The sequence below is a fragment of the Streptomyces sp. TS71-3 genome (assembly GCF_018327685.1).
Classification (GTDB): Bacteria; Actinomycetota; Actinomycetes; order Streptomycetales; family Streptomycetaceae; genus Streptomyces.
This window is the reverse complement of sequence record NZ_BNEL01000001.1, coordinates 4,086,936-4,199,002: the sequence shown is the minus strand read 5'-3', so window position 1 is coordinate 4,199,002 and position 112,067 is coordinate 4,086,936. Positions and strand designations below refer to the sequence as shown.

General features: G+C 72.2%; 102 protein-coding genes and 1 pseudogene (2 of these 103 cut by a window edge). 43 read left to right on the top strand and 60 right to left on the bottom strand.

Going from position 1 to position 112,067, the window contains the following annotated elements:
• Both Sm713_RS16940 and Sm713_RS16935 read right to left on the bottom strand, forming a co-directional pair.
• On the bottom strand, positions 1-2,526 hold the 5' portion of the coding sequence (locus tag Sm713_RS16940; protein ID WP_212910439.1) for a phosphoribosyltransferase. The gene continues 276 nt to the left of window position 1, outside the view; 2,526 of the gene's 2,802 nt are visible here — the first part of the coding sequence; its start codon is at positions 2,524-2,526; its stop codon lies beyond the left edge, outside the window.
• A gap of 191 nt (positions 2,527-2,717) precedes the next feature.
• Positions 2,718-4,073 (bottom strand): HpcH/HpaI aldolase/citrate lyase family protein, encoded by a 1,356-nt coding sequence (locus tag Sm713_RS16935; RefSeq protein ID WP_212910438.1) that lies wholly within the window; start codon positions 4,071-4,073, stop codon positions 2,718-2,720.
• A gap of 213 nt (positions 4,074-4,286) precedes the next feature.
• Here Sm713_RS16935 and Sm713_RS16930 point away from each other — a divergent pair, with 213 nt between their 5' ends.
• Positions 4,287-5,144, top strand: coding sequence for a TerD family protein (locus Sm713_RS16930; RefSeq protein ID WP_212910437.1), 858 nt, complete (start codon positions 4,287-4,289; stop codon positions 5,142-5,144).
• A gap of 132 nt (positions 5,145-5,276) precedes the next feature.
• On the opposite strand, the gene Sm713_RS16925 is transcribed toward Sm713_RS16930, so the two are convergent.
• From Sm713_RS16925 to Sm713_RS16900, 6 genes are all read right to left on the bottom strand, one after another.
• Positions 5,277-6,017, bottom strand: a complete 741-nt coding sequence (locus tag Sm713_RS16925; protein ID WP_212910436.1) for a Tellurium resistance — start codon at positions 6,015-6,017, stop codon at positions 5,277-5,279.
• A gap of 153 nt (positions 6,018-6,170) precedes the next feature.
• Entirely contained in the window at positions 6,171-7,319 is a 1,149-nt protein-coding gene (locus tag Sm713_RS16920) for a DUF475 domain-containing protein (RefSeq protein ID WP_212910435.1), read from the bottom strand.
• A 70-nt stretch (positions 7,320-7,389) separates the two neighbouring features.
• Positions 7,390-7,965 (bottom strand): TerD family protein, encoded by a 576-nt coding sequence (locus tag Sm713_RS16915; RefSeq protein ID WP_212910434.1) that lies wholly within the window; start codon positions 7,963-7,965, stop codon positions 7,390-7,392.
• A gap of 143 nt (positions 7,966-8,108) precedes the next feature.
• On the bottom strand, positions 8,109-8,684 hold the full coding sequence (locus tag Sm713_RS16910; RefSeq protein ID WP_212910433.1) for a TerD family protein: 576 nt from the start codon (positions 8,682-8,684) through the stop codon (positions 8,109-8,111).
• Positions 8,685-8,797: 113 nt separating this feature from the next.
• Entirely contained in the window at positions 8,798-9,256 is a 459-nt protein-coding gene (locus Sm713_RS16905) for a peroxiredoxin (RefSeq protein ID WP_212912064.1), read from the bottom strand.
• Between the two features lie 443 nt (positions 9,257-9,699).
• Positions 9,700-10,137 (bottom strand): DUF3052 domain-containing protein, encoded by a 438-nt coding sequence (locus Sm713_RS16900; RefSeq protein WP_212910432.1) that lies wholly within the window; start codon positions 10,135-10,137, stop codon positions 9,700-9,702.
• A 656-nt stretch (positions 10,138-10,793) separates the two neighbouring features.
• Here Sm713_RS16900 and aceE point away from each other — a divergent pair.
• On the top strand, positions 10,794-13,541 hold the full coding sequence (aceE, locus tag Sm713_RS16895; protein ID WP_212910431.1) for a pyruvate dehydrogenase (acetyl-transferring), homodimeric type: 2,748 nt from the start codon (positions 10,794-10,796) through the stop codon (positions 13,539-13,541).
• A gap of 314 nt (positions 13,542-13,855) precedes the next feature.
• Here aceE and Sm713_RS16890 read toward each other — a convergent pair whose 3' ends face one another.
• Together Sm713_RS16890 and Sm713_RS16885 are read right to left on the bottom strand one after the other, a co-directional pair.
• The gene (locus Sm713_RS16890; protein ID WP_249416617.1) at positions 13,856-14,335 is read right to left on the bottom strand and encodes a peptidase inhibitor family I36 protein; all 480 of its coding nucleotides are present in this window, start codon (positions 14,333-14,335) and stop codon (positions 13,856-13,858) included.
• Positions 14,336-14,685: 350 nt separating this feature from the next.
• A complete protein-coding gene (locus tag Sm713_RS16885; RefSeq protein ID WP_212910430.1) occupies positions 14,686-16,308 on the bottom strand; it encodes an MFS transporter in 1,623 nt (540 codons plus the stop codon).
• A 284-nt stretch (positions 16,309-16,592) separates the two neighbouring features.
• Here Sm713_RS16885 and Sm713_RS16880 point away from each other — a divergent pair, with 284 nt between their 5' ends.
• The 3 genes from Sm713_RS16880 to Sm713_RS16870 all read left to right on the top strand — a co-directional run bounded on the left by Sm713_RS16880 (position 16,593) and on the right by Sm713_RS16870 (position 19,776).
• A complete protein-coding gene (locus tag Sm713_RS16880) occupies positions 16,593-17,246 on the top strand; it encodes a TetR/AcrR family transcriptional regulator (protein WP_212910429.1) in 654 nt (217 codons plus the stop codon).
• Positions 17,247-17,604: 358 nt separating this feature from the next.
• The gene (locus Sm713_RS16875; protein WP_212910428.1) at positions 17,605-18,816 is read left to right on the top strand and encodes an alpha/beta hydrolase; all 1,212 of its coding nucleotides are present in this window, start codon (positions 17,605-17,607) and stop codon (positions 18,814-18,816) included.
• Positions 18,817-18,891: 75 nt separating this feature from the next.
• The gene (locus tag Sm713_RS16870) at positions 18,892-19,776 is read left to right on the top strand and encodes a DUF4429 domain-containing protein (RefSeq protein ID WP_212910427.1); all 885 of its coding nucleotides are present in this window, start codon (positions 18,892-18,894) and stop codon (positions 19,774-19,776) included.
• 259 nt (positions 19,777-20,035) lie between these two features.
• Here the strand turns inward: Sm713_RS16870 and Sm713_RS16865 are convergent, their stop codons facing one another.
• Both Sm713_RS16865 and Sm713_RS16860 read right to left on the bottom strand, forming a co-directional pair.
• On the bottom strand, positions 20,036-21,046 hold the full coding sequence (locus Sm713_RS16865; RefSeq protein ID WP_212910426.1) for an aldo/keto reductase: 1,011 nt from the start codon (positions 21,044-21,046) through the stop codon (positions 20,036-20,038).
• Positions 21,047-21,053: 7 nt separating this feature from the next.
• Positions 21,054-21,533 (bottom strand): MerR family transcriptional regulator, encoded by a 480-nt coding sequence (locus tag Sm713_RS16860; protein WP_212910425.1) that lies wholly within the window; start codon positions 21,531-21,533, stop codon positions 21,054-21,056.
• A 130-nt stretch (positions 21,534-21,663) separates the two neighbouring features.
• On the opposite strand from Sm713_RS16860, the gene Sm713_RS16855 reads away from it, so the two are divergent.
• Both Sm713_RS16855 and Sm713_RS16850 read left to right on the top strand, forming a co-directional pair.
• Positions 21,664-22,182 carry a GNAT family N-acetyltransferase gene (locus Sm713_RS16855; protein ID WP_212910424.1) on the top strand — a complete coding sequence of 173 codons (519 nt, stop codon included), beginning with the start codon at positions 21,664-21,666 and terminating at the stop codon, positions 22,180-22,182.
• Between the two features lie 152 nt (positions 22,183-22,334).
• The gene (locus Sm713_RS16850) at positions 22,335-23,153 is read left to right on the top strand and encodes a serine hydrolase (RefSeq protein WP_212910423.1); all 819 of its coding nucleotides are present in this window, start codon (positions 22,335-22,337) and stop codon (positions 23,151-23,153) included.
• Between the two features lie 215 nt (positions 23,154-23,368).
• Here the strand turns inward: Sm713_RS16850 and Sm713_RS16845 are convergent, their stop codons facing one another.
• Entirely contained in the window at positions 23,369-24,028 is a 660-nt protein-coding gene (locus Sm713_RS16845) for a pirin family protein (protein ID WP_249416336.1), read from the bottom strand.
• A 57-nt stretch (positions 24,029-24,085) separates the two neighbouring features.
• Between Sm713_RS16845 and Sm713_RS16840 the strand changes: the two genes are divergently transcribed.
• The 6 genes from Sm713_RS16840 (at position 24,086) to Sm713_RS16815 (ending at position 29,862) form a co-directional block, all read left to right on the top strand.
• Positions 24,086-25,339 carry a PucR family transcriptional regulator gene (locus Sm713_RS16840; RefSeq protein ID WP_374195993.1) on the top strand — a complete coding sequence of 418 codons (1,254 nt, stop codon included), beginning with the start codon at positions 24,086-24,088 and terminating at the stop codon, positions 25,337-25,339.
• Positions 25,340-25,427: 88 nt separating this feature from the next.
• Entirely contained in the window at positions 25,428-26,465 is a 1,038-nt protein-coding gene (locus Sm713_RS16835; RefSeq protein ID WP_212910422.1) for an ACP S-malonyltransferase, read from the top strand.
• A 17-nt stretch (positions 26,466-26,482) separates the two neighbouring features.
• Positions 26,483-27,493, top strand: coding sequence for a ketoacyl-ACP synthase III (locus tag Sm713_RS16830; RefSeq protein WP_212910421.1), 1,011 nt, complete (start codon positions 26,483-26,485; stop codon positions 27,491-27,493).
• 120 nt (positions 27,494-27,613) lie between these two features.
• Positions 27,614-27,862, top strand: a complete 249-nt coding sequence (locus Sm713_RS16825) for an acyl carrier protein (protein ID WP_212910420.1) — start codon at positions 27,614-27,616, stop codon at positions 27,860-27,862.
• Between the two features lie 78 nt (positions 27,863-27,940).
• Positions 27,941-29,212: a beta-ketoacyl synthase gene (locus Sm713_RS16820; protein ID WP_212910419.1), complete on the top strand. Its 1,272-nt coding sequence runs from the start codon at positions 27,941-27,943 to the stop codon at positions 29,210-29,212.
• 224 nt (positions 29,213-29,436) lie between these two features.
• On the top strand, positions 29,437-29,862 hold the full coding sequence (locus Sm713_RS16815; protein ID WP_212910418.1) for a PPOX class F420-dependent oxidoreductase: 426 nt from the start codon (positions 29,437-29,439) through the stop codon (positions 29,860-29,862).
• Positions 29,863-30,068: 206 nt separating this feature from the next.
• Here the strand turns inward: Sm713_RS16815 and Sm713_RS16810 are convergent, their stop codons facing one another.
• A complete protein-coding gene (locus Sm713_RS16810; protein ID WP_212910417.1) occupies positions 30,069-30,563 on the bottom strand; it encodes a DUF3145 domain-containing protein in 495 nt (164 codons plus the stop codon).
• 533 nt (positions 30,564-31,096) lie between these two features.
• Between Sm713_RS16810 and Sm713_RS16805 the strand changes: the two genes are divergently transcribed.
• Together Sm713_RS16805 and Sm713_RS16800 are read left to right on the top strand one after the other, a co-directional pair.
• Positions 31,097-31,996 (top strand): SGNH/GDSL hydrolase family protein, encoded by a 900-nt coding sequence (locus Sm713_RS16805; RefSeq protein WP_212910416.1) that lies wholly within the window; start codon positions 31,097-31,099, stop codon positions 31,994-31,996.
• A 30-nt stretch (positions 31,997-32,026) separates the two neighbouring features.
• Positions 32,027-33,010, top strand: coding sequence for an aldose epimerase family protein (locus Sm713_RS16800; RefSeq protein ID WP_212910415.1), 984 nt, complete (start codon positions 32,027-32,029; stop codon positions 33,008-33,010).
• Positions 33,011-33,488: 478 nt separating this feature from the next.
• On the opposite strand, the gene Sm713_RS16795 is transcribed toward Sm713_RS16800, so the two are convergent.
• Positions 33,489-36,017 (bottom strand): beta-glucosidase, encoded by a 2,529-nt coding sequence (locus Sm713_RS16795; protein WP_212910414.1) that lies wholly within the window; start codon positions 36,015-36,017, stop codon positions 33,489-33,491.
• A 276-nt stretch (positions 36,018-36,293) separates the two neighbouring features.
• Here Sm713_RS16795 and Sm713_RS16790 point away from each other — a divergent pair, with 276 nt between their 5' ends.
• A complete protein-coding gene (locus Sm713_RS16790; protein ID WP_212910413.1) occupies positions 36,294-36,899 on the top strand; it encodes a TetR/AcrR family transcriptional regulator in 606 nt (201 codons plus the stop codon).
• Positions 36,900-37,001: 102 nt separating this feature from the next.
• Here the strand turns inward: Sm713_RS16790 and Sm713_RS16785 are convergent, their stop codons facing one another.
• From Sm713_RS16785 to Sm713_RS16730, 12 genes are all read right to left on the bottom strand, one after another.
• Positions 37,002-37,817 carry an NAD(P)-dependent oxidoreductase gene (locus Sm713_RS16785; RefSeq protein WP_212910412.1) on the bottom strand — a complete coding sequence of 272 codons (816 nt, stop codon included), beginning with the start codon at positions 37,815-37,817 and terminating at the stop codon, positions 37,002-37,004.
• A gap of 514 nt (positions 37,818-38,331) precedes the next feature.
• Entirely contained in the window at positions 38,332-39,570 is a 1,239-nt protein-coding gene (locus tag Sm713_RS16780) for an NAD(P)/FAD-dependent oxidoreductase (protein ID WP_212910411.1), read from the bottom strand.
• Positions 39,567-39,764: a ferredoxin gene (locus Sm713_RS16775; protein WP_212910410.1), complete on the bottom strand. Its 198-nt coding sequence runs from the start codon at positions 39,762-39,764 to the stop codon at positions 39,567-39,569. The genes Sm713_RS16780 and Sm713_RS16775 overlap by 4 nt, the downstream gene beginning before the upstream one ends.
• 53 nt (positions 39,765-39,817) lie before the next feature.
• The gene (hcaB, locus tag Sm713_RS16770) at positions 39,818-40,603 is read right to left on the bottom strand and encodes a 3-(cis-5,6-dihydroxycyclohexa-1,3-dien-1-yl)propanoate dehydrogenase (RefSeq protein WP_212910409.1); all 786 of its coding nucleotides are present in this window, start codon (positions 40,601-40,603) and stop codon (positions 39,818-39,820) included.
• Entirely contained in the window at positions 40,600-40,920 is a 321-nt protein-coding gene (locus Sm713_RS16765; protein WP_212910408.1) for a hypothetical protein, read from the bottom strand. Before Sm713_RS16765 ends, hcaB begins: the two co-directional genes overlap by 4 nt.
• Before the next feature lie 29 nt (positions 40,921-40,949).
• On the bottom strand, positions 40,950-41,579 hold the full coding sequence (locus tag Sm713_RS16760) for a 3-phenylpropionate/cinnamic acid dioxygenase subunit beta (protein ID WP_212910407.1): 630 nt from the start codon (positions 41,577-41,579) through the stop codon (positions 40,950-40,952).
• Positions 41,576-43,024: a Rieske 2Fe-2S domain-containing protein gene (locus tag Sm713_RS16755; protein ID WP_212910406.1), complete on the bottom strand. Its 1,449-nt coding sequence runs from the start codon at positions 43,022-43,024 to the stop codon at positions 41,576-41,578. Before Sm713_RS16755 ends, Sm713_RS16760 begins: the two co-directional genes overlap by 4 nt.
• A gap of 251 nt (positions 43,025-43,275) precedes the next feature.
• Positions 43,276-44,058: an ABC transporter ATP-binding protein gene (locus Sm713_RS16750; protein WP_212910405.1), complete on the bottom strand. Its 783-nt coding sequence runs from the start codon at positions 44,056-44,058 to the stop codon at positions 43,276-43,278.
• A complete protein-coding gene (locus Sm713_RS16745; protein WP_212910404.1) occupies positions 44,055-44,909 on the bottom strand; it encodes an ABC transporter ATP-binding protein in 855 nt (284 codons plus the stop codon). Before Sm713_RS16745 ends, Sm713_RS16750 begins: the two co-directional genes overlap by 4 nt.
• Positions 44,906-45,961: a branched-chain amino acid ABC transporter permease gene (locus Sm713_RS16740; protein ID WP_212910403.1), complete on the bottom strand. Its 1,056-nt coding sequence runs from the start codon at positions 45,959-45,961 to the stop codon at positions 44,906-44,908. The genes Sm713_RS16745 and Sm713_RS16740 overlap by 4 nt, the downstream gene beginning before the upstream one ends.
• Positions 45,958-46,836 carry a branched-chain amino acid ABC transporter permease gene (locus Sm713_RS16735; protein ID WP_212910402.1) on the bottom strand — a complete coding sequence of 293 codons (879 nt, stop codon included), beginning with the start codon at positions 46,834-46,836 and terminating at the stop codon, positions 45,958-45,960. Before Sm713_RS16735 ends, Sm713_RS16740 begins: the two co-directional genes overlap by 4 nt.
• Before the next feature lie 14 nt (positions 46,837-46,850).
• Positions 46,851-48,074, bottom strand: coding sequence for an ABC transporter substrate-binding protein (locus Sm713_RS16730; protein WP_212910401.1), 1,224 nt, complete (start codon positions 48,072-48,074; stop codon positions 46,851-46,853).
• A gap of 230 nt (positions 48,075-48,304) precedes the next feature.
• Between Sm713_RS16730 and Sm713_RS16725 the strand changes: the two genes are divergently transcribed.
• Positions 48,305-49,108, top strand: coding sequence for an IclR family transcriptional regulator (locus Sm713_RS16725; protein WP_212910400.1), 804 nt, complete (start codon positions 48,305-48,307; stop codon positions 49,106-49,108).
• A gap of 70 nt (positions 49,109-49,178) precedes the next feature.
• Here the strand turns inward: Sm713_RS16725 and Sm713_RS16720 are convergent, their stop codons facing one another.
• From Sm713_RS16720 to ggt, 11 genes are all read right to left on the bottom strand, one after another.
• On the bottom strand, positions 49,179-49,589 hold the full coding sequence (locus Sm713_RS16720; protein WP_212910399.1) for a gas vesicle protein K: 411 nt from the start codon (positions 49,587-49,589) through the stop codon (positions 49,179-49,181).
• A 5-nt stretch (positions 49,590-49,594) separates the two neighbouring features.
• Positions 49,595-49,816: a gas vesicle protein gene (locus Sm713_RS16715; RefSeq protein ID WP_212910398.1), complete on the bottom strand. Its 222-nt coding sequence runs from the start codon at positions 49,814-49,816 to the stop codon at positions 49,595-49,597.
• On the bottom strand, positions 49,809-50,666 hold the full coding sequence (locus Sm713_RS16710) for a GvpL/GvpF family gas vesicle protein (RefSeq protein ID WP_212910397.1): 858 nt from the start codon (positions 50,664-50,666) through the stop codon (positions 49,809-49,811). Before Sm713_RS16710 ends, Sm713_RS16715 begins: the two co-directional genes overlap by 8 nt.
• Entirely contained in the window at positions 50,663-51,241 is a 579-nt protein-coding gene (gvpJ, locus tag Sm713_RS16705) for a gas vesicle protein GvpJ (protein WP_374195992.1), read from the bottom strand. The genes Sm713_RS16710 and gvpJ overlap by 4 nt, the downstream gene beginning before the upstream one ends.
• 65 nt (positions 51,242-51,306) lie before the next feature.
• Complete coding sequence (locus Sm713_RS16700; RefSeq protein ID WP_212910396.1) at positions 51,307-52,542, bottom strand: SRPBCC family protein; 1,236 nt, start codon at positions 52,540-52,542, stop codon at positions 51,307-51,309.
• The gene (locus Sm713_RS16695) at positions 52,535-53,221 is read right to left on the bottom strand and encodes a hypothetical protein (RefSeq protein WP_212910395.1); all 687 of its coding nucleotides are present in this window, start codon (positions 53,219-53,221) and stop codon (positions 52,535-52,537) included. The genes Sm713_RS16700 and Sm713_RS16695 overlap by 8 nt, the downstream gene beginning before the upstream one ends.
• Positions 53,222-53,323: 102 nt before the next feature.
• Positions 53,324-53,587 (bottom strand): gas vesicle protein GvpG, encoded by a 264-nt coding sequence (locus tag Sm713_RS16690; protein ID WP_212910394.1) that lies wholly within the window; start codon positions 53,585-53,587, stop codon positions 53,324-53,326.
• 77 nt (positions 53,588-53,664) lie between these two features.
• Positions 53,665-54,378, bottom strand: coding sequence for a GvpL/GvpF family gas vesicle protein (locus tag Sm713_RS16685; protein ID WP_212910393.1), 714 nt, complete (start codon positions 54,376-54,378; stop codon positions 53,665-53,667).
• Positions 54,379-54,381: 3 nt separating this feature from the next.
• Positions 54,382-54,828 carry a gas vesicle structural protein GvpA gene (locus Sm713_RS16680; RefSeq protein ID WP_212910392.1) on the bottom strand — a complete coding sequence of 149 codons (447 nt, stop codon included), beginning with the start codon at positions 54,826-54,828 and terminating at the stop codon, positions 54,382-54,384.
• Between the two features lie 54 nt (positions 54,829-54,882).
• Positions 54,883-55,197 carry a gas vesicle protein gene (locus tag Sm713_RS16675; protein WP_374195991.1) on the bottom strand — a complete coding sequence of 105 codons (315 nt, stop codon included), beginning with the start codon at positions 55,195-55,197 and terminating at the stop codon, positions 54,883-54,885.
• A 456-nt stretch (positions 55,198-55,653) separates the two neighbouring features.
• A complete protein-coding gene (gene ggt, locus Sm713_RS16670; RefSeq protein ID WP_212910391.1) occupies positions 55,654-57,645 on the bottom strand; it encodes a gamma-glutamyltransferase in 1,992 nt (663 codons plus the stop codon).
• Positions 57,646-57,936: 291 nt separating this feature from the next.
• On the opposite strand from ggt, the gene def reads away from it, so the two are divergent.
• Positions 57,937-58,587 (top strand): peptide deformylase, encoded by a 651-nt coding sequence (gene def, locus Sm713_RS16665; protein WP_212910390.1) that lies wholly within the window; start codon positions 57,937-57,939, stop codon positions 58,585-58,587.
• A gap of 308 nt (positions 58,588-58,895) precedes the next feature.
• On the opposite strand, the gene Sm713_RS16660 is transcribed toward def, so the two are convergent.
• Positions 58,896-59,834, bottom strand: a complete 939-nt coding sequence (locus Sm713_RS16660) for a LysR family transcriptional regulator (protein ID WP_283249780.1) — start codon at positions 59,832-59,834, stop codon at positions 58,896-58,898.
• A gap of 73 nt (positions 59,835-59,907) precedes the next feature.
• On the opposite strand from Sm713_RS16660, the gene Sm713_RS16655 reads away from it, so the two are divergent.
• Both Sm713_RS16655 and Sm713_RS16650 read left to right on the top strand, forming a co-directional pair.
• Positions 59,908-60,081: a hypothetical protein gene (locus Sm713_RS16655; protein ID WP_212910389.1), complete on the top strand. Its 174-nt coding sequence runs from the start codon at positions 59,908-59,910 to the stop codon at positions 60,079-60,081.
• 45 nt (positions 60,082-60,126) lie between these two features.
• Positions 60,127-60,810 carry a hypothetical protein gene (locus tag Sm713_RS16650; RefSeq protein WP_212910388.1) on the top strand — a complete coding sequence of 228 codons (684 nt, stop codon included), beginning with the start codon at positions 60,127-60,129 and terminating at the stop codon, positions 60,808-60,810.
• A gap of 31 nt (positions 60,811-60,841) precedes the next feature.
• Here the strand turns inward: Sm713_RS16650 and Sm713_RS16645 are convergent, their stop codons facing one another.
• From Sm713_RS16645 to Sm713_RS16635, 3 genes are all read right to left on the bottom strand, one after another.
• Positions 60,842-61,771, bottom strand: a complete 930-nt coding sequence (locus Sm713_RS16645; RefSeq protein ID WP_212910387.1) for an EI24 domain-containing protein — start codon at positions 61,769-61,771, stop codon at positions 60,842-60,844.
• A gap of 237 nt (positions 61,772-62,008) precedes the next feature.
• Positions 62,009-62,851 (bottom strand): phosphotransferase, encoded by an 843-nt coding sequence (locus Sm713_RS16640; RefSeq protein WP_212910386.1) that lies wholly within the window; start codon positions 62,849-62,851, stop codon positions 62,009-62,011.
• A 172-nt stretch (positions 62,852-63,023) separates the two neighbouring features.
• Positions 63,024-64,064, bottom strand: a complete 1,041-nt coding sequence (locus Sm713_RS16635) for an NADP-dependent oxidoreductase (RefSeq protein WP_212910385.1) — start codon at positions 64,062-64,064, stop codon at positions 63,024-63,026.
• Positions 64,065-64,276: 212 nt separating this feature from the next.
• Between Sm713_RS16635 and Sm713_RS16630 the strand changes: the two genes are divergently transcribed.
• Positions 64,277-64,720: a MarR family winged helix-turn-helix transcriptional regulator gene (locus Sm713_RS16630; RefSeq protein WP_212910384.1), complete on the top strand. Its 444-nt coding sequence runs from the start codon at positions 64,277-64,279 to the stop codon at positions 64,718-64,720.
• Between the two features lie 85 nt (positions 64,721-64,805).
• On the opposite strand, the gene Sm713_RS16625 is transcribed toward Sm713_RS16630, so the two are convergent.
• Positions 64,806-65,516, bottom strand: a complete 711-nt coding sequence (locus Sm713_RS16625; protein ID WP_212910383.1) for a hypothetical protein — start codon at positions 65,514-65,516, stop codon at positions 64,806-64,808.
• 341 nt (positions 65,517-65,857) lie between these two features.
• On the opposite strand from Sm713_RS16625, the gene Sm713_RS16620 reads away from it, so the two are divergent.
• The 8 genes from Sm713_RS16620 to Sm713_RS16585 all read left to right on the top strand — a co-directional run bounded on the left by Sm713_RS16620 (position 65,858) and on the right by Sm713_RS16585 (position 76,443).
• Positions 65,858-67,066 (top strand): mandelate racemase/muconate lactonizing enzyme family protein, encoded by a 1,209-nt coding sequence (locus Sm713_RS16620; protein WP_212910382.1) that lies wholly within the window; start codon positions 65,858-65,860, stop codon positions 67,064-67,066.
• Positions 67,063-68,139, top strand: a complete 1,077-nt coding sequence (locus tag Sm713_RS16615) for a zinc-binding dehydrogenase (RefSeq protein ID WP_249416335.1) — start codon at positions 67,063-67,065, stop codon at positions 68,137-68,139. Before Sm713_RS16620 ends, Sm713_RS16615 begins: the two co-directional genes overlap by 4 nt.
• Before the next feature lie 213 nt (positions 68,140-68,352).
• Positions 68,353-69,330: a hypothetical protein gene (locus Sm713_RS16610; protein WP_212910381.1), complete on the top strand. Its 978-nt coding sequence runs from the start codon at positions 68,353-68,355 to the stop codon at positions 69,328-69,330.
• A gap of 2 nt (positions 69,331-69,332) precedes the next feature.
• Positions 69,333-70,505 (top strand): multiple monosaccharide ABC transporter substrate-binding protein, encoded by a 1,173-nt coding sequence (gene chvE / locus Sm713_RS16605; protein WP_212910380.1) that lies wholly within the window; start codon positions 69,333-69,335, stop codon positions 70,503-70,505.
• A 98-nt stretch (positions 70,506-70,603) separates the two neighbouring features.
• Positions 70,604-72,151 (top strand): multiple monosaccharide ABC transporter ATP-binding protein, encoded by a 1,548-nt coding sequence (gene mmsA, locus Sm713_RS16600; RefSeq protein ID WP_212912056.1) that lies wholly within the window; start codon positions 70,604-70,606, stop codon positions 72,149-72,151.
• On the top strand, positions 72,148-73,377 hold the full coding sequence (gene mmsB / locus Sm713_RS16595) for a multiple monosaccharide ABC transporter permease (protein WP_212910379.1): 1,230 nt from the start codon (positions 72,148-72,150) through the stop codon (positions 73,375-73,377). Before mmsA ends, mmsB begins: the two co-directional genes overlap by 4 nt.
• A 266-nt stretch (positions 73,378-73,643) precedes the next feature.
• On the top strand, positions 73,644-74,846 hold the full coding sequence (locus tag Sm713_RS16590; protein WP_212910378.1) for an aldose epimerase family protein: 1,203 nt from the start codon (positions 73,644-73,646) through the stop codon (positions 74,844-74,846).
• A 70-nt stretch (positions 74,847-74,916) separates the two neighbouring features.
• Positions 74,917-76,443, top strand: coding sequence for an alpha-N-arabinofuranosidase (locus Sm713_RS16585; protein ID WP_212912055.1), 1,527 nt, complete (start codon positions 74,917-74,919; stop codon positions 76,441-76,443).
• A 204-nt stretch (positions 76,444-76,647) separates the two neighbouring features.
• Here Sm713_RS16585 and Sm713_RS16580 read toward each other — a convergent pair whose 3' ends face one another.
• From Sm713_RS16580 to Sm713_RS16570, 3 genes are all read right to left on the bottom strand, one after another.
• The gene (locus tag Sm713_RS16580) at positions 76,648-77,532 is read right to left on the bottom strand and encodes an SMP-30/gluconolactonase/LRE family protein (RefSeq protein WP_212910377.1); all 885 of its coding nucleotides are present in this window, start codon (positions 77,530-77,532) and stop codon (positions 76,648-76,650) included.
• A 5-nt stretch (positions 77,533-77,537) separates the two neighbouring features.
• Positions 77,538-78,308, bottom strand: a complete 771-nt coding sequence (locus Sm713_RS16575) for an IclR family transcriptional regulator (protein WP_212910376.1) — start codon at positions 78,306-78,308, stop codon at positions 77,538-77,540.
• A 198-nt stretch (positions 78,309-78,506) separates the two neighbouring features.
• On the bottom strand, positions 78,507-79,475 hold the full coding sequence (locus Sm713_RS16570; RefSeq protein WP_283249779.1) for a LysR family transcriptional regulator: 969 nt from the start codon (positions 79,473-79,475) through the stop codon (positions 78,507-78,509).
• Between the two features lie 237 nt (positions 79,476-79,712).
• Between Sm713_RS16570 and Sm713_RS16565 the strand changes: the two genes are divergently transcribed.
• The 3 genes from Sm713_RS16565 (at position 79,713) to Sm713_RS16555 (ending at position 82,370) form a co-directional block, all read left to right on the top strand.
• Positions 79,713-80,015 carry a muconolactone Delta-isomerase family protein gene (locus Sm713_RS16565; RefSeq protein WP_212910375.1) on the top strand — a complete coding sequence of 101 codons (303 nt, stop codon included), beginning with the start codon at positions 79,713-79,715 and terminating at the stop codon, positions 80,013-80,015.
• A 572-nt stretch (positions 80,016-80,587) separates the two neighbouring features.
• Positions 80,588-81,760 carry a YbfB/YjiJ family MFS transporter gene (locus tag Sm713_RS16560; protein ID WP_212912053.1) on the top strand — a complete coding sequence of 391 codons (1,173 nt, stop codon included), beginning with the start codon at positions 80,588-80,590 and terminating at the stop codon, positions 81,758-81,760.
• A gap of 7 nt (positions 81,761-81,767) precedes the next feature.
• Complete coding sequence (locus tag Sm713_RS16555; protein WP_212910374.1) at positions 81,768-82,370, top strand: hypothetical protein; 603 nt, start codon at positions 81,768-81,770, stop codon at positions 82,368-82,370.
• A gap of 125 nt (positions 82,371-82,495) precedes the next feature.
• On the opposite strand, the gene Sm713_RS16550 is transcribed toward Sm713_RS16555, so the two are convergent.
• Entirely contained in the window at positions 82,496-83,422 is a 927-nt protein-coding gene (locus Sm713_RS16550; RefSeq protein WP_212910373.1) for a hypothetical protein, read from the bottom strand.
• Positions 83,423-83,709: 287 nt separating this feature from the next.
• Here Sm713_RS16550 and Sm713_RS16545 point away from each other — a divergent pair, with 287 nt between their 5' ends.
• Positions 83,710-85,335 carry an acyl-CoA synthetase gene (locus tag Sm713_RS16545; RefSeq protein WP_212910372.1) on the top strand — a complete coding sequence of 542 codons (1,626 nt, stop codon included), beginning with the start codon at positions 83,710-83,712 and terminating at the stop codon, positions 85,333-85,335.
• Between the two features lie 78 nt (positions 85,336-85,413).
• Here the strand turns inward: Sm713_RS16545 and Sm713_RS16540 are convergent, their stop codons facing one another.
• Positions 85,414-85,878: a helix-turn-helix domain-containing protein gene (locus Sm713_RS16540; protein ID WP_212910371.1), complete on the bottom strand. Its 465-nt coding sequence runs from the start codon at positions 85,876-85,878 to the stop codon at positions 85,414-85,416.
• A 70-nt stretch (positions 85,879-85,948) separates the two neighbouring features.
• Between Sm713_RS16540 and Sm713_RS16535 the strand changes: the two genes are divergently transcribed.
• On the top strand, positions 85,949-87,295 hold the full coding sequence (locus tag Sm713_RS16535) for an MFS transporter (protein ID WP_212910370.1): 1,347 nt from the start codon (positions 85,949-85,951) through the stop codon (positions 87,293-87,295).
• Between the two features lie 133 nt (positions 87,296-87,428).
• On the opposite strand, the gene Sm713_RS16530 is transcribed toward Sm713_RS16535, so the two are convergent.
• Complete coding sequence (locus tag Sm713_RS16530) at positions 87,429-88,640, bottom strand: MFS transporter (RefSeq protein WP_212912052.1); 1,212 nt, start codon at positions 88,638-88,640, stop codon at positions 87,429-87,431.
• Positions 88,641-89,034: 394 nt separating this feature from the next.
• On the opposite strand from Sm713_RS16530, the gene Sm713_RS16525 reads away from it, so the two are divergent.
• Both Sm713_RS16525 and Sm713_RS16520 read left to right on the top strand, forming a co-directional pair.
• Positions 89,035-90,081 (top strand): rod shape-determining protein, encoded by a 1,047-nt coding sequence (locus Sm713_RS16525; RefSeq protein WP_212910369.1) that lies wholly within the window; start codon positions 89,035-89,037, stop codon positions 90,079-90,081.
• A gap of 356 nt (positions 90,082-90,437) precedes the next feature.
• Positions 90,438-92,066, top strand: coding sequence for a cytochrome bc complex cytochrome b subunit (locus Sm713_RS16520; protein ID WP_212910368.1), 1,629 nt, complete (start codon positions 90,438-90,440; stop codon positions 92,064-92,066).
• A 63-nt stretch (positions 92,067-92,129) separates the two neighbouring features.
• On the opposite strand, the gene Sm713_RS16515 is transcribed toward Sm713_RS16520, so the two are convergent.
• The 9 genes and pseudogenes from Sm713_RS16515 to Sm713_RS16475 all read right to left on the bottom strand — a co-directional run bounded on the left by Sm713_RS16515 (position 92,130) and on the right by Sm713_RS16475 (position 101,386).
• On the bottom strand, positions 92,130-92,516 hold the full coding sequence (locus Sm713_RS16515; RefSeq protein WP_212910367.1) for a cytochrome c oxidase subunit 4: 387 nt from the start codon (positions 92,514-92,516) through the stop codon (positions 92,130-92,132).
• Positions 92,513-94,261, bottom strand: a complete 1,749-nt coding sequence (gene ctaD, locus Sm713_RS16510; protein ID WP_212910366.1) for a cytochrome c oxidase subunit I — start codon at positions 94,259-94,261, stop codon at positions 92,513-92,515. Before ctaD ends, Sm713_RS16515 begins: the two co-directional genes overlap by 4 nt.
• Before the next feature lie 171 nt (positions 94,262-94,432).
• Complete coding sequence (locus Sm713_RS16505) at positions 94,433-94,633, bottom strand: DUF5133 domain-containing protein (protein WP_212910365.1); 201 nt, start codon at positions 94,631-94,633, stop codon at positions 94,433-94,435.
• Between the two features lie 524 nt (positions 94,634-95,157).
• Positions 95,158-97,395, bottom strand: a complete 2,238-nt coding sequence (locus Sm713_RS16500) for a catalase (protein WP_212910364.1) — start codon at positions 97,393-97,395, stop codon at positions 95,158-95,160.
• A 390-nt stretch (positions 97,396-97,785) separates the two neighbouring features.
• Positions 97,786-98,898, bottom strand: a complete 1,113-nt coding sequence (locus Sm713_RS16495; RefSeq protein WP_249416334.1) for an SRPBCC family protein — start codon at positions 98,896-98,898, stop codon at positions 97,786-97,788.
• Positions 98,891-99,517, bottom strand: coding sequence for a DNA primase (locus tag Sm713_RS16490; protein WP_249416333.1), 627 nt, complete (start codon positions 99,515-99,517; stop codon positions 98,891-98,893). Before Sm713_RS16490 ends, Sm713_RS16495 begins: the two co-directional genes overlap by 8 nt.
• A gap of 142 nt (positions 99,518-99,659) precedes the next feature.
• Positions 99,660-99,893 (bottom strand): annotated as a pseudogene (locus tag Sm713_RS40460) (gas vesicle protein GvpG); the annotation flags it as partial.
• A 4-nt stretch (positions 99,894-99,897) separates the two neighbouring features.
• The gene (locus Sm713_RS16480) at positions 99,898-100,677 is read right to left on the bottom strand and encodes a GvpL/GvpF family gas vesicle protein (protein WP_212910361.1); all 780 of its coding nucleotides are present in this window, start codon (positions 100,675-100,677) and stop codon (positions 99,898-99,900) included.
• Between the two features lie 343 nt (positions 100,678-101,020).
• On the bottom strand, positions 101,021-101,386 hold the full coding sequence (locus tag Sm713_RS16475; protein WP_212910360.1) for a gas vesicle protein: 366 nt from the start codon (positions 101,384-101,386) through the stop codon (positions 101,021-101,023).
• A 330-nt stretch (positions 101,387-101,716) separates the two neighbouring features.
• On the opposite strand from Sm713_RS16475, the gene Sm713_RS16470 reads away from it, so the two are divergent.
• Positions 101,717-102,175 (top strand): RICIN domain-containing protein, encoded by a 459-nt coding sequence (locus Sm713_RS16470; protein WP_212910359.1) that lies wholly within the window; start codon positions 101,717-101,719, stop codon positions 102,173-102,175.
• A gap of 158 nt (positions 102,176-102,333) precedes the next feature.
• On the opposite strand, the gene Sm713_RS16465 is transcribed toward Sm713_RS16470, so the two are convergent.
• Positions 102,334-103,920, bottom strand: coding sequence for an FAD-dependent oxidoreductase (locus Sm713_RS16465; RefSeq protein ID WP_212910358.1), 1,587 nt, complete (start codon positions 103,918-103,920; stop codon positions 102,334-102,336).
• Between the two features lie 457 nt (positions 103,921-104,377).
• Between Sm713_RS16465 and Sm713_RS16460 the strand changes: the two genes are divergently transcribed.
• From Sm713_RS16460 to Sm713_RS16450, 3 genes are read left to right on the top strand one after another with little or no spacing between them, the layout of a single operon-like run.
• Complete coding sequence (locus Sm713_RS16460; protein ID WP_212910357.1) at positions 104,378-105,070, top strand: HemK2/MTQ2 family protein methyltransferase; 693 nt, start codon at positions 104,378-104,380, stop codon at positions 105,068-105,070.
• Complete coding sequence (locus Sm713_RS41690; protein ID WP_374195990.1) at positions 105,054-105,656, top strand: CDGSH iron-sulfur domain-containing protein; 603 nt, start codon at positions 105,054-105,056, stop codon at positions 105,654-105,656. Before Sm713_RS16460 ends, Sm713_RS41690 begins: the two co-directional genes overlap by 17 nt.
• Positions 105,653-106,723 carry an iron-containing redox enzyme family protein gene (locus Sm713_RS16450; RefSeq protein WP_212910356.1) on the top strand — a complete coding sequence of 357 codons (1,071 nt, stop codon included), beginning with the start codon at positions 105,653-105,655 and terminating at the stop codon, positions 106,721-106,723. The genes Sm713_RS41690 and Sm713_RS16450 overlap by 4 nt, the downstream gene beginning before the upstream one ends.
• A 109-nt stretch (positions 106,724-106,832) precedes the next feature.
• Here Sm713_RS16450 and Sm713_RS16445 read toward each other — a convergent pair whose 3' ends face one another.
• A complete protein-coding gene (locus tag Sm713_RS16445; protein WP_212912050.1) occupies positions 106,833-107,465 on the bottom strand; it encodes a TetR/AcrR family transcriptional regulator in 633 nt (210 codons plus the stop codon).
• 328 nt (positions 107,466-107,793) lie between these two features.
• On the opposite strand from Sm713_RS16445, the gene Sm713_RS16440 reads away from it, so the two are divergent.
• From Sm713_RS16440 to Sm713_RS16430, 3 genes are all read left to right on the top strand, one after another.
• Positions 107,794-109,350 (top strand): glycoside hydrolase family 30 beta sandwich domain-containing protein, encoded by a 1,557-nt coding sequence (locus Sm713_RS16440; RefSeq protein ID WP_212910355.1) that lies wholly within the window; start codon positions 107,794-107,796, stop codon positions 109,348-109,350.
• Between the two features lie 366 nt (positions 109,351-109,716).
• Positions 109,717-111,234 (top strand): glycoside hydrolase family 28 protein, encoded by a 1,518-nt coding sequence (locus tag Sm713_RS16435; protein WP_249416332.1) that lies wholly within the window; start codon positions 109,717-109,719, stop codon positions 111,232-111,234.
• 100 nt (positions 111,235-111,334) lie between these two features.
• Positions 111,335-112,067 carry the 5' portion of a glycoside hydrolase family 27 protein gene (locus Sm713_RS16430; RefSeq protein WP_249416331.1) on the top strand. Its footprint extends 611 nt past the window's final position, so only the first 733 of its 1,344 coding nucleotides appear in the window; the start codon lies at positions 111,335-111,337; its stop codon lies off the right edge, out of view.

Sequence of the window (112,067 nt, the reverse complement as noted above, 5' to 3'; positions counted from 1 at the left end):
CACGGTGGTCCAGCCCTCCCAGGTGAGGGCGCGCTCAGTGGACAGCATCCGTTTGACCTGCACGTCCACGGCGTCACCGACCTCGGTGAAGCACGCCGAGACCGCGTCCAGGAACTCGCCGGAGACATCGGCCGAGGACAGTTCGCGATAGAACTTCGCACCGTGGAAGTCGCCGGGCCCCACGAGGTCGGCGCGGAGCACGGTGCGCGACACCAGACCGGAGACGGTCGAGTTCAGACAGGCCGAGGGGATCAGGAAATCCGCGCGCGTGCCATACGTACGGACGCAGGAGCCGGGGTCGGCGAGCACGGCGACCTCCGGGTGGAAGGCGATCCCGTCGCTTGCCGTGAACTCGTCGAGAGCTTGGGCGAGTTCGCGGGTGATGGCACCCTTGCCGGTCCACCCGTCCACGAAGACCACGGCGGACGGGTCGTGGTGGGCGGCGAGCCAGCGCAGAGCGTTGGTATCGATGCCGCGGCCGCGCACGATGGAGACGGCATAGTGCGGCAGGTCGAGGCCGTGCCGTTGCTGGGCCCAGCGGCGCATCAGGATTCCGACGGGGGTGCCGGCGCGTGCCAGCGACACCAGCACGGGGCGATTCGGGCGCGTTCCTCGTGCGCCTGCCCGCAGCGGAAGTTCGGCGAGCACGGTCTCGGTGACGGTTCCGACCGCCTCCGCGATACGGGCGGCCGACGCGTCGAGCGCCGTGTGAAACAACTGCCGGTATTCGGCGCTGGGCTGGTACTCAACGGGCAGCGACTCCGCGTAGTGGGCGCCGCCGTTCTGTATGGCCTCCTCGCGCTCCTCCGTCGGGGCTTCCAGTTCCGCGTCCGAGAGGTCCTGCAGAAGCCACCCCACCTCGTCCGGGGCGTAAGACGAGAACCGGGGGCCGCGAAGTGGCTCGGGCAGTGGAGACGCCCCGGCTGCCCTGCGTGCATGCGGAGGGGCGGGAGCGTAGGAGGGCACGACGGCCAGAAGGGCCCGGCAGGTGTGGTCGGAGAGTTGGTCCAGCAGTCCACCAGGGGCATGCAGGGCAGGCGTGTCGGCAGCCGAGTCCACGATGGCCACGATGGCGTCGAATCCGGCACCCGCCACGTTGTAGGCGTACCGCTGCCCTGGTCCGTCGTCCGGCCGGTCATGGGCGGGGAAGACAAGCCTGCTGCGGATGGCGTAGCCCGGGTCGTCGACCGCCAGGACCGGCGAGCGGGTGGTCGTCGAGAATCGGATGTCCGCGTCCAGGCGCTCCTGGAGGGCGATGTGCTCCTGAAGAGCGGTGGCCAGCCTGAGCGGGGCGTACATCAGCTCCTCGGAACCGAGGACGAGGACGCGGGGGCGATCCGGTGCGCCCGCGCCCGCAGCCTCACCCGCGGCCGCCCTCAACGACACAGACCCCTGCGGTTGCGGGACGGGCCCGCCTCGGGGCACAGAGCGAGCCTCCCGCACGGGACCAGAGGTCCGTGCCGGGGCGGAGGTCGCGGACGATCCGGTCAGGGCCTCGGCAAGGCGCCTCGCCATCCCTGGCAGAGCGGCTTCCAGAGTCTCCCGGTGCGCGGGGGTGAAGCCGTGCCGGCCGCCGTCGGGTACACCGACGGGCCAGCCCAGGTCGACCCGGGTGACGGCTCGACGGGGCCGCCCTTCCGCTCGGCCGTCCCGGCCGTCCCGGAGGTCTCGGAGGTCTCGGCCGGCCTCGTCGTCCCGGCGGTCTCGGCGGTCGCTGCCGTCGCTGCCGTCGCTGCCGTCGCTGCCGTCGGGGTCATCCAACGGGCTCGCCGCCGGCGTCGCCCGGGCGTACTCCGGATCGGCAGCGCCCCGCCGCGCCTCGGCACCCTGGGCGGAGTCGTACCGGGCGACGAGGGCACGGCCGGCCTCCAGGACGCCGTCCGGCAGGTGCACGGCCCCGGAAGCCGCGGCGACGACGTCCACCCGCGCTCCGATCTCCGCGGCGAACCGGGCGAGCAGGTCCCGGTCCTGTGGAGAGCGCATGTCGACAAGGGCGACGATCACGTACCGGGTGCGGGGAAAGCGCCGGTGCAGGGAGCGGATGGTGTTGAGGACGGTGTTGCCGGTGGAGAACTCGTCGTCGACGAGGACCAGAGGACCTTCGCCCGCCAGGAGGGCGGGATCCTCGGGCAGCAGCAGGTGCGAGGTGGCGTGCGAGTGTGCCTCCTCGAATCCGGCGGCACTCCGCACACCGGGTACGGAGCGGCGCGTGGAGTGCAGGTAGGGGGCGAGCGCCAGGCCGTCGGCGACGGAGTGGCCGAGACCTGTGGCCGTCTCCGCGTAGCCGAGGACGACGGCCCTCCGGGCGCCCTCGTCGCCGAGCAGGGCACGTACTCGCACGCCGAGTTCGCAGCCGTGCCGCCAGACCACGGAGGGGTCCTGCGGGACATGCTTGCCCAGCACGTTGGAGACGAGCAGGTGGGCCCTCTTGGGGTTGCGCCGCACCGCGAGGCCGAGCAACTCCTTCAGGCGGGCGGTGGCGGTCCCGGAGCCTTCCGTGTCGCCCGAGCCCTCCGTGCCACCCAAGCGCTCCGGGCCGCCGAAGCCGTCCGCACCCCCAGGACGCTCCTCATCGCCGGATCCGCCCGCACCTCCGCTACCGGCCGGGCCACCGACGTCGCCCGCCCCGACCGCACCATCCAGCCCGACGAGCCGCACACCAAGACGCTCGGAGACCCACGTTCCCGACCACACCACGGTCTTCACAGTCCTCGTGTTCAGCCGGCGAGGCCGGCGGTGAGCAGTTCCACGAAACCGACGTTCTCCCTGGCCACGCCGAAGACCTCGGCGCGCTGGACGGTGCGCTCGGCCCAGGCGCGGTGCGGCTTCACCTCGTTCATCTTGTTGGTGTACGTCGACCGCAGGACGCCGCCGCCGTCCGGGCCGGAGCTCAGGATGTCCTGGGCGTCGCTGAACTCCTCGTGGCTGACGACCGACAGCGCGTGCACGGGCAGTACGTGGGAGGGGTGGATACAGGTCTTGCCGAGCAGGCCGTTGGCGCGGTCGAGTTCCACCTCACGGAGCAGGCCGTCCAGGTCGTGCTCGATGAGGGCGGTCCGCAGGTGTTCCGCACGGCCGATGAACGGGCTCTGGCGCAGCTGGGGCTTGAACATACGCTCCTGGAGGCGGAAGTACTCCCAGACGGGCCCGGTGACGGTGAAGCCGGTGCCGTCGGCGCGACCGAGGACGTTGACCACGTCGCCGATCACAGCGGCCACGATCTGTACGTCGTAGGCGGTCATGTCGGGCGAGCGGCGCAGGCCGTAGGCGGAGCAGAAGTCGGTGACGCCGAGCCGGAGGGCGAGGACGCGGTCACGGTATTTGTCGACGGTGCGGGCGATTCCGGTCAGGGTCTCGGTGCGGGTCTCCAGATGGAGAAGCTCGGGGGACTCCAGGACCGGCATGGCGAAGAGGCGGTGTTCGCTCATGGACTCCGCGGCCGACAACGCTTCCAGAAAGGGGACTCCGGTCTCCTCGGTGAATTTGGGCAGCACGAAACCGGAGAGCAGCCGCACGGCGGGACCGAGGCGGCCCACGAGATCGGGTATCTGCGACGGGGTGCGGACGCGGATGAAAAGCAGCGGGAGTCCCGTGTCCGGGGCTCCGCGGGCGGAACCCCCGGAATGGGTTGCCCGCATGGTCGCTACGCCGGCGGCCGAGGCTCCCGTACCCAGGGCCTCGGCGGCGGTGCGGCCGAGCTCCACGGCGGTGCCGGCGGAGTTTCGGGAACGCAGCGCGCTCGGGACCCGGCCGCGGTCGGCGTCGGCCCACGCCGCGTGATCAGCCTCCACCTGCGCCCAGAGCTGGATGAGCTGCCGGATCACGTTCTCCTCGGCGGCGTCGACCTCCGCATCGTCGATGGAGTCCTCCAGGCAGAGGACCATCGAGATCACGCCATGCCTCGTCTGCTTCAGGATGTCCTCGGCCAGCCTGGGGCGCGTGGCGGGGCTGTAGAGGGTGGCGCCAAGAGCCATGGACAGAAGGGGGGCCGGTGCGTCGGCAGTGAAATGGCACGGTTGCCGGTGAAAGAGATGCTCACGCATCTCGGGGGCAACGTGTCCGAAATGACGCATAGGTATTCCCCGCATCGCCAAGGTGTGTCGACGTAATGTGGCCGGTAATAGTACGTAGGGGGGCCCGCCAGGGTTCCCACATAGCATGAAAATCAGGTAACCCTGCCCTATCCCCCGGTCCACTGGGGGTTATGTGCCGGTGGGCCCGGGATCGTCCGGGCGTGCTTCGCCCCCGCGTTGTCGTCACCGGAACCGAGCAGGCAGGATGACCGTATGACACAGGCAATGCTGAAGGGGTCGAACGTTCCGCTGGAAGCCTCGGCGGTCCGTGCCGTGCTGCGTTGGTCGCCGGGGCGGAGCGTTCCGGATGTCGATGCCTCCGCATTGTTGCTGGGTTCGAACGGCAAGGTCGGATCCGACGAGGACTTCGTCTTCTACAACCAGCCCCGGCATCCGTCGGGCGCCGTCTGGCGGCTGGGCAAGAAGCGGGATGCCGAGGGGCTGACCGACACCATCCAGACCGACCTGACCGGTGTGGCCCCCGAGGTGAGCCGGGTTCTGATGGTGGCGTCCACGGACGACATCCCCTTCGAACATGTGGGAACCCTGCGGATAGTCATCTACGACGCCGCCTCGCCCGCCGGTGAGGCTCTGGCCCACTTCGACGTCAGGCCGGAGACGGGGTCGGAGACGGCGTTGATCTGCGGGGAGCTGTACCGCCGCGGGGACGCGTGGAAGTTCCGGGCGCTGGGCGAGGGGTACACCAACGGCCTGATAGGCCTGGCGACCGATTTCGGGATCTCCGTGGACGACGTGGAGACCGAGCCGGCCCCGGAGGCGGAGGAAGCATCGCCGGAGCCGGAGCCCGAGCCGACCGCGACCGTCACACCGTCGTCCGCCGCTCCGACCGAGGTGCAAGCGCAGCCGCAGCCGGGGTACGGCTACCCCCCGGCCGCGGCCACGCAGGCGGCCGCTCCCGCGTACGGATACCCGGGCCCGCCGGCCGCCGCGGCACCGACCCAGGCGGTGCCACCGGGGCCCCGGCCCGCGTACGGGTATCCGCAGCCGGTGGGCGGGCACGAGGGAGAGTTCACGTTGCCGCCGCAGGGCCCGCAGTTCCTGCACCGCTGACGGCCGGTCGCACGCGTCGGAGCCGGCGCAGCGCCCGCTCGTGCCGCCCTCGGCGGGAGGGCGGCAAGGCGACGGCAGGAGCTGCTCGCCGAAACCCGAGGTGAGCTACAGGCAGGGCGTTCCACGCTGGGCTCAGCGGCCGGTCTTGGACTTGTAGCCGCGGCCCCACTGGAGGCCCCAGCCGTAGAGCCGGTCGAGTTCGGCCTGGAAGCCGTAGACGAACCTCACCTCGCGGCGGACGGTCAGCTCGCCCTTGACGTTCTCCAAGGAGAAGACGGCGCAGGAGCGGGCCTGCGGCGCCCGTTCGTCGAGGCTGATCTCGATCCGCGGGCCGTTGCTCGGGTAGAGCGTCACCACGGCATGGGTGCGGTCGAAGGCCGGCGTCTGGTCGTAGATGTAGACGAAGACCAGGAGTCGCTTGAACTCGTCGCGGTGGTCGAGGTTGATGAAGATGGTCTCGCCGGAGCCGGAGCCGAAGCGGTCGTCGCCGCTGAGCTTGATGTAGGGCGGGGCGTTCAGCTCGCCGAAGAAGTTGCCGAGGGGCTGGACGACGCCCTTGGTGCCGTCGCTGAGTTCGTAGAGGCACCCGAGGTCGAGGTCCACGTTGACCATGCTCTCGGTGTGCGCCTGCACGACATCGGGCTTGAAGAGCTTGGACGGGTGCCGCAGCACGCCGCCGCGCTCGGGGGCGCCGATGTCCGACGTCCGCATGCGCCACGAGAGGTTGACCCGGAGGTTGCCGGTGGCCGCGCCCTGCTTGTTGAGCGACACCGCCCCATGGCGCTTGGTGAGTTCGATGGAGTTCGTCGCCGCGCTGCCCGAGTCGAACTGCGTCGCGCCGCTTCCGCGCCAGAGACCGTCCCAGAAGGACATACCGCACCCCAATGCCCTGAAATGATCCATGCGTGAACCCTGACTGGGGCGGCCATGGGCGGGTGCCTCATGGCCGCCTCGCAGAAAGCGTTCCTCGCTCCGTCCGCTGTCACACCGCCGGCGCCGTAGGAGTCGCTGCCGGCACGGGAGGAGTCAGACCCCGGACGACACTTCTGCCTTGTCACCCGAGGCCTCACCTTTTCCCTCGGCCGCCTCGATGGCGCGGTTACGGCGCACGGACGACCAGAAGGACCAGCCGATCAGCAACACCCCGGCCAGGCCCGTGATGACCTCGTTGATCTCGAACCGGATCGTCACCAGGAGGATCACGGCCAGGGCGCCGATCGCGTAGTGGGCGCCGTGTTCCAGGTAGACGTAGTCGTCGAGCGTTCCCTGGCGGACCAGGTAGACGGTCAGGGACCGTACGTACAGAGCGCCGATGCCGAGGCCGAGCGCCATCCAGACGATGTCGTTGGTGATGGCGAACGCGCCGATGACGCCGTCGAAGGAGAACGAGGCGTCGAGGACTTCCAGGTAGAGGAACATGAAGAAGGCGGCCTGGCCGGCCAGCTTCACGGCGTTCTTCCTGCCCCCCGAGCGTTCGGCTTCCTCCTCGGCCTCGGCCTCGCGTTCCTCCTCTTCTTCGAGCTGGGCCTCGAAGTGGCCGGAGAGACCCCCGACGATCATGTACGTGATCAGTCCGGCCACTCCGGAGATCAGTACGGTCTGGCCCTTGTCCACATGGACCCCGCCGTGCTGGTGGGCGTGGGCGGCGAAGGTCATGGAGGAGATCAGGAGCACGATGAGGGAGATGCAGACCGCGAGCATGTCGACCTTGCCGAGCCTCGCCAGGGGCCGCTCGATCCAGCGCAGCCACTGGATGTCCCGGTCCTCGAATATGAAGTCGAGGAAGATCATCAGCAGGAACATGCCACCGAAGGCGGCGATCGCCGGGTGGGCGTCGGTCACCAGTTGCTGGTAGCGGCTCTTGTCGGTGAAGGCGAGATTGACCGCGTCGACCGGGCTGAGCTTCGCCGTCACGGCGACGATCACCACGGGGAAGATCAGCCGCATGCCGAAGACCGCGATCAGCACGCCGATCGTGAGGAAGATCTTCTGCCAGAAGGCGTTCATCTTCTTCAGGACACCGGCGTTGACCACCGCGTTGTCGAACGAGAGCGAGATCTCCAGGACGGACAGGATCGCTACGATGCCGAAGGCTGTCCAGCCTCCGATGAGCACGGCCACGACCAGGCCGACCACGGTGATCGCGAACGACCACCCGAAGGTTTTCAGAAGCACTTGCTACCCAATCGTGAGGATCCCCCCGGACGGAGTCTGGGGGACGGGTTCCCCCGCGCCGTGGCCGGCTTTACGAAACGTTGACCCCGAAGTCTAGAGCGATCCCGCGCAGACCCGACGCGTACCCCTGGCCCACGGCGCGGAATTTCCACTCGCCCTGGTAGCGGTAGACCTCGCCGAAGATCATCGCGGTCTCGGAGGAGGCGTCCTCGGAGAGGTCGTAGCGGGCGAGTTCCTGTCCGTCGGCCTGGTTGACCACGCGGATGAAGGCGTTGCTGACCTGGCCGAAGGTCTGGCCGCGGTTGTCCGCCTCGTGGATGGAGACCGGGAACACGATCTTGTCGCAGGTTTCCGGGACCTTGGAGAGGTCGAGGAGGATGGACTCGTCGTCGCCCTCGCCCTCGCCGGTGAGGTTGTCACCGGTGTGCTCCACCGAGCCGTCCGGGCTCTTGAGGTTGTTGTAGAAAACGAACCACTCGTCGCCGAGGACCCGGCCGCCGCTGCACAGCAGCGCGCTGGCGTCCAGGTCGAAGGGGGCTCCGGTGGTGGAGCGTGCGTCCCAGCCGAGTCCGACCATCACCTGGGTGAGGTTGGGTGCGGCCTTGGACAGGGAGACATTGCCTCCCTTGGCGAGTGTGACGCCCATGATCGTGTCCTCCCCTGGTGTGGAACGGTGACCTCCGCGCGTCCGGCGCCGCACGTGCTGGCGCGGCGCCGGGCGGAGGGACTGCCGTCTGATTTTTCCGGGCGCCCTTGCCGCCAAACACACTGGCGGGGGCACCGAGGAGGTCAGACGTTGACGCCGAAGTCCTGCGCGATACCGCGCAGGCCCGAGGCGTAGCCCTGGCCGATCGCGCGGAATTTCCACTCGGCGCCGTGGCGGTAGAGCTCGCCGAAGACCATGGCGGTCTCGGTCGAGGCGTCCTCCGAGAGGTCGTACCGGGCGATCTCCTGCTGGTTGGCCTGGTTGACCACGCGGATGAAGGCGTTGCGCACCTGGCCGAACGACTGCTGGCGGTTGTCCGCGTCGTAGATCGACACCGGGAAGACGATCTTCTCGACGTCGGCCGGCACGCCGTTGAGGTTGACCTTGATCTGCTCGTCGTCACCCTCGCCCTCGCCGGTGAGGTTGTCACCGGTGTGCTCCACGGAGCCGTCCGGGCTCTTGAGGTTGTTGAAGAACACGAAGTTCTGGTCACTGCTGACCTTGCCCTCCGTGTTCGTCAGGATGGCGCTGGCGTCCAGGTCGAAGTCCGTACCCGTGGTGGTACGCACGTCCCAGCCCAGTCCGACCGTGACCGCGGTCAGGCCCGGCGCCTCCTTGGTCAGCGATACGTTGCCGCCCTTGCTGAGGCTGACTCCCACGAGTCCTCCCATTGGTCTCAGGGGCGGGGAAGCCCCGTAGTGCATTGGCATCGGATCAACGTGTGGATCCTAGTGACGGGTTCCCGGCATCCGCAGGCCTTGGCGGCGAAGCGTCACAGTGTGTCGAGTGCCTTGGTGTACTGGGTCAGGTCGCGGGCGTCCGGAATGGCGTTCACGATCGTCCAGCGGACGACTCCCGCCTTGTCGATGACGAAGGTGCCGCGCACCGCGCAGCCCTTCGCCTCGTCGAAGACCCCGTACGCACTGGCGACGGCTCCGTGCGGCCAGAAGTCGGCGAGCAGCGGGTAGGTCAGGCCCTCACGCTCGGCGAAGACGCGCTGGCTGAAGAAGGAGTCGACGGAGACGGCGAGCAGCTGGACGTCGTCGTTGACGAACTTCGGCAGCTCGTCGCGGAGGGCGCACAGCTCGCCGGTGCACACCCCGCTGAACGCGAACGGGTAGAAGAGCAGCACGACGTTCTTCTCCCCGCGGAAGTCCGAGATCCGCACGGTCTCGCCGTGCTGGTTCCTCAGCTCGAAATCCGGGGCCTCGGTGCCGACCTCGATCGCCATGGTCATGCTGTCCTTCCCTGCGGCGGTTGGGTGACGTCCACCCTACGCAGGGGGCTCGGCCGCGCGGCATGGAATCCGGGTGCGCCCACTCGGGGTGCGGCAGGATCCGGTCGGCCCGTCCCGTGAACGTGCCGACGCGGTGGACCCTGGCCGGATCGCCACGGGAAGGCGTCCGGACCATCCCGCAGGGTGTCCGGACCGGCGGTCCACCGTGGTGTCCGGCCCGGTTGTCCCACCGTGGTCCCCGGACCGGCTCTTCGGTGCCGCCCGGTGCGCCCGGACGCCCGGTGCGGCGCCGCCCCGCCACACGCCCGAGCGCGCTCACCAGCGGCGCCGGCCGCACCTTGCGGCCCGGCGTCCATGCCTGGGTGGGCCCATCAGGCCCGGTGGGGCGGCGCCGTGCCGCTGCCGCGCATCCCGCGGCGGGCCCCGGCGCCTGCCGGCTACCGCTTCTTGACCGCTGCCTTCGGCGTCACCAGACGGCTGCCGCTCCAGTCCTTGCCGGCGGCGACGCTCTTCGTCTGGGACAGGCCTGCTGTCTGCGCGGCCTCATTGATGTCACTCGGCTCGACGTAGCCCGTGCGGCCCGTCTTGGGAGTCATCAGCCAGACCGGGGAACCCTCGTCGATCAGCGTGGTGGCGTCGACCAGCGCGTCCGTCAGGTCGCCGTCGTCCTCCCGGAACCACAGCACCACGACATCGGCGACGTCGTCGTACTCCTCGTCGACGAGCTGGCTGCCGATGGTCTCCTCAATGGCCTCGCGGAGCTCCTGGTCGACGTCGTCGTCGAAGCCGATCTCCTGGACCACCTGCTCGGGCTGGAAACCCAGCCTTGCGGCAGGGTTGGTCCGCTCCTCCGCGTGGTCCGCGGTCGCGCTCACGGGTTGCCTCCTGATCATGTTCAGACAGTGTACGAAGCGTATTCCGGTATTTCAGCCACGCGCGTACGCGAAGCGTTGGCCGTAGTCCACACGGGCGGGACCGATCGCGCAAGTACCCGGCCGTGGAGACCGCCGAAACGGTGACGTTCCGGGGCGCCTCGACGCAACTCCACGCACCTCACCACGGTAGTCGCTGGAAGCCCCGTACCGATACACCCGATATGCCGGTCCTGGTCTACTCCGTGAGACATCATCTGTCGAACATTCTTCCGAACGCGAGAGGTCCCAGGTGTATGAATGCCGTGAAGCGGACGCGACCCCCATTGCGCGCAGGGCGCCGGCGCCCCCACGGCGGGACCCGCCGACAGGCTTCGGACAGCAGCGGTGACCGGCCCCGACACGGCGGAACGAATCGTTCAGTACGGGCGGCGCGGGCCCGCCGGCCACCTCGGCGCGCCGGGAACCATGGGTTACCCGTCGGTAGAGATGACGTGCCAGCCCCCTAGGTACACGATGGACTGCGGCGCACACCAGCGGAATACCAGCACAGACGGCCCGGACGGCGCCCCGGACCAACGGCGCCCGGGGCCGGTACGGCGCCCCGGACCAACGTTCTCGAACTGAACCGAACAGCGTCTCGAAAGCGAAGGAACAGCGTGGCTTCCGGATCCGATCGCAATCCGATCATCATTGGCGGTCTGCCCAGCCAGGTCCCGGACTTCGACCCCGAGGAGACCCAGGAGTGGCTCGACTCCCTGGACGCCGCCGTCGACGAGCGGGGCCGTGAACGCGCCCGCTATCTCATGCTGCGCCTGATGGAGCGCGCACGCGAGCGGCATGTGGCCGTCCCAGAGATGCGCAGCTCGGACTATGTGAACACGATCGCCACCAAGGACGAGCCGTTCTTCCCCGGCAACGAGGAGATCGAACGCAAGGTCCTCAACGCGACGCGCTGGAACGCGGCCGTCATGGTCTCGCGTGCCCAGCGCCCCGGCATCGGGGTGGGCGGCCACATCGCCACCTTCGCCTCGTCCGCCTCGATGTACGACGTGGGCTTCAACCACTTCTTCCGGGGCAAGGACGACGGAAAGGGCGGTGACCAGGTCTTCTTCCAGGGGCACGCCTCGCCGGGCATCTACGCGCGCGCGTACCTGCTGGACCGCCTCACCGAGGACCAGCTCGACGGCTTCCGCCAGGAGAAGTCGAAGGCCCCCAACGGCCTGTCCAGCTATCCGCACCCGCGGCTGATGCCGGACTTCTGGGAGTTCCCGACCGTGTCCATGGGCCTCGGCCCGCTCGGCGCGATCTTCCAGGCCCGGATGAACCGCTACATGCACGCCCGCGGAATCGCCGACACCTCCGACTCCCACGTCTGGGCCTTCCTCGGCGACGGCGAGATGGACGAGCCGGAGTCGCTGGGTCAGCTCTCGATCGCGGCGCGTGAGAGCCTGGACAACCTGACCTTCGTGGTCAACTGCAACCTCCAGCGGCTCGACGGCCCCGTGCGCGGCAACGGGAAGATCATCCAGGAGCTGGAGTCGCAGTTCCGGGGCGCCGGCTGGAACGTGATCAAGCTGGTCTGGGACCGCTCCTGGGACCCGCTGCTGGCGCAGGACCGCGACGGCATCCTCGTCAACAGGCTGAACAACACCCCGGACGGGCAGTTCCAGACGTACGCGACGGAGACCGGCGCCTACATCCGCCGGCACTTCTTCGGCGACGACCAGCGGCTGCGCGCCATGGTCGAGAACATGACCGACGACCAGATCCTCCACCTCGGGCGCGGCGGCCACGACCACCGGAAGATCTACGCGGCGTTCTCGGCGGCCAAGGCGCACAAGGGGCAGCCGACGGTGATCCTGGCGCAGACCGTCAAGGGCTGGACGCTCGGCCCGAACTTCGAGGGCCGCAACGCCACCCACCAGATGAAGAAGCTGACGGTCGACGACCTGAAGGGGTTCCGCGACCGGCTGCACCTGCCGATCAGCGACCAGCGGCTCCAGGAGGGCCCGCCGCCGTACTACCACCCGGGCCGGGACTCCGAGGAGATCCAGTACATGCACGACCGCCGCAAGGCGCTCGGCGGCTACGTGCCGACCCGGATCGTGCGGTCCAAGCCCCTCGCGCTGCCGGGCGACAAGGCCTACGCGAGCGTGAAGAAGGGCTCCGGGCACCAGGCCATCGCCACCACCATGGCCTTCGTCCGGCTGCTCAAGGACCTCATGCGGGACAAGGAGATCGGCAAGCGCTTCGTACTGATCGCGCCGGACGAGTACCGCACCTTCGGCATGGACTCGTTCTTCCCGAGCGCGAAGATCTACAACCCGCAGGGCCAGCAGTACGAATCGGTCGACCGTGAGCTGCTGCTCGCCTACAAGGAGTCCCCGACCGGTCAGATGCTGCACGACGGGATCTCGGAGGCGGGCTGCACGGCCTCGCTGATCGCCGCGGGCTCGGCGTACGCCACGCACGGCGAGCCGCTGATCCCGGTCTACGTCTTCTACTCCATGTTCGGTTTCCAGCGCACCGGCGACCAGTTCTGGCAGATGTCCGACCAGATGGCCCGGGGATTCGTTCTGGGTGCGACTGCCGGCCGAACGACTCTGACCGGTGAGGGTCTGCAGCACGCCGACGGCCACTCGCAGCTGCTGGCCTCCACCAACCCGGCCTGTGTCGCCTACGACCCGGCGTACGGCTATGAGATCGCGCACATCGTCCAGGACGGCCTGCGGCGGATGTACGGCGGCTCGGACGAGCACCCGCACGGCGAGGACGTCTTCTACTACCTGACCGTGTACAACGAGCCGATCCAGCACCCCGCCGAGCCGGACGACGTCGACGTGGAGGGCATCGTCAAGGGCATCCACCGGCTCAGTGCGGGCGACGCGGGCAGCATCCCCGCGCAGATCATGGCGTCCGGGGTGGCCATGCCGTGGGCGCTTCAGGCGCAGCGGATCCTCGCCGCGGACTGGGATGTCAGGGCGGACGTCTGGTCGGCGACGTCCTGGAACGAACTGCGCCGCGAGGCCGTCGAGGTGGAGCGGCACAATCTGCTCCGCCCCGACGAGGAGCAGGCGGTGCCGTACGTCACCCGGAAGCTCCAGGACGCGCAGGGCCCGTTCGTAGCGGTGTCCGACTGGATGCGGTCCGTACCCGACCAGATCGCCCGCTGGGTACCGGGCCGCTACCAGTCGCTGGGAGCCGACGGCTTCGGCTTCGCGGACACCCGGGGTGCGGCCCGCCGCTTCTTCCACATCGACGCTCAGTCGATCGTCGTGGCGGTCCTCTCCGAACTGGCCGCGGAGGGGAGGGTCGACCGGTCCCTGCTCCAGAAGGCCATCGACCGATACGAGCTGCTGGACGCGGCCGCGGCGGATCCCGGGGCGGCCGGGGGCGACGCGTAGCCCCTGCGGGGACTTGGCCGATTCGGTAAGGACCCGGCCGGACCGGCATGCGCATGAGGAAGGGCGGCGAAGCCTCTGTTTCGCCGCCCTTCTCCATGGATCCTGCCCTGGGCCGGCCCGTGCGGGCCGCACCATGATCACGGGCGCCGCGCGATCCTGCCCGCTCCGTCACCTCGTCCGGTCACATGAACGGGGGTGTCAGCGCGCGGTGCCACGCCCGTCATCACCTCTCCCCGGCGGGCGGGAGCCGACGCCGGCACGCAGTCGGTGCCTGCGCTCCGCCCCGTCCGGGGTTGTCATGCGCGTACCCCGCTTCACCTCTCCCAGACCTTGAAGGCCCGGACGAGGTACGGGGACTCGGGCGTCCAGGTCCCGTCCCCGGGGTAGGTCTCGAACTCCCCCGTCTCCGCGCACTCTTCGGACTGGTAGGTGGTGACAGGCCGTCCGGTCCGGTTGGCCAGCGACTGGGCCGTGCCTGACTTGGGCAGCGGGACACAGCTCTCGATGGGGATCCCGGACAGCTCGTAGACCTGCCGGGCGCCCTCGAACTGGGGCTTCTTCCACAGGCAGAGCTGGCCCGTGCCGCACTGCCCTCCCGCCGGTGCTCCGGAGACTCCGGTGACTTCGGAGACTCCAGTGACTTCGGAGACTCCAGTGACTTCGGCCGCACCGGATCCCGCGGCGCCGGTGGCGCCGGCCGGCACGGAGAGCGCCGGCAGTCCCAGTACGGCCAGCGCGGACGCCCCCGCCGCCGCGGCCAGCACGGCCCGTCGCCTCCGCTGCGTAGCGTGCATCCAGCGCACCCAGGACGCCCAACGCGCCCAAGACCGCGTCCCCTGCTTCATCTCGTTCATCTGAACTCCCCCGTGTCGTACTGATCACTCCGCACCCTGACGGGCAACCGGCGTACGGCGGAAGGGATTCGGGGCACACGCCACCCTGATAGGGGAAAACCGCGGCCTGTGCCCCGCGAGGTGGGCGTGCGTCCCCGGCAGTGGGGACGCACCCCCGGTCTGACGAGCCGTTCGCGGCCGTGGCCGGGCCGGACAACCCCGACCCGGACCGGACCGGCCCAGACGGGACCCGGACCAGCCCAGGCCTGAACGGCCCGGACCGGCCCTGACCGTCCCTGCGGGCCGTCCGCTCAGATGTGGCCCGCGCCCATGCCCGCCTCGGCGTTGGCGCCGCGCTTGGTGAGCATGGCGACCAGGGCGGCGATCACGGCGACGACTCCGGCGACCGTGAAGGCGAGCCCCATGCCCGAGATGAAGGTGTCGTGGATCACGCCGGTGATCTTCGTCAGGAACTCCGGCGTCACGCCCTTCGCGGCCGCGACCTGCTTGGGCACGATGCCGACCGTGGCCGCCTGCTCCAGGCCCGGAGGCGGGGCGGCCGGCAGGCCGGCGGCCTTCCAGTTGCCCGCGAGGTCCCCGCTGACCTTGTTCGACATCACGGCGCCGAGGACAGCCGTGCCCAGGCTTCCGCCGACCTGCATCGCGGCCTGCTGGAGGCCGCCCGCGACACCGGAGAGCTCCAGGGGCGCGTTGCCGACGATGACCTCGGTGGCGCCCACCATCACGGGAGCGAGGCCGAGGCCGAGCAGCGCGAACCAGAGCGACATCGCCGCCGTGCCCGTGGTGTTCGACAGGGTGGTCATGCCGAACATGGCGGCGGCGGTGCAGACCATGCCGCCGACGAGCGGGACCCGGGGACCGAGCTTGGTGATGAGGAAGCCCGCGAGGGGCGACGACACGATCATCATGCCCGTCAGCGGCAGCAGGCGCGTGCCGCTCTCCACCGGGCTCATGCCGTGCACGTTCTGGAGATAGAAGGTGACGAAGAACAGGCCGCCCAGGAAGGCGAAGGCCATCAGCACCATGAGGACCGTGCCCGCGGAGAGCGGGATGGAGCGGAACATGCCCAGCGGGATGAGGGGCTCGGCGACCCTGGTCTCCCAGACGGCGAACAGCGCGAAGAGCACCACGGCGGCGGCCAGGAACGACAGGGTCTTGCCGCTGCCCCAGCCCCAGGTGTCCCCGGCCTTGATGAGGGCCCAGATGAGCGCGAACATCCCGCCCGACAGCAGCACGATGCCCGGCACGTCGAAGGAGCGCGGGGCGTTCTGCGCGCGGTGGTCCTTGAGGATGATCAGGCCGAGGATGAGGGCGAGGGCGCCCACCGGGACGTTGATGAAGAAGACGGACTGCCAGCTCACGTGCTCGACGAGCACGCCGCCGAGGATCGGGCCGCCGGCGGTGGAGGCGCCGATGACCATGCCCCAGATGCCGATGGCCATGTTCAGCTTCTCGGCCGGGAAGGTGGCCCGCAGCAGGCCGAGCGCGGCCGGCATCAGCAGCGCGCCGAACAGGCCCTGGAGCACGCGGAACGCGACCACCAGGCCGACGCTGCCGGACAGGCCGATGGCCCCGGACGCGAGCGCGAAGCCGGCCACGCCTATCAGGAAGGTCTGGCGGTGGCCGAAGCGGTCGCCCAGCTTGCCGGCCGTGATGAGCGAGACGGCCAGGGCGAGGAGGTAGCCGTTGGTGATCCACTGGACGTCGGCCAGAGAGGCGTCGAGGTCGTCCTGGATGGCCGGGTTGGCAATGGCCACGATGGTGCCGTCCAGGGCCACCATCATCACGCCGATCGCGACGGAGAACAGGGTCAGCCAAGGGTGGCCGCGCAGCCCCTTGGGCCGGGGCGGTACGGACGCGGCCGGCGCCTTCTCGGCGGGGTCCGTCGTCTCGACGGTGGTCTGACTAGTCATGGTCGGAGGCTAATGTCAGACGCTGACAGTTGACAAACCGATTCACAAGTCGGTAACTGTCACGTAGCTCACACGCAAGCCGGCCGGACGGACGCCGGCCGCATCCTGCGGATGGAAGCCGGTGACGGCGGCCGGGCCAGGGCCGGTCACGCGACCAGCGGAGGCGGACCGTACCGACCTGTCGATGCGGGTATACCGGACCGCGGGGACGCGGGTCTGCCCACCGGCCGAACATCCGGCATCCGGAACCCAAGCCGCACATGAAACCGGAACCGAAGCCCCACATGAATGAAACCCACGGCGTGACGGCGCCCCACCCGGGACTGCGCGAACGCAAGAAACAGCGCACCCGCGAAGCCCTGCTGCACGCCGCACTCGAACTGTTCGTCTCCCAGGGGTACGAGCGCACCACCGTGGACGAGATCGCCGACGGCGTCGACGTCTCGCAGCGCACCTTCTTCCGCTACTTCGCGGGCAAGGAGGACGCCGCCTTCGCCGTCCAGGACATGGTGGAGGCCCACTTCGTCACCGCGGTGGGCGAGCGGCCCGCGCACGAGGCCCCGCTGGAGGCCATGCGGCGCGCCCTGCTCGACTCGTGGGACACCATCGGCGAGGCCATCGAGGCCACCGTCCCGGTGGAGCTGTACATGCGCACGTACCAGTTGATCGAGTCGACGCCGGCCCTGCTCGCCGCGCACCTGCGCCGCTGCATCGTCCTGGAGGAGCGGCTCGCGCGGGTGATCGCGGACCGCGAGGGCCTGGACGTGGACGCCGACCCGCGCCCGCGGGTCGCGGTCGCCGCGTTCAGCGGCGTGATGCGGGTCACGGGCCGCCTCTGGGGGGCGGGCGGGGACACCAGCATCTGCTCCATCCGGACGCTGATGGAGTCGTACCTCGCGCACGTGGGGCCGGCCCTGGCCGGCACCTGGCGGGACTGATCCCGACCGGGACTGATCTCGACCCTGGCTCCGGCGCGCGGGGCCGGCTCGCGCTCCGGACGGCCACGACACGCCGGCGCCGACGCCGGCGCACCCGACGGCCATCCGGCGCCCGGCCGGCACGCGGCAGCGCCCGGCAGCACCCGGCCGCCCTGCGGCAGCGCCCAGCCGTCACGCGGCGGTGCCTCAGCCGGGACGCGCCGCAGCTCGGACGGTGTCCACCCGGGTCAGAAAACCCTACACACCGTGATCACATGACAGCACTTGCGTCCGCTTTTGGACCAATTACGACGCCGAACTCGTGAAGTCTCTCACCCGTTGCATGGCATTCAGCTCCAGTCTCCTAGGGTGTCCCGCAGTGACTTCCTTCGACTCCTCTCCCCAACTCAACGCATGGCGCGCGCTCCTCGCACTGGCCGTCGTGTTCATCATGCTGGCCACCACCGGGTGGACCGCCGTGCACCAGCACCGGGCAGCCGCCTCGCCGGTCGACTCCGACCGGACCGCCTGGAGCAGGGGGTCGATCGCAGGAGCGCACTTGCCCGACCCCACCGGGCCACCCGCCGACCTGGCACGCTTCTTCGCCTCGCTCACCACGCAGCAGCGCGGCCGGCTCGCCGCCCGCTACCCCTTCGCCGTCGGCAACATGAACGGCGCGCCGGTGACCCTGCGCTACACCGCCAACCGCAACGCCATCGAGGCCTCCCGCAAGGTCGAGCAGAGCCGCATGCACGACAGCCGCCTCTCCCCGGACGGGCAGCACGACGCCACGCGCCGGATGCAGCGGTACGAGTCGCTGCTGGCGCCCGGCCGCCAGGTGCTCGCCTTCGACCCGGCGGGCCCGGGGCGCGTCGCCGAGGTGAAGGGAGACCTCTCCACCGCCCAGCGGGTGTCGGTCGTGGTGCCGGGCGTCGACACCGACGTCCTCACCTTCCAGCGCGAGGACCACACGTGGACCGCACCGCTCGGCATGGCCACCTCGCTCTACGACGCCGAGCGGAACGCCGCTCCCCGCACCCGTACCGCCGTGATCGCCTGGGCCGACTACACCGCTCCCAGCGGCCTCGGCGTGGACGCGGCCACCGCGAGGCTCGCCGAGGAGGGCGCGATCAGGCTCAACGCCCTGCTCGACGCGCTGCCGGGTCACGGGGCCCTGGTGCTGTACTGCCACAGCTACGGGTCCGTGCTGTGCGGGGTGGCCGCCCGCCGCATGCCGGAGCGGGTCACCGACATCGCCGTCTCCGGCAGTCCGGGCATGCGGGCGTCGCGCGCCTCGAAGCTCGGCACCGACGCCCGGATCTGGGCCATGCGGGACGGCAACGACTGGATCAGGGACGTACCGAACCTGGAGGTGGGCGGCCTCGGGCACGGCGCCGACCCGATGTCCTCGGCCTTCGGGGCACGGATCCTGTCCGCGGCCGGCGCGCGGGGGCACGCCGGCTACTTCGAACCCGGCACCGAGAGCCTGGAGAACTTCGCCGAGATCGGCATTGGCGCATATCGCGCGGTGCGCTGCGCCCATCAGGTTGTGACCTGCCGGACCGGTTTGCCTGGCACGGTAACGGCCTGACGCGCGTAGAAGGAGAGAAACACAGGCACGCCGAGGGAGGGGACGCGGAAGCGTGTGCCGCATACGATGAGTCGTATGGGTGATGTACTGGCCGGTTTTCACGCCACGTGGGAGTTCGAGTCCGACTCCGTGCTCATCCGCTTCGAGCGGGGGATTCGCTCACCGAAGCTGTTCCAGGCACTCGGCGAGCGCCGCATCCCCCATGAGGCGATCTCGGCGGTCAACGTGGCCCCGGGCAAGCGCGGCACCGTGGTGCTGCACGCCGTGCCGCGGGCGGGCGCCGATCCGCTGATGGAGGCCGCCGCCGGTCAGCTCAAGGACGGCAGCGACCCCTACCGCCTGGTGCTGCCGGCGGACCGGGAGACGCTCGCCGACTACTACGCCGACGAGCTGCGGCCTCTGGTCTCCGGTGGGCGGGAAGAGGCCCCCGAGCGCTACCTGGTGGCGGCGCCCGAGGGCCCGATGCAGTTCAAGGCGTACGACGGGAAGGCGGCGTTCGACGGCAAGGCCGTCTCGTTCCGGTGGTTCTGGACGGGCGCGTCGTCCGCGAAGTGGAAGGCCGGCGACCAGAGCTTTCCGGTGTCGGACCTGGCCGGGGTGGAGTGGCGCTCCCCCGAGCTCTTCGAGGGGCACCTGCGGCTGGTGCGCCGCGATCCGCCGGGGGCCGCCGGGGTGCAGGCCGACCAGGATCCGGCCGCGGTCGTCTTCGGGCTCGGATACGGTCCGGTCCACGAGTCTCTGCCGTTCGCGGCGGCGGTGCTCGGGGCGCTGCGCTCCGCGCCCTCCTCGTCCTCCGGGGCGTCCGCGAATGGGCTGGCGCAGGCGGCGGGTGGTTCCGGGCGGCGGGATCCCGCCGATATCGCCGAGCGCATTCGTCACCTTGGCGAGTTGCACGAGGCGGGGCTCGTCACGGATGAGGAGTTCAGCACGAAGAAGGCGCAGTTGCTCGCCGAGTTGTAGGCGGTTGGCCGGTGCGGGGTTTGCTCGGGGCCCTTGGGGCTCGTTTCCGGCTTTCCGCCGGCGGGGTTCTGCGCAGTTCCCCGCGCCCCTGAGCAGCCAGGCCCTTGCGGGCCCGTTTCCGGCCCCCCCGGCGGGGAGTTTTGCGCAGTTCCCCCGCGCCCTGAGCAGAGCAGCCAGCCCCTTGCCGTCTCGTTGGCGGCCGCCGGGCCGGCGAGGGTACGTGCGGTCCCGTGGGCCTTCTCCGTGCTTCTCGTCCTCGTTACTCGCGGCCCACCGACGTGAAGTTCATGTCGGTGTAGCGGTCGCCCGCTACCTGTGCGGCGATCGGCTCCAGCACGGTCAGGTCCTCGTCGGTGAGGACGATGTCGGTGGCGGCCGTGTTCTCCTCCACGCGGGTGCGCTTGCGGGTGCCCGGGATCGGGACGACCGGCAGGCCGTGCACCGCGGCCCGCTGCTGTACCCAGGCCAGGGCGACCTGTCCGAGTGTCGCGCCGTGTGCCTCGGCCACGGTGCGCACGGGGGACAGCAGGAGGGCGTTGGTCGCGGCGTTGTCGCCGGTGAAGCGGGGCTGCTGGCGGCGGAAGTCGTCCTCGCCGAGTTCCGAGTCGGCGCTGACGAAGGAACCGGTGAGGAAGCCCCGGCCGAGGGGCGAGTACGGCACGAGGGTGACGCCCAGGTCGGCGGCGGCGGGCACCACGCCGGCCTCGATGTCGCGGCTGAACAGCGACCACTCCGACTGAACCGCGGCGATCGGGTGGACGGCGTGTGCCTCGCGCAGCTCGGGCCCGGTCACCTCGCTCAGACCGAGTTGGCGGACCTTGCCGGCCTGTACCAGCTCGGCCATCGTCCCGACGCAGTCCTCCAGCGGCACGCTCACGTCGCGGCGGTGCATGTAGTACAGGTCGATCGCATCGACGTCCAGACGCCGGAGGCTGGCGTCGACGCAGCTGCGTATGTACGCGGGGTCGTTCCTGATGACGCGCTTGAACGGGGTCGCCGGGTCGCTGCTGATGCCGAACTTGGTGGCGATCACCACGTCGTCCCGGTGGGCCTTGACGAAGGGGGCTATGAACTTCTCGTTCTCACCGTGGCCGTAGGCGTCGGCCGTGTCGTAGAGCGTGACGCCGAGTTCGAGGGCGCGTTCCAGGGTGGCGCGCGCCTCGTCGCCGTCGGTCGGGCCGTATGCCCAGCTCATGCCCATGCAGCCGAGTCCCTGGACGCCCACCTGGGGTCCGCCGGTGCCCAGCTGCGCCGTTGCGATCGGGGTCATCCGCCGCTCACGCCCTTTCCGGACACGAGTCCGTGTCCGCGTAGATGTTGATCTTGAAGTCGAGCACCGCCAGGGTGTCCTGGAGCTCCGCGATCCGGGCCAGCACGTCCCGGCGGGTCGTCTCCAGCAGCTCCCGGCGTTCCGGGTAGGTCTGGTCGCCCTGCCGCACCAGCTCGGCGTAACGGACCATGTCCGCCACGGACATGCCGGTCAGCCGGAGCTTGCCGACCAGTTCGAGCCAGTCCAGGTCGCGGTTGGAGTAGCGGCGCTGGCCCGTGTGCGAGCGGTCCACATGGGGCATCAGCCCGATGCGCTCGTACCAGCGGAGCGTGTGGGCCGTCAGCCCGGTGAACGTGACCACCTCGCTGATCGTGTACTGGTCCTGCCCGTCGGGGCGCGGGTGGAGGTCGGTCATGGTGGCACGGACGGCCGCTGCCTTCCGTTCGGCGAGCCCGGCCGGTGCGTGCGTGGTCTCCGTCACCGTCATGCCCCACACGCTAGGACCTTGGAGTGCACTCGAAGCAAGGGCGTCCTGATGCCCCGGGAGCGCGTAACGCCCGTCGGCGGTGCGGAAATCGGGACGACGGCGCCGGGTGCCGCTGGGTAGCGTGCCCGCCATGACCCACCCGAGCCCCGCCCTGAACCACTCGACCACGGTGCGCCCCGCCGCTCCCGAGGACGCCGAGGAACTGGTCAGGCTGCGGAAGATCATGCTCGATGCGCTGAGGCCGAGCGATGACGTCACGTGGCAGCCCTTCGCCGTGGCCGACCTGCGCTCGCGGCTGGCGGAGCCGGACGGGGACCTCGCGGTCTTCGTCGTGGACCGTCCGGACGGCGCCCGCGCCCGCGCCGGCGGCGCCCCCGCGCTCGCGGCGTGCGCGGCGGGCACGGTGGAGCGCCGGCTCGCCGGGCCCGGCAACCCGCTCGGCCTGAGCGGGCACGTCTTCAACGTCGCCACGGATCCCGGCATGCGCCGCCGCGGCTACTCACGGGCCTGCATGACGGCGCTGCTCGCCTGGTACCGCGAGCGCGGCGTGCCCCGGATCGACCTGCACGCGTCGGTTGACGGCGAGCCCCTGTACGCGTCGCTGGGCTTCGTCCGCCATCGCGAACCGGCGATGCGGCTGAGTTACTGAGGCAGTTGCCGAGGTACGGATGACCTGGTGAGGCACGGGGCGGGGGCGGCGGAGCCGCACGCGCTCCCAGCACGCCTCCGAGTCCGGTTCGCCGGAGGCGGTGGCGCCCCCGGGCGCGGGCGGTGACGCCGCCGCTCGCTACCCTCGGGCACATGCAGAGCCTGGCAGAGATCGAGAACTGGCCGGTCCCGGCCGCCGCCGCGGCCGTCGTCCGCGCGGACGGCACGCTCGCCGGGGCGCACGGCCCGACCGACCGCCGCTTCCCGCTGGCCTCGGTCACCAAGCCGCTCGCGGCCTACGCCGTGCTCGTCGCCTACGAGGAGGGCGCGCTCGACCTGGACGAGCCGGCCGGACCCGAGGGCTCGACGGTGCGGCACCTGCTCGCGCACACCAGCGGGCTCGCCTTCGACGAGCACCGCGTCACGTCCCCGCCCGGCACCCGCAGGCTCTACTCGAACGCCGGCTTCGAGGTGCTGGGCGAGCATGTGGCCAAGGTCACCGGCATCCCGTTCGCCGAGTACCTGCGCCAAGCGGTGCTCGCACCGCTCGGGATGGCGGGGACGGCGCTCGAAGGCGCCGGGTCGCCCGCGAGGGACGGCGTGTCGTGCGTGGACGACCTGGTGCGGTTCGCGGCCGAGTTGCAGGCACCCCGGCTGCTCGACCCGCGGACGGTGGCGGAGGCGATGACGGTGCAGTACCCGGGGACGAAGGGGGTGCTTCCGGGGTACGGGCACCAGAGTCCCAACGACTGGGGGCTCGGGTTCGAGATCCGGGGCCGTAAGGAGCCGCACTGGACCGGGGCGACGTCGTCGCCGCGGACGTTCGGACATTTCGGGCAATCTGGGACGTTTCTTTGGGTGGATCCGGATGCGGGGGTGGGGTGCGCCGTGTTGACCGATCGGGATTTCGGGCCGTGGGCGGTGGGGGTGTGGCCGGGGTTCACGGATGGGGTGCTGCGCGAGCTCGGCTAGGGGTTCTGCCCTCAATCGCCGGGCAGGCTCCTTCTCCCGTTCCTTGCGGCTTCGTCTTCGGCGTTCCCCGGTGGGGGTTTTTGCGCAGTTCCCCGCGCCCCTGATCAGCCAGGCCCTTGCTGCATCATCTTCGGCGCCCCACCGGCGGGGGTCTTCGCGCAGTTCCCCGCGCCCCCGATCAGCCGGCCCCAGCCCTTGCGCCTCCCCCTTGAGGGTTACTGCATCTCCCAGATCAGGACTTCCGCGCCCTCGGCTTCCTGGGCCGATGCCGCCATCCCTCGGCCTCCCGTGATGCGGGCCGCGTCGCCGGGGCCCAGGGTCTCGTCGGCGATGCGTATGCCGCCTCGTACTACGTGCACGTAGACATGTGGTGCATCGGGTACTGCCGTGCGCCCCCCGGCGTGCAGGCGGCGTACGTGGAGCATCGCGCCTGCCGCGGGCAGGGCGTACGGGGTGGCGTCGGCGATGCCGTGGACCAGCTGGTAGCCGGGCTCGCCGCCGGGGCGTAGCGGGGCCAGCCACATCTGGACGAAGACCAGCGGGGCGGAGGACGCGTTGCGCTCCACGTGCCGGATGCCGGCGCCCGCGCTCAGGTGCTGTACGTCCCCCGGACGGACGACCCCGGCGTGACCGGCGGAGTCGTGGTGCGTCAGCTCGCCCTCGACGACCCAGGTCACGATCTCCGTATGGCTGTGCGGGTGCTCGTCGAAGCCCGCGCCCGGCGCGAGGCGCTCCTCGTTGCACGCGATGACGGCGCCGAAGCGGAGATTCTCGGGGTCGTAGTGCGGCCCGAAGGAGAAGGCGTGCAGGGATTCGATTCCTGCGGCGCGATCTCCGCCACGGTGTCGTGTACCGGCGCGCCTCACATCCATCACGCCTCCACGTTAGACCCGGCACCGGACAGGACCGTACCGATAAGGCACTCTTGTGCCGTGCCAGAACGCGAAGCCAGCAAGAGGGAACCCGCCCCGCCCGCCCAGCGGAGCCCGGGCGGCCGGCCCGGCGCGCCGGCACCGGAGCCCCAGGCCCATGGGCACGCGGCGACACTGAAGCGCCTTGAGAAGTCGTCCGGCAACCTCGCCGCGCAGGCGATCGCGCGGATGGACGAGACGCTGCCCTGGTACCGGGCGATGCCACCGGAGAACCGTTCCTGGATCGGCCTCGTCGCGCAGGCCGGCATCGCCGCCTTCACGGAGTGGTTCCGGCACCCGGACGCTCCGCAGGCCATCTCCACCGACGTCTTCGGGACCGCGCCACGCGAGCTGACCCGGGCGATCACGCTCAGGCAGACCGTGGAGATGGTGCGCACCACGATCGAGGTGATGGAGTCCGCGATCGAGGAGGTCGCCGCCCCCGGCGACGAGTCGGCGCTGCGCGAGGCACTGCTCGTGTACGCCCGGGAAATCGCCTTCGCCACGGCACAGGTGTACGCGCAGGCCGCCGAGGCGCGCGGCGCGTGGGACGCCCGCCTGGAGTCGCTGGTGGTCAACGCGGTGCTGTCCGGCGAGGCCGACGAGGGTGCCGTGTCGCGGGCCGCCGCACTCGGCTGGAACTCCCCCGAGCACGTCTGCGTGGTGCTGGGCACGGCGCCGAACGGCGACAGCGAGCTGACCGTGGAGGCCATCCGGCGCGCCGCGCGGCACGCCAAGCTCCAGGTGCTGACGGGCGTGCTGGGCGACCGGCTCGTCGTGATCGCAGGCGGCGACGACAACCCGCTGGCCGTGGCGAAGGGCCTGATCGGGCCGTTCGCGCCGGGCCCCGTGGTGGCCGGCCCCGTGGTCCCCGACCTGCTGGCCGCCACCCGCTCGGCGCGCGCCGCCGCCGCGGGACTGCGGGCCTGCTCGGCGTGGCAGGACGCACCGCGGCCGGTGTTGGCGGATGATCTCCTTCCGGAGCGCGCGATCGCGGGCGACCCGTCGGCTCGCGAACAACTGGTGGAGGAGATCTACAGACCGCTTGAGGAGGCGGGCTCGGCACTTCTGGAGACGCTGAGTGTCTATCTGGAGCAGGCGAGCAGCCTGGAGGGTGCCGCCCGCATGCTCTTCGTGCATCCGAACACCGTGCGCTACCGGCTCCGACGTGTGACTGACGTCACCGGTTGGTCGCCCTCGGATGTACGCTCCGCATTCACTCTGCGGATCGCGCTGATCCTGGGGCGCCTGGCCGACGCCGACACGCAGCTCTAGGTTTTGTCGGAGGGCTACAATTCCCCCTCTGGTTATTCGTCCCTGTCCCCACGGGCGGGCAGCACCATCCACAAGAGAGAGTGGGAGAGTGCTCGTACTCGTCGCTCCCGGTCAAGGCGCACAGACGCCTGGTTTTCTGACTCCCTGGCTCGATCTGCCCGGTTCCGCGGAATCCCTCGCCGCGTGGTCCGACGCGATCGGCCTCGACCTCGTCCACTACGGGACGAAGGCCGACGCCGACGCGATCCGGGACACCGCCGTGGCCCAGCCGCTGCTGGTGGCCGCGGGCCTGCTGTCGGCAGGCGCGCTCGCCGACGTCCTGGCGCTGGGCCCCGACGCCCCGGGTGCCGCGGCGTCCGGCCGGGTTGCCCCCGGAGCCGTGGCGGGCCACAGCGTGGGCGAGATCACCGCCGCGGTGTTCGCCAATGTGCTGGAGTCCACAGCGGCGCTGCGCCTGGTGCGCGAGCGGGGGCTCGCGATGGCGGAGGCGGCCGCGGTCACCGAGACGGGCATGTCCGCCCTGCTCGGCGGGGAGCCGGAGGACGTGCTGCCCGCGCTGGAGAAGCTCGGGCTCACCGCGGCGAACGTGAACGGCTCCGGCCAGATCGTGGCGGCCGGCACCGCGGACGAGCTCGCCGCTCTGGCGGCGGACAAGCCGGAGGGGGTGCGCCGCGTGGTACCGCTGAAGGTCGCGGGCGCCTTCCACACCCGGCACATGGCACCGGCGGTGGCCCGGCTCGCGGCGGCCACCGAGACCCTGACGCCGGCCGACCCCGCCCTCAGGTACGTCTCCAACAAGGACGGGCAGGTCGTCGAAAGCGGCGCCGCTGTCGTGGAGCGCCTGGTCGGGCAGGTCGCGAACTCCGTTCGCTGGGACCTCTGCATGGAGACGTTCCGCAACCTCGGGGTGACCGCGCTGGTGGAGGTGTGCCCCGGCGGCACGCTGACCGGGCTGGCCAAGCGCGAGCTGCGCGGTGTGCAGATGGTGGCGCTGAAGACACCCGACGACCTCGACAAGGCCCGCGCGCTGGTGCGCGCGAGCATGGCGCCGTCGTCCGCCTCGGACGACGCGCCCGGCGCCGGCGACTCGTCGGCAACGAACCCGGCCGTCGACACGACGGCCTGACAAGGAGCCCGAGAGCCATGCCGAAGATCAAGTCGAGCAAGGGCGCCCCGTACGCGCGCATCATGGGCGTCGGCGGGTACCGGCCGACCAGGGTGGTGCCCAACGAAGTGATCCTGGAGACGATCGACTCGTCCGACGAATGGATCCGCTCCCGCTCCGGCATCGCCACCCGGCACTGGGCGAGCGACGAGGAGACGGTCAGCGCGATGGCGCTGGAGGCGTCGGGCAAGGCGATCGCGGACGCGGGCATCGCTCCGGAGCAGATCGGCGCCGTGGTGGTCTCCACCGTCTCGCACTTCAAGCAGACCCCCGCGGTCGCCACCGAGATCGCGGACAGGCTGGGCACCGACAAGGCCGCCGCCTTCGACATCTCCGCCGGCTGCGCCGGGTTCGGCTACGGGATCACGCTGGCCAAAGGCATGATCGTGGAGGGCTCCGCCGAGTACGTGCTCGTCATAGGAGTCGAGCGCCTGTCGGACCTGACGGACCTGCACGACCGCAAGACCGCCTTCCTGTTCGGCGACGGCGCGGGGGCCGCCGTGGTGGGTCCCTCCAAGGAGGCCGCCATCGGCCCGACGGTCTGGGGCTCGGAGGGCGACAAGTCCGAGACCATCAAGCAGACGGTGCCATGGACCGACTACCGCGAAGGCTCGCCCGACCGGCCGGAGAAGTTCCCGGCCATCACCCAGGAGGGCCAGGCGGTCTTCCGCTGGGCGGTCTTCGAGATGGCCAAGGTCGCCCAGCAGGCGCTGGACGCGGCCGGCATCAGCGCCGAAGAACTGGACGTCTTCATCCCGCACCAGGCCAACATGCGGATCATCGACTCGATGGTGAAGACTCTGAAGCTGCCGGAGTCTGTCACGGTCGCCCGTGACGTGGAGACCACCGGCAACACCTCGGCCGCCTCGATCCCGCTCGCCATGGAGCGGCTGCTGGCGACCGGCGAGGCGAAGAGCGGCGACACCGCGCTCGTCATCGGCTTCGGGGCGGGTCTCGCGTACGCCGCCACGGTGGTTACCCTCCCCTAGGCACCTTTGTGGATCTTCCGTGGCACATCGCCTCGGAAACGTCCGCACCTCTCCGTCCGGGCCCCCTCCGGACGGAAGCTGCCCCACCCCCCGTTATGGATACACAGAAGGAGCGCCAACATGGCCGCCACTCAGGAAGAGATCGTCGCCGGTCTCGCGGAGATCGTGAACGAGATCGCCGGCATCCCGGTCGAGGACGTCCAGCTGGACAAGTCCTTCACGGATGACCTTGATGTCGACTCGCTGTCCATGGTCGAGGTCGTCGTCGCCGCCGAGGAGCGTTTCGACGTCAAGATTCCCGACGACGACGTAAAGAACCTCAAGACTGTCGGCGACGCGACCGACTACATCCTCAAGCACCAGTCCTGACTCGGGCCTGACGCTTGTGCCTGCCGCCACCCGGCGGTGGCGCCGCTGAATCCCTCGTAACCTGGAGAAGGAATTCCTGTGAGCTCGACCAAGCGCACCGTGGTCGTCACCGGTATCGGCGCAACCACACCGCTGGGTGGCGACACGGCATCCACCTGGGAAGCCCTCATCGCCGGCCGGTCCGGCGTCGCCCGCCTGGAGCAGGAGTGGGCGGCCGACATGCCGGTCAAGATCGCCGCCGAGATCGCGGTGGAGCCGGGAGAGGTCATTCCCCGGCCGCAGGCCCGCCGTCTGGACCGCTCGGCGCAGTTCGCGCTGATCGCCACCCAGGAGGCCTGGAAGGACGCCGGTTTCACCGCCAAGGCGGGCCAGGACGGCAGCATCGACCCGGACCGGGTCGGCGCGGTCATCGCGTCCGGCATCGGCGGCGTGACCACCCTGCTCGACCAGTACGACGTGCTCAGGGAGAAGGGCGTCCGCAAGGTCTCCCCGCACACCGTGCCGATGCTGATGCCGAACGGCCCGTCCGCAAACGTCGGCCTCTACGTGAACGCGCGCGCCGGTGTGCACACCCCGGTGTCCGCCTGCGCGTCGGGAGCCGAGGCCATCGGCTACGGCATCGAGATGATCCGCACCGGCCGCGCCGACGTGGTCGTGGCGGGCGGCACCGAGGCCGCCATCCACCCGCTGCCGATCGCCGCGTTCGGCAACATGATGGCGATGTCCAAGAACAACGACGACCCGCAGGGCGCCTCCCGCCCCTTCGACGTCGACCGCAACGGCTTCGTCCTCGGCGAGGGCGCGGGCGTGGTCGTGCTGGAGTCGGAGGAGCACGCCAAGGCGCGCGGCGCGAAGATCTACGTGGAGGCGGTCGGGCAGGGCATCTCCGCCGACGGCCACGACATCGTGCAGCCTGAGCCGGAGGGCAACGGCATCGCGCACGCCCTGGCGAACCTCCTCCAGAACACTGACGTGCGGCCGTCCGACATCGTCCACGTCAACGCCCACGCCACGTCGACGCCCGCCGGGGACATCGCCGAGCTGAAGGCGCTGCGGAAGGTCTTCGGCGACGAGGCCGACCACATCGCGGTGGCCAGCACCAAGTCCATGACGGGCCACCTGCTGGGCGGCGCCGGTGGCGTGGAGTCGGTCGCGACGATCCTCGCGCTGAAGAACCGTCTCGCCCCGCCGACCATCAACGTCGACACGCTCGACCCGGAGGCCGCCGGCGTCGCGGACGTCATCCGCGACACGCCGCGCGAACTGCCCGGGGGCTCCATCACGGCGCTCAACGATTCGTTCGGCTTCGGCGGACACAACGTGGTCCTCGCCTTCCGGCTGCCCGGCTGAGAAGGTCCAGTCACTCCCCCACTGCCTTGAGGGCGTGGGAGGTACCTCGACCCGCTGCCTTGAAGACGTGGGAGGTACCCCTACCTAGCGCCTTGAGGGCGTGGGAGGTACCCCCACCCACCGCCTTGAGGGCGTGGGAGGTCCCCCCGCCCGCTTGGCGGGGAGCGGCCCCACCCGGTGCCGGCCGGTCCGGGTGGCGCCCCACCAAGGAAGGCTTCACCACTGTGACCACCGAGGCCCTCGCGGAGCTGATCGCCCGCTCGAAGCAGGGCGTGCTGACGACCATCAAGTCGAACGGCCGCCCCCAGCTCTCCAACGTCATCTACGCCTACGACCCGGAAGCCCGGCTGGTACGGGTGTCGGTCACCGCCGACCGCGCGAAGACCGCCAACCTCCGCCGCGATCCCCGCGCGAGCCTGTACGTCACCACGCCCGACTTCCGGCACTACGCCGTGGCCGAGGGAACGGTCGAGCTGACGCCGGTGGCCGAGGATCCCGGGGACGCCACGGTGGAGGAGCTGATCGGGTACTACCGCGCCCTGTCCGGCGAGCACCCCGACTGGGACGACTACCGCCGCGCCATGGTCAGCAACCGGCGGCTCGTCGTCCGGCTGCCCGTGGAGCGCGTGTACGGCGGCGCGGGAAGCTGAGGGGGTCCTGCGGGCGGCTCTGGAGCCCCGGAGCCCCGGAGCCCCGGAGCCCCGAGGGGAAACCGGCGGCTCCGCCGGCCGTGCCTGCCCCGGCACCGCCCGGTCCCGATCCGCCGGTCCCGTGTGTATCCGGCCCACTCGAACGGTCCACCCTCGGTCCTCCCGAGAGCGACCCGCTGCGGCCGGGTGCGCACGGGGCCGGCGGATCACACCACCTGGTGCAGCCAGCGGACCGGGGCGCCCTCACCGGCGTAGCGGAACGGCTCCAGTTCGTCGTCCCAGGGCTTGCCGAGCAGCCGGGCCACCTCGGCCTGGAGGTCGGCGCCCTCGCGCTGGGCGCGCGCGAGCGCCGCGCGCAGCCGGTCCTCGGGGATCAGGATGTCGCCGTGGATACCGGTGACGGCATGGAAGATGCCCAGGTCGGGCGTGGCGGAGTAGCGCTCGCCCTCGGCCGTGGCGCTGGGTTCCGCGGTCACCTCGAAGCGCAGCATCTGCCAACCGCGCAGCGCGGAGGCGAGCTTGGAGGCCGTGCCCGCCTGGCCCTGCCAGGAGAACTCCGATCTCCAGGTGCCGGGCTCCGCGGGCTGCCTGATCCAGTCGAGGTTGACGCGCGTACCGAGCACGCCCGCGACCGCCCATTCGACGTGCGGGCACAGCGCGCGCGGCGCCGAGTGCACGTACAGAACTCCACGAGTCGTCACCGGGACCTCCAGTGTGGGACGAGGTGAGCCTTCGGGGGCGGCCCTCGCGCCCGTGCCGAGCAATATTCCTCAAAAGGGACAGATGTGACGTGATGTAATTTAGCGGAACCGTAACGGCGGATTGCCACCGGCCCGGCCGTCGGCCTGTCACCGTCCCCCACGATGGTCAGACCACCATGGGCCGAGGCTACCGCGCGGCGGGGCAAGGAGTGTGACGTACCGTCCGTCCCGCGGTGCGGAAACACGGACCTTTCACTCGCAGGGACGGCATGCCGGTCACGGCGGACGAGGAACGCGCGCCCGGCGCCGCGACACCCGAAAGAGGTCGGTGGGCCCCCCGGATGACACCCGGACGAGACTCGTACGAGACCCGGGCGGGACGATGACCGATCCGCGGGACACTGATCGCCATGATGAACGGGCACGGTTCGGCCACGCCGGCCGTGGCACCGCCGATGCGTGCCGCCGGGCGGCGCCCCCGCCCGGGGCACGGTCCGGCGTGACAGCGAGACCACACAGAAGGACGTCCGGGGATGCGAAGACCAAGCCGGCGCTCGCCAGTCGCCGTCGCCGTGGCGGCGGCCGTGCTGGGCGCCATGACGCTCACCGGGTGCGGCGGGCCGGACCACCCCGCCGCCCGGGGCTCCTCCGCACCCGGCAAGCAGGCTCCGCGGCCGGCCCCGGTCTGGGACCGCCGCCCCGGCTCGCTGGCGGCCGTGGGCGACTCCATAACGCGTGGCTTCGACGCGTGCTCCGCGCTTGCGGACTGCCCCAGCGTTTCGTGGGCGACCGGCTCGGACCCCACGGTGCGCAGTCTCGCGGCGCGGCTGCTGGGCGAGCGTGCCGTCGGGCACAGCTGGAACTACGCCGTCTCGGGCGCCCGTATGCAGGACCTGCCGGGACAGGTGAGGCGTGCCGCGGCCCGCCGTCCCGAGCTGGTGACGGTGATGGCCGGGGCCAATGACGCCTGCCGGAGCTCCACGCGCGCCATGACGAAGGTCGACGAGTTCCGGGCTGACTTCGAGAAGGCCATGCAGGCGCTGCGCGAGAAGCTGCCCAGGACGCAGGTGTACGTGGCGAGCGTGCCGAACCTGAAGCGGCTGTGGTTCCAGGGGCGCACCAACCCGCTGGGCAAGCAGATCTGGAAGCTCGGCATCTGCCCCTCGATGCTCGCCGACGCGGACGCGAAGGACGCCAAGGCCACCAAGCGCCGTGCGAAGGTGCAGGAGCGGGTGGTGGCGTACAACAAAGTACTGAAGGAGGTCTGCGCCAAAGACCTGCGCTGCCGGTACGACGGCGGGGCGGTCTTCGACTACCGCTTCACCACCGCGCAGTTGAGCCACTGGGACTGGTTCCACCCCAGCCGGGACGGTCAGAGCCGTCTCGCGGAGCTCGCCTACCGCGGGGTGACGGCGAAGGAGGCGGTCTCCTGAGCGGCGGCGAACCCGCGTAACCTCTCGATCATGGCTTCTCAACCCTTCGGGGCCCTGCCCGACGGCACACCCGTGCACCGCTGGACCCTGGAGCGGGCCGGGGTGCGGGTGCGCGTCCTGACCTACGGCGCCATCGTGCAGTCGGTGCGCGTCCCGGACCGGGACGGCCACGGTGCCGAGGTGGTGCTCGGCTTCGAGGACCTGGACGGCTACCTGGAGCACGCCTCGCCGTACTTCGGCGCGCTGGTGGGGCGGTACGCGAACCGCATCGGCGGGGCCCGCTTCACGCTCGACGGCACGGTGCACAGGCTGCCTGCGAACGAGGGGCGGAACATCCTGCACGGCGGCGACGGCGGCTTCGACAAGCGCGTGTGGGACGCGGCCCCGGTGCCGCACGGGGTGCGCCTGAGCCGGGTCAGCCCGGACGGCGAGGAGGGCTTCCCGGGCCGCCTGGAGGTCTCCGCGACGTACACGCTCGACGAGTCGGGAGCGCTCCGCATCGCCTACGAGGCGGTGACCGACGCACCCACCGTGCTCAACCTCGCCAACCACGCCTACTGGAACCTCGGCGGGGCCGACTCCGGTACGGCGGGCGGCCACGAGCTGCGGATCGCCGCGTCCCGGATCACGCCGGTGGACGCCGAGCACATCCCCACCGGCGAGCTGGCGGCGGTCGAGGGCACCCGCTTCGACTTCCGTGAGGCCCGCAAGACGGGGGCGGGCTACGACCACAACTTCGTGCTGGACAAGGGGGTCACCGAGCGGGCCGAGCCGGTGGCCGAGCTGTTCGATCCGGCGTCGGGGCGGGTGCTGACGGTGGCGACCACCGAGCCCGGGGTGCAGCTCTACACCGGCGACCATATCGGCCACGGTTCGTTCGGGCCCACGGCGGGGACGGCGCTGGAGACCCAGCACTTTCCTGATGGGCCGAACCAGCCGGGGTTCCCCGGTACCGTGCTCCGGCCCGGAGCGGTGTTCCGGTCGGAGACCGTGTACGGCTTCTCGGTGCGCTGAGGCGGTTTCGGGTACGCCGGTGCCGGGGGGCCGGAGCGGGTTGCGTGAACGCGGTCGTGGCTTTTTTGCGCAGTTCCCCGCGCCCCTGGGTCCGCGGCGGAGGCGAGCGGTCCGGCGCGACACCGCCGTGGTACTTCGCGCAGTTCCCCGCGCCCCTGATCACACGGCTCAGGCACACGGTCCAGCGCGACACCGCCGTAGTACTCGCGCAGTTCCCCGCGCCCCTGATCACACGGCTCAGGCACACGGTCCAGCCGAGCAGCCCACGGCCACCACGAAGGGGCGCGGGGAACTGCGCACGCACCCACCCACCCACCGGCACGTCCGATACGAACCGCAAACCCCAGGACGAGGGGCCCGGCAGCCCGGCTCCCCCGGCCACCGATGGGGGCCTACCGCGACCGCCAGGGAGCACGGGCCCCGGAGCGGCCGTCAGGTGCCTGCTCCGGGGCCCGGGTCCAGGGGGGAGCAGCGCGCGTCAGCGCTTGAGGGTTGCCGCGACCCTCAGGTCCCCGACCGACCGGCCGGCCTCGACCGTGTACGCGCCCGGTACCGGCGCCCAGCCGCCGGCGCCCTCGTCCCAGATCTCGAAGGCACGGGGGGCCAGGTCCACGGCCACCTCGATGGTCTCGCCCGGCTCAGCGGTCACCGGCGTGAAGCCGGCCAGTACGCGGGCGGGCCGCTCGGCCGAACCCTCACCGAGGTCGGCGGGACCGGCGTAGACCTGGACGATCTCGCGCCCGGGGCGCCGGCCGGTGTTCCGCACCCGGACGGTGGCCGTGGTGCCGGTGACGTCGATGGACTCGTACGTCCAGTCCGTGTAGCCGAGGCCGTGCCCGAAGGGGTAGACGGGCGCACGGCCGGCCCGCTGCCAGGCGCGGTAGCCGATGAAGACGCCCTCCCGGTACGGCAGCTCGCCGTCCACGGGCGTCACCTGCGTCACCGGGGCGTCCCGGAGCGCTCCCCATGTGGTGGGAAGCCGGCCGCCCGGCTCCGCGGTGCCGAGCAGCACGTCGGCGAGGGCAGCGCCGCCCTCCTGGCCGGGGAACCAGCTCAGCAGCACGGCGGCGACCTCGTCCCGCCAGGGCAGTTCCACGGGCGACCCTGCGTTGACCACCACGACGGTGTTCGGGTTGGCCGCCGCGACCGCCCGGACCAGGTCGTCCTGGCGGCCGGGCAGGGCGAGGTCGGCGCGGTCGAAGCCCTCCGACTCCACGCGCTCCGTGGTGGCGACGACCACCACGGCCGCGTCGGCGCCGCGGGCGGCCTCGGCCGCCTCGGCGATCAGCTCGTCCGCGTCCCGCTGCGGGGTGAGGTGCACGAGCGAGAAGACGACGCCGGGCAGCGGCGGCGCGTACCTCTTGTCGAGGGTGTTGCGCAGCGAGACCTCGACGGGCTCGCCGGCGGTCAGCTGGATCCGGGCACGCTCAAGCGGGACTCCGAAGAACGCCTCGAAGGGGTCGGAGACCTCGCCCAGTTCCTCGGCGCCCGCCCACACCACCCTGCCGCCGACGCTGAGGGTGAACGCGCCGAGGCCGCGGGTGCCGAGCTGGTGCTCGCCGCTCTCGCGCGGGGTGAAGGTGCCGGTGATCTCGATGCTGTGCAGGGTCTCGTAGGTGACGCCGTCGGGGAGGTCGTCGCCGATCCACTGGAGCTGCCCGGTGGGCATGGGGGCGCTGCCGAGCACGGTTCCCTCGGCGTCGCGGCACACGGCGCTCAGCCGGAAGCCCTTGCCGGCGGGGGCCAGTTCCTCGCTGAGGTCGGCGCCCAGGGCCCAGTCGACGGTGCCCTCGGGCAGCGCGGCGGTCAGGCCGTCCAGCGGGGAGACGACGTGGTCGGGGAAGACGGTGGCCGAACCCCCGCCCAGGACCCGGGCGTCGCGCGCGGCGGCGCCGATCAGGGCGAGCCTGCGCAGCCGGGCCGGATCCAGCGGCAGCGCGGCCGGCTCCCGCGGAGCCCCCTCCAGCCCCGCGGGAGAGTCGGGGGAGGCGCCCTCCGGCACCGGGGCCGGCACGGGTGCGTTGCGGACGAGGACGAAGCCGCGGCGGGCGATCTCGCGGGCCAGCGCCTCGCCGTCCACCGCGGGCGGCAGGGCGTCCTCGGGTACGACGGGCTCGGCACCGGCGAGGATGCCGACCCGGGCCGCCAGCCGGAGCACCCGGCGCACGGCCGCGTCCACGGTGGCCTCCTCGACCTCGCCGGCGCGCACGGCGGCGGCCAGCGCCTCGCCGAAGACGGTCTCGGGGCCGGGCATGGCGAGGTCGAGCCCGCCGTTGATGGTGCCGGCGGTGGAGCGGGCGGCCGTCCAGTCGGAGACGTTGACGCCGTCGAAGCCCCACTCGCCGCGCAGCACGCCCTCCACGAGCGGGCGGTGCTCGGTCATCGTGATGCCGTTGACCGTGTTGTAGGCCGTCATCACGCCCCAGGGCCGGGCGTTCTCGACGATCGCCTCGAACGGGGCGAGGTACAGCTCGCGCAGGGTGCGCTCGGAGACGATGTTGTCCACGGTGAAGCGGTCGGTCTCGGCGTCGTTGGCGACGAAGTGCTTGACCGTGGTGCCGACCCCGCCGGACTGCACGCCCTGCACGTAGCCGGTGCCGATCACGCCGGTGAGGTGCGGGTCCTCGCTGTAGGTCTCGAAGTGCCGGCCGCCCAGCGGCGAGCGGTGGAGGTTGACGGTCGGCGCGAGCAGGACGTGCACGCCCTTGCGGCGGGCCTCCTGCGCCAGCAGCCGGCCGGCCCGGCGGGCCAGGTCCTGGTCCCAGGAGGCGGCGAGCGCCGTCGGCGAGGGCAGCGCGATGGACGGGTCGGTGGCGGTCCAGCGCAGTCCGCGTACCCCGATCGGACCGTCCGACATCACCATCGAGCCGAGGCCGATCTCCGGCAGCGCGGGCAGCGACCACATCGTCCGGCCGGCCAGCAGCCGGGTCTTGCCGTCGAGGTCGAGCCGTGCGAGCGCGGCGTCGACGACCGCCTCGCGTGCCTGGTCGGCCGGGGTCCGGGCCATGGAGGTGCCTCCTGTGGGTCGCTCTCGCCTGCGTCCGTGCGCCGGGCATCCGCGGCGGCGCGCCATCCGCTCCCTCTCCATTCCCTGCCCATCCTGCCCCCGCTACCGGTAGATCGGTAGCTTTTGTTACCGTGCCGTTATCAGCGGATGCCGTACGGTCTGGTCGGACGGGCGGCGCGCGGCCCGTGATCCGCATGCGGCCGACCACCGCACGGATCGCACCGGACGCGCGCCACAGGGTGACGGGGCAGTGGGCGAAGGGCAGGCGTCGGCGGCATGACGGCCAAGGCGGGCAGGTCCGCGAGGGGGGACGAGCGGCGCGCGGAGATCCTGCGCGCCGCGTTCGAGGTGATCGCCGAGCGCGGCTACCGGGGCGCGACGCTGAGCGCGGTCGCGGAGCGCGTCGGCCTCACCCAGCAGGGGCTGCTGCACTACTTCCCGACGAAGGAGGCGCTGCTGGTCGCCGTCCTGGAGAAGCGGGACGAGTGGGACGCGGTGCCGGAGGGCAAGTGGCGACTCGACCTGCTCGCCTCTCTGGTGGAGTACAACACGATGCGCCCGGGCATCGTGCAGGCCTTCTCCGCGCTGCTCGGCGAGAGCGTCACCGAGGACCATCCGGCGCGGGAGTTCTTCACCCAGCGCTACGCGCGGCTGCGCGCCAGCATGGCGCAGATGCTCCGCTCGGAGTGCGGCGAGGCGCTGCCCGCCGGACTGACGCCCGAGCGGGCGGTGCCGCTGCTGGTGGCGGTGATGGACGGATTGCAGTACCAGTGGCTGCTGGACCCGGAGGGGGTGGACATGCCCGGCGCGTTCCGGGACTTCCTCGCGCTGCTGGGCGGGGACGGAGACGGGCACGGCGGCCGGGACGGGGACGGAGGCTGAGCCTCCCCGGCCTGCCCAGCCCCGTCCCGTCCCGACCCGTCCCGACTCGACCCGTCCCGACTCAGCGTCCGGCGCTCAGGACGAGCGCTTGCGGATGCGCTGTCAGGACTTCCGCTCGCGGATGTACGGGACGATCCGTGCGATGTCCTCGTGGGCCGTATCGGGCCGGTCCGCGGCATCGGCGTACTGCTGCCTGATGGCGGAGACGACCGGCAGGTCGGCGGTGCCGGTCGCCAGTTCGGCGTCCTTGCGGGCCAGCGCCATGTCGAAGTGGAGGTCCTCGGCGAAGGCACGGGGCACGGCGCCGCCGATCGCGCTGGACTCCAGCGTGCGGCGGACCACCTCCTCGGGCAGGCCCAGCGCGTCCCCGAGCGCCAGCCCCTCCGCGACCAGGGCGACGGCACCCAGCAGCGAGACGTTCACGACCACCTTCAGCGCCGCCCCCGAGCCGAGCGCGCCGACGTGGGTGACGGTGCCGAAGCGGGACAGCACCGGCTCGACCGACGAGACGTCGCCTCCCGCGAGGATCTTGAGCTCGCCCGCCTCCGCCTTGTCCGTGCTGCCCGCCACCGGCGCGTCCACCAGCGTCACGCCCTCCGGCAGCCGTCCCGCCAGCTCGCGCACCGCGTCGGGGCCGATGGTGGACATCTCGGCCCAGCGAGCTCCGGGGCGCAGCGCGGGCACGATCTCGTCGGCTACGGCGAACAGCGCCGGCGGGTCCGCGAGCATGGTGATGACGACATCGGCGTCGCGGACCGCGTCGGCGGGGCTCGCCGCGGCCGTCGCGCCGCCGGCGGTGAAGGGCTCCGTCTTGGCGGCGGTGCGGTTCCAGACCGTCAGCGGGTGGTCGGTGTCCAGCAGCCGACGGGCCATCGCGGCACCCATGTGCCCGAGCCCGAGAAATGCGATCTTGTCCATGGGGCCGACGCTAGGCCCGGCGTGGGGCCGGGGCAAGCGGGGTCCTGGCGGGGCCGGGCCGGATGTCGTTCCGTCTGCCCCGGCCGGGATGCGGCGGAGTTCCGGCCTCGTCGTGGGTGGCCGCGCACCGCGGCCCGCGGCCGGCAGGCCGTCCCGTCTGCCCCTCTCCGACGGTCGCCGACTTCGCTCTCGTCGTGGCTGAGCGCGCAGTTCCCCGCGCCCCCATCGGGGCACACAGCCCCACAGGCGGTACCCGGTCGCACCCGCCGCGGCGGGACGGCGTCCCCGCGGGGTGCAGCACCGCGGCCCGCGGCCGGCAGGCCGTCCCGTCTGCCCCTCTCCGACCGTCGTCGACTTTCGCTCTCGTCGTGGCTGAGCGCGCAGTTCCCCGCGCCCCTATCGGGGCGAAGCCTCACAGAGAGTTCGCCGTCGCGCCCCCGCGGCAGAGCCGCACAACAAGACAGCCCCGCACCCCTTTCGGAGCGCACCCGTGCAGCTCGCCGTCCGAACCACGTCACGGCCCCGCGGCCCCGCGGGATGCAAGGGCCTTCACCTGGTCCACCGCCGTGGCGAACGGCGTGTGCGTCGTCAGGAGGCGGCGGCATACCGCCTGGGCCCGGGGCCAGTTGACGGTGACCGCCGCGCGCAGCCGTCCCGTGTCGTCCGTGTAGAGCGCGCCGCCGCGTGCCGTGGCCCCGGCGAGCCCGCCGATGACGGTGTGGCGGGTGGCGCCCACGGGGGTGCCAGCGATCTGGATCTTCCAGTCGTACTGGTCGCTCCATACGTAGGGGACGGGGGCGTAGGGCCTGGGGTCGTCCGGGTGGGCGATGTTGTGGGCGACGCGGGCGGCCTGCTCCGCGGCGTTGGTCCAGTGCTCGACGCGCAGGTGGGTGCCGCGGCCGGGGTGGTACCAGCGGGCGACGTCCCCGGCCGCGTACACGTCGGGCGCGTCGACCGCGCGGCAATACGCGTCGCAGACCACGCCGTCGTCCACGAGCAGTCCGGAGCCGGCCAGCCAGCGGTCGTTCGGGACCGCGCCGATGCCCACGACGACGGTGGCCGCGGGCAGCACCGTGCCGTCGGTGAGCGTCACCCGCAGCCGCCCGGACCGGCCCGTCACACCTTCGACGCCGCTGCCGAACCGGCTGGCGACACCGTGCCGCCGGTGCAGGTCCGCGAAGTGCGCGCCGACCTCGGGGCCGAGCAGCCGGCCCATGGGCACCGGCAGTGGGTCGACGACGGTGACCTCGCAGCCCAGGGCGCGCGCGGTGGCGGCGACCTCGGCGCCGACGAACCCGCCGCCGACCACCACCACGGGACCGCCGCGCACCAGGTCGGCGCGGAGGGCGGCCCCGTCGGCGAGGGAGCGCAGCACGTGCACACCGGACTCGGCCGGCCAGGGCGAGGGGCGGGCGGCGGCGCCGGTGGCGATCACGCAGGTGTCGTAGGCGAGTTCGGAGCCGTCGGCGAGGTGGACGCGGTGGCCCGCCGGGTCCAGCCGGCGGGCGGCGGCGCCGAGCCGCAGCTCGATACCGGAGTCCGCGGCCTCGGCCGGGGCGAGCAGGGTGAGCCGGGAGCCCTCCCAGGTGCCGGCGAGGAACTGCTTCGACAGCGGCGGCTTGTCGTACGGCGGTTCGTGCTCGGCGCCGACGAGGACCACCCGGCCGTCGTACCCCTCGGTGCGCAGCGCCTGGGCGGTGCGCACCCCGGCCACCGAGGTGCCGATGACGACGGTGGTACCGGTGTGGCTCATGCGTCCTCGATGGTGAGCGCGGAGACCGGGCAGCTTCTGGCCGCCTCCCGCAGCCGCGGCAGATCCCCCTCGGGGACCTGCTCCTTGAGGAGGACGACGACGCCGTCGTCATCGATGTCGTACGCGTCCGGCGCCCCGGCGACGCAGTTCGCGTATCCCTGGCACGCGCCGAAGTCCGCCTTGAGGACAGGCATGGTCAGGCTCCTTTCCCATGTGTTCGGTACGGGCTCCCGCGCGGGGAGCCGCTTCAGGCCTTGACGCCGATGCCGCCGTCGGAGTGCAGGGCCGTGCCGGTGAGGCCGCGGGAGCGGTCGGAGGCCAGGAAGACGTAGCTCCAGGCGTGGTCGGCACCGGAGAGCGCGACGTGCAGCGGGACCCGTCCGGCCAGCTCCTCGGCCCGGCCCGGGGTGTCCCCGAGGCTGCGGCCGTCCATACCGAGGCTGCCGAGGCCCCGCAGGTCGGTGTGGAGGGTGCCGCCGGGCGCGACGCCGTTGACGCGGATGTCCGGGGCGAGTTCGTGGGCGAGCGTGGTGACCAGGCCCCGCACGGCGAACTTGGACGAGACGTACAGCACCCCGCCGCGGCCCGGGTAGTAGCCCGACGTGGACTCGGTGAGGACGACCGAGCCGCGGGAGGCGCGCAGCGCGGGCAGGGCCGCCTTCACCGCGTGCAGGTGGCTCTTCACGTTCACCGCGAACATTTCTTCGAACGCCTCGTCCAGGAGGTCCGCGTCCAGGTCGGCAAGGCCCCGGTAGAAGTCGAAGACGCCGACGCAGTTCACCAGGGTGTCCAGGCCCCCGAAGGCGGCCGTGGCGCCGGCCACCGCCTCGTCGTTGGCGGCGCGGGTGGTGGCGTCGCCGCACGTCACGACCGTGTCCGGGGCCTCCTCGCGGAGCGCTTCGCACTTCGCGGGGTCGCGTTCGAGGACGGCGACGCGCGCGCCCTCCTCGCGGAAGGCGTCCACGACCGCGCGCCCTATCCCGGAGCCCGCGCCGACGACGAGGGCCCTCTTGCCTGCCAGCCAGTCGCTCATGCCTCGTCCTCCGGCTCCGGGTCCTCCAGGAGCGGCCCGAAGGGGTGGCCGACCATCGCGGAGAAGGTGGCGGTGTTCTGCCAGGTGAGCGCCTCCAGCTCCAGCGGGCAGAGCGCCACCCACTGGCCCGAGCGGATGGACTCGATCAGCAGGCGGGAGCCGTTGCGGGTCTGGACGCGGCTGACCCTGACTTCGGAGAACTCGTTGCCGACGGCGAGCGGTTCGCCGCTGGTGCGTGCCCGCAGGGCCTCCCGCTCGGCGGCGGCCCGGCGCGCGGCGCGGGCGTCCTCCTCTTCTCCCTCCCAGTGCAGGTCCACCGGAGGGTCACCTCCTTCCGCCCGGCGCCTCACAGGAAGATCGCCAGGTTCTGCATGCGGATCACCGAGTCGTCGACGAGGATCGTCCGGCGGGCGAGCCGCCAGCCGTCCGCGCCCCTGCGCAGCAGGTCCTCGCGGCCCGCGGAGATCTGTGCGGCCTCGCGGACGTCGCCGCGGCTGCGGTAGAGCAGCACCCCGGACTCGACGATCAGGTGGTCCGGGTCATCAGTGGCGAAGGTGCGCACGTTGGTGAGGTGGTGGCGCAGCCGGGACGGCGGGTCCTCCGTCCAGGCGTGCTCGGTGAGGAAGCGGGCCACCCGGCGGCTCAGCGAGTACTTGTCCTCGTCGAAGTGGGCCATGCCGGGCGCGGTGTCGAAGCCGGCGCCGAGGGCGGTGGTCACCCTCACGGGCATCACGTAGTGGATGTCGTCGGTGAGCAGGGTGAGCCACTGCTCGTAGTCCTGCGCGTCGAGCAGGTAGGCCTCGTCGACGAGCCACTGGTGGGCCGCCAGGTGCCGCTCGTCGCCGAACGGGAGGGTGCGGCCGGTGCGCGGGGTGCGCGGTGCGCCGGCGCCGAGGACGGCGCGGGCGGAGTGGGTGTCGCCCGGGGCGGTGCCGGGGCGGTAGGCCGGGGAGGCAGGGCGCGGGGTCGTCGTCATGCTCCGGTCACCACCGTGTCCGTGCCGGGAGCCGTGGACGTGGCGTTGGCCGTGGCCGCGGTCGTGTCCGTGCCGGTGCCCGCCGGGCCGCCGACGTGCGTCGCCTCCGCCGTCCGTGCGGGTGTCTCCAGGTGGTCGGCCCACTCGTTGAGCAGGGCCCGCTGGTTGTACTCGCCGTAGCCGGTGTGGGCGGCGCCGGGGCCCGCGAACTGCTCGGGCGCCAGCGCCGGGACCACCTCGGTGCCGTCGGCGAGGATGCCCATCCGGCTGTTCAGCCGGAGCCGGCGTGCCATGGAGCCGGCGGCGGTGTTGGTCAGCGAGACCCAGTTCTCGACGTCGTCCTGCTCGAACATGCCGGTGGAGCCGAAGCACATCAGATACGCCTTGTACGAGAGCTTCTTGAACTCCTCGGGGGCCTCGGCGTCCACCGCGAACCACGACAGCACCTCGGTCTCGTCCTTCCCTACTGGCTGCCACTGCCGGATGGAGATGAACGGCAGCACGTCCTCGCTGTCGGCGACCCGGGGCCAGTTGTGCACGAAGCTGAGGTTGGGGAAGACGGAGGCGGCGGAGATCATGAAGCCGTCGTCGCCGACCACCCTGAGCTGCTCGGCCGACCAGGACCGCTTCATCCGCTCGATCATCTCGTCCGGGTAGCCGACGTAGCGCAGCCGCTCCTGAAGCGTGCCCTGCGGCAGCTTGTACGTGGTGCCGCCGCCGCGGCCCGCCCAGTAGGTGCAGCCGTCCTTGCGCTTCTCCGCCTTCGGCTCGCGGAACAGCCCGATCTCGACGACGGAGGTGTGGGTCTGGGGGGTGTGGTACATGTCGCCGGCGAAGTTCTCCGCGCCGATCTTCCAGTTCGCCTTCACCCGCCAGCGCTGGGGGCCGCGCAGCTCGATGCCGCTCGGGCTCTGCTTCGTGTAGTAGTCCAGGTAGAACGCGAAGTCGCCGAGGTAGTCGCGCAGCGCCGGCGCCTCGGGGTCCAGGCTGAGGAAGAGCAGGCCGTTGTAGCCCTCCAGGCGGGGTGCGGGCAGCAGCCGCTGGCCCTTGCGGCGGAAGCCGGCCTCACCGCCGTAGGCGTCCTGGTGGAACGGCAGCCCGACGATCCGGCCGTCGTTCCGGTACGACCAGCCGTGGTACGGGCAGCGGAAGTGCGAGGCGTTGCCCATCTCGGCGCGGCACACCTGCATGCCGCGGTGCAGGCACATGTTGAAGTGGGCGTGCACCTGGCCCTGCTCGTCCCGGGCGACGATGAACGAGTCGTCGAGGACCCGCCGGACGACGTAGTCGCCGGGCTGGGGGATCTCCGACTCGTGCGCCACGAACATCCAGGCGCGGCCGAACACCCGCTCCTTCTCCAGCTCGAATATCTCCTGGTCGTTGTAGATGTGCGCGGGGATCATGCCGCGGCGCACGTCCTCCAGGACGGCGGTCTGGTCGGCCATCGCGACCTTCCTCCCTGACCCGGACGTAGGGTCTGGGTGTTTTCTCGTCAGCAGATATTTCCTCTGCTAAGTAGAACAACGATGGACACCCTCGTCAACCGCCTCTTTCTGTGGCTGATTGTGGGGTCCACCAATGCCCCTGAAAGGGGCGCGGGGATGGGCGTACCTCCCACGCCTTCAAGGCAGTGGGGGGAGCGGGCGGCCACAGCACACCCGCGCCCGCACCCGCGGACAAGGACGAGGGGAAGCCCTCAGATGTGCAGCTCCCCCAAGCCCTCCGGCACCGCGCGGACCCGGCGAGCCGCCTCCGGGTCGCCCTGGGCGCCGACGCCCAGGTAGTGCCGGCTCACGTCCTCGTCGGCGAGCAGCTCCGCGGCCGTGGCCCGGTGCGTCACCACGCCGTTGGTCAGGACGATGCCGTGGTCCGCGGTGCGCAGCGCGGCCGCCGCGTTCTGCTCGGCGAGCAGCACCGCGGTCCCGGCGTCCGCCAGCTCCCTGACGACGTCCAGGATCTGGGTGACGTACGCGGGCGCGAGGCCGAGCGAGGGCTCGTCCAGCAGCAGCACCCGGGGCTCGCCCATCAGCGCCCGCCCGACCGCGACCATCTGCTGCTGCCCGCCGGAGAGCATCCCGGCCTGCCGCCCGGAGAACTCCCGCAGCACCGGGAAGAGCCCGAAGACCCGCTCGAACCGCTCCCCCGCGTCCGTCCCGGCGCGGCCGGTGCGCAGGCACCCCATCAGCAGGTTCTCCCGCACCGTCAGGTCGGCGAAGAGCTGCCGCCCCTCCGGGACCAGGCACAGGCCGCGGCGGGCCACGTCGTGGGCGGGCCCCCGCGTGGTGTCCTCGCCGAGCAGCCGGACAGTGCCGCCGCGCGGGCGGTTCAGCCCCGCCAGCGTCCGCAGCAGCGTGGACTTGCCCGCGCCGTTCGCGCCGATCAGTGCCAGCACCTCGCCCTCGGCGACCTCGCAGGAGACGTCGCGCAACGCGCGCGTGGCGCCGTAGCGCACGTCAAGACGCTGTGCCGTGAGGATCATGTCGTCGCTCCCAGGTAGGCCTCGATGACCGCCGGATCGCCGCGCACCTCGGCGGGTGTGCCGTCGGCGACGACCTGCCCCGCGTCCAGGACGAGGATCCGCTCGCTCACCTTCATCACCAGCTCGATGTTGTGCTCGACGAGGACCAGCGCCACGCCCGAGGTGTGCACCGCCGTGAGCACGTCGGCGAGTTCGGCGGTCTCGGTGTCGTCGAGTCCGGCGGCGGGCTCGTCGAGCAGCAGCACCCGGGGTCCGCCGGCGAGCCCGCGCGCCACCTCCACCAGGCGCTGCGCGCCGGCGGGCAGGTCGGCGGCGGGCCGGTCGGCGAACGCGGTGAGGCCGAGGAAGTCCAGCAGGGTGGCGGCCCGCCCGTGCAGCGCGCGCTCCTCGCGGCGGGCGCGGGGCAGCCGCAGCCCGCCGGAGAGGAAGCCCGAGCGGGTGAAGCGGTGCGCGCCCAGCATCACGTTCTCGCGGACGGTGAGCAGCGGCACGAGGCGGGCCGACTGGAACGTCCTCATCAGCCCCTGCCGCGGCAGCCTGTGCGGCGGGACGCCGGTGATGTCCCGGCCGTCCAGGAGCACCGTCCCCCCGTCGGGGCGGGTGAAGCCGGTGACCATGTCGAGCAGGGTCGTCTTGCCCGCTCCGTTCGGCCCGATGATGGCGCGGGCGCCGCCGGCCCGTACGGAGAAGCCGACGTCGCGCACCGCCCGCACGCCCCCGAAGCTCCGGGTCAGCGATCTGACCTCCAGCAGCGGGGTGCCGTCCGCGGGAGCATCCTGGGTGCCCCCTGCCGGCGCGTGCGCGGCACCGCGCGCGGGCGCGCCCGCCGTCCTGTCCACTGGCTCGTTCACGATGTACTCCTTCGCCGGGCCACCAGCGCCTTCGCCGTGCCCCACAGGCCGCGGGGGAAGTAGGTCATGACCACGATCAGGACGAGCCCGGCGACCAGCGGTTCCCACTGGGAGAAGGTCTGTCCGGCCTGCGGCAGGCCCTGGAGGACCAGGGCGCCGAGGAGCGGTCCCGCGATGGTGCGGGGCCCGCCGAGCGCCAGCATGATCACCACACTGAGGGCGACGGTGACGCCGATGACGTCCGGTGAGATGAACCGCAGGTAGAAGGTGTAGAGGCTGCCCGCCACGGACGCGAAGACGGCCGAGGCGACGAACGCCCTGGTCTTGTAGGCGGCGGTGTCGATGCCGAGCATGGCTGCCGCCGGGGCGTCGGCGGCGACGGCCGTCAGGGCGCGGCCCGTCTGGCCGCGCTGGATGTTGGCGACGAACCACGCGCCCGCCGCGCAGACCACCAGCAGGACGTAGTAGTTGGCGCGGTCGGTGAAGACCGTCCAGCCGCCGAGCTGGAGGCTGGGCACGGCGACGAGTCCCGAGGGGCCGCCGGTGAGGTCGCCGAGCCCGGAGGCCAGCGCCTCGGTGATCACCGCGAGGCCGAGGGTGGCCAGGGCCAGGTAGTAGCCGCGCAGCCGCAGCAGCGTCGTCCCGAGCCCGGCCGCGACCAGTGCGGAGGCCAGCGCCATCACGGCGGTGGCCAGGGTGGTGGGCCAGTGCAGCCGCAGCGTGAGCAGGCCGGCGCCGTACCCGCCGAGGGCCATGAAGAGGGTCTGGCCGAGGGAGACCTGCCCGGCCAGGCCGGTGAGGAGGCCCAGGCCGAGCACCACCAGGAAGAAGATCCCGACGACCACGAGGAGGCCGACCCAGCCGGGTACCGCGAACGGCAGCAGCGCCGCGACCACGAGCGCCGGCACGGCGGCCGCCGGCCGTCGCAGACGGTCCACGCCGCGCCCGGCGGGTGCGCGGGCACCGGCGGTCGCGGGCGGCGCTTCCGGCCGGCCGGGGGTGCCCTGCCCGTCGGGGGCGCCCGGCCGGCCCGGTGTACGGATGGAGCTCATCGGCGTACCTCGCTCACCTTTCCGAACATCCCGCTGGGCCGGACCAGCAGCAGCGCGATCAGCGCGCCGATCGCGATCACCTCCGCGAGCTGGCTGCTGAGGTACCGGCTGAAGACGGCCTGGAGCAGGCCGAGCGCGAGCCCGCCGCCGACGGCGCCCGCGGTGCTGCCGAGCCCTCCGGCGACGGCCGCGACGAAGCCCGCCACCGCATAGGGCGTGACGGTGCTGAACTGGAGGAACGTCACCGGGATCACGGTGGTCCCGGCGAGCGCCGCCATCGCGCCGGAGAGGCTGAAGGCGATGAGCCGGATCCGGTCGGTGTTGACGCCGAGGAGTTCCGCCGCCTCAGGGTTGCCCGCGGTGGCACGCATCACCAGGCCGAGCCGGGTGCGGTGCAGCAGCGCCCACAGGGCGACGACGGACAGCGCGAGGACGCCCACGATCCAGAAGTACTGGGAGTTGATCCGCACCCCGCCGGCCACCGCGGTGCCGGCGGGCGGGAAGGGCCGCATGGTGTAGGGCAGGTTGCCCCAGACCAGCAGGAGGAAGCCGCCGATGGCCTGGAGCAGGCCGACGGTGACCAGCAGCATCCGGTCCGGCGTGGCCCGCCGGGCGCCGGGCAGCACCACGACCCGGTCCACCAGGGCGAGCCCCGCCGCGAAGACCACCACGACGATCGCCGCGACGGCGATCGGGGAGAGTCCCGTGTGCTGCTGCAAAGAGACCGCGGTGAGTGCGGCCAGCACCACGAAGCCGCCCTGTGCCAGGTTGATCACCCGGCTGATCGAGTACACCAGCGTCATGCCGAGCGCGATCAGGGCGTAGACGCATCCGTCCACGAGTCCCGAGACCACGATCTGAAGCGTGTCTGTCACGCCTGTCACCCTCCCTACCTTCCCGCGTAGGTGAAGCCCTTGGCGGTCGCCCGCACCACGGCCACGTCGTCGACGCCCAGGCCGCGGTGGTCGCCCGGGGCGAAGGAGTAGGTGCCGAGCACGCCCTGGTAACCCGTGATCCGGCCGAGCTCGCGAGCGGCCGCCTCCGGGTCTCCGTTCGCGCTCCGCAATGCCTGTGCGAAGAGGTGGACGGCGTCGTAGGCGACACCGGGGCCGAAGTCGGGCGGCTCGCCGAACCGTTTCCGGTACGCGCTCTGGTAGGAGCGGATCAGGCCCGCCGCCTGAGCGCCGCCGGCCCGGTCGCCGCCTGCCTGGTCGCCCCAGAAGTCCCGGGTGGCCGGGATCAGCAGCGTCTTGGGGGCGTACTCGGCGATGCGCTTCATGAACGTGAAGGTGAGGTTGGCGTCCGTGGTGGCCACCGGCAGGGTGCTGCCGGACTGCGCGAGGCCCTTGAAGGCGACGCCCGCGGCGGCGCCGCTCGCCCAGACGATCAGCGCCTGGGGGTGCCCGCCGCCCGCGACCTGGAGTTGGGGGGTGACCGAGATGGCGTTCGGGTCGTAGCTCGCGGCGCCGGTCAGATGGACGCCGGGGGCCTTCGCGACGGCCTCGTGGACGGCGCGGGCGCCGTCGAGGCCGCTGGCGTCGGTGGTGGTCAGCAGTCCGATGCGGGTGATGCCGCGGCGCTTCCAGTAGCCGACGAGGCGTTCGGCGAGCGCCGCCGTGTCGGCGCTTGACGACCAGGTCGTCGAGCCGGGTGCGGGGCGGATGCCGGGCGAGAGGCAGTAGTCGATGCGGTGGCCGCTGGTGGCCAGGGGCGCGACGGCGTTGCAGGAGCCGGCCACCGACGGGCCGATGACGGCGCCCACCGACGAGAGCATCCTGCGGGCGGCGAGCACGGCCTGCGCGGGGTTGCTCTGGTCGTCGGCGGTGCGCAGCGCGAGCCGGTGGCCGTTCACGCCCCCGGCGCGGTTGATCTGGTCGACGGCGAGCTGCGCACCGTGCAGTTCTCCGACGCCGAGCTGGCTGGCGGTACCGGTCTGGCTGGTGACCAGGCCGATGGTGTAGGGGCTCCCGTTCGCGGCGGACGCCTGGCCTCCGCATCCGGTGCAGAGCGCGCCGAGGGCGGTCGCGGCGGCGACGGCGAGCGCGCCCCGGCGGGTCGCCCGGGAGCCCGGCGGACATGGTCTGAAGAGAGGGAGCAGGCTGGGCCAGCCCATGTGATCAGCTCCAATTTTCTGCTCCAAAGAAGATTGCTCTGTCCTACAGTGAGAGCAGAAACGAGTCAATAGATGGCGCAGAACGTACGTCCGGTATCCACCAAGGAGTGCCGTTTCGGGGAAGCTCACAGTGGCGTGAAAAGTGGGGACCGCCGACCGGGCGGAGCCGGAGTGATGGGCGGCGAGCGATCTGGAAAAGTTAGAGGGCTTAGATGCCGTACTCTTCTGCTATGAAGAAAAGTCAGGGCGATACGGGGTCCACGGGGGCCATAGGCGGTCCGGAGCCGCAGTACCCGATCGAGTCGGTGGACAACGCCCTCAAGATCCTCCTGCTGCTGGGCGACCGCGACGAGCTGCGCCTCACGGATGTCGCCAACTACCTGGGGGTCGCGACGTCCACGGCCCACCGGCTGCTCGCGATGCTGCACTACCGCGGCTTCATCCGGCAGAGCGAGCGCGGCAAGGCGTACGAGGCGGGCACGGCGCTGACCGGTGTCGCCTTCTCGGTCCTCCAGCGCTTCGACGTCCGCTCCACGCTCCACCCGTTCCTGGAGCGGCTGAACGGCGAGCTGGCCGAGACGGTGCACCTGGGCGTCCTGGACGGCACCACGGTCCGCTTCATCGACGCGGTCGAGAGCCCGCGCGCGGTCCGCGTCGCCTCACGGCTCGGCCAGTCGATGCCCGCGCACTGCACATCGACCGGCAAGGCGATGCTCTCCCAGCTCAGCACGGCCGACCTGCACCGGCTCTACCCGGACGAGGAGCTGGCCGGCCTCACCCCGAACTCCATCCGGCAGCGCTCCGAGCTGGAGCACGAGATCGAGGTGGCACGGCGGCTGGGGTACGCCACCAGCAGCGAGGAGAGCGAGGAGGGGGTGACGTCGGCGGCGGTGGCGTTCCCGGCCCGGCGCACCCCCATGCAGATGGCGTTCAACGTCTCGGTGCCGGTCAGCCGGATGAACCGCACGGATCTGCGCAGGATCAGCACGGTCCTGCGGGAGACGGTGGACGAGGCGTCGGCGCTCGTCCACTGACAGAGTGCCGACCGGACGCTCGCCTTGGCTCACATGACAGTGCCGACCGGACGCTCGCCTTGGCTCACACCTACCTCGATGGCGGCAGCAGGGACCCCAGCGGGCCGAGGTCCAGGTTCAGATCGTCCATGGTCAGCCCGTAGCGGTCACACAGCTCACTCATCCGTTCTTCGAGGATCATCAACGTCATCCCGACGCGCTCCTCCTGGGACTCGCTCAGATCGCCCTGGTCGACACGGTGCAGCGCCGTTCGTTCCATGAGCTGGCGCAGCAGTTCGACGATGGTCAGGACGAGCTTCATCAAGTCCCGCTCCACGCTCTCCGGGTCCGTTCGCAGCCGTTGCGCGACATCCTTGCCCGATGCCCACGACCGCGGGTTCTCGCCGGAGAGCGCGGGCGTGAGATCGAGGCCGTCGGGCACCGCGGCCTCGGCCCCCTCGGTGACACCGCCGCCTTCGCCCGCTGTGTTGCCGGATGCCATGTGCCTCACAGCCCCTGGTCCCACGGGGCCGGCTCGTCGCCGGTGACGGACCGGATCACAGCACGGAGGTTGATGTGGACCAGATCGACGTCCGCGATGGACAGCACCAGATCACCTGCGAGCACCGCACCGCCGTTCAGGAGCCGGTCGAGCAGGTCGATCAGCACGATCTGGCGGCCGGCGATGTGCTCGTTCCCAGGATCTCGGGTCGTGAGGGCATCAGTCATCTGGCGCTCCTTGTGTCGCTCCGCCATCCGCCGAGGTCCCGTCGGCGAAGGAGTACGGCGCCCATGGCCCTGTCACCTCGACATGTACTCCGGGCGCTCCGTCCGCCATGCCTTCGAGGGTCCCGCGGAAGCCCATGACGTCGCTACGAGCGACCAGGTAGGCCTCGTTGGCGACGTTCTCGCCGATGCGCGGGGCCAGTTCGCCCTGCTGCGGACGGTGGACGGCTCTGGCCCGGACAAGAGGGGCCGCGGTCCGGGGCAGCCGTGCGGCAACCTCGCCCGCCGTGCGATGGACGTCCCGGCTGTGACGGCGGTGTGCCTGGCGGCGGCGCAGGTACGCGCGGCCCGGGCTCTCCCCTTCCGCCGTGTCCTGCGGTTCGGCGCCCCGGGCGCTCGTGGCAGCCGGCGTGCGGGCCGCCGGCGTCGCATACACCTTGACGCCCATTTCCACCTGGCCGTCGAGCCGGTCGAGCAACTGCCCGAAGCCCTCCGCCCGCTCCCGCAGGACCCGCGAGAGGCGTGCGTCGTCGAGGTAGACGGTCGCCAGACGCATCGGCAGCACCGTGGTGCGGGCATGGAGTGCGTCGACGACCTCGTTGTGCGAACGCGCCAGGCGTTCCAACTGGTCGAGGTCCTTCAGCCACTCCTCCAGGCCCCCGGCGCCGAACTCGTCGGCGGGCAGGGAAGCGGTCACGGCCGCGAGAGAGCCCTGGGTCACCAGCCGCAGAGGAGCGCCATCGACCCCTCGTACGTCGGGCACTTCCGGCGCGCCGCCGGCGCGGCAGACCGCATAGACGTACGAGACGGTGTTCCGGTCCGTTGTCCCGCCGGCTCCGTGTGTCCGCGTCATCCTTCGTCCTCGTTGTCGCGATCGTCGCCGCGGTGCCTGCGTGCCGGCCGGGACGGCTCTGAGGCCCCCGACGCGTCCTTCGACACGGGTCGCGGCTTCCGTGGCCTCGTTCCCGAGGGCCGGCTTTCTGGGGGCCTGCGTGCACTTCGCGTGCTCGCCCCCTCCGGGAGGCCGGCGGCGGCGCGGAGCTCTGCCACCTCGGCACGCAGCCTCGCCACCTCCGCGTCCTGCGCCCCCTTCTCGACGGGGGGCCCGCTCCCGGCGCCGGAGGGCCCCGCGGCCATCTGGCGGCCCGGGGCGTCGTCCCTGGCGCGCGAGGACAGCGACGGGTCGTGCTCCCACCAGTCGATGCCCATCTCCCTGGCCTTGTCCACGGAGGCCACCAGCAGGCGCAGCTTGATCGTCAGCAGTTCGATGTCGAGGAGGTTGATCTGGATGTCGCCCGCGATGACGATGCCTCGATCCAGCACCCGTTCCAGGATGTCCGCGAGGTTCGCGGAGGTTCCCTGGCCGGTGCCATAGGGCACGCCCATGCCGGAGGGCCCGCCCGCGCGGCGTGCGATGGAGTCGGACACGTCAGCTCACTCCCGGCCCTCGTCCGGCGCCGGCCCGGGGGCCGACGCCCTCGGGCCCGACGCGTTCACCTGCGGCCCGCGTGGTCATGGTCCCGGGCTGGTTCCTCTTCGACCTCATCGTCGTACGGCTCCTCGTCCTCGTAGCGGTCCTCGTCCTCGTAGCGGTCCTCGTCCTCGTAGTGGTCGTCGTCGCCGTAGCGGTCGTCGTCGCCCGCCTCGTCGGCCCGGTCGTCAACGTCCTCGGGGACCTCGCCGTCGTCGTCCTCGGACTCCTCGCCGTCGTACGGCCGATCCTCGTCGTCGTACGCCCGGTCCTCGTCGTCGTACGGCCGGTCCTCGTCGTCGTACGCCCGATCCTCATCGCCCTCGGCATCCTCCGGGCGGCCGTCCTCGTCGTTCCGGCCCGCGTTCTCCTCGGAACCGGTGTCCTGTGAGGAGGCGTCCTCATCGCGCTTCTCCTCCTCACGACGCGTCGCCTCGTCGTGGTCCACCACGACCTCGCCGTCACGGATCTCGCCCCGCCACGAGTCGGTGGCCTCGCCGCGCATCATGATGAACTTGCGGTACAGCTTGAGATCCAGGCGCGCCCGGCGCCCCTGTGCCCGCCAGATGTTGCCCGTCTTCTCGAACAGCCCCTTCGGGAAGTACTCAAGGACCAGCAGCACCCTGGTCAGGTTGTCCGTGATCGCGTGGAAGGTCACGACCCCCTTGACGGTGCCCTTCGCGCCCTCGGTGGTCCAGGTGATGCGCTCGTCCGGCACCTGTTCGGTGACGTTCGCCTTCCAGCTCCGCGTGGACTTGGCGACCTTGACCTTCCAGTTGCTCGACGCGTCGTCCGACTTCTCCACGCTCACCACGCCCTTGGCGAACGTGCTGAACTCCTGGAACTGCGTCCACTGGTCGTAGGCCTCGCGCTTCGGTACACCGACGTCGATGTCCTCGCTGATGGTGACGGACTTGGATTTTCCGCCGCCGCCCTTGCGGCCCTTGCCGAACACGCCCTTCAGCTTCTCCTTGAGGGTGTTCTTGAGGTGGTCCTTTCCCACCGCCTTCATCGCGTCGGCGGGCGACCCGCCCTCCGTCAGTGCCTGGCCGCCCTTCGCCAGACTTCCGGCCAGCCCGCCTGCCGCCCCACCTGGCTCCGCGAGTTTGCCGACGCCCTCCCCGAGCCGCTGACCGAGATGGGTCACCGTGTGCGTGGCACGGGCCACGAGGTAGTTGCGCAGTTCTTCCTTGAGCCTTTCCGTCGCCGGATTGTCCGAGAGTTCCTTGCGGATGCTCGTCATCGTCGACTCAGACATTGCTACCTCCCCGGTTGCTCGCCTTGCGGGCGGTGCCCGAGGCCGTCTTCCTCGCCCCCGAGGTGGTCTTGGGTGCGCCGGATGCGGTCTTGCGTGCGCCCGAGGCGGCCCCGCGCGCGGAGGGTGTCTCCTTGGGTGCGGCGGACGCGGCCCTGCGCGCACCGGAAGCCGTCCTGCGGGCCCCACCGGACGTGCCCGCCCGGGATGCCGATGCGGCCCGGCCGCCGGAGGGCTCCTGGGCCCTCGCCCTGGTGGCAGTACGCGCGGACCGCTGCCCCCCGCCGTCCGGTTCTTCTCGCTCCACCCCGCCCTCGACGAGGTCGCCGTCCGGGTCCTCCGGGTCGGCGTCGTCCTCGGGGCCGCGCTCCGCGGGCTCCTCGGCCTTGTCGTCGAGCGCCAGCGCTCGGCGCTGCAGCGAGTCCGCGAGACCGCCGATCCGGTGGGTCAGTGCCGAGGCCGCCGCGGATTTGGTGGTGTCCAGCACATCCCTGCGCACCTGGTCGTTGAGGCCGGCGAGCAACGGCGAGTCGGACAGTTTCGACGCGAGCCGCCTGGGGTCGAGATCGAGCTTCTTCCCTGCCAGGAACATGCCGAGACCGATGGCCATCTTGGCCTTCTTCGTCCGTCCGAGCAGATAGCCCCCCACCAGGGCCGCTCCTATCTTCGTGTTGTTCATCATTCTTGTGCACCTCGTTCTTCGAGTGACTTCTCCCCGTTGAAAAGAGCCGCGTTCTCGCGGCGATCCCTCATGGGCACCGCAGAAGGCCGACGGCAGAGGGCCTCAGTGCCGGGTGTCGAGACCGAGCCGCCGGCGCTCGGCATGAATCCACTCCAGCCGGTCGAGCAACTCGTCCTCACGCAGGTCGAATTCCTCTGCCGTGATCCGACCGGCCACGAGTTCCCGCTCCAGCTCGGCCAGTTGGCCGTGGACGGGGCCCGGATCGTAGAACTCCTCCTCGGCGGCCGTGAGGACCTGGCCGAGTACCCAGGAGACTCCGCGCACGGGCATGACGGGGAGAGTGAGAATCTGACTGATGAGACCCATGAATCCGCGCTCCTGGGTTCAGGTTCCGCCATCGCTCCCGGTGCGGGCGTCCCGATCTCGTTCGGGAGCCGCTGCACTCAGACGAAGCTGTAAGGCGGCAGCGGGCCGTGCAGCCGAAAAGTGAACGCCTCGCTGCGCCTGGCGGCCTCTTCGTCCACCGCCTGTGAGAACGCGGCCGCCTTGTCGCGCTTCACCAGGAACGAAACATTCAGGAAGCAGTCCTTCAACGGCTCGCCGACAACGGTGTTCAACGCCGCGGGAGCGAGGCGGTCCACCGTTTCCCTGGCATCCCTGGCCTGACGCGCGCTGACCTCTTGGGAGATCAGCTCACCAAGGCGCATTTTCTCATCGTGTGCCTCGGGATTCGCCCTCGTGAACTCATTGAGTTCGCGAATCCGTGCGGACTCCCGCAGGGCTTCGTGCAGCAGGTCGTCCTCGTCGCGCTGGACCTTCAGGTTGAATTCAAGGCAGTCCGCGAGTTGGTCGAGCCGGTCGGTGTAGGCGTCGCGGTTGTCTTCGAGGGCCTGCACGACCTGGTCGTCGTCGGGGCCGAGCAGACCGAACCGCATCGGCAGGACGGAGCCGTCGGCCATCAGCCGCTCCAGCACTGCCTGGTGGGCGGCGACGTCCCTGCGCTTCGCCCGCAGCCCCTCGGGGGCGTCACTGACCACGGCGGCCAGCGCCTTCGTCTGCACGGTACGTACCCGCTCGGGGGGCTCACCGACACCCTTCACGTCGTCGAGGCGCAGCGGGTGGCGTGCCGAAGTGATGGCGTACACATAGGTGGACATGGGCTACTCCTCCCGGCGGCGACTGGTGCGGCGGGCGGACGAACCCGACGGCTTGCGCTCGCGTTCCGTGTCCGACTCGCCGCCCTGCTGAAGGGAATCCGTGAATGCCTCCACGGCTCCGGTGAGCGCGCCCTTGCTCTTTCCCCTGGCGCCGTCTTCCGTGACCTTTCCGACGATGTCGGTCAGTCCCGGTGGCTTGTTGCGGCCGGATTCCAGGTCGAGCCGGTTGCACGCCTCCGCGAATCGCAGGTAGGTGTCGACACTCGCGACCACCACTCGCACATCGATTTTGAGGATCTCGATGCCCACCAGAGAGACCCGGACAAAAGCGTCGATGACAAGTCCGCGGTCAAGGATGAGTTCCAGGACGTCATAGAGGTTTCCGGAGCCGCTCCCACTCGTAGGAGCATTGGACTGCTGAACTACACTCACGCTGCACCTTTCTCTCATATACAGGGGTGCGCCGGATCAGCGGGCGCTGTGTCCATCCGGTGACGGGCGTGCTCACCGCCGGTCGGCCCGACCCCTCGGATAGCGTTCGGTCTTCTCGTAACCCAGCAACTCGCCCTGGCCGTCCATATCCACTCGATACGAGGCCATGAGGCTGACCGTGTCGGGAACGCGCTCGAGCTCCACGACTTCCACGGTTGCCGTCCATCCGTCGTCCGTCGCTTTGATGGCGGACACCGAATCGGGTTCCCTGTCCAGCAGCCCGGCGAGTTCCCGCATCGCACGCCGCATTGCCTCGGCGACGGAGATACGTTTCTGCACGCGGGGCTTCCGTTCGCCTGTCGCGGCTTCGCCTTCCGATCTCGGCACGGCCTCCTCCAAAGGGTCGGTTCGTGGAGCTACCGTGAAGCGCGTGCCCCACAAGACGTGACCTATGCCTGATGCGTTCGCAAGTGGAAGACGCACCACCGGTGGCGCGGCGCTCTGTGGCGCAGGTACCGCGCAAGGTGCGGCCGTAACTGCCCGGCCCCGTCCGCCCGTCAGAAGGGCTCGGGTTTCAGCCAGAATCACCACCTGGACCGGGGATCACCGAGGCGGGACACGTGCATTTGGGAGATGCCCGACTCTTCGGCGACGCTCAACTCGGGCATGTCGCATAAGAACGTCATGTACAGGTTCTGCTCGGATCCCCCGAACCCGTACGAGCGGGAAGGCACTGGAGGTGGCGGCCGGACGGCCGCCACCTCCAGTGCCCGGGTCCCAGGGCCGCCCGCCAGTTGCGCCCGGCAACCGCCCGGCGATCCGAAGCGGCTCAGGGCAGAAGCCTCACCAGCCCACCGCCGAGCCGTCCTTGCGGTGGTCGGAGGCGGCGCGGTAGACGCCGTTCACAGGGCCGTCGGGCCCGGTCGCCGCCGGGTGGTCGCCCTCGTGCTCCGGGGTGAAGAGGATGGCCTGGTAGCCGCCCATCGAGGAGGTGTCCGGGTCGGTGAGGTGGTGGCCGAGCGCCTTCAGGCCCTCGCCCACCAGGTCGTACAGCTCGGGTTCCAGGCCGAGGGAGTTCTCGTACTGGTTGTGGGCGAAGCGGGCAGCGTCGACCGCGGCCTGCGGGTTCATGCCGAGGTCGATCATGTTGACCAGCTCGGTGGCCTGGGCCTGCGGCTGCTCGGCGCCGCCCATGTTGCCGAAGGACAGGACGGGGCGGCCGTCCTTCATCACGAACGCCGGTATCAGCGTGTGGTACGGGCGCTTGTGCGGGGCCACGATGTTGGGCGAGTCGGGGTCGAGGTTGAAGAGGGCGCCGCGGTTCTGGAGCGGGTAGCCGTAGCCCGGCACGGTGATGCCGGAGCCGAACGAGTCGAAGACGCTGTAGATGAACGACGTCATGTTGCCCCACCGGTCGGCCGTGGTGAGGTAGACGGTGCCGGAGATGACCGTGCCCGGGTAGCGGGGCGTGCCCGCCCGGTTCGGGTCGATCCTGGCGCACTGCTGCTTGGCGTAGTCCTTGGAGAGCAGCTTGTCCAGCGGCACGTCCGTGAAGCGGGGGTCGCCCTGGTAGTGGTTGAGGTCGTCGTACGCGAGCTTCTTCGCCTCCACCAGCAGGTGCCAGAACTGCGGGGAGCGCGGGCCCAGTTCGGCCAGGTCGTAGCCGAGCACGGGGCCGATCTGCTCGATGATGTTGAGCATGATCAGGGTGGCGAAGCCCTGGGTGTTGGGCGGCAGCTCGTAGACGTCGTAGCCGTGGTAGTTCACGGTGATGGGGTCGACCCACTCGGCCTTGAAGTCCGCGAGGTCGGCGGGGTCCATGGCGCCGCCGGCGGCGCGGATCTTCTTCACGATCGCGTCGGCTATCGCGCCGGTGTACATGGCGTCCCGGCCCTCGCGTGCGATCAGTCGGTACGCGGCAGCCAGGTCGGGGTTGCGGAAGATGCCGTACAGCTCGGGGGCCTTGCCTTGCTTGAGGAAGGTCCTGGCCGAGTCGGCGTCCTTCGCCAGCAGGTCGGTGACGCCGCTCCACTGGTGGTGGATGCGCTCGGTGAGGCCGAAGCCCTGCTCGGCCAGTTCGATGGACGGCTCCAGCAGGGTCCCCAGGTCACGGGTGCCGAAGCGGTCGACAAGGCGGTGCCAGCCCTCGACGGCGCCGGGCACGGTGATGGTGTGCACGCCGTGTTCCGGCATGCCGGTCTGCTGCGTGTAGCCGTGGTCGCGGAAGTATCCGGGGGTCCAGGCGGAGGGCGCCCAGCCGCTGGAGTTGAGGCCGTGGAGCCCCCGGTCGGCGGCGCTGTAGTGGATGGCGAAGGAGTCGCCGCCGATGCCCGCGCTGTTGGGCTCGACGAGGCCGAGCATGGCGGCCGTCGCCACGGCGGCGTCGGCGGAGTTGCCGCCCTCCTGGAGGATGCGCAGACCGGCCTGGGCGGCGATGGACTGGCTGGTGGCCACCACGCCGCGCCGGGCCAGCACTTCGGCGCGGGTCTGCCCGCCCCAGCCGCCGTCCCTGCTGCCGCGTACGGCCTTGATGGTGACACCCGGCTCGGCCGCGGAGGCGGTGGGCCGGCCGAAGGGGGTGGAACTGGCCTTCGTCGTCACGGGCCCCCGGGCGGCGGCGTTCGCGGCACCCGGTGCGGCGGCTCGGGCCGGGGCGGAGGCCGCGACCTGCGCGCCGCCCACGGCGCCGAGGGTCGCGGCGGCGACGGCTCCGTTCAGCACGGTTCTGCGGGCAGGGCCGGGGGCGGAGGTGGCGGGCGCAGAGGTCTGAGGCGGGGTGGAAGCGGGGGCGCTGTCTCGGGGGGCGTCCTGGGATGGCGTGGGTGCGTCACTCACTGCACAGACCTTCCTTCCGACGGGCTTTCGGGCAGACAGGACTTACCGGCGTGCCCCCCGGATGCGGCTCCGGGACGGGCACGAGCAGCCACAGGGTCTACCACCTGGCCTATGCACCTACAAGGCCGCGCTGTCCGAAAACGCGCTGCGGGAGACCTTGACACGCCGCATTCCAGCACGTCAGCGGACACGCAAACGGAATACAATCTCCAGCATGCGGTATACGATATCCGCAGCCGGCCCGGGGTGAGGCCGCGCGCCGGGCCGACCGGGGGATGGCATGCTGGCGGGATGTCCGCCACCGCGCTTCCGCCGCTCGACGCCTACGTCGAGGAACTGCTGGGTACGCCCGGCCCGCTCCCCATCGTCTCCGCCGGGGACCCCGTGCTGCGCCACCCCGCCGCGCCGTACGAGGGCCAGCTCGCCGCCCCACTCCTGAACCGCCTGATCGAGGCGATGCGCGAGACCATGCACGCCGCGCCCGGCGTGGGCCTGGCCGCGCCGCAGGTCGGGATCCCGCTCAGGATCGCGGTCGTGGAGGATCCGGCGGAGGTCGGCGACGAGGTGCGGGATGCCAGGGGGCGGGTACCGTTGCCGTTCCGCGTGCTCGTGAACCCGTCGTACCGGCCGGCCGGCGCCGCGCGCGCCGCGTTCTTCGAGGGCTGCCTGAGCGTGCCGGGCTGGCAGGCCGTGGTGGCCCGGCACGCGAGGATCAGGCTGCGCGCCGAGGACGAGCAGGGGCGGCAGGTGGACGAGGAGTGCGCGGGCTGGCCGGCACGCATCGTGCAGCACGAGACGGACCACCTCGACGGCACGCTCTACCTGGACCGCGCCGAACTCCGCTCGCTCACCACGCAGCAGGCGCTGGTCGACCGCTGGGCGCAGCCCACGCCCCACACCGCCGCCCGCGCGCTCGGCTTCAGCCTTCCGGTGGACGACTGAGCTGGGGCGCCTGCGGGGTGGGGCGTTCGGTGGCGGAGGTTCCGGAGCGCGCGGCGGGCGGCCGAGCCGTGGCGGCGCCAACGGCACGCCGTAGCGGATGAGCGGTCAGGCGGCCTGCCGCGGCCTACGGCCCGTCAGGCGACCTGCGGCATCCGGTGACCCGTAGGGCGATCTGTCGCATCCGGTGACCCGTCAGACGACCTGCCGTGGCCAGTGACCCGTCAGGCGGCCTGCCCCATCCTGCGACCCCTCAGACGACCTGCCGTAGCCAGTGACCCGTCAGACGACCCGCCGTAGCCAGTGACCCGTCAGGCCGCCTGCGGCCAGTCGTCCATGTCCCGGTGGTCGCGGACCGCCGCCTCCAGCGCCCGTATCCCGAGGTCGATGAGCGGGTTCTGCCGGCTGCCCCGGCGCACGCAGGTGAGGATGCGCCGTGTCGGCATGTTCTCGCTCGCCACCGGAACCCGCACCACCGCCTGGCCTGCCGGGCCCTCGGCCAGCCGCGGGACCAGCGAGACGCCCAGCCCGTTCCCGACCAGCGACCAGACCGCCAGCCAGTGGGTGGCGGCGTGCACGATCCGCGGCGAGAAGCCGGCCCCCGCGCACAGCATCCGCACCCGCTGGGCGTGGTCGCAGGTGCCCGGGTCGGCGACGATCCAGTCCTCGGCGGCCGCGTCCTCCAGCCGCACCGACGCCTCCCGCGCCAGCGCGTGGCCGGCGGGCACCAGCATGACGTGCGGCTCCTCCAGCAGGTGGCTCTGCTCGAACCGCGCGTCGTCCGGCGGCGGCCCGCCCTCGATGGGCTCCACGACCGCGAGGTCCACCTCGCCCGCCACCAGCAGGTCCATGCTCTCCTCGGTGTCGCACTCGCGCACCCGCACCAGGAGATCGGGGTGGCTGTGCCGCAGCCGCCCGGCCGCGGGGGCGATGAGGCCGCTGATGGCGGTGGTGAAGCCCGCGATGCGCAGCGGTCCGGTCAGGCCCGCCCGGTAGGACTCCAGCTCCGCCTGCGCCTCCTCCCACCGTGCCAGCAGCGCGTCCGCGTGCTCGATGAGCAGGCGCCCGGCCGGGGTCAGCCGGATGCCGCGGCCCTGCGGCTCCAGGAGCGGGACCTTGAGCTCGCGGGCGAGTTCGCGCATGTGGTGGGAGATGGCCGACGGGGTGAGGTGCAGGGCCGCGGCGGCCGCGGTGACCGTGCCCTGCTGGTGCACCACGCGGAGCATATGAAGCCGGCGCAGGTCAATCATGAAACAATCTTGCACACATCACCTGCAAAATGCGCAATAGACCGCAACGGTCGTCCGGGGTCATCCTGCTGCCATGAACACCGACACGAGCACCGTCGTCTCCCGGCACACCACCAGCGAGGGCGTCGTGGTCTGGAGCCGCTGCGCCTGCGGACGGCTCCAGATGGCCCTGGTTCCCTACGGCACCGACGGCAGGGCACTCGTCGCGGGCCGACACGACATCCGGTGTCCCCGCTGCGGCCGTTAGCGCTACCCGGCGCCAGAAGGCCCACGGCGCTGCGAGACTGCCGTCATGGCCATGCGCTTGATCTCCGTCATCGGGAACAGCCCCGGCGCGGGCAAGTCCACTCTCTGCCGCGCGTTGGCACGGTGGCTCTCCGGCACGGGCGCTTCGGTCGACCACTTCGAGGAGGCGGACATCCTCAAACGGGCGGCCTTCCGGCCCGTGGCCGAGGAGTTCGCCGACGGGACCGGCTCCGTCCGACCGGCAACCCTGGTCGAGTGCACGCGCGCCTACGTCGCGGAGTCGCTCGCGGAGGGCAGGGACTACCTGCTGACGGACGCCCTTCTGCCGTTCATTCCCTCCCTGGTGGCCTGGGGCCACCCCGAGGAGACCGTCCGCCATGTCCTCGCCGAGCTGGCCCGGGCCGTGAAGCCCGCCGAGGTGATCCTGGTGTACGTCCACGACGATCCGGAGAGGGCACTGCGGCGTGCGGTCGATCGGGAAGGCGGTGGCTGGGAGGACTGGTACGTGTCCAAGCTCGCCGCCTCCCCCGGTACGAGGGCCGTCCGTGACCTCGCCTCTGCCGCCGCGCACCTGCGTTCCGAGGCCGAACTGACCCGTCGTCTCCTCGGGCGGACCCCGTGGCACGTCCTGACCGTCGATATGGGGACACTGAACGCCGAGGAGGCTTACGCCCGCACCCGGCGGTACCTGAACGGCCTACTGGCGCTGCCGGGACGTCCAGCCGCGTAGCCCGCTCGTCTCCTCCGGAGGAGACGGCGCCCTAAGACCCCTGCCCGTACGGCGAGTTGCCCTGCGGGCGCCCGTGCGGCGCACCCACCGGCGGAACGGGACCGCCCGCGCCGTCCACTCCACCGGGCCCGGTCGGCTCCGGGGCCTTCCCCGCCGCTCCATCCGGCACCGCTCCCTCAGGCACCGTCCCCTCGGGGGCCGTTCCCTCGGGGGCCGTCTCCTCCCCCAGCAGGTCGCGGGCCAGCAGCGTGGCGCCCGCGACCGCGCCCGGCATCAGGAAGACGGAGACCAGGGGCACCGTGAAGACCGCCGCGAGCGGTGCGCCGAAGCCCCAGGCGAGGGACCTGCGGGCGCGCAGCAGCGCGAGCCGCTCACGTAGTCCGACACCGCGGCGCTGGAGCGCCACCGCCGTCAGCTCCTGCGTGAGGAAGAACCCGGTCACGAAGAACCCGACCACCGGCACCACCGTCTGCCCCAGCACCGGCAGGAATCCCAGCGCGAAGAGCAGCACTCCCCACAGGGTGGCACGCACCAGCACGCGCACGCTGTCGCGGGCCGAGATCCACATCTCGCGCGGGAGCGGCAGATCCGAGGTGGGTGTGGTGCCGTCCGGTGAGACGGAGCGGTCGACACGCTCCGACAGCGCCTCGTAGAACGGCTGGCCCACCACCAGGGTCACCGCGGTGAAGGTGAGCACCGCGAGCAGCAGCGCCAGCGCGAACAGCACCACTGTCAGAAAGCCGCGGAAGAGGCCGTTCCAGGGCGAGGACCAGTCGTCGGCGAAGGGCGTGGCCCAGGTGACCAGGTCGTCGCCCCAGATGGCGAGGCACACCAGCACACCGATGTACAGCACCAGCGTGATCAGCCCGGGCAGCAGGCCGAAGCCGTACTGCCTGCCGTTGCGGGCAACCCAGCGCTGCCCTTTCACCAAGTAGCCGAAGCCTGTACCGAGATCACGCATGCCGCGCACCCTACCGGGCCCACCGGGGGTGCCCGGGGCGGCGTCCGCGTTCCGGGCGAGGTACGCCCACAACGCTCACCACGCAGAGTTTCCGTGTACGCACACGGCCGGCGGGTGGCGGACCTGTGCCCGGGCCCGGACGCCGGCGGCGACTCCCTGCGGGCCGTCGTAGCCGATGCCGGGACCCCCCGGCCACCTCCGGCGCCTGAAGCATGAGCGTGCGTATCGGCCCGGCGCTCAGCTTCGTCCGCAGCGGTCGAGCGCGGCACGAACCCGGTTGAGTCCCTCCACTCTCCAGTGGGCCCGGTCGGGCATCTGGTCGGCTCGGCGCCAGCGCCAGGCCGAGAACATCGCCCAGTTCAGGGCGCGGCACCGGAGGATCAGGCCCTGGTCTGCCCCGGCGTAGTGCTTTCCGGCTTCTTCGGGTGCGTGGGCGAGGTCGAACTCGATCGGCCCGCGGCAGCACGTGGCGAGGTCCACGAGAAGCGGTCCTCTCCTCGTGTTGAGGAGGTTGCCCGGATGGGGCTCGCCGTGCAGCAGTTGTTCGCCGGACTTCCCGGTGCTGATCGTGGTGCTCAGTCCACTGAGCGTGTGGCTGAGGAGTTCCCGGTCGGCATCGGGCAAGTCGGGGGTCCGCTCCCTGTCGTTCACCTCTCCGAGTGCCCCGGCGACTCGATCGGCGACATGCGGTGCGTCCAGATCGATCCGGCGCAGGGCCGCATGGTGCCGCAGGAGTACGTCCGCGTAGTCGGCCGGCGCGATCTCCGATCCCACGGGTTCGTAGTAGGTCCAGAGCGAGACGGCGAAGGCGTCACGCACATGGACCCGGTGGCCGGTCCGAGGATCGAGCTCGGCCACCGGTGCGTCGACGTCGGCGAGACGGCGGGCGACCTCCACTTCGAACTCGGAACCGGCCAGATGCCCCGACGGTGCTACCCGGGCCAGGACATCGCACGGGACCAGGCGCAGCGCGACGCGGTCCGAGTTGTGGACGACGACCACGTCGTCGACCCGAAGGCCCAGCTCCGAAGCGGTCGCCCGTCCGGCCTCGACCGCCCGACGGAGTTCCCACGGCTCCATGCCGTCCTCCCTCATCGTTGAGTACGGATACTCCCGCAGGGACGACGGCGACGCCTCGATGTTTTCGCGAACATCATCAGCATCCGGCCCCGGGCCCGGACCCGCGGTACCGCATCCGCCGCACGTCGCGACGGCATCCGGCACCGCGGGGGGAGCCGCGCGTGGGCGGGCGTCAGGCGTCGAGGCTGACGATCATCTTTCCGGTGTTCTCACCGCGCAGCATCCCGAGGAACGCCTCCACGCCGTTCTCGACGCCCTCCACGAACGTCTCGTGGTGCCGCAGCTCGCCGGAGCGGACCCAGCCGGAGGCCTCCTCGACGAAGCGGGGCATCAGCGCCTGGTGATCGCTGACGATCATGCCCTGGAGGCGGAGCCGCTTGCCCACCGCCAGCGCGAGGTTGCGCGGGCCGGGGACCGGGGCCGTGGCGTTGTACTGGGAGATCATCCCGCAGAGCGTCACCCGGCCGTTCTGCTTCAGCCGGCTTATCGCGGCCTCCAGGTGCTCGCCGCCGACGTTGTCGAAGTAGACGTCTATCCCCTCCGGCGCGGCCTGCTTGAGCTGGTCGCCGACCGGCCCGTCCTTGTAGTTGAACGCCGCGTGGAAGCCGTACTCCTCGCGCAGCATCTCGACCTTGGCGTCCGAGCCCGCCGAGCCGATCACCCGGGAGGCGCCCTTGAGCCGGGCCAGCTGCCCGGCCACGCTGCCCACCGCCCCGGCCGCGCCCGAGACGAAGACCACATCGCCCGGCTGGAAGGAGGCGATCTCCATCAGACCCGCGTAGGCGGTGAGGCCGGGCATGCCGAGGACGCCGAGGTGAGCGGGGAGCGGGGCGAGCGAGTCGTCCACCTTGGTGGCGCCGCGCGCGTCCAGGTCCGCGTACTCCCGCCAGCCGCGGCCGTGCACCACCAGGTCGCCGGGGGCGAAGCCGTCGGCCCCGGAGGCGACGACCTCGCCGACGGCGCCGCCGTCCATGGGGACGTCCAGCTGGTACGGCGGCACGTAGGACTTCACGTCGTTCATCCGGCCGCGCATGTAGGGGTCGACGGAGAAGTACCGGTTGCGCACCAGGATCCGGCCCTCGGCGGGAGCGGTCAGCGGCACCTCACGGAGCGCGAAGTCCTCGGGGACGGGCCAGCCCTGCGGGCGGCGCACCAGGTGCCAGGCACGGCCGGTGGTGGGGAGCTGTGAGGGGTTCGGGCTGGTGCCGGGCATGATTCGGCGGCCTCCTGTGACGACGTGGTTGCCTCTGGTGCCTGCGGCCGTTTCGGCCGGGCTTCCGGGCTCGCCGAGGGGGCGGTCCTCCCCGTGGCACCTCGCTTCGACAGGTGTCCGGAGCAGCGCGGGCGGCCCCAGAAGCTTCAGACTATGAAACACCATGCTCCGCGATATTTCAGCAAGTCAAGTAAACGGGTAGCCTGGAAGGTATGAGCACCACCACACGTCCCGCCCGGAGCGATCCGCTGACCCTGGAGGTCGTCGACCTCATCGGCAGCGTGGTGGCCCGCTACCACCAGGAGTACGAGCAGGCGGCCGGGCGCCATGCACTGACGGGCGCGCAGGCGCGGATACTCAGCCTGCTGGCCATCGAGCCGCTCCCGATGCGCCGGATCGCACGGGCGATGAAGTGCGAGCCGTCGAACGTGACGGGAATCATCGACCGGCTGGAGGCGCGCGGCCTCGTGGAGCGGCGCCCCGACCCCGCGGACCGCCGGGTGAAGCTGGCCGCACCCACCCGGGAGGGAGCGCGCACGGCCCGGAGCCTGCGGGACTCGCTCGACTTCGCCCGCGAGCCGCTGGCCGGGCTCTCCCGGCAGGAGCGGATGATGCTGCGCGGGCTGCTGCGCCGGATGCTGGGCGAGGACTCCTAGCCCCGCCAAGGCGGCGTTCGCCCCCGTCTCGGCTCCCCCACGGGTAGCCCGCGGAGGACGGCCCCGGCCCCCTCCGGCCGCCCCCTCAGCTGCAGATGTAGACGATGATCCACCTGCACGACGGGGACGGGCTCGGCTGCGGATGGGACGGCGGCTTGGAGGTGGCGGGCGGCGCGGGATCGTCGGAGCCGCCGCCGGGGGTGCCGGGGGCGGAGGTCGCGCCTCCGCCGGAGCCGCCGGGGGCCGAGTGATGGGTGCTCCCTCCCCCGCCGCCCTCGTCGCCCGTACCGGCCGGGGTGTCCTTGGCCCCGTGGGTGCCCTTGGGCGTGCCGGCCTCGGACGAGGCCGCCGAGGACGTGCCGGACGACGGGTCGGCGGCGGACGAGGTGCCGGACGCGCCGCCGGCGGGAGTGGTGGCGTCGTCGGCGGGGGTGGCGTCGGAACCGCCCGGCGCCGCTGCCTTGTCGGCGTTCCTGAACGGGGTCTCTATATGGATTTCGGCCAGACTCAGTGAGCCCAGGGCGAGGAGCACGCCGGCGCCGATGATGAGGGCCCTGCGGGGCTTGCGGCGGTGGTGCGCCCTGCGGCGGCCCCCGTGGGAGCGGCGGCCCCCGCGGGAGCGGCGGCCCTCATGGACGGCCTCGGTCTCGTACTCGCCCTCCTCGTCCGGCGAGCCCGCCGCTTGCTCGGCCGCGCGGGCCTCCGCGTCGGCGCGGCAGTCTTCGGCAGACGTCCCGCACCCGGGGCACGCATAGGCGCCGTTGAGGTGCCTGCGGCACGAGTGGCAGTAATCCATGACGCACGAAGGCTAGGGGGCGCGAATGGCGTGAAGAAAGCTACGGCCGTGAATCTTGTGTGCAGAGTGGCGACTTTCCGGCGCGTCGTCGCTTCCCGCCGCGGCGACTGGTCCCACAGATCGCGATATGTCCCGCCGGGCATCCGCCGCCTCGGCATCGGCCCACATCACCGTGTGGTTTCAGCTGCCGCGAGACCCATTGACACCCCCCGCGCTCCATCCTTACTGTCTCGCCAGCATTTCGAACGTATGACGAAATTTCGAACATGCCCGGCCGGGCGACGCACCGTCAGACCAGCACGTCCGTCAGCGAGCAGCAAGAGCAGCACTGGGGAGCTACCGTGCGCATCACGGGAATAAGCACGCATGTGGTGGGAACACCCTGGCGGAATCTCACCTACGTCCAAGTGCACACCGACGAGGGCCTCACCGGCGTGGGCGAGACCCGGATGCTGGGCCACACCGACGCGCTGCTCGGCTACCTGCGCGAGGCGGAGGCGAACCACATCGCGGGCTCCGACCCGTTCGCGGTGGAGGACCTGGTGCGCCGGATGAAGTACGGCGACTACGGGCGGGCCGGCGAGATCGTGATGTCCGGCATCGCGGTCGTCGAGATGGCCTGCTGGGACATCAAGGGCAAGGCGCTCGGGGTGCCGGTCTGGCAGCTCCTCGGCGGCCGGGTCACCGACCGGGTGAAGGCGTACGCGAACGGCTGGTACACCACGGAGCGCACCCCGGAGGCGTACCACAAGGCGGCACAGGCCGTGGTCGAACGCGGTTACCGGGCCCTGAAGATCGACCCGTTCGGCACCGGCCACTTCGAGCTGGACCACGCGGAGACCCGCTACGCGGTCTCCCTGATCGAGGCGGTGCGGGACGCGATCGGTCCCGAGGCGGAGCTGATGCTGGAGATGCACGGCCGGTTCTCCCCCGCCACCGCCGTGCGGCTGGCCCACGAGATGGCGCCGTTCCGGCCGGCCTGGCTGGAGGAGCCGGTGCCGCCGGAGAACCTCAAGGCGCTGGCGAAGGTGGCTCAGAAGGTGGACCTGCCGGTGGCGACCGGCGAGCGGATCCACGACCGCATCGAGTTCCGCGAGCTCTTCGAGGCGCAGGCCGCGGACATCATCCAGCCCGACGTCGGCCACATCGGCGGCATCCTGGAGACCAGGAAGCTGGCGGCCACCGCCGAGACCCACTACATGCTGGTGGCCCCGCACAACGTCGGCGGCCCGGTGCTCACCGCCGCCTCGCTGCACGTCGCGGGCTGCACCCCCAACTTCAAGATCCTTGAGCACTTCAATGACTTCGCGGACGCCGAGATCAAGAAGGTGGTGAAGGGCGCGCCCCAGGTCGATCCGGAGACCGGCTGCTTCGCGCTGCCCACCGCCCCCGGGCTCGGGGTGGAGCTGGACACCGACGCGGCGGCGGAGTTCCCGCAGCAGCAGGCCCGCTTCGACCTGTGGGCGGAGGGCTGGGAGAAGCGGGACCCCAAGGGTTCAGGAGCCACCGCGGAGGGCTCGGCGGGCGGCGGCGGTCAGGGGCCGCGGTGAACATCGAGGGGACCGCGGAGGGTTCGGCGGCGGGGACCGCGGCCGGCCGGCACGCGGTGCTCGTCCAGGCGCCCGGCGCCCACGGTCTCGTTCCGCACGAGCCGGTGCCTCCGGGGCCCGGCGAGGCGCTGGTGCGGGTGCACGCGTGCGGGATCTGCGGCAGCGACCGGGAGGTCGTGCGCGGCCACCGGCCCTCGGCCTACGTGCGCTATCCGCTGGTGCCGGGCCACGAGTGGTCCGGGACGGTGGAGGCGGTCGGCGCGGGCGTGCCCGGGGAGTTGGTCGGGCGCAGGACCGTGGGCGAGGGGTTCCGCAACTGCCAGGTGTGCGCGCGGTGCCGCGCCGGCGAGACGACGCTGTGCACCGCGGGGTACGAGGAGACCGGCTTCACTTTGCCGGGCGCGATGGCGGGCACCCTGACCCTGCCCGCCCGGCTGCTGCACACCCTGCCGGACGACGCCGACCTCTCGGCCGCCGCGCTGCTTGAGCCGGCCGCGTGCGTGGCGGCAGCGGCGCTCAAGGCGAACGTCCGGCCGGGCGAGCGGGCCGCGGTGGTGGGCACCGGCACGCTCGGCATGCTCGCGGTCCAGTTCCTCGCGGCCTCCTCCCCCGGGCGGCTGCTCGCCGTCGGCGTGCACGACCACCGCAAGTCGCTGGCGCTCGACCTCGGCGCGAGCGACTTCCACGTCCGGGGCCCCGCGGACGCCGGCGGCGCGGACCCCGACGCGCCGGGGGGCTTCGACGTCGTCGTGGAGACCGCCGGCTCCCCGGCCGCCGCCCGTCAGGCGGCCGCGCTGCTGCGCCGCGGCGGGCGGCTGGTGCTCACCGGGATCCCGGGCCCCGGTGCCGCCGGGCTCGACCCCACGGACCTGGTGGTGCGCCAGATCACGGTGCTGACGGTGTTCGGGGCGCCGACCGCGGCGTGGGCACACGCCGTGCGGGCCTTCGGCGCCGGGCTCCTCACGCCCGCCCCGCTGATCACCCACGAACTGCCGCTGAGCGATTTCGGCCACGCGATCGACCTGGTCGACCAGGCGGCTCCCCAGACCGGAAAGGTGCTCCTCAGGCCCTGACCGCCCCGGCCGGTGCCCCGCGCGGTCCCCGGCAACCGACCACCGTCCGCCCCGCACCCCTGCCCCTCGCGACCACGGGCCGGTCCCCGGGGACGTTCGCGTCCCGCCCGGCGCCGCCACCCCTCCCACCGGGACACCGGCTCCGCGCACCAGGCCCGGAACCCAGGACCCCACCGTCCACTTGAACCATCCCACGAACGGTAAGGACAGCCCGTGACCGACAAGTCCCACGCGGCACCCCGACGGCCCGGCGAACGGGCACTCGACGCGCTCGGCCTCGCCGGGCCCCCGCTCCGCGACGAGGACGCCTCCGCGCGGGCGTTCCCCGACGGCGGCACCTGGCGCACCGAGATCCCCTCCGTGGAGGGCCCGGAGGCGCTGGCGACGGTCCTCAAGGAGTCGGAACGGCTCGACGTGCCGGTGCACCGCATCAGCCAGGGCAGCGGTGTGTGGATGCTCACCGACGCCGAGATCACCGAGATGGTGGCGGCCTGCGCGGACCGGAACATCGAGCTCTGCCTGTTCACCGGGCCGCGCGGCACCTGGGACACCGGCGCCGCCACGCGCAGCCCGTCCGGCGGCGGGGGCCTGCGGGCCCGCGGCCACGACGCGCTCGCCGGCTGCGTCGAGGACGCCCTGCGCGCCACCTCGCTCGGCGTCACGTGCGTGCTCGTCGCCGACGAGGGCGTGCTGTGGACGCTGCACCGGATGCGGTCCTCGGGCGCGCTGCCCGCGGACACCACGTTCAAGGTGTCGGCGCTGGTGGGCCCGGTGAACCCGGCGTCGTTCGCGGTCTGGGAGGGCCTCGGCGCCGACTCGGTCAACATCCCCTCGGACCTGACCCTCGAGCACTTCACGGAGATCCGCAGGGCCGCACGCGCCCCCATGGACCTCTACGTGGAGGCGCCGGACGACCTCGGCGGATACGTCCGGATGTACGACACCGCGGAGCTGATCCGCCGCGGGGCGCCCGTCTACCTGAAGTTCGGCCTCTCCAGGGCCCCCGGCATCTACCCGTACGGGGCCCACCTGCGGGACGTCACGCTGGACACCGCACGCGAGCGGGTGCGCCGTGGCCGTCTCGTCCTCGATCTGCTGGCCCGGCACGGCGCCGACGGCGGGATGTCGCCGCTCGGCTCCCGGCTGCCGGGCGAGCTCCAGCGCTTCCCCCAGCCACCCGAAGGGAACTGACCATGCGCACCCGCACGACCCCCACCCCGCCACCGCACCCCGCGGCGTCCGTACCGCGCTCGCGCCGGGCGCTGCTGCGGCCCGCCGCGGTCGCCGCGCTCTCCGTGCTGCTCGCCGCCTCGGTCACCGCCTGCGGCCAGGAGGCCAAGGGCGGCAGCCGCTACCACCCCGCGTCGAACAAGGGCGCCACCATCGGCATCGCCATGCCCACCAAGGCCTCCGAGCGGTGGATCGCCGACGGGCAGAACATGGCGAAGCAGTTCCAGAAGGCCGGGTACAAGACGGACCTCCAGTACGGCGACAACCAGGTGGACAACCAGGTCGCCCAGATCGAGAACATGATCACCAAGGGCGACCGGCTGCTGGTGATCGCCGCGATCGACGGCCGCGCGCTCACCGACGTGCTGGCCCACGCGCACGACCAGGGCATCCACGTCATCTCCTACGACCGGCTGATCCTCGGCACGCCCTACGTGGACTACTACGCGTCGTTCGACAACGAGCGGGTCGGCAAGCTCCAGGGGCAGTACATCCTGGACAAGCTCGGTCTGGAGAAGCCGGAGAAGGGTGGGAAGTCGTACAACATCGAGCTGTTCGCGGGCTCGTCCGACGACAACAACACCAAGTACTTCTGGAGCGGCGCCATGAAGGTGCTGAAGCCGTACTTCGACACGGGCCAGCTCGTGGTGCGCAGCCACCAGACCGCGATGAACCAGGCGTTCACCCAGCAGTGGGACGGCGGCACCGCGCAGAAGCGCATGGACGACCTGCTCACGAAGAACTACGGCACCGACACCGTGGACGCGGTGCTCTCGCCGTACGACGGCATCTCGATCGGTGTCCTCTCGGCCCTCAAGAGCGCCGGATACGGCAGCAAGGGCCACCCGCTGCCGGTGGTGACCGGGCAGGACGCGGAGCTGGCCTCCGTGAAGTCGATCATCCGCGGCGAGCAGACGCAGACCATCTTCAAGGACACCCGCAAGCTCGCCGCGCAGGCGGTGCAGATGGGCAACGCCGTCCTCAACGACAAGAAGCCCGAGGTCAACAACACCACCGACTACAACAACGGCAAACGGCTGGTCCCGGCGTACCTGCTCAACCCGGTCTCCGTCGACAAGTCGAACACGCACCTCCTCGTCGACGAGGGCTACTACACGAAGAAGCAGCTGTCATGACCGGGACAGAGAAGGACGGCGCGGCGGCGGGCGGACCGAGCGGCTCCGCGGCGGGCGGCGCGGGGACGGCCACCGAGACGGAGCGGCTGCTGCTGGAGATGCGGGGCATCACCAAGACGTTCCCGGGCGTCACGGCCCTGTCCGACGTCCGGCTGACCGTGCGACCGGGCGAGATCCACGCGATCTGCGGCGAGAACGGCGCGGGCAAGTCGACGCTGATGAAGGTGCTCAGCGGCGTGCACCCGCACGGCAGCTACGACGGCGAGATCCTCTTCGACGGCGAGCCGGTGGCGTTCAGGGACATCCGGGCCAGCGAGCAGCACGGCATCGTGATCATCCACCAGGAGCTGGCGCTCATCCCGTACCTGTCGATCGCGGAGAACATCTTCCTCGGCAACGAGCAGGCCCGCGGCGGCCGCATCGACTGGAGCGAGACGCACCGCAGCGCGGCGCGGCTGCTGGCCCGGGTCGGGCTGAGCGAGAAGCCGGCCACCCCGGTGGCCGAACTCGGCGTCGGCAAGCAGCAGCTCGTGGAGATCGCGAAGGCCCTGTCGAAGAAGGTCAGGCTGCTGATCCTCGACGAGCCGACGGCCGCGCTCAACGACGAGGACAGCCGGGCGCTGCTCGGCCTCATCGCGGAGCTGCGCGATCAGGGCATCGCCTGCATCCTCATCTCGCACAAGCTGAACGAGATCCGCCGGATCGCCGACCGGGTGACCATCCTGCGCGACGGCCGCACCATCGAGACGCTGCCGGTGCGCACCTCCCCGGGCGCGGAGCCGGACGTCTCGGAGGACCGGATCATCCGCGGCATGGTCGGCCGCGACCTGGACCACCGCTTCCCGGACCGCACGCCCTACGAGGGCGAGGACGCCGGCACTGTCGCGCTGCGCGTGTCGGGGTGGACGGTCCGGCACCCGGTGGACCACCAGCGCACGGTCGTCGACGACGTGTCGCTGACGGTGGGGCGCGGAGAGATCGTCGGGGTCGCCGGGCTGATGGGCGCGGGCCGCACCGAGCTGGCGATGTCGGTGTTCGGCCGGTCCTACGGGCAGTACGTGGCCGGCTCGGTGGAGGTGGACGGGCGGCCGGTGGACACCCGCACGGTGCCCGCGGCGGTCGCGGCCGGCATCGCCTACGTCACCGAGGACCGCAAGCGGTACGGCCTGAACCTCATCGACACCGTGCACCGCAACGTGTCCCTGGCGTCGCTGCCCGCCCTGGCCCGCCACGGCGTCGTGGACGAGCACGAGGAGCGCAGGGTCGCCGAGCGGTACCGGGCCTCGATGAACATCAAGACGCCCACCGTCTTCGAGGAGGTGGGCAGGCTGTCCGGCGGCAACCAGCAGAAGGTCGTGCTGAGCAAGTGGATCCACGCCGGGCCCGAGGTGCTGATCCTCGACGAGCCGACGCGCGGGATCGACGTGGGCGCCAAGTACGAGATCTACACGGTCGTGGACCGGCTCGCGGCGCAGGGCAAGGCGGTGCTGTTCATCTCCTCCGAGCTGCCGGAGCTGCTGGGGATGTGCGACCGGATCTACACCATGGCCGCGGGGCGGCTGACCGGCGAGGTCAGCCGCCAGGAGGCCACCCAGGAAGTGCTGATGCGTCAGATGACCATGGATGGAAGCCGAGGCAGCTCATGAGCACCACGACCACACCACCGACCGACCCGCCTCTCCAGCAGGCGGTCGTCCCGTCCGCCGGGACGGCTCTGCTGCACAGCCTGCGCACCAACATGCGCCAGTACGGCATGCTGATCGCGCTGGCCTTCATCGTCGTGCTGTTCGAGATCTGGACCGACGGCACCCTGCTGCTGCCGAACAACGTCTCCAACCTGGTCCAGCAGAACAGCTACATCCTGATCCTCGCCATGGGCATGATGATCGTGATCATCGCCGGCCACATCGACCTCTCCGTGGGGTCGCTCGTGGCGTTCGTGGGATCGTTCGCCGCGGTGCTGATGATCAAGAACGACATGCCGTGGGGCCTGGCACTGGTGCTGTCCCTGCTGATCGGCGCGGTGGCCGGGGCGTGGCAGGGCTTCTTCATCGCCTTCCTGGGCATCCCGTCGTTCATCGTGACGCTGGCCGGGATGCTGCTCTTCCGCGGCCTGACGCAGATCATCCTCCAGGGCCAGTCGATCGCGCCGTTCCCCGGCGGCTTCCAGGACATCGCGCAGGGCTTCATCCCGGAGATGGGCCCGTACACGCAGTACCACAACCCGACGCTGGTGATCGGCCTGGTCGTGGTGGTCTGGCTGCTGGTGCAGCAGTGGCGCGACCGGCGGCGCCAGCTCAGGTACGAGCTGGAGGTGGTCCCGGTCGGGCTGTGGGCGCTGAAGTGCGGGGCCATCGCGGCCGCGGTCGTGGCGTTCACCATGACGCTGGCGAGCTTCCACGGTGTGCCGGTGGTGCTGCTCATCATGTGCGCGCTGCTCATCGGCCTCGGCTACGTGATGCGCAACGCGGTCGTCGGCCGGCACGTGTACGCGCTCGGCGGCAACAAGCCCGCGGCCATGCTCTCCGGCGTGAAGGACAAGCGCGTCACGTTCCTGGTGTTCGTCACCATGGGCGTGCTCGCGGCGCTCGCGGGCTGCGTCTACGCGGCCCGGCTGAACGCGGCGACGCCGAACGCGGGCCTGAACTTCGAACTGGAGGCGATCGCGGCTGCGTTCATCGGCGGCGCGTCGATGAGCGGCGGCGTCGGCACGGTGCTGGGCGCGGTGATCGGCGGACTCGTCCTCGGCGTGCTCAACAACGGTATGTCGCTGGTGGGCGTCGGCACGGACTATCAGCAGGTCATCAAGGGTCTGGTACTTCTGACGGCGGTGGGCTTCGACGTCTGGAACAAACGACGAGCGGGTCGTTAGCCGCGTTGCGGCCTACGGCCGCCCCGGGCCAGCCCCTTTGTGCCGGTGGCGACCTGCGGGTCCCATCGGGCTGGTCGCGCAGTTCCCCGCGCCCCTGGGTGGGCCGGGGTCAGCCCAGATCCAACCGCGCCCCGCAAGGGGCGCGGGGAACTGCGCGAGCGACCACGACGAGAGCCGCGGGTCGCCACCATCCGGAAGAGGCTGTCTCTGCCGTCCCCGGCCACCTGCAGGTGAATGCACAGGACTTCGACGAAGAGGAGCTGCACATGACCACGAGCAGACGCACCATCCTGGCCGGCGTGGCGGGCACCGCCGCCGCAACGGCCGTAGCAGGCGGCACCGCCCAAGCGGCCACCGGAGGCGGCACCGCCCAAGCCACCCCCACCCAGGGAGCCGGGACCGCGGGCCGGGCGCCCACGAAGGAACCCTTCGGCACCCTCCCCGACGGCACCGCCGTCGACCGCTGGACCCTGGCCAACGGCGGCACCCGCATGAAGGTGCTCAGCTACGGCGGCACCGTCCAGTCCCTGGAACTGCCCGACCGCAGGGGCCGCCACGCGAACGTCGCCCTGGGCTTCGACACCCTGGACGGCTACCTCGCGTCCACCACGTACTTCGGCGCCCTCATCGGCCGGTACGGCAACCGCATCGCCAAGGGCCGCTTCACCCTGGACGGCACCGCCTACCAGCTCCCGCAGAACGACGGCGAGAACAGCCTGCACGGCGGCACCATGGGCTTCGACAAGCGGGTGTGGGACATCACCCCGTTCGCGGACGGCCGCGGTGTCGGCCTCGTGCTCGGCTACGTCAGCGCCGACGGCGAGATGGGCTACCCGGGCACGCTCACGGCCCGCGTCACCTACACCCTGTCCGCGGACGGCGGCTGGCGCATCGACTACCAGGCGACCACGGACAAGGCCACCGTCGTCAACCTCACCAACCACACCTACTTCAACCTCGGCGGCGAGGGCACCGGCGACATCTACGGCCACGAACTGGCCCTGGACGCCTCCCGCTACACGCCCGTCGACGCCACCCTGATCCCCACCGGGGAACTCGCGAGCGTCAAGGGCACCCCGTTCGACTTCAGGTCCGGCAAGCCGGTGGGACGCGACATCCGCGCGGCCCACGACCAGCTCGGCAAGGCCCGCGGCTACGACCACAACTGGGTCTTCGACAAGGGCATCACGGCCGTTCCGCGGCTGGTCGGCCGCCTCAGCGACCCGGAGTCCGGGCGGACGGTGCGGATCGCCACGACGGAGCCGGGCGTGCAGTTCTACTCGGGCAACTCCATCGACAACGACGGTTCCCTGCTCGGCACCTCGGGCACCCGTTACCGGCAGGGCGACGGGCTCGCCCTGGAGACCCAGCACTTCCCGGACTCGCCGAACCAGCCGTCGTTCCCCTCGACGGTGCTGCGGCCCGGCGAGACCTACCGGTCCACCACGGAATACCTCTTCCGTGCCTGACGGCGAGGCGCCCTCCGTGCCCGGCGCGGCGACCGCGCCCGGTACCGCGCCCGGTACCGCCCTCGGCCTCGTGCCGGGCGCGGCGCCGGGCACGCGGTTCACCCTCGATCCGGCGTTCACGGTCGGCGAGGTGGACCCGCGGCTGTTCGGGTCGTTCGTGGAGCACCTGGGGCGGTGCGTGTACTCGGGCCTGTTCGAGCCGGGCCACCCGGCGGCCGACGCGGCGGGCCTGCGCACGGACGTCCTGGAGCTGATCCGGGAGCTGGGCGTGACCACGGTGCGCTACCCCGGCGGCAACTACGTCTCGGGCCACCGCTGGGAGGACTCGGTCGGCCCCGTCGAGGAGCGTCCGCGCCGCCTCGACCTGGCCTGGCACTCCACCGAGACGAACCGGTTCGGGCTGAGCGAGTACATGGCCTTCCTCCGCCGCCTGGGCCCGGGGACGGAGCCGATGCTCGCCGTCAACCTCGGCACCCGCGGCGTCGCGGAGGCCCTTCAGCTCCAGGAGTACGCCAACCACCCTGGCGGCACCCGCCTGTCGGACCTGCGCCGGGCGCACGGCGACGAGGAGCCGTTCGGGATCCGGCTGTGGTGCCTCGGCAACGAGATGGACGGGCCCTGGCAGACCGGCGCGAAGACCGCGCGCGAGTACGGCCGGCTGGCCGCGGAGACGGCGCGCGCGATGCGCCAGATGGATCCCGGCCTGCGCCTGGTCGCCTGCGGCAGCTCGGGCCGGTCGATGCCCACGTTCGCGTCCTGGGAGGCCACCGTCCTTCAGGAGGCGTACGAGCTGGTCGACTACGTGTCCCTGCACGCCTACTACGAGGAGGTGGACGGCGACCGCGACTCGTTCCTGGCGTCGGCGGCCGACATGGAGTCGTTCATCGAGAGCGTGGTCGCCACCTGCGACCACATGGGCGCGCGGCTGAAGTCGCCGAAGCGGATCGACCTGTCCTTCGACGAGTGGAACGTCTGGTACATGCTCCGCCACCAGGCGGCCACCGCCGGACCCTCGGACGAGTGGCCCGAGGCGCCCCGGCTGCTGGAGGACAGCTACTCCGTCACGGACGCGGTCGTCGTCGGCTCCCTGCTGATCGCGCTGCTGCGGCACGCGGACCGGGTGCGGATGGCGTGCCTCGCGCAGCTCGTCAACGTGATCGCGCCGATCATGACCGAGCCCGGCGGCCCGGCCTGGCGGCAGACCACGTTCCACCCCTTCGCCCAGGCCTCCCGGTACGGCCGCGGCGAGGTGCTGGACGTGCGGGTGAGCGGCCCGGCGCACCGGACGGCACGCCACGGCGAGGTGCCGCTGCTGCACGCGACGGCCGTGCGGGACCCGGGCACGGGCGCCGTCACCGTCTTCGCCGTCAACCGCGACCAGCACCGCCCGCTGCCGCTGGACATCGCCCTGGGCGCCCTCGGGCTCTCCAGGGTCGTCGAGCACAGTGCGCTCGCGGACCCGGACCCGGAGGCCCGCAACACCCTCGATGCACCTGATCGGGTGACCCCCCATCCGGTGAACGGGACTGTTCTCACGGAGGGTTCGTTGCATACGGTGCTTGAGCCGCTGTCCTGGAACGTGATCCGGCTGGCCTGACGGCGGCACGGCTCTCGCGTGCGCCACCGCATGCGGCACCGGATCCGGGGCGCCGGATCCCCACGACCGGCGGCCCGCACCAGGGGGTGGGTGCGGGCCGCCTTCGTGTGCGGGGGCCCAGTCGCGGCGGCCCCAGTCGCGGCGGCCCCAGTCGCGGTGGCCCCAGTCGGGGCGGGACCCCGCCGGGGTGGAGGCCCCGGAGGATCAGCCCCCGAACGGCGGTTGCGGCAGGCCCCGGCCGGCGTCCGGTACCACCAGCAGCGAGCCGGAGAGCGGGTGCGGGGCGGTGAGCCCGGTGCGGGCGGTGGTGATGTAGAGGTCGGTGAGGTCGGGGCCGCCGAACGCGGGCGCGGTGGGCCGCCGCACCGGCAGCTCGACCACCCGGTCCAGCTTCCCGGACGGCGTGTAGCGGCGCACCGCGGAACCGTCCCACAGCGCCACCCACACGCAGCCGTCGGCGTCGACGGTGAGCCCGTCGGGGAAGCCCGCGCCCTTCTCGACGGCGGCGAACTCCCGCCGCCCGCTGACCTGCTCGCCACCGCCCGCCGCCACGTCGAAGTCGAAGACGTCGATACGGCGGGTGGGGGTGTCCACGTAGTACATCAGCCGCCCGTCGGGGCTCCACCCGGTGCCGTTGCTGACGGTGACGGCGTCGAGGACGGTGGTGGCGGTGCCGTCGGGCGCGATCCGGGTGAGGCTGCCGCGGCCCTCCGACTCGCCGTAGTCCATGGTGCCCGCCCACAGCGCGCCGTCCGGCGCGACGGCGGCGTCGTTCCCGCGCACGCGGGGCACGGGCGCGCGGTGCAGCCAGCGGAAGGCCCCGGGCCGCCCGCCGTCCTCGCCCGCCGGGTCGTAGACGCCGACTCCGTCGCGGAGGTTGACCACCAGGCCGCCGCCCGCGCGCGGCTTGGCGGCGCCCACGTGCTGCTCGGTGGCCTGGACGGTGCGGTGCCCGGTGGCCGGGTCGTAGCCGTGGATCCGGGCGCCGAGGATGTCGACCCAGATCAGCCGGCGGGTGCCCGGGTCCCAGGTCGGCCCCTCGCCGAGCGCGGCCTCGCTGCGCACGGCGACCTCGAAGACGCTTCCCATGCCGCTCACACCCCCCGGTGCCCGAGACGCTCGGACAGGTCGGCGGCGCCCTTGGCGGCCAGCCCCGCCAGTTCGGTGCGCCGCTCGTCGCTCCACCGGCTCATCGGCACGGAGATCGACAGGGCGGCCACGACCCGGCCCGACCGGTCGCGCACCGGTGCGGCCACGCAGCTGACGTCCGGATTCGACTCGCGGCTCTCGACGGCGGTGCCCCGGGTGCGGATCTCCGCGAGCTCGGTGCGCAGCACGGCCGGGTCCGTGATGCTGTTCGGCGTCATGGCGCTCAGGTGGGTGCCGTCGGGTATGCGCGCGGTCAGCTCGGCCTCGGGAAGCGACGCCAGCAGCATCTTGCCGACGGAGGTGCAGTGCGCGGGGAGTCTGCGGCCGGCGGCGGAGACCATCCGCACCGCGTGGGTGGAGTCGACCTTGGCGATGTAGATCACGTCCGTGTCCTCCAGGATGGCGACGTGCACGGTCTCGTCGCAGGTCTCGGCGACCGTCCGGGCCACCTGCCGGCCCTCGGCCGCCAGGTCCAGCTGCTCGGCGTACCGGCTGCCGAGCTGGTAGGAGCGGACACCGAGGCGGTAGCGGCCCGGCGTGTCCGGCAGCGGGACGAGGTAGGAGCGCGCGACGAGCGTGGTGACCAGTTCGTGCACGGTGGTGCGCGGCAACTGCAGCTTGCGCACGATCTCCGGCGCGGACAGCGTGCCGTCGCCGTCGAGGAAGAGCTCCAGGATGTCCAGAGCACGGGTGACTGCGGGTACGAGGCGTCCCATCGGCGCCGGCCCCCTCCTTGCGCGGTTCGTCGACTCGGCGGTTCGACATTTCAACATGCGACCGGTTCGACATTTCAACGTGCGATCGGAATGACGAACAATCGCCCGACAGCGTAGGGGCCGCCCGCCGCTCGCGGCAATGCCCGGTGCTCGGGGCTCGGAGTCGGGGGCGCTCTCGGTGCACGAGTCCCCGCACCTTCAGGAGGCGGGATCCGGCCCGTGGTCGTGCCGGTGTCCGCGGTCGACTCGCCGGTGCGGGTCGCTGCCGGGCAGCCAGGCGTCCGCGTCGTGGATGCCGAGGTCTCCGACGCCTTCGCAGAGGGCGTCGGAGACGGCGAGGACCCCGGCGCGTACCTCGTCGGCGCGCCGGACCAGGGACCAGGTCCAGTGGATCTCCGGAGCCACGACGGGGCGCCGGACGAGGTCGGGCGGCAGCGGGGCCGAGTGGCCCTTCGGCGAGTTCACGACCGGGCGGCCGATGCGGCGGACGTGCTCGAAGAACGCGGGCCCGGTGATGCCGCCGTCATGGACGCGCACGGTCCGCGCGCCGGTGTCCCGGGCCAGTTCCCCGGCGTACGCGTTCCAGGACGACCAGGAGGTGGTGTCCTCGTCGATGAGGACGACGGTGTCGCGCGCGTGTACGTCGCCGGTGTCGGCCCCGGGGGCGACGGCGTGCAGCCGGTCGGCACCGATGAGCCGGGCTTCCAGGCCGAGCCGTTCCAGGTCCCCGGCCGGCACCCGGCACACGGCGAGGTCGAGGCCGCCCTCGGCGACCCTGGCCGCCTGGGTGTGCGAGGGCGCGACCCACGTGTCGACGCGCAGCTCGGCCAGCCCGGCGGTGCGGGCGGCCAGGTCCGCCGGGAGCCAGTTGACGTATCCCAGGCGTACCGGCTCCGATCCGGTCAGGCGGGCGGCGCGGCGCTGGAGGTCGTCGGCGCGCTCCAGCAGTGCGCGGGTGTGCGGGAGCAGCGCGGCGCCGGCCGGGGTGAGGGTCACCGAGCGGCGGTCGCGGTCGAAGAGCCGCACCCCCAGGTCGCGTTCGAGCACCTTGATCTGCTGCGAGAGGGAGGGGCCCGCGATCAGCAGGCGCTCGGCTGCCCTGCCGAAGTTCAGTTCCTCGGCCACGGTGACGAAGTACCGGAGCTGGCGCAGTTCCACGCCTGCCATGCTAGGACGGTGGTAGACGGAGCCTCCTACCAGCGAGAGAGCAGGTCGTGGCCGCTGCCCCCGTGACAGGTCCACGATGGACCCATGGAGATCGGCCGGAAGCCGCCCCGAAGGCCCCGGCCCGTTCACGACGGTCACGGGCCCTCCTCGGCTACGGCGACCGCCGGTTCCGCCGTTCACCACCTGTGGCGCCCCGGCCCGTGCGGGCGCCCGGCCGACTGGAGAGAGCAGAAGACCATGCGCGAGTTCCTGGTCGAGATCACCACCACCGTCCCCGAGGGCACCGGTCAGGACGAGGTCGACCGGCGGCGTGCCGCCGAGGCCGTCCGCGCCCGGGAACTGGCCGCCGCCGGCAACCTGATCCGGCTGTGGCGCCAGGTCGGCGTGCGGCGCACCTTCGGCATCTGGCGCGCCGAGGACGAGGACGAGCTCCACCGTGACGTGCTCGGCACGCTGCCGCTGCACCCGTGGATGACGTTCACGGTGACCGCGCTGGAGCCCCACCCGAACGACCCGGGGCCGACCGGGAGGTCGGCCTGAGCCCCGAGGGCTCACCGTCCCTGGTCGTGGCCGGGCCCAGCAGTTCCCGGCGCTCTTCAGACGGGGCTGCGCCCCGGCCCACCCCAGGGGCGCGGGGAACTGCGCGAGCAACCACCCACCGGCAGGTGGTCCGGACACGACAGAACCAGCCTCTCGGGACGGTGACGACCCGACGGTCTCGTCGTGGCTGGTCGCGCCCACGCGGCGGAGCCGCACATCGACGCAGCCCCGCGCCCTTGAAAAGCGGGGCTGCGCCCCGCTGGGGGGGGGCGGAGCTGAGTCCTTGGGATACCTCCCACGCAGTGGGGGAGGCTCCGCCGCGCGGGCGCAAGCGACCACGGCCAGGCGGCAGCAGAGAAGCGCCCGCAAGGGGCAGGACCCATCTCGGCCGTCTCGGCCATCTCGGAAGGACGTCAACCATGAGCGCGCGCATCCGGCGACCGTCACCTGCCGAAGGAGGCGTCGCCGCCGAAGCCGGGGTCTCCCCCGAGGCGGGCGCCCCGCCGGCAGGCGCACCGCTCCGCTCCCCCTGGAGGCATGTCGCGCAGGCCGCCGCGGCGCTCGCGACGGGCATGGGGGTCGGCCGGTTCGTCTACACCCCCATCCTCCCCCTGATGCACGCCCAGGCCGGCCTGTCCGCGAGCGCCGGCGCGAACCTGGCCACCGCCAACTATGCCGGCTACCTGATCGGCGCGGTCGCCGGCGGCCTGGCCCCCGCGCTGGTCCGCTCGCCCCTGCTGCTGCGCACCGCCCTGGTCGTGCTGGCCGCCAGCCTGGCCGCCATGCCCCTCACGCACAGCGTCACCGTCTGGATCGTGCTGCGGCTGCTGGCCGGGGTGATGAGCGCGCTGATCTTCGTCATCGCCGCCAGTTCCCTCCTCGGCCACCTGCGCGACCACCCGGCCCACCTGCCCGGCTGGGCCTTCGGCGGAGTGGGTGCCGGTATCGCGCTGTCCGGCCTGCTCGTCCTCGTGCTGCGCTCGCTCGCCGGGTGGCAGGCCGCCTGGTGGTCCGCGGCCGCGCTCGCCGGCCTCCTCGCCGCCGCCTCGTGGAACCTGCGCCCCGAACCGGCCCCCGCGGCGGCCCCGTCGATACCGGCGCATCGCAGGGCAACGTCGGCAACGGCAACGGCGACCCCCGAGACGGCACCGTCCCCCGCGCCGAAGGCGCGCACGCACCGCTGGTTCGGTGCCCTGTTCGTCTCCTACTCCCTCGAAGGCGTCGGCTACATCGTCGCCGGCACCTTCCTGGTGGCGGCGATCGAGCAGACCTCCCCCGGCTGGATGGGCAACGGCGCGTGGGTGCTGGTGGGGCTCGCGGCCGTGCCGTCCGCGGCGCTGTGGGCCCGGCTGGGGCGCCGCTGGTCGAGGCCCGGCCTGCTGTGCGTCGCGCTCGTCGTCCAAGCGGTGGGCATCGCCCTGCCGGGCCTGGTCGGCGGAGCCGCGCCGGCCCTGGTCTCCGCGGTCCTGTTCGGCGGGACCTTCATCGGCATCAGCACCCTGGCCCTCGCCACCGGGGCCCATCTGCGCTTCCCCCGCTCGGTCGCGCTGCTCACCGCCGGCTACTCCGTCGGCCAGATCCTCGGCCCCCTGGTCGTCACGCCCCTTCTCCGGAACGGCTACCACGAGGCGCTGCTCCTGGCCGCCCTCGTGGTCCTCGCCGCCGCCGCGGCGGCCGGCCTGCTGCGTGTCGGCTTCCCGCACCACCCGGGCCGCGTCGCCCGGCCGCGGGGCCGAAGGGAATGATGGGGCGATGGCCGGCACCCCCTTCACCCCGCTCCACTTCCAGCTCGTGCTGCTCCGCAGGATGGCCGACCACCAGCCGGGCCTCGTCGAGGACGCCCGGCACGAGCTGGGCGTCTCGCTGAGCGAGATGCGGGAGGCGAACCGCCGCTGGCAGGCGATGCTCCACGCGCCCCGCGGGCGCAGCGCGGTGGGGCGCTACCGTTCGGTGCTGGGTGCCCCCGAGGTCCGCGAGCGGCGCCGGATCGGGGACCTGGACTGCGAGGCCCTGCTCTGGCCGGTGCCGCTGTGGCCGGCGCTCCGCTTCGAGGTGCTGCTCGCCCCGAACGGCGCGGTGTGGAACGAGTGGCTGGTCCGCGCCCCGGGTGCCACCGGCCCCCGGCTGGAGACGGCCGCCGACCTGCGCCCGTGGTCCTGCACCGTCGACGAGGTGGCCCGCGCCTTCGCACCGGCCCGCCCGATGGAGGGCACGGCACCCACCCGCTGGCGGCTGGCGTTCGCGGCGCGACAGGACGCGGACCCCGCGGCCGGGGATCCCGCGGCCGGGGACCCGCGACGTTGGGTCGCGGACTTCACGTGGGGGCTGCTGCAACGGGTCGACGAGACCGGATAGAACGCCGCCAACCGGTCACGGCCCTCGCCCTCCCGGCCGCCGGCCCGGCTCCCTGCTGCCATCTCCCCAACCCGGCCCCTACTGCCCCTCCCCCAGCCCGGTCCCCGGCCGCGGGCCGCGGGCCGTCAACCCGTCCCGTTCGCCGCCGCCTTCAGGATGCCGTCCACCACCGTGGACACGGAGCCGGGGTGGAGGTGGAGGAAGAGGTTCGGCTCGACCAGTTCCAGCTCCATCACGCACGGCCGGCCGTCGTCGCCGTCGACGAGGTCCACGCGCGCGTACAGCAGCTCGGGTGCGTCCGGGACGGCGGCCAGCGCCCGTTCGGCGGCGGCCAGTTCGGCCCGGGTGGGCTCCCAGGGGCGGGCGTCCGGGTGGGCGGTCTTCACGGCGTCGTGGGCGGTGCCGGGGGTGAGCACGGCGCCCTTGCGGATGGCGTGCAGCAGGCTTCCGCCGAAGAACAGCAGGGCGCGCTCGCCCGTGGTGTCGATCCCCCGCATGTACGGCTGCACCATCGCGGTCACCCCGCGGACGTGCAGCTGGGCGAGGTGCCGGCGGGCGGCGCCCGCGGCCTCCGGGTCGCCGGCGCGGTACCGGGCGGCGTGCCGGGCGCCCGCTCCGGCGGTCGGCTTGATGACGTACTCGTGGCCGCCGCCCGTGCCCGGGTCCTCGGGGGGCCAGGGGGCCTCGCCGTCCCCCGGCGCCAGGTACCGGGTCGGCACGACCGGTACGCCGGCGGCGGCCAGGTCGCCCAGGTAGCGCTTGTCGGTGTTCCAGCGGACCACCGGTGCCGGATTGGCGAGCCTGGTGAGCGCCCCGCACCTGTCGGCCCAGGCCGTGTACGCCTCGGTGTGCAGGGTGTAGTCCCAGGTGGAGCGGATCACCGCGAGGTCGTAGGAGGCCCAGTCGATCGCCGGGTCGTCCCAGCAGACGGCGTGCGCCTCGGCGCCCGCGGCGAGCAGTTCCCGGTGCAGCCACGGGAGGTCCGGGTCGAGCGGCACGCCCGGCTGGGGCCGGCACGTGACGAGCGCGATCCTGCTACGGGCGGATGTCACGGTGTCCTCCTGGCGGCCGGCTTCGGACCAGCGGTTTCCCGCATTCACCGCAGGCTAGCAATCGTCTGGCCGCCCCTCCCGCCCGTGCCCTGCGCAGGGCACGGGCGGGAGGGGCGGGCCGGGCTGCGAAACCCCACCGCCCCTCCTCTCCCGGGCTGCCGTGGAACCCACTGCCCCCACGCCGCCTCGGGTGCATCGCGTACCTTGGCTGCCGCCGGAGAAGGACGCACCCACAGCGGCGCGGCACCGTGGCGGACGGCACGGGGGCCGCGCGCGGAAAGGCACACATGAGCGCACTCCTGCCCGCCGTACTGAGCGGCGCGACGGACCGCCCTGCCCTGCGTTTCGGCGACCGTTCGCTGACGTACGGCACCCTGCGCGCGAACGCCGCGGACGTCGCCGCGCGCCTCGCGGGCGCGGAGCGGGTCGCCGTGTGGGCCACCCCCACGCTGGAGACGGCGGTGGCCGTGGTGGGCGCGCTGCTGGCCGGCGTTGCCGTCGTGCCGTTGAACCCGAGGTCGGGCACCGGCGAGCTGGGGCACATCCTGTCCGACAGCGAGCCGTCGCTGCTGCTCGCCCCGCCGGCCGACCCGCTCCCGGACGTGCTGGCCGACGTGCCGCGCACCGACGTCGTCGTGTCCACGGACGAGGGGGACGGCGCGGACGAAGGCAGCGCGGATGGAGGCGCCGCGGATGGAGGCGCCGCACTCGCCGGCGGTGCCGGCCCGGGCGGGGAACCGGGCGCCCCCGTAGCGCCGTTCCCGGGCGAACCCGCCGACGAGGGCAGCGAGAGCACCGCGTTCGTCGTCTACACCTCCGGCACCACGGGACCGCCGAAGGGCGTCCTCATCCCGCACCGCGCGGTCGCCGCGACCCTGGACGCGCTCGCCGAGGCATGGCAGTGGACCTCGGACGACGTCCTGGTGCACGGGCTCCCGCTGTTCCACGTGCACGGCCTGATCCTCGGCGTCCTGGGCCCGCTGCGGCGCGGCGGCTCGGTGCGGCACCTCGGCAGGTTCAGCACCGAGGGCGCGGCGCGGGAGCTGGCGGACGGCGCCACCATGATGTTCGGGGTGCCGACCATGTACCACCGCGTCGCCGAGGCGCTGCCGGACGACCCGGCCCTCGCTTCGGCGCTCGCCGGCGCACGGCTGCTGGTGTCCGGCTCGGCCGCGCTGCCGGTGCACGACCACGAGCGGATCACGGCGGCCACGGGACGGGCGGTCGTCGAGCGGTACGGCATGACGGAGACCCTGATGAACACCAGCGTGCTCCCGGGCGGCGAGCCCCGCCCCGGCACCGTCGGAGTGCCCCTGCCCGGCGTCGAGCTGCGCCTCGTGGACGAGGCGGGCGCGGCGCTCGGCGGCCCGGGTGGGACGTCCGGCCAGGGCCCGGCGGGCGGTACGCGCGCCGGAAACGGGCCCGGTGCCGGGGAGGGCCCCGGCTCCGAGGAGGTCGGGGAGATCCAGGTACGCGGCCCCAACCTGTTCACCGGCTACCTGAACCGCCCGGACGCCACGGCGGACGCCTTCACCGCGGACGGCTGGTTCCGCACCGGCGACATGGCGGTGCTCGACCGGGACGGCGCGGTACGGATCGTGGGCCGCAAGGCCACCGACCTCATCAAGAGTGGCGGATTCAAGATCGGCGCGGGTGAGATCGAGAACGCGCTCCTGGAGCACCCCGGGGTGCGCGAGGCGGCGGTGACCGGCGAGCCGGACGACGACCTCGGCGAGCGCGTGGTCGCCTGGGTGGTGCCCGAGGACTCCGCGGCCCCGCCGACCGGCAGCGAGCTGGCCGACCACGTCAGCGCCCGCCTCGCCCCCCACAAGCGCCCCCGCACGGTGCGCTACCTGGAGGCGCTGCCGCGCAACGACATGGGGAAGATCATGAAACGGGCACTGGGCCGCTGAGGACCCTCGCGCCGGGGCGCTGGGCGGCGCGGGGCCACCCCTTACGGCGATCCGGCCCGGCGCCCCCGCCCGCACCGCTCAGTCGACCACGAGGTCCTCGAACCGCCGTGCCGTCAGCCGCGCCGGCGGCACCCGGTCGCCGTCCTCGGTCACGAAGGCCAGCCGCGCGACCGTCCCCGAGTCGTCCGACGTGAACCGCGGCGAGGTGCCGTCGGGCCGGGGGCGGTACGTGCGCCCCCAGGCCGCCAGCGCCGCGATGACGGGGGCCATGCTGCGTCCGGCCTCGGTGAGCACGTACTCGTCACGTGCCCGCACCCCCGGCTCCTGGTAGGCGCGCCGCTCCATCAGCCCCTCGTCCACCAGGGCCGCCATCCGCTTGGCCAGGATGTTCGGCGCGATTCCCAGCGCCTCGCGGAACTCCTGGAAGCGGGTCGATCCCGCCACCATCGCCTCGCGGACGATCAGCAGGCTCCAGCTGTCGCCGAACACTTCGAGGCTCCGCGCGATGGAGCAGGTCGAGTCCTTTCCGAGCACCTTCTTCATACGGACGAGTCTAGCGTTGAGTTGCGCTTTGATATCCAGATTGACTACGTTGCTTTTTGAAACTCAGCCGATGACGGCACCCCCATGCCACTTCCTGGAGCCCTCCGTGCCCTCCGTACCCCCCGCGCCTCCCGCGCCCTCCGCACCTGCCGCGCCTCCCGCGTCCCGCTTCGGAACGCGTGCCAGCTTCTGGACCGCCGGCGCGGTCGTCGCCCTCGCGTTGTGGACCAGCGCGTCCCCGACCATGACCTACCCGCTCTACCAGGCCGACTGGGGCGTCTCGACGACGGCCGTCACCTGGATCTTCGCCGCCTACCCGATCGCCCTGATACCGGTCCTCGTCATCTTCGGAGACCTCTCCGACCACATCGGCAGACGGGCGTCCATGCTGCTCGGGCTCGCCGCCGAGTTCGCCGGCGTGATGCTCTTCGCCCTGGCGGGCGACGTCGCGTGGCTCCTGGTCGGCCGGGCCTTCATGGGGCTCGGGGTGGGCCTTTCCATCAGCCCCGCGAGCGTGGCCATGGTCGAGTTCAGCGCCCCCGGCAAGGAGCAGCGCGCCGGCGGCGTCAGCACCGCCGTCTCGGCGCTCGGCATCGGCCTGGCGATGGTGGTCGGCGGCGCACTGACCCAGTACGCCCCCTTCCCGATCCATCTGAACTTCTACGTGCTGGCCGCCACGATCGCCGCCGTGGCCTGCCTCGTGGCGCGGATGCCGCACCACACCCCGGACGAGACCGCCGAGCGGTGGCGCATCCGGCCGATCGCCATCCCCCGCGGCAGCCGGGGCGTCTTCGCCGCCGGCGCGATCGCCTTCGCGTCGTCCTTCCTGCTCGGGGCGATCGTCCTGCCGCTCGGGGCGAAGATCGCCCAGCAGCTGGCGGGTTCCACCAACGCGCTGGTCACGGGCGTCCTGCTGTCGGTCTTCGCGGCCTGCGTCACGCTCTTCGCGCTGCTGGCCCGGCGCATCCACGTGTGGCTCCTCGTGGTCCTCGGGGCCGCGGGATCGCTCGGGGCGGTGTGGCTCTTCGTCCTCACGGGTGCGGTGCACTCCCTGGGGATCTTCTTCCTCGCCTCGGCCGTCGCGGGCGCCGCCTACGCGTTCGACTTCGCGGGCGGGCTGATGGTCTTCAGCAGGTACGCGGCGCCCCACCACCGGGCGAGCATGGTGTCCGGCGGCTACCTCGCCGGCTACGCCGCCCAGGGCATCGGCGCGCCCGCGCTCGGCGCCGTGGCCACCGCGCACGGCCTGATGTCGGGCCTGGTGACCGGCGCGGTCGCGTTCGGCGCCTTCTTCGTCATCGTCCTCGCGGGAGGGCTGGCCGTCCTCGCACCGCTGCACCGGTCCGGCCGGGCCCCCGCCGTCCCCGAGCGGGCACCGGCGCCGGAACCCCGCCGCACCTCGGACGCCGGAGTCTGACCGGCGCCGAAGCCGGCCGATCCCGCTCGGGAGCCCGGTCGCTCGGGAGCCCGGTCGCTCGGGAGCCCGGTCCCCACCGCCACGGGGCCGGGCGCGCCCGTGGGACGGGGTGCCCCAGGGGAGCCGGGCACCCTCACGCCTGCGGGTACCGCGCGTCGTAGCGCAGGAAGCCCCGCCAGGTCAGCCCCAGCGCCGCCACGGCGAGCACGCACAGCAGGCCGCCGCCGGTGATGGCGACCGCGGGCGAGGTGAGGTCGCCCACCGAGCCGGCGATGAAGTCACCGAGGCGGGGGCCGCCCGCGACCACGACGATGAAGACGCCCTGGAGCCGGCCGCGCAGCTCGTCGGGGCTGGCCGCCTGCATCATCGTGTTGCGCAGCACCATGGAGAACGTGTCGGAGCAGCCGGCGAGCGCCAGGAAGAACAGGCCGAGCGGCAGGCTCCGGGTCAGGCCGAAGGCCGCGACGGAGACGCCCCAGCCGGCCACCGAGAGCAGGATCACCAGACCGTGCCGGCGCATCCGGCCCAGCCAGCCGGAGAACACCGAGCCCGCCAGCGCGCCCACCGCGGGCGCCGCCACCAGCAGGCCGGTGGTGCTGGCGTCCCCGCCGTACCAGAGGACGGCCACCGCGGGGAACAGCGCCTTCGGGCTGGCCAGCACCATCGCGCACATGTCGGAGAAGAAGTTCATGCGGATGTTGGGGCGGGTCGCGAGGAAGCGCAGCCCGTCGAGGACGGACGCCCGCCGCTGCCTGCCCTCGGCGCCCTCCGTGCGGTCCGGCCGCATCGCGGGCAGCCGCCACATCGCGTACAGCGAGGCGGTGAACGCCACCGCGTCGATGATGTACGCCGCCTGATAGCCCCACAGCCCGACCACGAGACCGCCGAGCATCGGCCCGAACATGGTGCCCGCCGTCATGGTCATGGATCCGAGGGCGTTGGCGGCGGGCAGCTGGTCGGCCGGCAGCAGGCGGGGCACCATCGCCGCCCTGGCCGGGCCGTTGAGTGCCGAGCCGACGGCTTGCAGCGCCACGATCGCGTACAGGAACCACACGTGCTGGAAGCCGGCGATGGCGTCCGCCGCGAGGATGAACGACAGCGCGCAGAGCCCGAGGGACGAGTGGAGACCGAGCTTGCGGCGGTCGACGGTGTCCGCGATGGCTCCCCCGTAGAGCCCGAAGACGACGAGCGGGACGAGCGTGAAGAGGCCCACGAGGCCGACGGAGAAGCTGGAGTGGGTGATGTCGTACACCTGGAGCGAGATCGCCAGGGCCGTCATGGCCTGGCCGAGCCGGGAGACGGTGTCCCCCATCCACAGCCGCCGGTAGTCGGCGGAGTCGCGCATCGGGGTGAGGTCGGCGAGGATGCGCCGCCGGGGCCGCGGCGGTGGCTCGGCGGCGGGGACGACGGCCGGCGTGGTGTCCGCGGGGACGACGGGAGAGGGGCCGGGTATCGGACCGGCGTCGCGCTCGGCGCCGCCTTTTTCTTCCTTCGGGGCTGTGCTGGTCACACGGGATGCTAACAACGGGCTCCGGCAAGGGGCTCCGGCGCGAGCCCCGGACGTCCGGAGCGCGGTGCGGAGGGGGCCGTCCGGGGGCCTTCCGGCGAAGATCACCCGTGCGGTGGCGCACCACCCGGCTCATCCCATAGTGCGACTTTTGTCCTTTACCCGCACCATGCGAAGACGGGGCCACCGTCCGTTGGCCCGCCACGGTCTTGCGCTCTCGGGAGGATTCGCCATGACCATCAGTGCCGGCCTGGAGCAGCTCCGCCGCTGCCATATCGGCGTCGACCTAGGGGCCACCAGGACCCGGGTCTTCGTGAAGGGCTCCGGGCTCGTCGTCGACCAGCCGAGCGCCGCCGCCGTCAACACCAAGACGGGGGCGCTGATCGCGGTCGGCGAGCTCGCGGAGCAGATGACGGGCCGGACGCCCGGCTACATCCGCGTGGTCCGGCCGATCTCCGGCGGCACGGTGGTCGACATCGAGGTGGGCCGGCGGATGCTGCGGGCGCTGCTCGGCGACAAGGTGCGGCGGGCGCTGCGCCGCAAGCCGCGGCTGCGCGCCGCCGTCTGCGTCCCGCACGACGCGGACCCGCTGGCACGGCGGGCCGCGACGGAGACGCTGCTCGGCCTCGGCGCCCGCCGGGTGGAGCTGGTGGACTCGCTGATCGCCGCGGCGGTCGGCAGCGGGCTGCCCGTGGAGCGCGCCGAGGCGACCATGATCCTCGCGTGCGGCGCGGCCACCACTCAGATCGCGGTGCTCTCGCTCGGTGCCGTGGTCACCGCGGAGCGGGTACCGGTCGGCGGCGAGGCCATCGACAACGCGATCGTCCAGCTGCTGCGGCAGCGGCACGAGTTGCTGCTCGCGACGCAGTCGGTGCGGCCGCTGCACGTGGCGCTGTCGGGGAACGGCCTGACGCCGGCGGGGCCCGAGTGGGCCGAGATCCAGGGCCGGGACGTGATCACCGGGCTTCCCAGGTCGGTGCACGTGGACACGGCGGAGGTCCGCGACGCCGTCCGGACGCCGCTGGTCGGGATGCTCGACGGGATCGGCAGGGTGCTGCGCGACTGCCCGCCGGATCTGGTGGCGGACCTCGCCGACCAGGGCGTGATGCTGGTCGGGGGGAGCGCGCTGCTGCCCGGCCTGGATCAGACGCTGCGGGACGCCACGGGGATGCCGGTGCGGATCGCCGAGCGTCCGGACCTCTGCGCGGTGCTGGGGCTCGGGGCGCTGGTCGAGGGCAAGGTCGAGCCGATGATCCTCGATCCGCTGGGCGTGGCGTAGGGGCGGTCGCGGCGCGGGGCACGCCGTCGGGCGCCCCGTCCACGCCCCCGGCGTGCGCCACCCTCGGGCGGGCTCCCCCGGCCTCGCCCGCCGCCTCCCCCGAGCCCGGCAGCCCGCCCCCGCACGGCACCCCCGACCAGCCGGACCGCCCCAGGGGCAACCGCACGTGACGCGGGGCCGGGTCCGCCGTGCGGGGTGGCCGCCGCCGAACGGCCCGCCCGCGGGAGGCACCCCCGCGAGAGGCCCGAGCGCGAGGCGCCTGTGCGCTGTTCTGCCTAACGCCCTGGTTGGCCGGGCCCCGCAGGGGTTAACCATGCCGCGTGGCGGGCACGGGCGGACGGGACGGAGGACGGCACATGCTGCTGCGGCGGCGCGAGGCGAGACCCCCGGCCCGGGTGCGGGACGCCGCGGTCACCGGCTTCGAGGTGCTGGACCGCAGGCTGCCCGCCGCCGAGACCGCGGGGCTGCTGCGGAAGGCGTTCCCGGACCACTGGAGTTTCCTGCTGGGCGAGCTGGCGCTGTACAGCTTCGTGGTCCTGGTGCTGACGGGCGTCTACCTGACGCTGTTCTTCGACCCGAGCATGCGCGAGACGGTCTACCGGGGCGGCTATCTGCCGCTGCGCGGCCAGCTCATGACGCAGGCGTACACGACGACCCTGCACATCTCCTTCGACGTGCGCGGCGGGCTGCTGATCCGCCAGATCCACCACTGGGCCGCGCTGCTGTTCCTCTCCGCGATCGGCGTCCACATGCTGCGGATCTTCTTCACCGGCGCCTTCCGCAGGCCCCGCGAGGGGAACTGGACCATCGGCGTGACGCTGTTCCTGCTCGCCCTGCTGGAGGGCTTCTGCGGCTACTCGCTCCCCGACGACCTGCTCTCCGGCACCGGCCTGCGCACCGCGTACACGATCGTCACCTCGATCCCCGTGGTGGGCACCTACCTCGGCTTCCTCGCCTGGGGCGGGGAGTTCCCGGGGCACATCATCATCCCCCGGCTCTACATCACCCACGTGCTGCTGGTGCCGGCGCTGCTGGTGGTACTGATCGCCGCCCACCTGATCCTCGTGGTGTACCTCAAGCACACGCAGTGGGCATCGCGCGGCAGGACCAACAGGAACGTCGTCGGCTCCCCGCTCTTCCCGCACTTCACGGCCAAGTCCACGGGCCTGTTCATGATGGTGTTCGGCGTGCTGGCGGTGCTCGCCGGAGTGGCCCAGATCAACCCGGTGTGGGTGTACGGCCCCTATGTCGCCGACCAGATCTCCACCGGCTCCCAGCCGGACTGGTACGTCGGCTTCCTGGAGGGCTCCCTGCGGCTGATGCCGCCGTGGGAGAACGACTTCGCCGGGCACACCCTGATGTGGAACGTGTTCATCCCCGCGGTGCTGCTGCCGGGACTGCTGTTCATGGTGCTCTTCCTCTACCCGCTGTTCGAGAAGTGGATCACGGGGGACGGCCTGGAGCACCATCTGTGCGACCGCCCCCGGGACCGGCCGGTGCGCACCGCGTTCGGCGTGGCCGGGATCGTGTTCTACGCCGTCCTGCTGCTCGCCGGCGGCAACGACGTGATCGCCTACTCGTTCAGGATCTCCGTCAACGCGCTCACCTGGATCTTCCGGATCGGCGTCGTGGTGGCGCCGGTCCTCGCGTTCGCCGTCACCAAACGGCTCTGCCTGGCGCTCCAGTCGCACGAGCGCCGGGTCCTGTCGGAGGGCGTGGAGACCGGCTACGTGCGCCAGAGCGTGTACGGCGGGATCAGCGAGGACCACCGGCCGCCGCCCGGGTCGCTGCTGTACCGCTTCCTGGTGCGCGAGCTGCCCCGCCCGCTGCCCGCTCCCGGCGCCGAGGCGCCGCGCCGCCGCCGGCTGCGCGCCGCCCTGAGCACCTGGTACTACCGCAACCGCGTGGAGCTGCCCGCCACCCCGGAGCAGCGCAGGCGCGTCGACGAGGCACTGGCCTCACCGGTGGGCGAGCGCAAACCCTGACGGTGCGGGGAGCCGCGTGCCCGGCCCGGCGGGCGGGGCGGGTTCACCGGGACCGGTGCACGTCTAGAACCGGTTCACGTACTGGAAGACCATGCCCGACGCCCCCGCCACCAGCACCCCCGCGCCGATCAGGAAGAGCCACAGGCCGTGCACGACGCCGATCGCGGCGAGGCCGGCGCCGACGGCGGTCAGCAGCGGGTAGGGGCTCTGCGGCGAGAAGAAGTCGAGCGGCCCGGCGCGCTCGGCGATCCGGGAGTCCTTGCGGTCCTCCGGCCTGTCGCCCACCCGCTGGTGGGTGCGGGCGAAGAAGAACGCCACCAGTGACGCCATCAGGAACGAGACGGTGAGCGCGGCGATGCCGGCGGGCTCCCTGGACCACCACGCGTAGATGGCGTCGACGACCAGGAAGAAGCCGGCCACGCCGGTGAAGAGGTACGCCTCGGCCTTCACCCGCCGCCACCTCCCCCCTCGCCGCGCCGGGTCCCCTCCCACCGCTCCGTGCCGGGTGTGGGACGGGCCGGGGTGCCGGCGCGCAGGGCGCCGACCTCGGGGTGGCGCAGGTCGAACGCGGGCGAGTCGGAGCGGATCGGCGGCATCGCGTGGAAGTTGTGCCGGGGCGGCGGGCAGGACGTCGCCCACTCCAGCGACCTGCCGAACCCCCACGGGTCGTCCACGGTCACCTTCGGCGCGCGTGCGGTGCGCAGCACGTTGTAGGCGAACGGCAGCGTGGACAGGCCCAGCACGAACGCGCCCACGGACGAGACCGTGTTGAGGACGGTGAAGTGGTCCGCCGCGAGGTAGTCCGCGTAGCGCCGCGGCATGCCCTCCTCGCCGAGCCAGTGCTGCACGAGGAAGGTGGTCTGGAAGCCGGCGAAGAGCGTCCAGAAGTGGATCTTCCCCAGCCGCTCGTCCAGCATCCGCCCGGTCCACTTCGGCCACCAGAAGTAGAAGCCCCCGAACGTCGCGAAGACCACCGTCCCGAACAGCACGTAGTGCATGTGCGCCACGATGAAGTAGGAGTCGGTGACGTTGAGGTCGATCGGCGGGGAGGCGATGAGGACGCCGCTGAGGCCGCCGAGCAGGAAGGTCACGAGGAATCCCATCGCCCACAGCATCGGCGTCTCGAACGACAGGCTGCCCCGCCACATGGTGCCGATCCAGTTGAAGAACTTCACGCCCGTCGGCACCGCGATCAGGAACGACAGCAGCGAGAAGAACGGCAGCAGCACGGCGCCGGTGGCGAACATGTGGTGCGCCCAGACGCTGGCGGAGAGCATGGTGATGGCGATGGTCGCGCCCACCATGCCGACGTAGCCGAAGATCGGCCTGCGGCTGAAGACCGGGATGATCTCCGTGATCACCCCGAAGAACGGCAGCGCGACGATGTACACCTCCGGGTGGCCGAAGAACCAGAAGAGGTGCTGCCAGAGCACCGCGCCGCCGTTCGGCGCCTCGAAGATGTGCGCGCCGAACTTTCTGTCCGCCTCCAGCGCCAGCAGGGCCGCCGTCAGCACCGGGAAGGCCAGCAGGGCGAGGATCGCCGTGAAGAGGACGTTCCAGGTGAAGATCGGCATCCGGAACATGGTCATCCCCGGGGCCCGCAGGCACACGATGGTGGCGATGAAGTTCACCGAGCCGAGGGTGGTGCTCAGGCCCGCCAGCACCAGGCCCATCGCCCACAGGTCGCCGCCCTGGCCCGGCGAGCGGACGGCGCTGTTGAGCGGCGCGTAGGCGAACCACCCGAAGGGCGCGGCGCCGCCCGGCACCACGAAGCCCGAGACCACGATCAGCGCGCCGAACAGGAAGAGCCAGTACGTCATCGCGTTCAGCCGCGGGAAGGCCACGTCGGGGGCGCCGATCTGGAGCGGCATCACGGCGTTGGCGAAGCCGGCGAACATGGGCGTGGCGAACAGCAGCAGCATGATGGTGCCGTGGATGGTGAAGAGCTGGTTGTACTGGTCGGTGCTCACCACCTGCAGTCCCGGGCGGGCCAGCTCGGCCCGCATCAGCATGGCGAGCACGCCGGCCAGCAGGAAGAAGCAGAACGCCGTCACCATGTAGAGGTTGCCGATGACCTTGTGGTCGGTGGTGACGAGATACCCCAGCAGCCGGCTCCCCGTGCTGACGTCGCGGTCGGTGCGGGGCGGTGCCGGCGGGCGGGCCGCCTCCACCGGCTCCTGGTCGAGCTGCGTCATCCCACCTCCCGCGGCGCGCCGATGCCGCATGTCCTTAGCCGCGGCGGGCGGGAGGCAAACGTGCGTTGGCCCATCCGGCTCAGCCGGACGGGCCCTTCCCGGTCGTACGGTCCCGGTCGTGCCCGGGGCCTGGTTCGGGTGCCCGGTCCGGGTGCCCGGTCCGCGTGGAGGTCAGGCGGAGCCCACGTAGTGCTCCGCGGCGAGCACCGCCTCGCGGGCGGTCCTGCGGCCCATGAGGATGCACAACGTGTAGCCGGCGTCCTCGAACCGCCTGCGCACCACGGCGTCCGTCGGCATGTCCCACAGCCGCCGCTCCCAGAGGCGGTACCGGTGGAGTATTCGGATGACCTTGGGCTTGTCGGGCAGCAACATCAGGGGCCCTCCAGACTCCACCCCATCGTCACACGGCACCGCCCCACTTTCCTGTTGGCCCTTCAACCACAGGTCCACGATGCGCCCCAGGCCCGCCCCGGCCTCCCAGGGGGCAGCCCCACATACGGGCGCAGCCCGAGAACACGGGCGCAGCCCGAAAAAGGGGCGCGGGGAACGGCGCGAGCAACCACCACCCACCGACGATCCGAACACGACAGCAACCACCCCCTCGGACCGGCGACGACCCGACGGCCACGTCACGACCGACCGCGCCCCAGGGCAGACCGAGGCGCAGCCCCACATACGGGCGCAGCCCGAGAACACGGGCGCAGCCCGAAAAAGGGGCGCGGGGAACGGCGCGAGCAACCACCACCCACCGACGATCCGAACACGACAGCAACCACCTCAGACCGGCGACGACCCAACGGCCACGTCACGACCGACCGCGCCCCAGGGCAGACCGGGGCTCAACCCCGGTCAACCGAGCCACGGCACCGGCACAGCGGCAGGCCGCAGGCCCCTGCCTAGGACGGGAACCGGTCCCACACCCGGTGCGTGGCCAGCAGCCCGGTGAGCGAGTCGAGGACCCCGCCGGCATCGTCCCCGGTGACCACACCGGGCGCCTCCACGGGAACCCCGGCCTCCCGAAGCACCCGCTCCGCCCCGCCGAGCGCACCGATCGCCTTCTGATGCCGGTACGCCTCACCGAGCAGCAACAGCACCCTCGGATCGCTCGCCGCCCCGGCGGGCGTGCCGGGATCCGCGGCCTTGACGTCACGCTGCCCGTAGGCGTCCGGCGCCGGCCCGGTGACGCCGGCCAGCAGCACCGCGTCGAACTCGACGGACCGCGCCGTGGCGAAGGTCCGCTGCACCACGACCGGCTCCGTGCTGCCGTCCTGGAGCGTCCCGCCGGCCGGGGCGATCACCAGCGGCACCGTCTTGGCGTCGAACGCCGCACGCCGCGCGGCCCGCACCGCGTCGAGGTCGCAGTTCTCGTCCGCGACGATGCCGATGACCCGCCCGTCGACCGGCCACTCGCCGCCCAGCTGCGAGAGCGCGGGGCTCGGGTCCACCGTGGCCAGCGGCCGGTCGGGGTCCGGCGCCGCGAGCCCGAGGCCGCGCGCCACGCCCTCGCAGAGCTCCGGGTCGATGTTGGCGAGCGCCTGGAGGGTCCGCTGCTTGATGGGCGTCTCGTAGCACTTGTTCAGCTCGAAGGCGTACGCGGCGATGGTGTGCTGGCGCTCCACCGGCGTCAGGCTCAGCCAGAACCGCCGCGGCTGGCTGAAGTGGTCGTCGAAGGAGTCCGGCGCGCCGCGCTCCTTCTTCGCGGCGGGCAGGTCGAGCGGCACCTCGATGTACGCGGCCTCCTCGCGGCCCGCGAGGAACGGGCAGCCGCCGTCGAGCGAGTTCGGCCGGTAGGGCGCGACGCCCCGGTGCACGGCGGTCTGGTGCATGCCGTCGCGGAGCATGTCGTTGACGGGGGCGTGCGGGCGGTTGATCGGGATCTGGGCGAAGTTCGGGCCGCCCAGCCGGGTGATCTGGGTGTCGATGTACGAGAAGAGCCGCCCCGCGAGCAGCGGGTCGTCGGTGATGTCGATGCCGGGCACCAGGTGGCCGGGGTGGAAGGCCACCTGCTCGGTCTCCTCGAAGAAGTTCGAGGGGTTGGCGTTCAGGGTGAGCCGCCCGATGGACCGCACGGGCGCCAGTTCCTCGGGGACGATGTTGGTGGGGTCGAGCAGGTCGATGCCCTCGAAGGCCTGCTCCTCGTTGTCGGGGAAGGTCTGCACCCCGAGCTCCCACTCGGGGAAGGCGCCGGCCTCGATGGCGTCCGCCAGGTCGCGGCGGTGGAAGTCGGGGTCGAGGCCGCCGAGCATCTGCGCTTCCTCCCACACCAGGGAGTGCACGCCGAGCCGCGGCTTCCAGTGGAACTTCACCAGGGTGGTCTCGCCGTCGGCGTTCACCATCCGGAAGGTGTGGATGCCGAAGCCCTCCATCATCCGGAAGGAGCGGGCGATGCCGCGGTCCGACATGTTCCACAGCGTGTGGTGGGTGGCCTCGGTGTGCAGGCTGACGAAGTCCCAGAACGTGTCGTGGGCGCTCTGGGCCTGCGGGATCTCCCGGTCGGGGTGCGGCTTGCCGGCGTGGATGACGTCCGGGAACTTGATGGCGTCCTGGATGAAGAACACCGGGATGTTGTTGCCGACCAGGTCGAAGACGCCCTCAGCGGTGTAGAACTTCGTGGCGAAGCCGCGGGTGTCCCGCACGGTGTCCGCGGAGCCGCGCGAGCCGAGCACCGTGGAGAACCGCACGAAGACGGGGGTCTCGACGTCCTTGCCGAGGAACGCCGCCTTGCTGATCCCCTCGGCGGCGCCGTAGCCGCGGAAGACCCCGTGCGCCGCCGCGCCCCGGGCGTGCACCACGCGTTCGGGGATCCGCTCGTGGTCGAAGTGGGTGATCTTCTCCCGCAGGTGGTGGTCCTGGAGCAGCACGGGGCCGCGGCGGCCCGCCTTGAGCGAGTGGTCGGTGTCGTACAGCCGGTTGCCCTGCGCGGTGGTGAGGTAGGCCTCGCTCTGGGCGATGCGGTCCTGCTCCACGCCGGTGGGCTGCCCGGTGGGGCTGTAGACGTCGGGCCCGCTCTGGTCGTGCTTGGGCGGCAGCGGCTCGCGGGGCGTGGTGGGCTCGGCGACGGGTGGGGTGACCGGGCTCGGCCTGCCGGGGATCTCCCCGGAAGCGGCCTTCTTCGGGTCCTTGCTGTCGTTCATCGCTCCTCCGTGGCCGGTCGCGTCCCACGAACCTCGTGGTCATCGCGTCGGCGGGGTCGTGGGTGGGGCGTGGCCGGATGGTCGGACCGCGCCTCGGCGGGGAGAGGGCGGCGGGGCGGGCCGAGGGGACCGCAAGGCATTGGACGACCCGTGGGCACCGTCCGATCGCCGCGCATCCGCCCACCGGGCGGATGCGGCGCCGAGTACCCCCGGCTTCCGGATCGAAATCCCCCGATCACCCGGCCCGGACGCGCAGGGTGCGAGGGGCCGGCCGGGTCGGGGAGGTCCGCTCCGGCCGGGTCAGGGAGGTTCGCTCCGGCCGGCAGGGGGTGTCCGCGAGGTTGCTGCCCGCACCGGATCCACACGGTTCGGGAAGTGCCCTCGCCATGGTCATCGGCGGCTCCGTGCGGCGGAGCCACGGCGGCCGGCAGGACGCTCGTCCGCCGCGGCCTCCTCGTCAGGGTTTCCGTCCTGATCGGCGTAGTCCGCGGTCTCGTACCCCTCGTCCTCCTCGTACTCCGCCGCCTCGTCCTCGGGGTACTCGTCGTCCGCGGAGTTTCCGGACCCGTCCGGCTCCTCCTGCTCGTAGCCGTAGTCCGCCTCGTCCTCGTACTCGTCGCCCGGCTGCACGTCCTCGGCCTCGGACGGCTCGCCGTCCTCCTCCTCGGCGACGGCGTCCTCGTGGCTGCGCACGACCTCGCTGTCCCGGATCTCGCCGCGCCAGGCGCCGCTCGCCTCGCCGGTCATGCTGATGAACCGGGCGAAGTTCTTGAAGTCGAGCCGGGCCCTGCGGCCCTGCGCGTGCCAGAGGTTGCCGGTCTTCTCGACGAAGCCGACCGGGTAGTACTCCATGATCAGCAGGAGCCGGGTGAGGTTGGGCCCCAGCTCGTGGAAGGTCACCACGCCCTTCGTGGTGCCCTGCGCCGCCTCGGTGGTCCAGGCGATCCGCTCGTCGGGGATCTGCTCGGTGGTCGTGGCCTTGTTGGCGCGGTTGGAGAGGAAGATCTTGAACTGCCAGTCGGACTCGACGTCCTCGTCCGAGACATCCGCGTCCTGGACGCCCTTGGCGAAGCTGCTGAACTCCTGGTACTGCGTCCACTGGTCGTAGGCGGTGCGCAGCGGCACGCCCACGTCCACGGACTCCAGGATCACGGTGGGCTTGCCCTGGGCCTTCTTGTCCTTCTTGCCGTCCTTGCCGCCGCCCGGGAGCACGCCCTTGACGGTGTCCTTGAGCCCCCCGCCGACGGCGCCCAGCGGGTTCTTGCCCCCGATGAGCTTCTTGCCGCCCTCCGCGGCGAGCTTGCCGAGGCCGGGGCCGTTGCCCTCGGCGATGTCGGTCAGCCGGGCGGTGCTCTGGCCCAGCCTGTGCCCGGCGGCGCTGAGCAGGCGCTCCGCCTGGGCGCCCAGGTAGTCCTGGACCTCGCTCTTGAGCCGGTCGGCCGCCGGGCCGGAGGTGATCCGGCCGAGGGCGGACGTCGTCTGCTGGGACCGGGTGTCAGCCACGGTCACCGCCTCCCTTCTCCGGCCGCGGCCGGCGGACCGGGCCGCCCGGCGCGGTGCGGGCCGCGGCCCGCTTCCCGGGCGGGACACGGCCGGCAGCACGCTTGTCCGGGGCCTTCCGCACGGGCGCCCTGCCCGTGGAGGCCTTCTTCGCGGGTGCCTTCTTCGCGGCCTTCTTCGCCGTCTTCTTGGCGGGCCTCGGGCGCGGGCGCTCCTCCTCGGCCTCCTCGGCGCGAGCCCCGCGCTCCGGCTCCTCGCCCTCCTCCTCGCCACGGCCGGCTTCCGGGGCCTCGCCCTCGGGCCCGCCCCCCGCCATCCGTTCCCGCATCCCCGCGGTGTGGGACTGCAACCGGTCGGCCACGCCCTCGATACGCCGCTCGATCAGCGCGCCGGTGGCGGCCTTGCCGAGGCCGCCCAGCTGGCCGCCGAGCTGGTCGCCGAGGCCCTTGAGGTGCGGGCTGTTCCGCAACTGGTCGCCCACCGCGCCCTTCAGCGCCGAGGGGGTCACCGGCAGCCGGCGCCCCGCCGCCATGGCGCCCAGCATCAGCGCCATCTTCATCTTCCTGCTGCGCCCGAGGAGGTATCCGGCCCCGACAGCGAGGCCCATCGTCGTGCGATCCATCGTGTCCTCAACCGCCTTCCACCTGTCGTGGAGCCGCCTCCGTCCGTGGTGGCGCCTCTCCTGCCTGCCATGTCGGCCCTGGCTGCCGTGCGGCCGTCGAGGGCTGCCGGGCACCGGGGCCACCGCCCCACAGCACCCCGCCGGTGCCACCGCGGGAGCGCTCCAGCCGGTCGAGCAGCTCGTCCTCCAGACGGTCGGATTCCGCCTCGTCCAGCTCGCCGGCCGCCGGCCGCGCCTCCAGCCGCCCCGGCTCGGCGACGACGGCCGCCGGGTCGTCGTACCGGCGCTCGGCCTCGGCCGCCACCTGCCGTGTCACCCGGGCGCTGCCGCGCACCGGGGCGAGCGGGAGCGGCAGCATCTCGCCGAGCAGTTCCATGGCGTCACTCCGCGATCCGGCCCGTGGATCCGGTGGAGGTGCCCGGCACCGCGGGCCGCGCGGGTCCCGGCTCGACGAAGCTGTAGGGCGGCAGCGGGCCGTTGAGGCGCAGGTCCAGGTGCGGCCGGTCGGCGCGCAGCCGGTCGACGGCCTCGGTGAAGGCGCCGGTCCCCTTCCGCTCCACCAGGAAGGACACGTTCGCCACCCAGGACGCGGCCTCGGGGCCGGCCGTCACCGATGCCGTCACCTGCTCCAGCGTCCGGTACACCAGCTCGGCGTCCTCGGCCTGCTGCGCCTGGACGGCGGCCACCACCAGCTCGCCGAGTTCCAGCCGCTGCCGGTAGTTGCCGCCGCCGGCCGCGTTGTTGGCGTCGCTGAGGTCCCTGATGTCCGGGCGCCGCGCCATCACGTACCGCAGCACCGCGTCCTCGCGGTGGGTGGCCTTCACGTTGTACTCGACCTTGCCGGCCAGCGACTCCAGACGTTCGTGAAAGTGCTCACCGCGCTCGGCGAGCACGCCCCGCACCGAAGCGTCGTCGGGCGCGACGCTGCCGAACCGCATCGGCAGCACCGGGCCGTCCTCCTCCGCCCGGTACAGCACGCGCTGGTGGGCCATCAGGTCGCGGCGCTTGGGGCGCAGCCCCTCGGGGGCGTCGCTGACCACCGCGGTGAGGCCGCTCTGGACGACGGTGCGCACCGGGCGCGCCGGTTCTCCGACGCCCGTGATGCCGTCGGGCAGGCCGGGGTGGGAGCGGCCGGCGATGCCGTAGACGTACGTGCTCATCTCCGTTCACCCCTCTCCGTTCAGTCCTCGTCGTGCGTCCCGGACGTCCGGGACCTTTGAGGCGCCGGCCGCCTTCCTGCGGGGTGCGGGCCGGCGTCGCCCGGATCCGTCGTCGTCCTCGTCCCGGCCCTGCCGGAAGGGCTGGGAATCGTTCCTGCCGCGCCGGACAGAGCGCCCTTGGACTTGCCGCGCGCACCGGACTCGGTGACCTCGCCCACCCGTGTGTGCGCGTGGCTCCGGTCCGCGGTGCCGCGCCGGGTGTGGTCCACCGGCGGTGTGCTCCCGGCCGCTCCGGCGCGCTGCGGACGTGCCCGGGACCCGTGATCGCCGGCTCGGCCGCGGTTCAGCCGCGCTGGTGCGGATCGGCCCGGCCACGCTCGTAACCGCGGACGCGGCGGTGGCCGGTGAGCTCGCCTTCCTCGTCCGGCAGGACCTCGTGGCCGCCGAGCAGGCTCACCGTGTCCGGCGCCCTGGCCAGTTCCGGCACCTCCAGCTCAAGCGTCCAGCCATCGCCGGAGCGCTGGGCGGAGGTCATGGACTCGACGGTCATGCCGGTCAGCTCGGCGAGCTGCGTGCGCGCGCTCCGCTGGATCCGCATCAGACCCGGACGCCTCTTCGCACCGCTTCCGGACCGTTGCCCGTCTGTCACGTCTGTCACGTCGCTGCTGTTCTCTTCTCGGGTCGTGCCGTGGTGCTTGCTGTCAGGCATGGCACCACCTCGCGGGTCCGGGTGACCCGGGATGCCGCGGGCAAACCTTCAGGGCGAACGGATGGCCGAACCCGTGACACGGCGGGTGAACCGGCGGGCGCTCGCCGTGAGCGTCCCCTGCCCGTCGGGGTGCGCGCGAGGGCCGCGGATGCGGCGTGCCCTGCCCGGTACGGGCCCCGCCGTGTCGCGTACAGTTCGATCTGCCGGCCGTGCCCGCACGGCACGGTTCGCACCGCTTTCCCCTGTGGCGCCCGCCATGGTCCGCGACGCTCCCGTGACGCGCCACCTCACCCGTCGACCCAGATTCCGGGACAGGAAGAGGGCCCGCCCATGAACCGACCGATCCCGGACGGGCTGTACGTTCTGGTGCACGCCGCCTCCCGGAAGGTCCTCGACGTGCCTGGCGGCGGGTGGGACAACGGCGCCCCCGTGTCCGTGTGGGAGAGGCTCGGCCCGCAGGGCAGCCCCGGCCAGCAGTGGACGGTGGCGTTCGACCCGGCCCTCGCCACGTACACCCTGCGGCGTCCCGACGCGGAGAAGTTCCTCGACGTCGTCGGCGGCAGCCGCGAGGGCGGTGCCGCCGTCCAGGTGTGGGAAGGCACCCACAGCGACGCCCAGCGGTGGCGGTTCGAGCCCCGCGGCGAGGCCGGGCGGTTCGCCCTGGTCAACGCCGGCTCGGGCCTGCTGCTCACCGTGGCCGAGGACGCGGGGGACGGTGCCGCCGTCCAGCAGTCGCGGGAGGTCCCCGGCTCCGGCGGCCAGCAGTGGGAGCCGGTCGCCGTCGGCTGACGCCGCGCGTTCGTCGGGGCGGTCAGGATGGGCCGCCCGAGGCGCCCGCGCCGCGACACGGGTGAGACGCCCGGTGCACGCGGACGCGGGCGTGGACGCGGACGCGGGCGTGGACGCGTGCACCCACGCGAACCCGTCGCCTCACAGGACCCGTCGCCTCACCCGGACCCGTCGCCGGGCTCCTGGTGGGTTCCTTCACCGGCCGGGGCCGTGTGCGAGGTCTCCGCCCGCTTCAGGGGGTGCACCGCCGGTCCCTGGAGCACCTCCCCGTCCGTGCCGAACCGCGAACCGTGGCAGGGGCACTCCCAGGTCCGTTCGGCGTCGTTGAACCGCACCAGGCAGCCCAGGTGCGTGCAGCGCGCGGACAGGGCGTGCTCGCCTCCGTCCTCGTCCCGGTACACGGCGAGGTGCCGGGCGCCGCTGCGCACCACGGCGCCCTGCCCGCGGGCGATGCCGTCCGCCGTGGGTTCGGCGCGGCCCGGCAGCCGGTCGCCCACGAAGTACCTGGCCGTGTCGGCCCCCCGCTCCACCAGGGCGCGGCCCTCGCGCGGCAGGTGCAGCCGGCGGGGGTCGTAGAGGCCGGCCCACGGCAGGCCCTCGCCCTCCACCAGCGACCTGAGCAGCCGTCCGGCCGCCATCCCACCGCTCAGTCCCCAGCCGCCGAAGCCGGTGGCGACGTACACGTGCCGTGCCGCCGGGTGCAGCGGCCCGATGAAGGGCACACCGTCCGTCGTCCAGTTGTCCTGCGCCGCCCAGCGGTAGCGCACCTCGGCGGCGGGGAAGTGCTCCAGCATCCACGCCGCGAGCCGCCGGTACCGCTCCTCGACCCCGCCGGTGCCCGGCACGAACTTCTCGCCGGTGGCGATGAGCATCCGGTGCTCGGCGCCGTACGGGGCGGTGCGCAGCGAGCGCGTGGCGTCCTCCGGCGTCAGGTACATGCCTCCCGGCGCGTCGTCGCTCGGAAGGCGCCCCGCGACGACGAGTTCGCGGTGCGGCGCCATGCGCGCGAAGAGCAGGGCGCGGTCGAAGATCGGGTAGTGGGTGGCCACCACGACGTCCCGGGCGACGACCTCGGCGCCGCCGGCTGTGGTGACCCGGCAGGGCGAGCCCTCGTGCAGCGCGGTGGCCCGGGTGTCCTCGAAGATCCGGCCACCGCGGGCGACGAGGTCGCGGGCGAGGCCGTCCAGGAACGCCCGCGGGTGGAACTGCGCCTGGTCCGGCAGCCGCACCGCGCCGCTCACGGGGAACGGCAGCGCGGTCGCCGTCACGAACTCGGCGTCGAGCCCGGCGTCCTGCGCGGCCTCCGCCTCCGCGCGCAGCTCCTCGGCGCCCTCGGGGCGGGTGGCGTAGGTGACGGCGTCGGCGCGTTCCCACTGGCAGTCGATGCCGAGTTCCGCGCTCACCTCGCCCACCTGCGCCACGGCCTGGCTCTGCGACGTGGCGTACCTGCGGGCGGCGGTGGCCCCGGCCGCGGCGCGCAGCCGGTGGTAGGTGAACCCTTGCAGGGCGGAGAGCTTCGCCGTGGTGTTCCCCGTCACGCCCGCCGCCAGCCCGCCGGCCTCCACGAGCACGACGGAGCGGCCGGTGCGTGCCATCTCCCAGGCGGTGCACAGCCCGGCCATGCCTCCGCCGAGCACGGCCACGTCGGCCTCCGTGGTGGTGCGCAACGGTGGGTGGCGCTCCGAGAGCTCCCGCTCCATCCAGAGCGACACCGGCGCACCGGGGAGTCGCGGCGGGCTCGTCATGGCGTCCTCTTTTCGGTCGGCGGCGGGGGCTGTCCGACCGGTGCCCGGGGGCTGTCCGATCGGCGCCCGCGGAGGGGTGCCCGGGTCTGGGTCTGTCCGGTCGGCTTCGGCGTCTGTGCTCGGTCGGCTTCGGCGTCTGTGCTCGGTCGGTGCCGGTGTCGTTCCGTCGATGCCGGCGCCTGTATGCAGTCAGTGCCGGCGTCGGTTCGATCGGCACCGGAATCCGGGGCGAGTATCCGGCGGGGCGCCGCTCATGCATGTCCGGGTCGGACCCGGGCCCGTTCCGGGTCGAACATGGGCCCTGCCCTGCGTTTCCGTGTGAAAGCGCCGTACGGGGTACGCGTGGCCGGTATTCCGCTCCCGCCGTCGTGCCACGGGCGGACCCGGCCCCAGGATCCGACGGGTGCCCCGGGCCCCGGCGCGGCGCCCTGGTGGGAGCCGTAGCGCGGAGGTTTCCATGACGACCGCTTCCGGACGGCCCCCGGCCAGGCCGGGCGGCCTGGGGTCACCGCTGGTCCCGCCCGGTGTGTACGCGCCGGGAGACGACACGTTCCTGCTGGCCGAGGCCCTGACGCGGGAGAGGCTGCCGGCGGGTGCCGACGTGCTCGACGTGGGCACCGGCTCCGGTGCGCTCGCGCTGCACGCGGCGCGGCAGGGGGCGCGGGTCACCGCGGTGGACGTCGGGCACCGCGCCGTGCTGACGGCGCGGCTGAACGCGCTGCGCGCGCGGCGGCGGATCGCGGTGCACCGGGGCGATCTGTTCACGCCGGTCCTGGGCAGCTCCTTCGACTTGGTGGTGTGCAATCCGCCGTACGTGCCGACGCCTGAGGCCACGGGTCCGCGCGACCGCAACCCGGCATGGGAGGCCGGCACCGACGGCCGGGACGTCCTGGACCGGCTCTGCGACGGCGCCGGCGAGGTGCTGCGGCCGCACGGGGCGCTGCTGATGGTGCAGTCCGGGCTCTGCGGCGTCGAGGACACGCTGCGGAGGCTGGCACGCGCGGGGCTGCCGGGCACGGTCTGCGACCGCCGGTGGATCCCGTTCGGGCCGGTGCTGCGCGCCCGGCTGCCGTGGCTGCGCGCCCGGGGCCTGCTCACCGTCCAGGACCGACACGAGGAGCTGGTGGTCATCCGTGCCGAACTCCCCTGACCGCGGGCCCGGCCACTCCCCTGGGCGGGACCCCGGCCGCTTCCCCGGCCGGGACCGCCGGGACCCCTGCCGGGTCACGCTCAGCGAGGAGGGTCCCCTTCTGGTGCCGGGCCCCGTCGAGGTGCGGATGGACGACGGCACGGTGGCGGCCTCGGACCGGTTCACCGTCGCCCTCTGCACCTGCCGGCGCACCGCGACGCCGCCGTGGTGCGACACGAGCCACCGAAGGCAGCCGCCCCGCCCGGCACGCGACGACCCGGCACGCAACGCCTCACGACCACCGGACCGTTCCCCACCGCACCGGGCCGACCGGACGGATCCGGCCGAGAACGCGGACGGGGCGGAGAACGCGGACCGCGCCGAGAACGCGGACCGCACCGAGAGGAGGAACCGGGCCGAGCACACGAACCGGGCCAAGCACGCGGACCGCACCGAGAACACGAACCAGGCCGCGAACACGAACCACACCGAAGACACGAACCAGGCCCCGAACACGAACCACACCGACGACACGAACCAGGCCCCGAACACGAACCACACCGACGACACGAACCAGGCCGAGGACAGGAAGGGAAACGGACCATGACCGCTTCGGCACAGGCCGCATCGCGCGAGACGGTGCGGGCGCCCGGGTACGTGTCACGCACCGCGGGCCCACCCGGCGGGCCCGCCCTGCCCCGCCCCCGCGGCGAGCTGTCCGGTGCCGTGCTCGCCGCGCTGGCCTCGCCCGGTCGTGCCGGCGCCGGGTTGCCCGGTACCCGGGAGGCCGGCGCGGCGGACCCGTACGGCGACGACCTGCACCTCGCGCTGTACGCCCTCTACGAGTTGCACTACCGGGGCTTCGCGGACGTCGACCCCGACCTGGAGTGGGACCCGGCCCTGCTGGAGCTGCGCGCGGCCCTGGAGCGGCGCTTCGAAGCGGAGCTGCGGGCCGCCACCGGCCCGGTCGCCGACGTCACCGGCGCCCTGGACACGCTGCTCACCGGGACGGCCGAGGACGCCGACACCGACGTCAGCCGCTTCCTTCGGCGCCAGGGACGGCTGTGGCAGCTGCGCGAGTACGCCGCGCTGCGCTCGCTGTACCACCTCAAGGAGGCCGATCCGCACGCCTGGGTGATCCCGCGGCTGCGCGGCCGCGCCAAGGCCGCCATGGTGGCGGTCGAGTACGACGAGTTCGGCGGCGGGCGGCCCGAGGGGGTGCACGCGGAGCTGTTCGCGGAGCTGATGACCGACCTGGACCTGGACCCGGCGTACGGCCGCTACCTGGACCAGGCGCCCGCGGCGGCCCTCGCGCCCGTCAACCTGATGTCGATGCTGGGGCTGCACCGCGCCCACCGCGGCGCGCTCGTCGGGCACTTCGCGGCGGTCGAGGTGACGTCGTCACCGGCATCGGCGCGGCTGGCCGCCGCCCTGCGCCGCACGGGCGCGGGGCCGGCCGCCGAGTACTTCTACACCGAGCACGTGGAGGCCGACGCGGTGCACGAGCAGGTGGTGCGCAGGGACGTGCTCGGCGGCCTGCTCGCGGAGGAGCCCGACCTGGCCCCGGACATCGCCTTCGGCATCCACGCCACCACCCACCTGGACACCCGGCTGGCCGAACACCTCCTGGACCTCTGGCGGTCGGAGCGCAGCGCGTTGCGCACGCCGCTGTGAGCGAGCCACCGCCGGGGACTCCGCCCGCACGCCCGGTTCGCGGCCTGCCACGCGCCGGTGCCGGGCCACGACTGGTTCGTAGCCCGCCAGGCGAGAGTGCCGGCGAGGGCTATTCGGGAAGCCCCGCGGCGAACCGCTCCGGCGCCAGCGAGGCGAGCAGCGCCGAGACGACGCGCTCGGTGGCCGCGGCCATGTCCACCGCCTCCGGCGCCAGCAGCCACTGCACCTGGAGGCCGTCCATCACGGCGATGACGGCGTTGGCGACGTGCTCGACCTCCCGGCGTGCGTCCCCCTCCTGCCGAGCGCGCTCCTCACCGCGCTCTGAACCGCTCCCGCCGCCGGCACCGTCCGCACCGCCCTCGGCACCGCCCAGCCCGCAGGCCTCGTACAGCGCGTCGGCGACGAAGGTGCGCAGGCCCGTGTAGCGGTCGCGGAAGTACTCCTGTGCGGGGTGGCCCTCGGTGACGCTCTCCGCGGAGAGCACGGTGTAGAGCCGGACGATGCCCTCGCGCTCGGCGTTCCGCCGGGCCGTGTCGACCAGGTGCCGCAGGAACGCGAGCCCCTGCGGGCGGTCGGGGCCGAGCTGGCCGATGTCGGCCCGGTCCCGCAACTCCAGGACGCCGGTGAGCAGTTGCGACTTGGAGCGGAAGTAGTGCAGCACCCCGGCCTGGGTGAGCCCGACCCGGTCGGCGATCTCGGCGAGCGAGGCGTTGTGGTAGCCGCGGGCCGCGAACGTCTCCACCGCGGTCTGAAGGATCTCCTGGCGCCGCTGGGCCCCCACGCCGCGCGGGGCCCGGGGCGTGGCGCCGCCGGTGATCCGCTCCCTGGCCGTGTTCTCGCTCACCAGGCGCAGTGTACGGCGCCCGGGCGCCCCACCCGAGAGTAAGTCTGGACCAGAGCCTTACCAAGTACTTGGTAAGTATGTTTCCATGGCGCCCTCCACACCCGCGTGACGCCGCGTCACCGCCCAGCAGCGGGCACTCCCCGCCTGCCGGGCACGCCCACCGCGGCCAGCGCACCCGCGCAGCCGGCGCCCGCCGCTGCCGGCCGAGACCCCCACGGAGCAGCAGATGCCCCCCACCCCGCAAGGCCCCGCGTCCCCCACTCCCCCGCGGCTGCGCGCCGGGCTCAGCCGCCGGGCCTTCCTCGCCCTGACCACCGCGGGGGCAGCCGCCGCCGGATCCGCCCTGCTGCTGCCGGATCAGGCCGGCGCCGCGGCCAGGGGCACCCGAGCCTCCGACGCCGCCCAGGTGACGTTCAGCTCGGAGTCGACGGCCGACGGGTTCGAGCCCAAGAGCGGTGCGTGGTACGAGGATCCGGCCACGGGTCTGGCCGGGGTGGCGTACGCGCTGAGCAAGCAGGACGACATCGCGTTCACCCCCGCGGGAGGCGGCTCCGGCCAGGTGATCGGCGTCGATCCGGGGACCGCGTACCAGAGCGTGCTCGGCATCGGCACCTCGATGGAGGACTCCACCGTCTACGCCCTGTCCCTGATGAGCCCGGACGCCCGCACCAAGGCCCTGCGGGCGCTCTTCGACCCGGCGTCCGGCGCGGGCTTCGGCATCACCCGCATCTGCTTCGGCACCTCCGACTTCAGCCAGCCGGCGTTCTACACCTACGACGACGGCGCCGCCGACCCGGACCTCGCGAACTTCTCCATCCAGAAGGACATCGACAACCACGTCATCGCGACCCTGAAGGAAGCGCTCCAGATCAACCCCGACCTGGTCGTCTTCGGCACCACCTGGAGCGCCCCGGCCTGGATGAAGGACAACAACAGCCTGATCGGCGGGCACCTGCTCGACGAGTACGTGCCGGCGTTCGCGGCGTACTACCGCAGGACCGTGCAGGCCTACGCCGAGCAGGGCATCACCGTCCACGCGGTGACGCCCCAGAACGAGCCGCTGAACGCCGCCAAGCAGTACCCCAGCATGCTGGTCTCCGCCGAGCAGGAGCAGCGGCTCCTGGACGCGATGCACCAGGAGTTCGCCGATGCCGGCCTGGCCACGGAGATCTGGGGCTACGACCACAACTTCGGCCAGGCGGCCGACTACGCCGCGGGCCTGTACGGCACCCCGGGCGCGTACTCGGACGCCTACCGCAACTCGACGGCCATCGCGCTGCACGACTACTCGGGCGACCCGAGCGCCATGAGCGGGCTCAAGGACGACTACCCGGACCTCGACGTGATCATGACGGAGCGGATGGTCTGGGGCACCGAGGGGGCCGACCGCATCGCGCAGTACCTGCGCAACTGGTCGATCGGCTACGTCGCCTGGGCCACCATGCTCGACCAGAACCGGCAGAGCCAGCAGTTCGGCACGCCCGACCCGACGCCCCTCATCCAGAGCCCGGCCGACCGGGACAGCTACTGGGCGCTGCCCGAGTACAACTTCTTCGCGCAGTACGCCAGGTTCGTCCAGCGGGGCGCGAAGCGGATCGACAGCGACTACGGGGACGCGGGCACGGTCACCACGGTGGCCTTCCTCAATCCGGACGGCACGGTGGCGGTGATCGTCGTCAACCAGACCGGCGCGGACCAGGACCTCACCCTGCGCTCCGAGGGCCGGCAGCTCACCGCGACACTGCCGGCGAAGACGGTCGGCACCTACGTCTGGCAGCGCTGACCCGGCGCCGCACCCGACCCACCCCTCCGAGGGCCCTCGCGACCGCGCGAGGGCCCTCGGCCTTTCCCGCGCCCACCCCTTGGCCGCCCCGTGGCCGGTTCCGGATGCCCGGCAGGCGCGACCCATTGACAGTTGTCATGTCCCTGTTACATTCCGATTCTGCGGCGAGAGATCCGATCTTTCAGTGGGGCTCGTCACGATTTCGCCAAGGCATCGCGCATCACCGCCCCAGTGGGGCCACAGAAGGCACCAGGTGTGACCGGCAACTCTCGGGACGCACCCCATATACCTCGGATCTCTCACCGCGACTTCGAAGTTCGACGTCCCCACCGCATTCGACCGCTTCCCACAGAAGGAGAGCCAAGGGTGAAAAGAGTCGCCGCCCTGACGGCGTTCCTGCTCGCCGCCCTGTTCGGGCTGACGAGCACCCAGGCCACCGCCGGCACCGACCAGGCCGCCCACCCCACCCCCGCCAAGGCCGCCGTCTTCAACGTCATGGACTACGGGGCCAAGGCCGACGGGCACGTCAACGACAGCCCGGCCATCGAGGACGCCGTCACGGCCGCGAGCGGTGCGGGCGGCGGGACGGTGGAGTTCCCGCCGGGGCAGTACAAGTCCAAGAACACCGTCCACCTGAAGAGCAACGTGAACCTCCAGCTGGACTCCGGGGCCACGATCATCGGATCCAGCTCGGATGTCTACGACGAGCCGGAGTCCAACCCGTACGACGACTACCAGGACTTCGGCCACAGCCACTTCCACGACGCGATGTTCTACGGCGACCGGCTGACGAACATCGGCTTCACCGGCTCCGGCACGATCGACGGAGGCGGCTTCCTGATCACGGGCAACCCGGACGACGGCCAGGCGGACAAGATCATCTCGCTGACCCGGTGCGACGGCCTCACGCTCAGCGGGATCACCCTGCGGCGCGGCGGCCACTTCGCGGCGCTCATCAACGGCTGCAGGAACGTGACCTCCGACCACCTGCACATCGACACCGCGAGCGACCGTGACGGCTGGAACATCATCAGCACCACGAACGCCACCATCACCAACGCCGACATCGCCGCCAACGACGACGCGCTGGTCTTCAAGAGCGACTACGCCCTCGGCGCCAAGCTGCCCAACGGCCATGTGACGGTGCGCGACTCACACCTGTCCGCCGAGTGCTGCAACGCCCTGATGTTCGGCTCGGAGACCTGCGGCGACTTCTCGGACTACGACTTCGATCACATCGACATCACCGGCGCGGACAAGTCCGGTCTCGGCATGGTCTCCATGGACGGCGCCGACATCTCGGACGTCCACTACCACAACATCACCATGACGGGCGTCCACTCGCCGATCATGCAGAAGATCGGGACGAGAAAACGCTGCGGCAACGACCCGGGCGTCGGCCACATCCACGACATCACCTACGACCACATCACCGCCACCGGCAACACGCCCTCCTTCAGCCCGACCCTGTGGGGCGAGTCCGGCTCCAACCACATCGCCGGCATCACCTTCGACCACGTCGACCTGACCGTGCCCGGCGGCAACGGCACCATGTCGACCGCCGTGCCCAGCAACGACCCCACGGACTACAACCCCAAGAGCATCGGCACCCGGCCGGCCTTCGGCTGGTACCTGCACAACGCCGACCACGTGACGTTCCGGCAGAGCTCGGTCCGGCTCGCCGACGACGACGGCCGGCCCGCCGTCATCGCCGACACCGGCGGCGCGCTGCGCTTCGAGCACTTCACCGCCTCACGCGGCGACGACAGCCCTGCCGACTTCGTCTTCCAGGGCGTGAGCGGCTACTGCCTCGCCGGCAGCGGCAACGACTCCGGCGGCGCGCTCCGGGTGAGCGCCACGGGCTCCACGCAGGACTGCTCGTGAGACACGGCGGGCGGCCGGTGCACATCCCGCGGCCGCCCGCCACCCGCCGGAGCGACCGCCCGGCCACCGACCGCCGCACCACGCGACCCCCAAGGACATCATGAACAGGACCAGGAACACCGCGCTGCTCGGGGCGCTCTCCTCGCTCGCGCTGGCCCTCACCGGCATCGGCACCGCCCCGTCCGCGTCCGCCTCCGACAACGGCCAGTCCCTCCGCCCCGCCATGGGCTGGAGCAGCTGGAGCCTCGTGCGGCGCACTCCCTCCGAGGCCGCCGTCGAGGCGCAGGCCGACGCCATGGCGAAGAGCGGCCTCGCCTCCCACGGCTTCGTGTACGTCAACCTCGACGACTTCTGGCAGAAGTGCGACGACAACGGCTTCGTCGTGGACTCCTACGGGCGCTGGGCGGTGGACTCCGCCAAGTTCCCCTCGGGCATCAAGGCGCTCGCCGACCACATCCACGCCAAGGGCCTGAAGTTCGGCTTCTACGTCACACCGGGCATCGCCAAGAACGCGGTCACCCGGAACACCCCGGTCGAGGGCACCCCGTACCACGCTCAGGACATCGCCGACACGTCGAAGTCCGAGAAGAACTACAACTGCAAGAACATGTACTACCTCGACTACGGCAAGCCGGGCGCGCAGGAGTTCGTGGACTCCTGGGCGCGGCAGTTCGCCTCGTGGGGCGTGGACTACCTGAAGATCGACGGGGTGGGCAGCGACGATGTGGCGGACGTGCGCGCCTGGGACAAGGCGCTGCGCGCGACCGGGCGGCCCATCAACTTCGCGCTCTCCAACAACCTCCCCATCGCCGACGCCACCACCTGGAAGGAGC

What these genes read in the sequence shown, in the direction of transcription:
- Sm713_RS16935 (WP_212910438.1), bottom strand. Translation starts at nt 4,073, where the DNA reads ATGCGTCATTTCGGACACGTTGCCCCCGAGATGCGTGAGCATCTCTTT.
- Sm713_RS16930 (WP_212910437.1), top strand. Translation starts at nt 4,287, where the DNA reads ATGACACAGGCAATGCTGAAGGGGTCGAACGTTCCGCTGGAAGCCTCG.
- Sm713_RS16925 (WP_212910436.1), bottom strand. Translation starts at nt 6,017, where the DNA reads ATGTCCTTCTGGGACGGTCTCTGGCGCGGAAGCGGCGCGACGCAGTTC.
- Sm713_RS16915 (WP_212910434.1), bottom strand. Translation starts at nt 7,965, where the DNA reads ATGGGCGTCACACTCGCCAAGGGAGGCAATGTCTCCCTGTCCAAGGCC.
- Sm713_RS16905 (WP_212912064.1), bottom strand. Translation starts at nt 9,256, where the DNA reads ATGGCGATCGAGGTCGGCACCGAGGCCCCGGATTTCGAGCTGAGGAAC.
- Sm713_RS16890 (WP_249416617.1), bottom strand. Translation starts at nt 14,335, where the DNA reads ATGCACGCTACGCAGCGGAGGCGACGGGCCGTGCTGGCCGCGGCGGCG.
- Sm713_RS16885 (WP_212910430.1), bottom strand. Translation starts at nt 16,308, where the DNA reads ATGACTAGTCAGACCACCGTCGAGACGACGGACCCCGCCGAGAAGGCG.
- Sm713_RS16880 (WP_212910429.1), top strand. Translation starts at nt 16,593, where the DNA reads ATGAATGAAACCCACGGCGTGACGGCGCCCCACCCGGGACTGCGCGAA.
- Sm713_RS16870 (WP_212910427.1), top strand. Translation starts at nt 18,892, where the DNA reads ATGGGTGATGTACTGGCCGGTTTTCACGCCACGTGGGAGTTCGAGTCC.
- Sm713_RS16865 (WP_212910426.1), bottom strand. Translation starts at nt 21,046, where the DNA reads ATGACCCCGATCGCAACGGCGCAGCTGGGCACCGGCGGACCCCAGGTG.
- Sm713_RS16860 (WP_212910425.1), bottom strand. Translation starts at nt 21,533, where the DNA reads ATGACGGTGACGGAGACCACGCACGCACCGGCCGGGCTCGCCGAACGG.
- Sm713_RS16855 (WP_212910424.1), top strand. Translation starts at nt 21,664, where the DNA reads ATGACCCACCCGAGCCCCGCCCTGAACCACTCGACCACGGTGCGCCCC.
- Sm713_RS16850 (WP_212910423.1), top strand. Translation starts at nt 22,335, where the DNA reads ATGCAGAGCCTGGCAGAGATCGAGAACTGGCCGGTCCCGGCCGCCGCC.
- Sm713_RS16830 (WP_212910421.1), top strand. Translation starts at nt 26,483, where the DNA reads ATGCCGAAGATCAAGTCGAGCAAGGGCGCCCCGTACGCGCGCATCATG.
- Sm713_RS16825 (WP_212910420.1), top strand. Translation starts at nt 27,614, where the DNA reads ATGGCCGCCACTCAGGAAGAGATCGTCGCCGGTCTCGCGGAGATCGTG.
- Sm713_RS16805 (WP_212910416.1), top strand. Translation starts at nt 31,097, where the DNA reads ATGCGAAGACCAAGCCGGCGCTCGCCAGTCGCCGTCGCCGTGGCGGCG.
- Sm713_RS16800 (WP_212910415.1), top strand. Translation starts at nt 32,027, where the DNA reads ATGGCTTCTCAACCCTTCGGGGCCCTGCCCGACGGCACACCCGTGCAC.
- Sm713_RS16795 (WP_212910414.1), bottom strand. Translation starts at nt 36,017, where the DNA reads ATGGCCCGGACCCCGGCCGACCAGGCACGCGAGGCGGTCGTCGACGCC.
- Sm713_RS16790 (WP_212910413.1), top strand. Translation starts at nt 36,294, where the DNA reads ATGACGGCCAAGGCGGGCAGGTCCGCGAGGGGGGACGAGCGGCGCGCG.
- Sm713_RS16785 (WP_212910412.1), bottom strand. Translation starts at nt 37,817, where the DNA reads ATGGACAAGATCGCATTTCTCGGGCTCGGGCACATGGGTGCCGCGATG.
- Sm713_RS16780 (WP_212910411.1), bottom strand. Translation starts at nt 39,570, where the DNA reads ATGAGCCACACCGGTACCACCGTCGTCATCGGCACCTCGGTGGCCGGG.
- Sm713_RS16775 (WP_212910410.1), bottom strand. Translation starts at nt 39,764, where the DNA reads ATGCCTGTCCTCAAGGCGGACTTCGGCGCGTGCCAGGGATACGCGAAC.
- hcaB (WP_212910409.1), bottom strand. Translation starts at nt 40,603, where the DNA reads ATGAGCGACTGGCTGGCAGGCAAGAGGGCCCTCGTCGTCGGCGCGGGC.
- Sm713_RS16760 (WP_212910407.1), bottom strand. Translation starts at nt 41,579, where the DNA reads ATGACGACGACCCCGCGCCCTGCCTCCCCGGCCTACCGCCCCGGCACC.
- Sm713_RS16755 (WP_212910406.1), bottom strand. Translation starts at nt 43,024, where the DNA reads ATGGCCGACCAGACCGCCGTCCTGGAGGACGTGCGCCGCGGCATGATC.
- Sm713_RS16750 (WP_212910405.1), bottom strand. Translation starts at nt 44,058, where the DNA reads ATGATCCTCACGGCACAGCGTCTTGACGTGCGCTACGGCGCCACGCGC.
- Sm713_RS16740 (WP_212910403.1), bottom strand. Translation starts at nt 45,961, where the DNA reads ATGAGCTCCATCCGTACACCGGGCCGGCCGGGCGCCCCCGACGGGCAG.
- Sm713_RS16730 (WP_212910401.1), bottom strand. Translation starts at nt 48,074, where the DNA reads ATGGGCTGGCCCAGCCTGCTCCCTCTCTTCAGACCATGTCCGCCGGGC.
- Sm713_RS16725 (WP_212910400.1), top strand. Translation starts at nt 48,305, where the DNA reads ATGAAGAAAAGTCAGGGCGATACGGGGTCCACGGGGGCCATAGGCGGT.
- Sm713_RS16720 (WP_212910399.1), bottom strand. Translation starts at nt 49,589, where the DNA reads ATGGCATCCGGCAACACAGCGGGCGAAGGCGGCGGTGTCACCGAGGGG.
- Sm713_RS16715 (WP_212910398.1), bottom strand. Translation starts at nt 49,816, where the DNA reads ATGACTGATGCCCTCACGACCCGAGATCCTGGGAACGAGCACATCGCC.
- Sm713_RS16710 (WP_212910397.1), bottom strand. Translation starts at nt 50,666, where the DNA reads ATGACGCGGACACACGGAGCCGGCGGGACAACGGACCGGAACACCGTC.
- Sm713_RS16700 (WP_212910396.1), bottom strand. Translation starts at nt 52,542, where the DNA reads ATGTCTGAGTCGACGATGACGAGCATCCGCAAGGAACTCTCGGACAAT.
- Sm713_RS16695 (WP_212910395.1), bottom strand. Translation starts at nt 53,221, where the DNA reads ATGATGAACAACACGAAGATAGGAGCGGCCCTGGTGGGGGGCTATCTG.
- Sm713_RS16690 (WP_212910394.1), bottom strand. Translation starts at nt 53,587, where the DNA reads ATGGGTCTCATCAGTCAGATTCTCACTCTCCCCGTCATGCCCGTGCGC.
- Sm713_RS16685 (WP_212910393.1), bottom strand. Translation starts at nt 54,378, where the DNA reads ATGTCCACCTATGTGTACGCCATCACTTCGGCACGCCACCCGCTGCGC.
- Sm713_RS16680 (WP_212910392.1), bottom strand. Translation starts at nt 54,828, where the DNA reads ATGAGAGAAAGGTGCAGCGTGAGTGTAGTTCAGCAGTCCAATGCTCCT.
- def (WP_212910390.1), top strand. Translation starts at nt 57,937, where the DNA reads ATGTCCGCCACCGCGCTTCCGCCGCTCGACGCCTACGTCGAGGAACTG.
- Sm713_RS16660 (WP_283249780.1), bottom strand. Translation starts at nt 59,834, where the DNA reads ATGATTGACCTGCGCCGGCTTCATATGCTCCGCGTGGTGCACCAGCAG.
- Sm713_RS16655 (WP_212910389.1), top strand. Translation starts at nt 59,908, where the DNA reads ATGAACACCGACACGAGCACCGTCGTCTCCCGGCACACCACCAGCGAG.
- Sm713_RS16650 (WP_212910388.1), top strand. Translation starts at nt 60,127, where the DNA reads ATGGCCATGCGCTTGATCTCCGTCATCGGGAACAGCCCCGGCGCGGGC.
- Sm713_RS16645 (WP_212910387.1), bottom strand. Translation starts at nt 61,771, where the DNA reads ATGCGTGATCTCGGTACAGGCTTCGGCTACTTGGTGAAAGGGCAGCGC.
- Sm713_RS16640 (WP_212910386.1), bottom strand. Translation starts at nt 62,851, where the DNA reads ATGGAGCCGTGGGAACTCCGTCGGGCGGTCGAGGCCGGACGGGCGACC.
- Sm713_RS16635 (WP_212910385.1), bottom strand. Translation starts at nt 64,064, where the DNA reads ATGCCCGGCACCAGCCCGAACCCCTCACAGCTCCCCACCACCGGCCGT.
- Sm713_RS16630 (WP_212910384.1), top strand. Translation starts at nt 64,277, where the DNA reads ATGAGCACCACCACACGTCCCGCCCGGAGCGATCCGCTGACCCTGGAG.
- Sm713_RS16625 (WP_212910383.1), bottom strand. Translation starts at nt 65,516, where the DNA reads ATGGATTACTGCCACTCGTGCCGCAGGCACCTCAACGGCGCCTATGCG.
- chvE (WP_212910380.1), top strand. Translation starts at nt 69,333, where the DNA reads ATGCGCACCCGCACGACCCCCACCCCGCCACCGCACCCCGCGGCGTCC.
- mmsA (WP_212912056.1), top strand. Translation starts at nt 70,604, where the DNA reads ATGCGGGGCATCACCAAGACGTTCCCGGGCGTCACGGCCCTGTCCGAC.
- mmsB (WP_212910379.1), top strand. Translation starts at nt 72,148, where the DNA reads ATGAGCACCACGACCACACCACCGACCGACCCGCCTCTCCAGCAGGCG.
- Sm713_RS16590 (WP_212910378.1), top strand. Translation starts at nt 73,644, where the DNA reads ATGACCACGAGCAGACGCACCATCCTGGCCGGCGTGGCGGGCACCGCC.
- Sm713_RS16580 (WP_212910377.1), bottom strand. Translation starts at nt 77,532, where the DNA reads ATGGGAAGCGTCTTCGAGGTCGCCGTGCGCAGCGAGGCCGCGCTCGGC.
- Sm713_RS16575 (WP_212910376.1), bottom strand. Translation starts at nt 78,308, where the DNA reads ATGGGACGCCTCGTACCCGCAGTCACCCGTGCTCTGGACATCCTGGAG.
- Sm713_RS16570 (WP_283249779.1), bottom strand. Translation starts at nt 79,475, where the DNA reads ATGGCAGGCGTGGAACTGCGCCAGCTCCGGTACTTCGTCACCGTGGCC.
- Sm713_RS16565 (WP_212910375.1), top strand. Translation starts at nt 79,713, where the DNA reads ATGCGCGAGTTCCTGGTCGAGATCACCACCACCGTCCCCGAGGGCACC.
- Sm713_RS16560 (WP_212912053.1), top strand. Translation starts at nt 80,588, where the DNA reads ATGGGGGTCGGCCGGTTCGTCTACACCCCCATCCTCCCCCTGATGCAC.
- Sm713_RS16555 (WP_212910374.1), top strand. Translation starts at nt 81,768, where the DNA reads ATGGCCGGCACCCCCTTCACCCCGCTCCACTTCCAGCTCGTGCTGCTC.
- Sm713_RS16545 (WP_212910372.1), top strand. Translation starts at nt 83,710, where the DNA reads ATGAGCGCACTCCTGCCCGCCGTACTGAGCGGCGCGACGGACCGCCCT.
- Sm713_RS16540 (WP_212910371.1), bottom strand. Translation starts at nt 85,878, where the DNA reads ATGAAGAAGGTGCTCGGAAAGGACTCGACCTGCTCCATCGCGCGGAGC.
- Sm713_RS16535 (WP_212910370.1), top strand. Translation starts at nt 85,949, where the DNA reads ATGACGGCACCCCCATGCCACTTCCTGGAGCCCTCCGTGCCCTCCGTA.
- Sm713_RS16530 (WP_212912052.1), bottom strand. Translation starts at nt 88,640, where the DNA reads ATGCGCGACTCCGCCGACTACCGGCGGCTGTGGATGGGGGACACCGTC.
- Sm713_RS16525 (WP_212910369.1), top strand. Translation starts at nt 89,035, where the DNA reads ATGACCATCAGTGCCGGCCTGGAGCAGCTCCGCCGCTGCCATATCGGC.
- Sm713_RS16520 (WP_212910368.1), top strand. Translation starts at nt 90,438, where the DNA reads ATGCTGCTGCGGCGGCGCGAGGCGAGACCCCCGGCCCGGGTGCGGGAC.
- ctaD (WP_212910366.1), bottom strand. Translation starts at nt 94,261, where the DNA reads ATGACGCAGCTCGACCAGGAGCCGGTGGAGGCGGCCCGCCCGCCGGCA.
- Sm713_RS16505 (WP_212910365.1), bottom strand. Translation starts at nt 94,633, where the DNA reads ATGTTGCTGCCCGACAAGCCCAAGGTCATCCGAATACTCCACCGGTAC.
- Sm713_RS16500 (WP_212910364.1), bottom strand. Translation starts at nt 97,395, where the DNA reads ATGAACGACAGCAAGGACCCGAAGAAGGCCGCTTCCGGGGAGATCCCC.
- Sm713_RS16490 (WP_249416333.1), bottom strand. Translation starts at nt 99,517, where the DNA reads ATGGATCGCACGACGATGGGCCTCGCTGTCGGGGCCGGATACCTCCTC.
- Sm713_RS16480 (WP_212910361.1), bottom strand. Translation starts at nt 100,677, where the DNA reads ATGAGCACGTACGTCTACGGCATCGCCGGCCGCTCCCACCCCGGCCTG.
- Sm713_RS16475 (WP_212910360.1), bottom strand. Translation starts at nt 101,386, where the DNA reads ATGCCTGACAGCAAGCACCACGGCACGACCCGAGAAGAGAACAGCAGC.
- Sm713_RS16470 (WP_212910359.1), top strand. Translation starts at nt 101,717, where the DNA reads ATGAACCGACCGATCCCGGACGGGCTGTACGTTCTGGTGCACGCCGCC.
- Sm713_RS16465 (WP_212910358.1), bottom strand. Translation starts at nt 103,920, where the DNA reads ATGACGAGCCCGCCGCGACTCCCCGGTGCGCCGGTGTCGCTCTGGATG.
- Sm713_RS16460 (WP_212910357.1), top strand. Translation starts at nt 104,378, where the DNA reads ATGACGACCGCTTCCGGACGGCCCCCGGCCAGGCCGGGCGGCCTGGGG.
- Sm713_RS16450 (WP_212910356.1), top strand. Translation starts at nt 105,653, where the DNA reads ATGACCGCTTCGGCACAGGCCGCATCGCGCGAGACGGTGCGGGCGCCC.
- Sm713_RS16440 (WP_212910355.1), top strand. Translation starts at nt 107,794, where the DNA reads ATGCCCCCCACCCCGCAAGGCCCCGCGTCCCCCACTCCCCCGCGGCTG.